Raw genomic sequence first — 115,343 nt, 5'->3', positions numbered from 1 at the left:
CGGATGTGAAAGCTGACCTTTGTCATGACGAACTGCCACAACTCGCAGCACGCACCAAAGCGGTAAATGCCGTGCCGCTGCCCGCTACGGATCCGGTGACCGGACACACTGAAGGCAGCATGCTGGTGTGGCATCAGAAATAAAGATTGATTACGCCGCCGTCAGGGCAAACCGCGCGACGGCCTTTTCCAGACGCTGCGACTGATCCAGTAACTGCTGGGAAGACGCCGCCGCGTGATCGGCCAGTTTGCCGTTTTGCAGCGTCACATGATTAAGTGCGGTGATGCGTTCGGAGACATCGTGAACACTTTGCCCCTGATACAACGTCGCCTCTGAAATCTCACTGACCAGCGCACTCAGACCGTTGAAGATATGGATAATCTCCTCCAGGCTCTGACTGAGCACCGTCACAGACGCCGAACCACGGCCAATCTGCTGCACGGAATCATCAATCAGCTGATGGATACCCCGCGTTGAATGGCTGCTCTTTTGCGCCAGCAGGCCGATTTCTTTCGCCACCACCGCAAAGCCGCGTCCGTGCTGACCGGCGTGCGCCGCTTCAATCGCCGCATTCAGCGCCAGAATATTGGTCTGGAATGCCACGCTGTCAATCATAGAAACAATACTGCTCATTTCCGAGGACTGGCTGACAATCTCCTTCATCGCCGTGTCCACCTGCCCCATCACTTCGCCGCCGCGGGTCGCTACGCCTTTCGCCTGTTCGGCCTGTCGGGTGGCCTGCCGGGCATGGGCGGCATTTTCTTTCACGCGCTCATTGAGGTGAGTGATGTGTTCGGTGGCAGCTCGCAGTTCCCCGCTTTGAATCGCCGCCTGCGCCGACAATTCCTCGTTGCCTTTTGCCATCTGATCAATGTTCAGCATGATATGCGCCGAGGCGTCACGGACTTCGCTGACCAGTTTTTGCAGGCCGCGCTGCATATTGCGCAGGCTGACACCCAGTTCACGGACTTCGATCACCCGCGCATTATCGTCTTCGACATCCCGCGATAAATCCCCGGCAGCCAGCACGCTGATGTGCCCGATCATGCGTTGCAGCGGTCGGATAATCCACGCAGACACACCGCGCCAGACCAGCACTGCGATCACCGCCAGAATCATCAGCGCGCCCATAAACAGGGTTTTCGCCTGTGACAACGCATTCAGCAATCTGTCGCTGAGCGACACCGCCGTGTGCTCGTTAACGTCCAGATAAGCATAATATTTCTGGCTGAAGTCATCCTGAAACGCCTGGATCGGCACTTCAAAGAAGGAATCGATATTGTTGTTCTTTTGCAGGCCACCCGCCTGTTCGCGCAGACCGTCATAAAACATCTGGTAGCTGGCTTTCAGCTCCGTCGCGGCCTGATTGCCGTCTTTGGTCATCTCCTGAAACTGCGTGAAGGCTTTCTGCGATGCGGTCAGTGAGCCGAGCGATTCTTCCATCAGGCTGTTCCAGCTGCCGACCGAGCCGGTTTCTTTATCCTGCATGTAATAAATGCCAGCACGGTTGAGTTTGTCACTGGCCATCAGCAATTCCATGCGGGCTTTATCCATCACGGCTTGTTGCTGACGCAAACTTTCGGTGGCGATCACGTTGTTTCGCGCATCCTGAAGGATTTTGGTGAGCACGACAGTGGAGAAAATCTGCAAAGCAGAAAACAGGGCGATAACACAAATTACCCCAAAAAGTATTCCCCGTGGACGTCTGAAGAAAGCAGATCGAAACAATCTGTTGAATGGCATCTTACCAGTAAGTGAGCGAGTGGTTAAAATCATGATTATTCTGCATTATTTAAACAGGAAGCAGAATTTTACGCGCGGGAAATGACAGAAATATTTCAATAAATTGTCCGACTTCCGGTAATACCCTAAATAATTGAAGCTGCAGCTTTAAGTATGACGGGTATTATTTGGGAAAGATCCAGACATGCTGTTCGGGTAGCTTCAGGTGGCAGTGCTGCGGATCTCGCACATCGGTGCCATACGCACGAATGACAAAATCATCGCCAGCCGTGCGGAACAGATATTCCCAGCGATCACCGAGATACATGCTGGTCAGCAACGGTAATTCCAGCTGATTCTCGCCCGGTCCGTCCGCCAGCACCACGCGTTCGACGCGGATCACTGCCGTGCCCTCCTGCCCGGCCTGCACGCCCTCTCCCGCCTGTCCCCACAGCACCCAGCCGCTGCCTTCGATGCGCGCTTTGCCGTCGCGCACTTCGGTGACTTTGCCGTGCAGACGGTTGTTGCTGCCCATAAACTCTGCGGTAAACAGTGTTTTCGGCGAGCCGTACATTTCCTGCGGCGTGCCCTGTTGTTCGATTTTGCCGTTATTGAGCAGCAGAATGCGGTCTGAAATCGCCATCGCTTCGTTCTGGTCGTGCGTCACCATCAGCGCCGACAGCCCCAGTTTGATGATCAGTTCGCGCAGGAACACGCGCGCTTCTTCACGCAATTTGGCGTCGAGGTTCGACAGCGGCTCATCAAGCAAAATTACCGGCGGGTTGTACACCAGCGCACGGCCAATCGCCACACGCTGTTGCTGACCACCGGAAAGCTGATGCGGATGGCGTTTGCCCAGATGTCCGAGGCCGAGCTGGTTCAGAACATCCTGCACACGCCGGGTGATTTCACCGGCAGAAACTTTGCGCAGTTTCAGCGGATACGCCACGTTCTCGAATACTGTTTTGTGCGGCCACAGGGCGTAAGACTGGAATACCAGCCCGAGATTGCGTTCTTCGGCCGGAATTTCGCTGCGCGGAGTGCCGTCGTAAACTTTATTTTTGCCGATAACGATGGTGCCTTTGACTGGTTTTTCCAGTCCGGCGACCGCACGCAATAAAGTGGTTTTTCCGCTGCCGGAAGGTCCGAGCAGTGATACCACTTCACCACGTTTCAGATCCATCGAAACGCCTTTTAACACCGGATTGTCGCCGTAGGTTAAGTGCAGATTGTCGACCGATAATTCAATCATGTAATTTGACTCCAAAACGAAGGGCAATACCCAGACCTAACACCACCAGCAGGATGTTAATAAAGGAGAGCGCGGCCACAATATCAATGGCGCCCGCCGCCCACAGGGAAACCAGCATCGAGCCGATGGTTTCCGTACCTGGCGAAAGCAGATACACACCGGTGGAATATTCGCGCTCGAAAATCAGGAACATCAGCAGCCACGAGCCAATCAGACCGTAACGCGACAGCGGAATGGTGACATGACGGGTGATCTGCCCGCGGGTTGCGCCGGTACTGCGCGCCGCTTCTTCCAGTTCCGGCCCGACCTGCAACAGCGTCGAGGAAATCAGCCGCAGACCATACGCCATCCACACCACGGTATACGCCAGCCAGACGCTAAAAATCGTGCTGCGCAGCGATCGCAGCCAGACCACCAGGTTATCGCGCAGCCACTGCGACCATGGCATACCCGAAAGCCAGCCGGATTTGAGCGCGTTATCCAGCCACATCGGCAGGAACAGGAACACCCACAGGAAGGCCAGACCGGCCAGCAGCCCCGGCACCGCACGCGGCACCAGCACGCTGTAATCGAGGAAACGGGTGACGCCGTCCGGTTTACGGTGCATCGCGATGCCGATAAACAGATAACAGGCCACCGCCAGCGCGCCGCCGATAACACCAATGGCCATGGAGTTGACGATCGCACGCAGCAGGTTCGGCTGTTCCCAGATGGTGCGGAAAGTATTAAGCGACAGTTCGTCCCAGATGGAGACACCGACGCCCCAGTTGGAGATAAACGCCCGCAGCATCACGCCAATCAGCGGAACGCCGATAGTGACCGTCAGCCAGAACGCCACTACGGCACCGGCCACCCAGCGCCATTTGCCGAGCGGCAAGGCACGCGCCTGCGACGCTTTTCCTTTGACCGTGACGAAACGGTTGGCGGTACGCATCAGGCGGCGCTGCAACATGACCAGCGGAATAGTGATACAAATTAGCACCACGGCGACGGCAGCCATCAGATGATAAGACGGCGTGCCGAGTTTGTTGGTCAGCTGATACAGATAGGTCGCCAGCACCATGTTGCCTTCCGGGTCGCCGAGCACCAGCATCAGACCGAACACTTCCAGCCCGAGGAAGAACAGCAACACGGTGGCGTACAGAATCGACGGGCGCACCATCGGCAGACTGACCGCAGTCATCACCTGCAACGGCGAAGCACCGGCGGTTCGCGCGGCCTCTTCAACATCCGACCCGACGCTGCGCAGCGCCGAGGAGATATACAGGTACGCGTGCGGAACGTGTGTCAGACCGGCGATCACCACGATGCTCGACATGTCGTAAATGTTCCACGGGACGAAACCAAGAATAGCCTGCGCCCACAGCGAGAAGAACCCGACCGGACCGGCAGCCACTACGTAGCCGAAACCTAATACCATCGGCGAGACGAAAATCGGCACCAGGATCAGCGGTTCAATCACGCGTCTGCCCGGTAAATCCGTACGCACCATCAGGAACGCCAGGATACCGCCGAGCGGAATCGCGATCACCACCAGCCCGAAAGCCAGAATAAAACCGCTTTTCAGTGCCTTGTAGAAATCCGGATCGGTAAAGATGAATCCAAAAGATTCGAGGCTCCATTCTTTTGATGGGGAAAAGAACGGCGCGGAGAGGAAACTTTGTATCACGATGAACGACAACGGGATGTAGATAACCAGCGCCGTTATCAACACCACAATGCCGCGCGGCAGGCTCTGCCACTTTCTGCGCAATGCATTCATGTTACTTCCCTTCGGTTAGAAACAAGGAGAGCGAAATCAGGCAGGAAAAAGGAAGCGCGACAGAAAGTGACGCGCTTCGATATGCCACTACTTGGCAGCAGCGGTACGCCATTGTTTGATGTAATCCAGGCGTTTTTTCTGTTGCAGGTATTCCAGCAGGGTTTCATCGACCGGGATTGGCTTGAGCGCATTGCCTAACATTTTGGTCATGCCGTCGATGTCGTTTTTGCCTTCGATATCGTTGCGGATGGACGGAATGTCAGCCTGATTGGCCAGAATGCTCTGCCCTTTCTCTGACAAGACGTAGTCCAGCCACAGTTTGGCAGCATTGCTGTTTTTCGATTCCTGGCTGATGAAAGACACGCGGGAAAGTACCAGGGTGTAATCCTTCGGATAGGAAATCCCCAGCGACGGATCCGTTTTGGCGCGGGCTTCTGCGTAAGATCCGAGAATGTTGAAGCCGATCAGGTTTTCGCCGGAAGAAACGCGTTCCATCATGGTGCCGGTGGAAGACTGCACCGCTAAGCCGCCTTTGGCGACGTCAGCCAGCGTTTTGAAATAATTCGGATCGGCTTTGAAATCTTGTACCGACAACATGAAGCCGAGACCGGATTTCTCGATATCGTACGTGGTGACTTTTTTGTTGAATTTTTCGGTCTGGCTGGCGATCAGTTTTGCCAGCGCTGCATGTGAATCAGGCACATCACCGGCCGGGATCAGACGCTTATTGTAGATAAACACCACCGGCTCATAGGTCGTGCCGTAGGCTTTGTCTTTCCACATCGCCCATTTTGGTAACTGACCCTGTTCAGGGGATTTATATTCCTGCGCGTAGTCTGTCGCCAGTTTCAGCGCGGTATCCATGGAAGAACTCCAGACGACATCACCGCTGGTGCCGCCCGCCGCCTGCTCACTGATATAACGGTTGTACAGTTCGGTGCTGTTCATGTCGTTATATTCGACTTTGATACCCGGATAAGTCGCCTCGAAGCCCTGGATCAGCGGGCCTGCGGCTTTGGTGTCGGTGGTGGAATACACCACAACTTTGCCTTCTTTGGTCGCCGCATCGACGATTTTTTGATAGTCGGCCGGATAGCCCTGAGGTAATGCAGACATTGCAGAGGAAGACATCATTACAGCCACAGCAATCAGAGAGATACGTAATTTATTCGACATTATTGTTAACCTCTAGTTACATTTGGGAAACTAAAAATCAACATAACGCATAACATCGGACTGGCAATAGGGTAACGTTTTTATCTTCCCAATTTGTGATTCGGGGCGTTTTTTAGGCAATTAACACCATTAAAACCACGGCAAAAAATGCAAAACAGGCCACCTGAATGACCTGTTTTGAGGGTCAGAAAACGGGAGTTATTTAAAATATCCGGCGGTATCAATATCGGTCAGTAGATCCGGATGTACCGGTTTCCAGCCCAAAATATCGCGGGTGAACTGGCTGGACGTCGGGTTATTTAGCGAAGCAAAATGCGTGAACCAGCCAAAGTGTGCCGCCAGATCTTGCCCGTTTTTACTGACCACTGGCAGATTCAGGTGCTTACCAATCAGCGTGGCAATGTCGCGAAATGGTAAGCCTTCCTCTGAGTTCGCATGATATATCGCATTCTGCGCGCCCTTCTCCAGCGCCAGCACAAACAAACGCGCAGCATCAAAACGGTTTACTGCAGGCCACAGATTGTCACCATTCCCCGGATACGCTGATTCGCCTTTTTCGCGGGCCGTCGCAATAATCAGCGGCACAAATCCGTGATCACCCGCACCATGCACCGAGGGCGGCAGACGCACCAGTGAAACCCGCACGCCCTCCTCTGCCAGCTTAGCAACGGCAAGATCAGACGCCACACGCGGATTTTGTCCCTGCGGATCGGGTAAATCATTTTCTGTCGCCAGACGTCCGGTACTCACCAGCGCCGTGCCGGAGGTCACGATCAGTGGTTTTTTTGTGCCTTTTAACGCTGCGCCTAAAGCACCAATCGCCAGCCGGTCTTTTTCACAGTTTTCCAGAAACTTCGAAAAGTCATGAATAAACGCGGTGTGGATCACTCCGTCGGCCTGCGCTGCGCCGGACGTCAGACTGTGCAGATCTTCAATACTGCCGCGATGCACATCGGCACCCACGTCTGTCAGCGCCTGCGCCGAAGCATCAGAACGCGCTAAACCGAGCACCTGATGGCCTGCGCGCAGTAATTCCTGTACCACCGCAGAACCGACAAAACCTGTTGCACCTGTCACGAATACACGCATTGCGAATTCCTCTGTAATTGGCTAAATCTGCTGCTTTCGTAAAAGAATATAGGCGCTGGAGAAAAGACGATCTATGCGCTAATGTCCGTATTATCTTTGCAATCGTCCGGAGTCACTGATGGATCCTCTTTCAGATGTGTTGTCACTGCTGAAGCCGCGCAGTTATATGTCCAAAGGTTTTGAAGCCGGTGGCGAATGGTCGGTGCAATTCCCTGACCATTATCAGTCAATTAAATGCAACGCCATCATTACGGGTGAATGCTGGCTGGCTGTTGATGGCGTGCCCGCCGCAGTCCATCTCAAAGCAGGTGATTGTTTTGTGTTACCGGGCGGACGCCCGTTCAGGCTGGCGAGCGATCTGAATCTTCCGCCTGTCGACGCCGGGCCGATTTTCCAGCAGGCGCAGGATGGTGGGACTGTTTCCTGCAACGGCGGCAAAGATTTCTTTCTCACCGGCAGCCGTTTTGCAGTCAGCGGCGCAAACGCCTCAACCCTGCTGGCAATGTTGCCGCCAGTGGTGCATATCTCGAAAGAATCCGACAGGCAAAGTTTGCGCTGGGCAGTGGAATGTATGATGCAGGAACTGCGCGATGAGCGGCCTGGCGGATTGCTGATCGCGCAGCATATGGCGCACATGATGCTGGTGCAGGCGCTGCGGATGCACGTCGATAATTCACCGGCAGGTGAAACCAGTGGCTGGTTTGCGGCGCTGGCGGATAAGCAACTTTCCAGGGCACTGAATGCAATGCATGAGGATCCCGCAAACCGCTGGACGGTGCAGATGCTGGCTGAACGAGCGGGTATGTCGCGTTCGGTGTTTTCGCAGAAATTTAAGCAGGCCGTCGGCAGTGCGCCGCTGGAATACCTGACGCGCTGGCGGATGTTGCTGGCCGGAGACCGGCTGGCGAACGGTAAAGAACCGGTATCAGCTGTGGCGTTGTCGCTCGGGTACGAATCAGAAAGCGCGTTCAGTACGGCGTTCAAACGCACATTAGGATGTTCGCCGGGGAAGTACGGGCAGAAAGAAGAATCGGACGTAGAAAATACAGTAATTGCGGAATGAGTCGAATTTCAGACACAAAAAAAGCCGCTAATTGCTTAGCAGCTTTGATGTGTTGTTTATGGCGGAGGAGGAGAGATTCGAACTCTCGAATGGTTTCCCATCGCCGGTTTTCAAGACCGGTGCCTTCAGCCGCTCGGCCACCCCTCCGTAAACAACAAGCACTTCGCGACGTCAGTCGTTCAGTACGGGGCGTAGTATACAAGACCGAGGAAAAGATGCAATCATTATTTTCAGTCTAGTTTGTTGATTTTATGAGCATTTAAATTGTCTGCACAAAGTCGCGCATAAATCGCAGATACAAAAAAAGCCGCTAATCACTTAGCAGCTTTCTTGTGTTGTTTATGGCGGAGGAGAAGAGATTCGAACTCTTGAATGGTTTCCCATCGCCGGTTTTCAAGACCGGTGCCTTCAGCCGCTCGGCCACCCCTCCGCAACGAAGCGAACTATAAACAGTGCCGATCCTCTTGTAAAGTCAGATTCTGTTCGTTTGCCTGAAAAACAGGCACTCGGCTTGCAAGCGGCGATTTAAGCATCATTTCGGCGATTTTGAAGCCAGAAAACCGCGCCCTGCCCGCCCTGAGCAGGTAAAGAAGGGTAAAACGTCTTTAATGACGCTCCGCAACTACTTACACTGCAACCTGTTTGTATTTTCACCGACTCCAATTAGATACCCAAAATAATTTGGGTCGCAGGAAGGCGGCAAGAGAGGGAATCCCGATGAGCTTACACAGGTAAGTGATTCAGGTGACCGGGCGAAGCTAACGCATCTGCGACACAAAGTATGAAGGGCTTAAGTGAGAATTTTATTATGAACCGCATGGATCGTATCGTTGCATCTTCGTCATCATCACGCGCTGGCTCGTTGCTAAGCACGCACCGGGTGCTGCGTAATACTTATTTTCTGCTGGCGCTGACTTTGGGCGTTTCCGCAATTACTGCGACGGCAAGTACGGTTCTGAGATTGCCGTCCCCCGGTTTTCTGCTGACCCTCGTTGGCTTCTATGGCCTGATGTTCCTGACTTACCGCACAGCGAATAGCCCTGCGGGTATTTTGTCCGCTTTCGCGCTGACCGGCTTTATGGGTTATACGCTCGGCCCTTTGCTGAGCTCGCTGCTTTCGGTCGGTGCCGGTGACATTATTATGCTGGCACTGGGCGGTACCGCACTGGTGTTCTTCTGTTGTTCAGCCTACGTGCTGACCACGCGCAAAGACATGTCGTTCCTTTCCGGCATGATGATGGCAGGTTTTGTTGTGCTGCTGGTGGCGGTGATCGCTAACCTGTTCCTGCAAATTCCGGCGCTGTCGCTGGCAATCAGTTGCCTGTTTATTCTGTTCTCTGCGGGCGCGATTTTGTGGGAAACCAGCAACATTATTCATGGCGGCGAAACCAACTATATTCGCGCGACCGTGAGCCTGTATGTCTCGCTGTACAACATCTTTGTCAGCCTGCTGAGCATCCTGGGTCTGTCATCGCGTAACTGATGATACCGGATGGTCCTCTAAGCCCCGCCCTTGTGCGGGGCTTTTTATTTTGTCTGACCGGCATTTTTGATAAACTGACCGCCGCATTTTTACGGGTTTGAGGTTGTATGCTGCAGTTTGAAGGTCAGGTTATTGAAACCGACGCTCAGGGTTACCTGAAAAACAGTCAGGACTGGCAGGAAGGCATGGCGCCCCTGCTGGCGGAAGAAGAAGGGATCGCGCTTACCGACGCCCACTGGGAAGTCGTGCGCTTCGTGCGCGAGTTTTATCTCGAATTCAATACCTCGCCTGCCGTACGCATGCTGGTGAAAGCGATGGCGCAGAAATATGGCGAAGAGAAAGGCAACAGCCGCTATTTATTCCGGCTGTTCCCGAAAGGCCCGGCCAAACAGGCGACCAAAATTGCCGGCCTTCCCAAGCCGGTGAAGTGCCTGTAAAAGGCTTCAGTATTTGATTTTGAAATCACTGTAATGGCCGGGTGCGGTCGGCTCGCTGAGCACACGATCTACCCGTGCATGCTTCGGCCCACCCTGCCTCAACCAGGCCAGCAGCTGTTCTACCTTTTCCTGTTCGCCGCACGCCACCACTTCGACGCTGCCATCCTCAAGATTTTTTGCGTAACCGGTCAGACCTAAACCGGTGGCCTGATGTTGGGTCGCAAAACGAAAACCCACGCCCTGCACCATGCCGTACACATAGGCGGCTATACTGACTGTTGCCATAATTTTCTCTCCGTTAGCGGTATGGTTCGTTGCAATTTCACCTGCATGACCGGACAATGTCGCTCTTTTTTGTCTCCGAACCGACAGAACCTAATTTTATGACTGCACGTTTAATTCTGGCCAAAGGCCGTGAAAAATCACTTCTCCGCCGCCATCCGTGGGTATTTTCCGGCGCGGTACACCGTGTCGAAGGCAAAGCCAATTCCGGCGAGACTATAGATATTGTAGACAGTCAGGGAAAATGGCTGGCACGCGGTGCCTATTCACCGTCTTCTCAGATCCGTGCGCGTGTCTGGACGTTCAAGCAAGACGAAGATATCGACATTGAATTCTTTATCCGCCGTCTGCAACAAGCGCAAAACTGGCGCGATTATATCGCTAAGCGCGACGGGCTGGACGGTTACCGCCTGATTGCAGGTGAATCCGACTGTCTGCCGGGCATCACCATCGATCGCTTCCAGAATTTCCTGGTGCTGCAACTGCTGTCAGCGGGTGCCGAATATCAGCGTGCGCCGCTGATTGCTGCCCTGCAACATTGCTATCCGGAATGCGCAATCTGGGACCGTTCAGACGTCGCCGTGCGTAAAAAAGAAGGCCTGGAACTGACTCAGGGACATGTGGTCGGCGATGAGCCGCCTGCCCTGCTACCAATTCAGGAACACGGCATGAGCCTGCTGGTGGATATCAAGGAAGGCCACAAAACCGGCTTCTACCTCGATCAGCGCGACAGCCGTCTTGCCGCACGTAACTATGCTGCAGGCCGTAACGTTCTGAACTGTTTCTCTTACACCGGCGCGTTTGCGGTATCTGCGCTGATGGGCGGCTGTACGAAAGTCACTAACGTGGATACCTCTCAGGCAGCGCTTGACGTGGCACGTCAGAACGTGGAACTGAACAAGCTGGATCTGTCGAAAGCCGAATTCGTGCGTGAAGACGTTTTCCAGCTGTTGCGTAAATACCGCACCGAAGGCCAGCACTTCGACATGATCGTAATGGATCCGCCGAAATTCGTTGAGAACAAAAACCAGCTGGCGAGCGCCTGTCGTGGCTACAAAGATATCAATATGCTGGCGCTGCAACTGCTTCGCCCGGGCGGTATCCTGCTGAGCTTCTCCTGTTCCGGCTTGCTGCCAACAGATTTGTTCCAGAAAATTCTGGCCGATGCCGCACTCGATGCAGGACGCGAAATTCAGTTCGTTGAGCAATTCCGTCAGGCCGCCGATCATCCGGTGACCGGCGCCTATCCGGAAGGCTTGTATCTGAAAGGTTTCGCCTGCCTGGTGATGAACTGAAAAGAGTCTGACAGACTAAGCGCGGCGTGCTGTACTGACGACACGCCGTCGAATTTTTAGCAGAATGAGCGGTCATAACTTGAAATAGCGCGTTTTATCTCCATATAGAGATCAATGAATTATTTTGGGAGGTGACTATGATTGCCAGTAAATTCGGTATCGGCCAGCAGGTTCGCCACAGACTGTTAGGTTACTTAGGTGTGGTGATTGATGTCGATGCAGAGTATTCGCTCGAAAAGCCCGGTGTCGACGATGTCGCCGCTGATGACTCCATGCGCACCGCTCCCTGGTATCATGTGGTGATGGAAGATGAAGAAGGCCAGCCGGTTCATACCTATCTGGCAGAGATTCAGATTGATCACGAAGCCGCGCGTTTTCATCCGGAGCAAACGTCTCTGGATGACCTGGCTGAATCAGTCCGCAGACAGCTGATGGCGCCACGCCTGCGTAACTAAGTCTGCTCCTGCGGCACACTCTTAAAATTAAAAACCGGCTTCGATGGCCGGTTTTTTTTATTGCTAAATTTCTTTGCTGATTAAAGATGGCGGTTACTTTTCCATCCCCAGACGCGGGATTTCGATTTTTGGACAACGATCCATCACGACTTTTAATCCGGCCTCTTTTGCCAGTACGGCAGCCTGTTCATTGATAATGTCTAACTGAAGCCACAGCACTTTGGCTTTAATGGCAATCGCCTCCTGCGCCACGCCATACGCGGCATCGACATTACGAAATACATCGACCATATCTACCGGATGCGGAATTTCTGCCAGTGAACCATAGGCTTTTTGCCCCAGTAACTCCTTGCCTGCCAGTTTCGGGCTGACCGGGATCACCTCATAGCCCTGAGAAAGCAGATACGCCATCACGCCATAGCTTGGACGCCCCGGATTGTCACTCGCACCGACCAGTGCGATAGTTTTCACTTCTTCAAGAATCTTGCGAATATCATTATCTTGCACGGGATTATCTCCTTTTACCTGTATTCGTTAAGTGTAACGCAGGCTGGCTATTCCGACAGCCCGTGGATCAAAAAGGCGACTTGCCTCACCTTGCTCGTGTTAATTAAAAACATTTTGTAAAACTTTGACACATTATCGCCATTGCTGAATAATAGACGATGAGCAATTTGGTATTTGGGGAGGGAAGAATGAAAGTCTGTCATGCGCTGGTCGCATTAGCGAGTCTCAGCCTGATGGCGTCAGCTTCGGCGACCTCACTCAAATTGTCTCCGGATGTTGACGTTCTGGTGATCGACGGCAAACAAATGTCTGGCGCTATTCTGAAAGGTGCGGACAGTCTGGAACTCGACGGCGGTCAGCATCAGATCCTGTTTCAGGTCAGCAAGAATCTTCGCGCCGGCTTGATGCCGATGTATCACTCCCCTGCGCTTATTGTGACGTTCAACGCTAAAAGCAGTCGTTCCGTTTCTTTCGTTTTGCCCAAACTGAGCAACGAAACCGAAGCAGCGCAATTTAATAAGCAAATGAACTATCAGCTGGTTGATGATCAGGGTCGCCAAATACCGACGCAGCGTGATGTGCTGAATATGTTTAATCCCGGACACACCTCGGACGCTGAAAAATTGATGGTCACGTACAATTTGTCCGGCGCGCGTGCAGCCGTACCTTTGTTCGCGAAAGGCTTCACGGATAAAAAAACGGCACTGGCTCAGGAAACACCGTCGAAAATTTCAATCACTTATCTCCATCCGCTATGGACACGACTGGCTGCTAACGCCAGCTTCGAACAATTTCTGCTCTGGTTTAAGCTGCCAGGTGAACAGGAACGGACGTCGTAACTTAACCTGCATCACGCAATCTCTCTGTAAACACTGAATTATCGCCCCCGCCCTTTGCAGTAAAACGGACTTTCAGTATTCTGTGATCCACTCTTACTTTCGCGTGGAAGGGAATTTGATGGAATACACGACCCGTACGATCGCAAAACAAAAACACATTGCTCTGGTCGCGCATGACCATTGTAAAAACACCCTGATGAAATGGGTCGACAAAAACGTCGCCGAACTTTCCAAACATGTTCTCTACGCTACCGGCACCACCGGTAATCTGGTACAGCGTAATACCGGCATCAATGTAAAAAGTATGCTGAGCGGCCCGATGGGTGGCGATCAGCAGGTTGGCGCGATGATTGCCGAAGGCAAAATCGATTTGCTGATTTTTCTGTGGGATCCGCTGAATGCGGTTCCGCATGACCCCGATGTGAAAGCCCTGCTGCGTCTGGCAACGGTGTGGAATATTCCGGTAGCGACCAATGTGGCGACAGCGGATTTCCTGATCAATTCCCCGTTATTCCAGTCTGAAGTCGATATTGTGATTCCCGACTATCAGCGCTATTTATGGTCGCGCCTGAAAGAGTGATTTAAATTCTCGCGCTGATAAATGCAGTAAGCATCAAAGCAAAAAAGAAAACCCGGCGATTGCCGGGTTTTCTCGTTTCAGGGTTTACGCTGCACCGGTACGCCAATATCTTCCAGTTGTTCCACAAATACTGACGGACGCTGTTTATCCTGCATCAGCCAGACCTGATGCTTCGCCCGCGTCATGGCCACATACAGTAAACGCCGCTCTTCAGCATCCATAAAGTCTTCGGGTTTCGGAAGCAGGACTTCTTCCAGAAGGGATTCGCGCGCCGCCGCCGGGAAACCGTCGCTCCCTTCATGCAGCCCGACGATAATCACATATTCCGCCTGTTGCCCTTTACTGGCGTGAATGGTCATAAATTCCAGATTGAGTTTTGGCCAGCGCGTTGCCGCCTTCTCGAGAATTTGCGGACGCAGATGGTGATAGCGCGCCAGTACCAGAATCCTCTCGTCGGCTGTGACATATCCGCTGAGTTTATCCAGCAGTTTTTCCATCTGGTCCTCAGGCAGGATCACGACATTCTTCTTATTACCTTTGGTCAGACTGTTCAGCGGTTTTTTCAGCTGATGAGGGTTTTGCTGGACGAACTTATTAGCAATCTCACCGATACGATCGTTGAACCGGTATGTGGTATCCAGCGCACATTGCGCCCCTTCGCCAAAGTTTGTCGCAAAGGCAGTGGTAAGCGAAAGCTCGGCGCCACTGAAACGGTAAATCGCCTGCCAGTCGTCCCCGACCGCAAATAAACTGGTGTGTTTGTTGAGCTTGCGTAATGCCGAGAGCAGCAATGCGCGCTGTGGAGAAATATCCTGAAATTCATCCACCAGAATATGCTTCCACGGGCTGACAAAGCGGCCTTTTTCCAGAATATTCACCGCCTGATGGATGAGCCCAGAGAAATCTACCGCGCCCTCATCTTTGAGCGCGGTTTTCCAGGCTTTCATCAGCGGCGCCATCAGGCGAATGCGTTTCGTGAACAGGTCTCTGACTTCTTCCGGCGCACTTTCAATCATTTCTGTCTGACTGCCGCCGTGCATCCGCATCAGGCTGAGCCAGCGTTCGAGGCGGCTACCGAGACGTTCTGCCAGCGATTTATTTTTCCAGTAATCGCCGTCAGGAACCGTCCATTCCAGCTCATCGGTCATCCACTGCCGCCAGCCGCTGGCCTGGACTTTTTTCTCCGCACACTGTTGCTGCCAGGTTTTGATCAGCAGCGAGCGACGCGCTTTAGCATCCGTTTCGAGTTTGCTTATCTTCGGCGCTTTTTTGCTCCCTTCCTGAATAATTTGTAACGCCAGCGCATGGAAGGTTTTGGCTTTAATCCCGTCAGTGTGCAGCCGTTCTTTAATACGAGTATTCATTTCATCCGCAGCCTGACGCCCGAAAGCCAGCAGAAGTATTTGCTCAGGAATTGCTTCCTGACGACGCAACAACCAGCCAGCACGCGCCACCAGCACGGATGTTTTACCGCTACCGGCACCGGCCAGCACCAGAACGGAGTCCTCACCATTGACCACGGCGCGACACTGACTTTCGTTAAGCGGCGAAACCTCAACGGTATCGAAAAAATCGCGATTATCCGCAATGACCCGATCGGTCCAGGCGAGATTACGTTGCGTGACGCTGCGCTTACCTTGCTCCAGCCAGCGCAGGCAGGTCTGGTAATCATCACGGCAATTGTCAAAATCATTAAGGCGTTCGACGGGCACCGGAACCGCAGAAAAGGCTTCCTGAATATCTTTTTGTACATCGGCTAAATCAGCTCGTTTGAACCATTTATCCTGCTGCTCAATCTGCGTGATTTTTTCGATTTGTCCGTGCAATACCCCCGCGCTAACCCCGCTCATTTCCTGACTCCAGGTCTGCCAGATATTAAGGAGGTACTGATAAAACCGCTGAGTTTCCTGCCATTCGGTACCATGAAGACGGACGACTTTCTGTTCCGGCAATTCAAATTCCAGCTCACCCCAGACAATGCCGCGCTTACATCGGATCTGGATAAGCTGATTAAAAGGGATCAGGTAGTGATGTTTATCGCCACTGACTTCAACGCCCGCATTAAGCAGACGCACCCGGTTGTACGGATGCTGCGCCAGATGTTTCCCGAATGAGGTCGATTTCAATTCCATATCATCACACCGTATTTTCTCTAAAATTCCTGACGGAAAGGTAATGTTTATAATTTTACATGCAAGTGTATTTAAGAGTTTACCTTTGATAAGCGCAGGCGATCCACGTTCCAAAACAGGGTAGAATAAGAGGTATGTTTCCTTTTGGGAAACATGAATTCTTTTAACTTTTCATATCTTCGGGAAGAGCAGACATGCGCACAGTTCTCAATATTCTCAACTTTGTTTTAGGTGGTTTCTTTACCACTCTCGCCTGGCTATTTGCCACGCTGGTGAGCATCGTACTGATCTTTACCCTGCCCCTCACCCGCTCTTGCTGGGAGATCACCCGTCTGTCTTTGATGCCATTTGGCAACGAAGCCGTACATGTTGATGAATTGTATCCTGAAAAACGCAATGCGCTGATGTCCGGCGGTGGTACTCTGTTGAATATATTCTGGTTTATTTTCTTCGGCTGGTGGTTATGCTTGTCCCACATCATGGCGGGTATCGCTCAATGTATCAGTATTATCGGCATTCCGGTGGGCATCGCGAATTTTAAAATCGCCGTTATCGCACTGTGGCCGGTCGGACGCCGGGTGGTTTCCGTCGAGCTCGCCAGACAAGTTCGTGAAGCGAATGCCAGCCGTCTGATGAAAGATGGACGCATTCGCTGATTTTCATCATTTTTGATTTTTAAGGTGGGGTTTTTTAGTGCTTTCGATTGCACCGGGCTTAAGGCGTTACGCCTATAACAGCAATGTTCTTTATCACATCAGGATTTTCATTGCTCTGGCAGGCGCGGCCGCCGTTCCATGGTGGCTGGGTGAGATTACGCTGACCATTCCCCTGACGCTCGGTGTCGTCGCCGCCGCGCTGGCTGATCTTGACGATCGTCTTGCCGGCAGGCTGCGCAATTTGCTGATTACGCTGGTATGCTTTTTTATCGCTTCAGCGTCGATCGAATTACTTTTCCCCTATCCCTGGCTATTTGCGCCGGGACTGATGCTTTCCACCTGCGGGTTTATTTTGCTCGGCGCACTCGGCCAGCGTTATGCCACTATTGCTTTTGGCGCGCTGCTGATCGCCATCTATACCATGCTTGGTACGAGCATGTATCACATCTGGTATCAGCAACCACTGCTCCTGCTGGCCGGTGCCATCTGGTATAACCTGCTGACGCTGGCGGGGCATATTATCTTTCCCATCCGGCCATTGCAGGATCAGATTTCACGCTGCTTCACACAACTCGCGGCGTATCTGGAAGCCAAAGCGACCTTGTTCGACCCCGATCAGGAAGACAATAATCAGCAACTGGTTGAGCTGGCGATGGCTAACGGACAGCTGGTTTCCACGCTTAATCAGACTAAAAATACGCTGCAAACCCGTCTGAAGGGTGACCGTGGTCAGAAAGGGACACGCAGAACTCTGCATTATTATTTCGTGGTGCAGGATATTCACGAACGCGCCAGTTCATCACATGTGAAGTATCTAAAGCTGAGTGAACAATTCCATCACAGTGACATTCTGTTCCGTTTCCAGCGGCTGATGAGTATGCAAGCCCGGGCCTGTTTGCAGCTGTCACAATGCATTTTATATCGTCAGAAATATCAGCATAACAGCCAATTTGAGCGGGCGTTTGCGCGGCTGGAAGAAGCATTGAAACGTCTGGAATCTCAGGGCGAGCATCGTGAAATGTTGCAGGCGTTGCGCCATCTTTTACGCAATCTGCACGCCATTGATGCACAACTGGCCAATATTGAATCCGAACAGTCACTGCCTGAGAATAATGAAACCGGGAAAAACACGTTTGCCGAAGATCGCCTGACGGGAGTTGATGATATCTGGCTGCGTATATCGCGGCACTTCACGCCGCAGTCAGTATTATTCCGCCATGCGGTGCGTATGTCAGTCGTTCTGTTTGTCGGTTACGTGTTTCTTCAGGTCAGTGGTTTACATCATGGCTACTGGATATTGCTCACCAGTTTGTTTGTCTGTCAACCGAACTACAGCGCCACACGCCGCAGGCTGGCGTTAAGGATTATCGGCACTCTTGCCGGTATCGCGCTGGGTATTCCGATACTGTACTTCGTGCCTTCGATTGACGGACAAATGATCCTGATCGTTATCAGCGGTTTATTATTCTTCGCCTTTCGCACTGTGCAATATGCGCAGGCAACGATGTTTATTACCCTGCTGGTGTTGTTGTGTTTCAACTTGCTGGGAGAGGGTTTTGAAATCGCCATACCCCGCGTCATCGATACGCTGATTGGGTGTGGTATTGCCTGGGCGGCAGTGACATTTATCTGGCCGGACTGGAAATTCAGGCAAATCGACCGCGTTGTCAGCAAAACTTTCGATGCCAACTGCCGCTACCTTGACGCAATTTTGGTGCAATACCATCAGGGAAAAGACAACAGTCTCGATTATCGTCTGGCACGCCGTGATGCGCATAACTGTGATGCGGAACTGGCGTCAGTTGTTTCGAATATGAGTTCGGAGAAGAATAACGACACAACGACCGTGGATGCCGCATTCCGCTTGCTGTGCCTCAACCATACGATGCTGAGCTATATTTCTGCGCTCGGCGCACATCGTGAAAAGCTTGAAGATGCTGAAACCCTGAGCTTGCTGGATGATGCAGTGTGCTGCGTGGACGGGGCTCTGCACCATCTGCCTGCTGAATCCGGGCGTATTCAGCAGGCTCTTGAAAATCTCAGTGCCCGCATTCAGATGAGAACCACGGATTCGGACAGTAAAGAACAGCTTGTATTGCAACAAATTGGATTACTGGTGGCTCATTTACCTGAACTCACCAGTCTTAACAGTAAAATCCTGCCTGCTCATAACCCGGTCTGACGACCCGCAGCCGTCATGTGCTGCGGGTTAGTGCGTCATCGGATACTTTTCTTGCTGATGGTTGAACCAGTGAGTTAAAAACTCTCTGGACGCCGTTGGCAAGGCTGCTTCATGAAACCCCAAAATTGCGCCTTCCAGTGCCATCAGCAAATTAATGCCCAAATTCTTTTTTTTTATTGCACACAATTTCAGGTATGCCCCGCACGCACCTTGCATCCGAAGGTCCCCCGAATTTTCGATACCGACTTGCCACAGCATCCGCTCAAGAGCCAGCGAGAGATTGGGTAAGTCTTTCAAACGTGATGCTTCACTGTTTTTCTTTGCTTCAATTTCACGACGCATCCCTTTGATAGAAACTCTCGCCAGTCTCAGCAAAATATGGGGATCACTCCATTGCTCATGACTGACTTTGAAATAGCGTAAATGCACATCCATCCCGCGCTTGCGGTAGATCAGACGTTCCATTTTTTTCCGGCAAAAGTGACCTTCTGTATCATCATTCGCCCTCAGGAATAATTCTCCGTCAGACACCAGACCAAACATGGCTCGATCGGCCGATAAACTGAATCCGCCAAACTGCGTTCGCGAGCGTATATTGCCCAGTGGGGCAAACAGTTCCAGACATTCAAGTACTCTTTTTTTTGATTTATTTATCATTGCGTTATCCTTTTCACATTCATTCCTGACTTCCAATTTGAATTACCAGAACCGCTAAATGCAAAATACGCAATGTCGTGAATGGCAACAAACATAAAATGCAGTTGCAGTGTGTTGCCTTCAAAATTTGCGAGATGTCTTGGAAAAATTGGGTTGATCTTTGCCCATCGCCAGAGTACTGTACATCCATACAGTAACTCACTGGGGTACATCTCTATGCGAACTCAACACCATACAAATCATCATTTTAGTCAGCTTGCTTTGCCCGTTTCCCGTGCACAGGTAAATACGTCTGCATCCTTGAATAATGGTCTGATCACTGAGTTCGTCTATAGTGCGAGCCAACCTGCTTTTGCCCAGTTACTGCTGCCTCTGCTGCAACATCTCGGTATGCAATCACGGTGGTTGTTGTGGCTGACACCACAACAAAAATTGAGCCGTCACTGGTTATCAGAGTCCGGGCTACCGGTGGATAAAATGGTTCAGGTGAATCAGATCACTGCGATGTCTACTGTCGATGCCATGGAAAAAGCATTGCAAACGGGTAACTACAGTGTCGTGCTTGGATGGTTGCCAGATTTGAATGATGCAGAGAGGGAAAGATTACAAATTGCTGCCCGTCAGGGGGGAGCTTACGGCTTCATCATGAAGCCAACAAATGAACAGAATTCAGCTAGTGGACATCACTCAACAGTAAAAATTCACTCTTCTGTATACCATTAGTTCAAAATAGGAATGTTCCTACGAAAATAATGGGGAACTTAGTGATTTGTGCTGAGAAAGCTCCGGAACCCAGTAAAAACGGGCTTCCTGAATGTAGATTGTCTTCAAAAATTGTCAGTAATTGGTCAAAGCCGTTAAGAAATGTGTACGTTTTTCCCTTTTTTTCCACGGTGTTAACACATCAAGCTTGTAAGTTTCGCGCCACGTTGTAGACTTTACAACGCCAAGGTTGCTCAATAATGCCAACGTAAAGTGGCAAGTTCTGAAATGAAGCAATAATCTTGGCGTAAGGATTTTAACCAAGGGCTTAAAAAGCTTAAAGCTCAATTGCCTATTTGGATGATAACGAGGCGCAAAATGAAAAAGACAGCTATCGCATTAGCAGTGGCACTGGCAGGTTTCGCTACCGTAGCGCAAGCCGCCCCTAAAGATAACACCTGGTATACCGGTGGTAAATTGGGCTGGTCCCAATACCATGACACTGGTTTCGCAAATGCTTACGAAGGTATCGGCAACGGCCCTACCCACGAGAGCCAACTGGGTGCAGGTGCGTTCTTGGGTTACCAAGCGAACCAATACCTGGGCTTTGAAATGGGATATGACTGGCTTGGCCGTATGCCTTACAAAGGCAGCGTAAACAATGGCGCGTTCAAAGCACAAGGCGTTCAGCTGGCTGCTAAACTGAGCTACCCACTGACTGACGATCTGGACATCTATACCCGTCTGGGTGGTATGGTTTGGCGTGCAGACGCTAAAGGTAACTTCGACAATGGCGCAGCTGGCCGCGTAAGCGATCACGACACTGGTGTTTCTCCACTGGCAGCCGTTGGTCTTGAATACGCCGTGACCAAAAACTGGGCTACCCGTCTGGATTACCAGTGGGTTAACAACATCGGTGACGCTGCTACTGTTGGCGCACGTCCTGATAACGGCATGCTGGCTGTGGGTGTTTCTTACCGTTTCGGTCAAGAAGAAGCTGCTCCAGTTGTTGCTCCGGCACCAGCACCAGCTCCAGTTGTTGAGACTAAGAAATTCACTCTGAAATCTGACGTTCTCTTCAACTTCAACAAAGCAACTCTGAAACCAGAAGGCCAACAGGCTCTGGATCAGCTGTACAGCCAGTTGAGCTCAATCGATCCTAAAGACGGTTCTGTTATCGTTCTGGGTTACACCGACCGTATCGGTTCAGAACAATACAACCAGAAACTGTCTGAGCAACGTGCTCAGAGCGTAGTAGATTACCTGGTATCTAAAGGTATCCCTGCTAACAAGATCTCTGCACAAGGCCAGGGTAAATCTAACCCAGTTACCGGTTCTACCTGTGACTCCGTTAAAGGCCGTGCTGCTCTGATCGACTGCCTGGCACCAGACCGTCGTGTAGAAATCGAAGTTAAAGGCTACAAAGATACTGTTACTCAGCCACAGGCTTAATAACACTCTTTAGCTTTTGCTACAGATATCAAAAACCCCGCCTCGGCGGGGTTTTTTTATGTCTTCAGTCAGTGAAGTGAAATGTTTCTTTTTATGAAAAGTCAGTGAAATGCCTTCTGATGAGAAAGTCTGTAAAGAATTCGGGGAAGGAAAAAGAGAGACTCAGCTCTCTTTTTTACCGAGGATTTGTTCCAGGTCTTCTTTAAGTGAAGACATCTGATTTGCGTACTTCTCTTTACGTTCCGCATCTTCAAGCAACTGAATGATCGTATCAGACAATGTTGCTCCGCGCCTTTGCGCCAGTCCAGCCAGTCGCTGCCAGACAAGAAATTCCAGGTCAATGGACTTCTTACGCGTATGCTGATGTTCAGCATTAAAATGACGCTTACGGCGGGCACGGATGGTTTGTTTTAGCCGATTTTCCAGCGACGGATTCATATTATTAACGATCCAATCCGTCACCTTAACAGGCTCGTTTTCCAGCCTGAGAAGTTGATTCACGGATTCTTCAGCAGCGCTGTTTTCCAAATGACGAGTAATCCGCTCACCTTCCCGGTGTTTTTTCACCAGATACTTCCATTTCCAACCGCTTTCGAGATTTTCCAGTTGCTGATATTTCATCGTGAACTCTTCGGTGACCACGTAACTTTACTAAGCATAACAGCTTTAATTCAATTTTCACCCCAAATAAACCCGCTTATTTTGCCTGTTTTTTAAGCACCCGTTCAGCAATGTGCGCTAAGAGCATTTGTGCTGCGACTCTCATTGTATGCAGCCGGATTTATTCTTGTATAATCGCTCTTTCCCTTTTTATAGAAAACAGCTAACACATTGACCAATAACCGACTTGACTGGCAGCTTTTACTGCCCGATACCGCGCCTTACGAGGCAATTTTTGCAACGGCTTCCCAGTTAGCCCCTGTCGATTTCGCAGGCACTCAGCCCCGGCTGGAAAATGGTTTAACGCTGTTTTGTCATCCCCGTTCCCGTGCGCGTTTTATGACGCTCAAAGCGCAGGAAAATCGCGAGTACTTGTCACGCATCGCTGATGTGGTCAGCAATCTGCTGCCGGAACAAACTGAAGTTATTGGCAACCGCTATCATATTGACGGTAATAAGGTGGCGCTGCTGGCGGCTAAATCTTCAGAAGATACCTTCGCTGCAAGTTTTACCTGCCAGTACCGCGAATGGATTGAGCCGGAACAATTGTTTGGCTGTGTTCGCCTGTTTAAGGATCAGATTCAACTCGAACCGGGTCTGGTTCATCAGGTCAATGGCGGTGTTTTAGTGCTGTCTATCCGCACACTCATCGCTCAGCCACTGATGTGGTTGCGACTTAAGCAAATGATCACTGAAGGCCAGTATCACTGGGTATCTCCGGATGAGACAAAACCGTTGCCAGTGACGGTTCCTCCGATGCCGCTGGATCTGCGTCTGATTCTGGTAGGAGATCGCTTGTCGCTGGGCGACCTCAGCGATATGGAACCGGAGCTGATGGATTCTGCCATCTATGGCGAATTTGAAGCGGACCTGCCACTGACCGAAGAAAGTGACATGGAAACCTGGTGTGGTTACGTTAACACGCTGGCCGATGAGCTTGAGATCCCGCGTCTTGCTGCCGATGCCTGGCCTGAGTTTCTGAAAATTGCCATTCGCCACAGCACCGATCAGGGAAGCCTGACGCTCGATCCGGTCTGGCTGAATACTCAGCTCAGTGAAGCCGCGCTTTACAATGAAGACGAGTTGCTCAGTGCCACATCTCTTGAAGCGGCCGCGAATGCACGTGCATGGCGCGAAAGCTACCTGCAGGAACGTATGCAGGACGAAATTGAGCTTGGGCAAATCCGTATTGAAACCGAAGGTGAAGTCGTCGGACAGATTAACGGCCTTTCCGTTCTGGAATATCCGGGTCATCCGCGCGCTTTAGGTGAACCTTCACGTATTAGTTGTGTCGTACACACCGGCGACGGCGAATTTACCGACGTTGAACGCAAAGCTGAATTAGGCGGTAATCTGCATGCCAAAGGCATGATGATTATGCAGGCCTTTTTGATTTCCGAGTTAGAACTCGACCAGCCTCTGCCCTTCTCCGCTTCGATTGTGTTTGAGCAGTCTTACGGAGAAGTGGACGGCGACAGCGCATCTCTCGCTGAACTCTGCGCACTCATCAGTGCGTTGTCGATGCAGCCGATTAACCAGCAAATTGCGGTCACCGGCTCTGTCGATCAGTTTGGGAATGTGCAACCCATTGGTGGCGTGAATGAGAAAATCGAAGGTTTCTTCGAGGTTTGTCAGCGTCGCGGTTTGACCGGTAAGCAAGGGGTCATTCTGCCAACCAGCAACGTGCGTAACCTTTGCCTGCATCCGCAGGTTGTAGACGCCGTTCGCGAAGGCCAGTTTCACTTATGGGCAGTTGATAACGCAGCCGAAGCGCTGCCTATCCTGACCGGACTGATTTACACAAACGAAGAAGAAGCTGAAGAAGAGCGTCCGAGCCTGCTGGGATTAATTCAGCAGCGTATTGCGCTGGTCACATCGCAAGGTGGCCCTCGCTACCCGTGGCCTCTTCGCTGGTTGAACTGGTTCAGCCGCAGCTGATCGGAGTTGTTCGGCTTACAGCTGTAAGCTAAGCTTCGCCCTTCATTAAAATAAGGCTTACATAGAACATGGTAGATAAACGCGATTCCTATACGAAAGAAGACCTCGTAGCTTCTGGCCGCAGTGAACTGTTTGGCGCTGGCGGTCCTCCATTACCATCAGGCAATATGCTGATGATGGATCGCATCGTTAAGATGCAAGAAGATGGCGGCACCCATGGCAAAGGTTATGTTGAAGCTGAGTTAGATATCAATCCTGACCTGTGGTTCTTCGGCTGTCACTTTATTGGTGATCCGGTTATGCCAGGCTGTCTGGGTCTGGACGCAATGTGGCAGTTAGTCGGTTTCTATCTGGGCTGGCTCGGTGGCGAAGGCAAAGGCCGCGCACTGGGTGTAGGTGAAGTTAAATTCACCGGTCAGGTGTTGCCAACTGCAAAACTGGTTACATACCGCCTGAATTTCAAACGTGTTATCAACCGTAAACTGATCATGGGCGTCGCTGATGGTGAAGTTCTGGTTGATGGTGTGGTGATTTACACTGCAACTGACCTGAAAGTGGGTCTGTTCAAAGACGCCGCTGCTTTCTAAGAAAGCCGCATTGCTGAGTCTGATAAAACGGTGAGCCTGATGGCTCGCCGTTTTTTATGCGCATTTTTCAGCGCAGATGATAATAATGATGTTTCTTACGAACAAAAACCTCCGCGCGCAGCGGAGGTTGTTCCTTATTCTGACAGGGGAGCCGCTTAAGCGGTAACTGCCCTGTCCTCCATGGCTTGTCGCCAACCCCCGAGCCAGTGTGATCGGGCATCTAATGATTGGTACGGACAAATCTCTTTAGAGCGTCCGCCAATACCTGCTTGATATCCACGTGATTGTGCCCGTTCCAGGCGATCGCGTTTTTGTCTCTTCATGCCTTATATCCCTCATTATTCAGGTCAGGTGGAAAGAAAACAGTGGCCCGCTTCTGCGTCCACACCTAACAAATAGCTGCTATCGGCAGAGAGGTCAATGCGCAAAATTCACGCCAATGTCATATTTGTGAGTTATATTATTAGATTGCGCGCGAGATAATCGTGCTGATAGAACCCTCATCTGGCTGATCACCATAAAAAAATCCCGGCTTCTGAAAAGTCAGAAACCGGGATTTTTTACGTTTTACTTAAAAAATATTAAGCTTAAAAAATAGTCATCTTATTTGTGAGGCAATCTGGCCTGCTTCTTGCTGCCATCCGGCTGCCAGCGTTTTCACCAGCGCATCATAGCCATCTTCGTTCTGTTTCAGGTTCAGCGTAAAGTCTCGCTGGATCATCTGCCCGCTGCGGCTAAGCGTCCAGCTTCCGCTGATAACTACCCTGCCATCATAACGACCATGGAATGCGGTCACATTCACGTTCAGCACATCCTGATCATCCGAACTGACAGCCTGGGTGGAAACCAGATACCCCGGCAAGTCTCGGCGCAGGTATGTCACCAGTGATTGCTGAAGTTGCTGATCCAACGGACTGGCCCAGAGATTATTCTGGGTCAGCGTGTACTGCACATCATTGGTCTGATAAACCAGTCCGTTACCTGACAAGTAATCCGCCACACTGACCCTTTCCACCCACAGGTGACGTTGGGTAGTCATGCCTGATGACATTGCGCTGCCCGTTGCCGGGGCGCTGTTAAGCACCGGCAACTGGTAGTAAGTTTTCTGATCACTGCTGCTACAGGCAGTCAGGAATAATGCTAAGACGACAGGTATCCATTTCATCATTATTTGGCCTTCTTCGGCTGAGGATCATCTTGCCCTGGGGCGGCGAAAATCAGTGCATTACTTTTCTGGTTCAGCGTTTTCAATACCGGTTGCAGTTCACGCAGGGTCTTATCCAGACTTTGCATGTCATTCACCATATGTCCGTACGCCGGAGAACCAGGCTGGAAGCCTTTCAGGCTGCGGTTAAGCTGAATCAACGTCTGCTGCATATCCTGTGGCAGATTTTTCATTTCCTTGCTGCTGACAATGGCATTCAGAGACTCTATGGTCCGCTGCGTCGCTTTCATCGTCCTCTGACTTTCCGCCAGTGTGCTGGTGGCTTCACGCATCATCGGTTCGACCGGCAGATTGTTGATCTTATCGAGCGTGGTCATCAGTTTCTGTTGGATCTGCGCAAACCCGCCGCTCACCGTCGGCAACAGTTTTTGCCCGTCTATTTCCAGCGGCCCTTTCCACGGTTTTTCATTCGGATAGAAATCCAGATCGATATACATCGCGCCCGTTAACAGGTTGGCAGATTTCATCGAAGCACGCAGGCCATGAGCGATACCGTCACGGATATGCTCTTCGATATTAAAGTTACTGCCCAGCAACTGAGCAAAGCGGTCTGGTTCAATGCGGATCAGAACCGGAATACGGTAATCATCCGACATCTGCTGTTTCACCACATTCATCGGATAAGGCACTACGGCCACAGTCCCCAGACGGATGCCACGGAATTCAACTGGCGCGCCAGGTTGCAGGCCGCGAATAGAATCCGAGAAGAACATCACGTAATCCATGTGACGGGTATACAACGATTCCTGAATGCTTTTCTGATCGTCGAAGAGCTTATAACTGTCACCATCTTTGGCTTCGTTGCCCTGCGTCCAGCCATTCGGAATATCAAAGCTGACACCACCGCTAAATAACGTGGTCAGTGAACCCATTTCGACACGCATACCGGCGGCAGACATATCGAAGTTCACACCGCTGTCTTTCCAGAAACGAACGTTGTCAGTTACCAGTGTGTCGTAAGGTGCCCGGATAAACAGCTGATATTTGATGTTGCGCGCTTTCGGATCAAAGTGACTGGTTTCCACTGTACCTACCTGGAAACCTCTGAACAGCACCGGATCACCCGGATTCAGCTGGCCCGAACGTTCACTTTCCAGACTCACGCGGATACCTTTGGCATCAGGGGAAGCCAGCGGGGGTGAATCATCCAGTTTATATTCTGATTTTTCTGCGCCTTTATTGCCCGGCTGCAACTGAATATACGCACCCGACAATAACGTGCCCAAACCGGAAATACCTTCACGTCCGATTTGCGGTTTTACCACCCAGAATACAGAGTCGTCACGGAGCATTTTTTCCATGCCGGTATTCAGGCGCGCTTTGATAATGACCTGTTGCAGATCTTCGCTCAGGGTCACGCTTTCCACCTTACCGACATCGACGTTACGGCTTTTGATGGTGGTCTTTCCACCCTCGATGCCTTCAGCCGAGGTGGTGATTAACGTCACTTCCGGGCCCTGATGGCTATAGTGGTAAAACAGTATCCAGGCGCCGATCAGTGCCGTAACAATCGGCACAATCCACACCGGCGACCAGCGTTTAATCTTTTCTACTTTGGCAGTTCCATCGTGCTCTGCCATATTATTTCCCGCCATCTTGTGGCTCCTTTGCAGACTTCATTACAGCGCGATCCCAAATGAGCCTTGGGTCAAACGTCATTGCAGCGAACATAGTGAGAATGACAACACTGGCAAAAAGCAGTGCGCCAATGTCCGGATAAATACTCATCAGTTGTCCCATCCTTACCAGAGCCGAAAGCACCGCAATAACGAACACGTCAATCATTGACCAGCGGCCAACAAATTCCACGACTTCATAAATCACGTGCAATCTTTCCCTGTCGATTTCCTTATTACTGTTTGCATCCCAGCATAACCAGCCAATCGCAATCATTTTCATCGTCGGCACCATGATACTGGCAATCAAAATCACCATAGCCACAGGATAAGAACCTTCACTCCACAGCAACACCACACCAGCCATAATGGTGGATGGCATCGGTGTGCCAAGTACCTGAGTAATCATGATCGGCAACAGATTGGCGGGGATATACAAAAAAATAGACGTAATGAGAAGTGCCATCGTCCATTGCAAACTGTTTTTGCGGCGCGCATGGCCGGATGTATCACAACGCCCGCACTGTTTTTGATCAACCGGCAAAATAGCCATACAACAATGGCATGAACGTAATCCCTGTGACAGTCCGCTCTCACCGACACGGAGCGGCATTTCCAGCTTCGGTGCAGGAGCAACCTGCTGCCAGATCCAGTAACGGTCAGTACACTGAAAAGCCCTGAGCTGTAAAATACAGAACAGCACGAAGGGATAGAAACTGGTGCCGACACCGACATCACCATAAGCCATCAGCTTCACGAAGCTGACCAGAACACCTGCGAGGAAAATCTCGACCATGCACCAGGCCTTCAGGCGAAAATAGTTACGGGCAATGCTGATTTGCCAGTGGCTGGGTATCGATGTCCCCTGGCAAAGTATGATGATGAAAATCATGCCTAACGCAGGCATTAGTTGAACCAGAATCATAAACAGCGACGCCATGCTGGCGTAGTCGTCAGAAACTAAAACCTGGGGAATTTGAATCAGCGTGACTTCGCTTCCCAGGCCGGCAACTTTCATGTTCACGAAAGGGAAAAGGTTAGACAACAGCAGCATGAATAATGCGCTGACAGCATAGGCAATAGGGCGGCGACGCGGCTCTTTCCAGCGCGACGTCAGCGTCGTATGGCAACGCGGGCATTTTGCTTTTTGCCCGACAGCAATCTCAGGGATTGCCACCAGCAAATCGCATTGGGGGCATAAAATGTGCGGATCGTGGACATGAGAACACACAAGCCAACTCCTCAATTGCGGAACGTGCAATAGCATGTGCCGCAGGAACAATCCTTCATTCCACGGCACATGACGGGGCAGTGTTAGCCGTTTTTCTGCGCTTCCAGCGCTTCCCAACGTTCAAACGCCTGCTCTAACTCCTGCTCTGCGGCGGCTAAAGCGGTGATAACCTGCTGAGTTTCTTCATGAGGAAGTGTGAAGAAATTCGCATCACTCATTTGCTGTTGCAGCGCTTCAATTTTTTCTTCCAGCGTGCTGATTTGCGCAGGCAATTGTTCAAGCTCGCGTTGTTGATTATAGCTGAGCTTATTCGCCGTGCGTTTTGCCGGTTCTGCTTTAGGTTGAGCTGCTGGTTTATTTTCGGTGACGACCGCCTGACGGATTGGCTTCTGGTTACGGCGCTGATGCTGTGCGTCATGGTAACCGCCAACATAACTGTTGATCACGCCGTTGCCTTCATAAATCCAGCATTCGGTTGCTGAGTTATCAACAAATTCACGGTCATGGCTCACCAGCATTACCGTGCCCTGATAGCTGTCGATCATCTCTTCCAGCAGCTCGAGTGTTTCCACATCCAGGTCGTTGGTCGGTTCATCGAGGATCAGCAGGTTGCTGGGACGCAGGAACAGTTTTGCCAGCAGCAGACGGTTACGTTCGCCGCCTGACAGCGCTTTTACCGGCGTCATTGCACGTTTTGGATGGAACAGGAAGTCCTGCAGGTAGCCCAGCACGTGACGAGCACGACCGTTAACCATCACTTCCTGCTTACCTTCAGCAAGGTTATCCATCACGGTACGTTCAGGATCCAGCTCAGCACGGTGCTGGTCGAAATACGCGACTTCCAGTTTGGTACCGCAGTGAACGCGACCGCTGTCTGCCTTAATCTGACTCAACATCAGTTTCAGTAACGTCGTTTTACCACAGCCGTTCGGGCCTATCAGTGCAATTTTGTCGCCACGCATAACCTGCGAAGAGAAATTGCTGACCAGTTGTTTACCGGCGATGCTGTAGTTAACGTCTTCCATTTCAAAGACAATCTTGCCGGAGCTTGCAGCTTCAACCACCTGCATTTTGGCGGTGCCCATCACTTCGCGGCGATCGGAACGTTCTTTACGCAGGGCTTTCAGGGCGCGTACGCGGCCTTCGTTACGGGTACGGCGGGCTTTGATACCCTGACGGATCCACACTTCTTCCTGCGCCAGTTTTTTATCGAACTCAGCATTTTGCAGCTCTTCAACGCGCAACGCTTCTTCTTTCGCCAGCAGATACGCTTCGTAATTACCCGGATAGGACACCAGTTTGCCGCGATCAAGATCGACAATGCGGGTCGCCATATTGCGGATGAAAGAACGGTCATGGGAAATGAAGATAATGCTGCCCTGGAATTCTTTCAGGAAATCTTCCAGCCACGCGATACTTTCGATATCCAGGTGGTTCGTCGGTTCGTCGAGCAGCAGAATGTGCGGCGCGCTGACCAGCGCACGTCCCAGCGCCGCTTTACGCAGCCAGCCACCGGACAGGGATTTAAGCTCTGTATCGGCATCCAAACCCAGTTTCAGCAATACTTCGTTGATACGGCTGTCGAGCTGCCACAGGCCCTGATGATCGAGGATTTCCATCACCTGAGCCAGTTTGTTCATATTCTTTTCGCTTGGGTCAGTTTCAACCAGATGCGAAATCGCGTGATACGCTTTCAGGTGTTCAGCCTGCTCGAATACGCCTTCGGAGACGAAATCAAACACCGTACCTTCGACGTTGCGTGGCGGATCCTGTTGCAGACGCGCGACAATCAAATCCTGCTCATACACGATACGGCCGTCATCAAGCGGCACTTCGCGGTTCAGGATTTTCATCAGCGTCGATTTACCGGCGCCGTTACGGCCAACAAGACAGACGCGCTCATTTGGCTCGATGTGTAATTCGGTGTTATCCAACAGCGGCGAGTCACTGAATGACAGCCAGGCACCTGACATACTAATTAACGACATAAACTTTATTTTTCCTCGCCGGCATGGGACAGCAGCCAGCAGTTATGAATCTGACGATTACGGGCGAAATCCTGTGACAGGGTTTGGCTGGTGATTTCTTTCGCGCTCAGCCCCAGCTTGCTCAATCCATCGAGATCCATCTGGAAGCCGCGCTTGTTGTTGGAGAACATAATGGTGCCGTTGCGACGTAAAATGCGTTTCAGATCTTTCATCAGAGCCAGATGATCACGCTGTACGTCAAAACTTTCGGCCATACGTTTAGAGTTGGAGAACGTCGGCGGATCGATAAAGATCACATCGAACTGTTCGTCGCACATCCCGAGATAAGACAGACAATCTGCCTGGATCAGGCGATGCTGACGGCCGGTCAGACCGTTAGCGCGCAGGTTCTTTTCCGCCCATTCCAGATAGGTGCGAGACATATCTACCGTGGTAGTGCTGCGCGCGCCGCCCAGACCTGCATGAACACTGGCGGTGCCGGTGTAAGCAAACAGGTTGAGGAAGTCTTTACCCTTACTCATTTCACCGAGCATTTTACGGGCGATACGGTGGTCAAGGAACAAACCGGTATCAAGATAATCCGTCAGATTGACCCACAGCTTCGCGTTGAATTCTTCAACCAGCAGGAACTCGCCTTTTTGCGCCAGCTTCTCGTACTGACTGGTGCCCTTCTGGCGCTCACGGGTTTTCAGGATCAACTGGCTGGATGAAATATCCAGCACCGACAGGGTGGCATTGATCACGTCAAACAAGCGCTGACGTGCTTTTTGTGCATCCACAGTTTTTGGCGGCGCATATTCCTGCACGACCACTTTGCTGCCGTAGCGGTCAACCGCCACGTTGTAATCCGGCAAATCGGCGTCATACAAGCGGTAGCATTCAATGCCCTGCTGTTTAGCCCATTTTTCCAGTTTTTTGACGTTCTTACGCAGGCGGTTTGCATAATCTTCCGCCATTTGCGTCCCGGCAGCACCGGTCGGGTTTTCAGCCAGCTGGTAGTTTTTCTGCACACATTCCAGCGGACCGTTTTTAGCTTTGAACTGGCGCTCAGCGCGCAATTGCAGGCAGCTCAGCAATTCCGGTGACGCACTGAACAGCGACAACTTCCAGCCACCAAACTTAGTCTTCATGATGCGACCAAGCATGTTGTGCAGCGCAATCAGCGCCGGTTCGCTTTCCAGACGTTCACCGTATGGCGGGTTGCTGATGACCGTACCCACCGGACCTTCCGGCAACGGATTCACCAGTTTACCGACTTCAGCGGCTTCAAAGCTAATCAGCTCCGCCACACCGGCGCGACGGGCGTTGGCACGCGCCATCTCAATGACGCGGCGGTCAATATCAGAACCGAAGAAACGGGACGTGGTTTCCTGCACCGCACGGCGGGTACGAACCTGTGCCTCGGCGGTCAGTTCGCGCCACAGTTCGGCGTCAAATTTGTTCCAGCCGGTAAAGCCCCAGTGCTGGCGATGTAAGCCCGGCGCGCGATCGGCGGCGATCATTGCCGCTTCAATCAGCAAGGTACCGGAACCACACATTGGATCGACCATCGGCGTGCCCGCTTCCCAGCCTGAACGCATCACGATAGCTGCAGCCAGGTTTTCTTTCAGCGGTGCCTGACCGGTCAGATCACGGTAGCCACGCTGATGCAGCCCTTCGCCGCTGAGATCCAGCGCGACGCTGGCGGTATCACGTTGCAGGAAGACGTTTACACGAATATCGGGCTGCTGTTTCGCCACATTCGGACGCTCATCCATTTTGCGGGTAAAGCTGTCGACAATGGCGTCTTTCACTTTCAGCGCGCCGTACTGGCTGTTACGGATTTCGTCATTCAGGCCGCTGAAATGCACGGCAAACGTTTTTTCCACGCCAAAAACGGACGGCCAGTCAATCGCCATCACGCCGAGATAAAGATCCAGATCGCTGTGAACTTTGAATTCGTTCAACGGCAACAGGATGCGCGAAGCCAGACGGCTCCACAATAAGCTACGGTACAGCAGGCGATCGTCACCTTCAAAATGCACCCCTCCCTGCACAACTTTGCAGGCTTGCGCACCCAGCGTTTCCAGTTCGCTTTTTAACAGTTCTTCCAGTCCACGCGCCGTGCTGGCAAACAAAGAGTTCATATCGACATATCACCAAAAATAAAATTGTTGCGCATTATAGCTAATCCCTGCCGCTTGTCATAAAGTCTCTGGTTATTCTTAAGACTTTATACTCTGAGAGGCAGTGTTCAGTGCCCATTCTTTCACGTTTATTTGTTCATCCGGTTAAATCGATGCGCGGCCTGCAAGTTTCGCACTCGCTGGTCACGCCAACAGGGCTGGCTTTCGACCGTCAGTTCATGATAACCGACCCGCAAGGCATGTTTATTACTGCCCGCCAATATCCGAACCTCGTCCTGTTCACCCCGGTTTTGTTACCTGATGGTCTGATGCTGAGTGCGCCGGAAGGCGAAAGTATCAGCGTCAGATTTCGTGATTTCGCAGGCGTTGATTCGCCGACGGAAGTCTGGGGCAATCAGTTTACCTCACTCATCGCGCCGGAACCGGTAAATCGCTGGTTAAGTGGTTATTTAAAACGTGATGTGCAGCTACGCTGGGTCGGTGACGAACCCACCCGCCGGGTGAAAAAGCATCCCGAAGTGCCGCTGTCGTTCGCCGACGGGTTCCCGTACCTGCTGATTAACGAAGCGTCAATGCAGGATTTGCAGCGCCGCTGTCCGGGCGGTGTCAGGGTTGAACAGTTCCGGCCCAATATTGTGGTCAGTGGTGCTGAGGCTTACGCAGAAGACAGCTGGCAGACCATCCGCATCGGAGAAGTCATTTTCGATCTGGTGAAGCCGTGCAGCCGCTGCATTTTTACTACGGTCAGCATCGAAAAAGGCCGTAAGCACCCGCGTGGCGAACCTCTGAAAACGTTGCAAGGTTACCGTACTGCCAGCGATGGCGACGTCGATTTCGGTCAGAACATGATTGCCCGTAACAACGGTGTGATCCGCGCGGGTGACAGCGTTCAGGTGCTGGCGACCAAACCACCCCGCCCTTACAGCGCAGGCGACGTCGTCGAAAATGTCGAAGCGCCAAAAAGTACCGCTCAGGAAGTCCGCATTAATTACCAGGGCACGGAGTTTACCGGCAACAATCAGCAGATTTTGCTCGAACAACTGGAGTTACAGGGATTACGTATCCCCTATTCCTGCCGTGCGGGAATTTGCGGTGCGTGCAGAATGACATTAAAAGAAGGAAATGTTGCGCCACTGAAAGAAAGTGCTGTGGGGAAAGACGGAACGATTCTGTCGTGCAGTTGCATACCGGCAACGGATATCGTGCTCGGCTAAAATATCCCGCAATTACCCAAAATAGTTCGGGTTGCAAAAAGTCGGCAAGAGAAGGGATCCCGATGAGCTTACACAGTTAAGTGATTCGGGCGACTGAGCGCATCCAGCGCATCTGCAACTTGAAATATGAAGGGTAATTTACACTGCCTGATCGTAGACATCGCTGTCGACTCTGAACGCCGCTGGCATTAACCGGTCATGCATCACTTTAATGGCATCACCGAGCACCATACCGCGCCCTGCTACTGTCAGCCGCTCCTGCGCCAGCAGGCACAGGCTGGCGTTATCACCGGATTCTACCACCAGCAATGTCGCCTGTTCGCCACTGTCCATCACCTGCACCTGAGCAAGCTGACCATTCTCTGGCTGGAAAGGACGCATCTGCTGACTAAAATGCCAGCTCTTTGGCATCAGCGGTTTTAAAAAACGGAAAGCGACTAAGGCATTTAAAACTAATTCCGCACGTTGTTCAGCAGCCAGACGAATATGTTTGCACTGTTCTTCATAATCGAAATACAAAGCCGCATCATCGACACAGAATGACATATTTCCAAATGCATCAGGAGTTAACATTTTAGCCGGGAAACGGGAACGAAAAATCATGCCATTGGCGAGATCCAACATAAGCCGATCATGCTCTGCATCGAAGTACCAACGCCAATTATCATCTGGTTTGATTTTCATTTCGTCATCCTGTTTGCCCTCATGCCCTCTGCCTGACTTCATTTCCGGCTAATCTGTGAGAATAGATTTTTTTGCGATGAAGTGATATCAGACAAATCCTGAGCCTGAATTACGGTCAGTGGACAAAATATAGACGAGCCGGGTTGATAAATAAACCCCTGACTCGCCTAAAGGATGAAAAATATTAGATGTGGTTAACAATATCTTTGATTAAACCCGGGCCTTTGAAGATAAAGCCGGAATAGATTTGAATTAATGACGCACCGGCCGCCATTTTTTCACGCGCGGCAGTTAATGAATCGATCCCGCCGACGCCAATAATTGGCAGACGTCCTTGCAATTCATTCGACAACATACGAATAATTTCTGTACTGCGCAGTTGCACCGGACGCCCGCTCAGGCCACCAACCTGCTCACAATAATTCAGCCCCTGAACCAGTTTACGATCGAGCGTGGTATTGGTGGCGATAACGCCGTCCATATTATGACGTACCAGACTGTCCGCTATTTGGATCAATTCTTCTTCAGAAAGATCCGGCGCGATCTTCACGGCAACCGGCACATATTTCTGGTGACGCTGCTGAAGTTCAAGCTGCTTATTCTTGATCGCCGCCAGTAAATCATCCAGCGCCTCACCGTATTGCAGTGAACGTAAGCCAGGGGTATTTGGCGATGAAATATTCACCGCGATATAACCGGCATACGGATATACCTTATCCATACAGGTCAGATAATCGTCAGCGCCGTGCTCAACAGGCGTGTCTTTATTCTTGCCAATATTAATCCCCAGAATGCCGCCAAAATGTGATTTTTTGACATTATTCACCAGATTATCCACGCCATGGTTATTAAAGCCCATGCGGTTAATCAGGCCTTCAGCTTCAACGATGCGGAATAAACGCGGCTTATCATTACCCGCCTGCGCACGCGGTGTCACCGTGCCGACTTCAATAAATCCAAAGCCCATTGCGCCGAGCGCATCAATACATTCGCCGTCTTTATCCAGGCCTGCGGCCAGTCCCAAAGGGTTCTTAAAGGATAATCCCATGCAGTTTACCGGTTTGGTTGGCACTGACTGGCGGATCAGGAATTCAAAAGGGGTGCCGGAAATGCGGCTCAACTGACGAAAGGTTAACTCGTGGGCGCGCTCTGGATCGAGCTGAAACAGTGCTTTCCTGACAAGAGGATAATACATGGAAACTCCTGGATTCCCGGTGGCTAGACGGGGCGGTATTATTGACTAAGCGCGGGACAATTGGAAATGATAACCGGCATATTGGGCAAATAATTGCTTCGCTGCGCAAACGATTACTTTTTAGTTACCTTTAATTCACTTTTCCTTCTTAACCTGTCTCTGCGTCAACACGCCATTTAAAGCGCTTTATGTGATTTGAAACTTTCCATAGCCAAAATTGAGATTTCCGCTCTGCCGCCTTCCCCTGCTAGGTTTACTTCACTTCGTTAATAAAAATGATAGTTCTATAACAGATTGTTATAAGGAATAAGTGAATGCGCGTAATCACACTGGCCGGCAGCCCCCGACAACCATCCCGCTCCTCTTCCCTGCTGGCGCTCAGCCATCAGTGGCTGGCGAGCCGGGGCGTCGAAGTCTTTACCTACAATATTCAGGATTTTTCGGCTGATGATTTGTTATTTGCCAATTTTGCCAGCCCTCAGTTGAAGCAACTGAACGCTGAACTGGCAAGCGCAGATGGCCTGATTGTCGCCACGCCGGTGTACAAGGCGTCTTTTTCAGGTGCGCTGAAAACTCTGCTGGATTTACTGCCCGAGCGCGCTCTCGACCACAAAGTCGTTTTGCCACTGGCGACAGCCGGATCGATCGGCCACATGCTGGCCGTCGATTATGCGCTGAAACCTGTGCTGGCCTCGCTGAAAGCGCAGGAAGTTTTACAGGGTGTTTTCGCCGATGACAGTCTGATCACTGATTATCAGACGTTCCCGGCCAGGCTGGATCCGGCGCTGGAAGAACGTCTGACCGAATCGCTGGAAAACTTCTATCTGGCACTGAGCCGCCGCCGTCCGCAAATTCCGTCTGTCACTTCCCTTTCCGCGCAAGCCCTGCGCGTCTGAAATTAAAAGGAATTAATCATGCCTTCGTCTTTCTCTTTATTACGTCGGTTGCCCGTCGTCGCCGGACTGGTCACCAGCCTGATATTCAGCGCCACAGCGTCATCACAGGAAAAAGATCCTGCGCAATTACGCATCGCTTATCAGAAAGGATCCGTCGGACTGGTGCTGGCCAAATCTCATCAGCTGCTGGAAAAACGTTTCCCGGACACCAAAATCAGCTGGGTGGAATTTCCCGCTGGTCCGCAGATCCTTGAAGCCCTGAACGTCGGCAGTATTGATTTGGGCGGTACCGGCGATTTACCGCCACTGTTTGCACAAGCGGCCGGGGCGGATCTTCTTTATATCGGTTCAGAACCACCGAAACCAAAAGCGGAAGTGATTCTGGTCGACAGTAACAGCCCGATCAAAACCGTGGCAGATCTCAAAGGCCATAAAGTCGCATTCCAGAAAGGCTCCAGTTCACACAACTTATTGCTTCGTGCCCTGCAACAGGCAGGTCTTAAATTCAGTGATATCCAGCCGGTCTATCTGACACCTGCCGACGCGCGCGCCGCGTTTCAGCAGCATGACGTCGATGCCTGGGCTATCTGGGATCCGTACTACTCCGCCGCAGAAGTTCAGGGTGATGTTCGCGTGCTGACCGACGGCTCGACGCTGCATCAGACCGGTTCCTTCTATCTTGCGCCGAAAAAATATACCGAGGCCAATCCTCAGTTCATCAGTCAGGTACTGGATGTGTTAACGCAGGCGAATGCGCTGACCAAAACTGACCGCGAACAAAGTATCAAACTGCTTTCTCAGTCGATGGGATTACCGGAAAAAGTGGTCGCCTCTTATCTGGATCATTTGCCGGATATGCCAATCACTCCGGTCAATGCCGAGACGGAAAAGCGCCAGCAGCAAACCGCCGACCTGTTTTATCAGAACCACATTTTGCCAAAGCCGGTTGAAATCAAAGACCGCATTTGGAAACCGGCTGTACAGGCCAACTGAACCCTAATTTAGCCGCCGCTGAGCGGTCATGAATCAAAAAACTTTGAGAGGAACATACTATGAGTCTGAACGTATTCTGGTTTTTACCCACCCATGGCGATGGTCGTTATTTAGGAACTGAAGAAGGTGCCCGTGTGGTAGACCACGGTTATCTCCAGCAGATTGCTCAGGCCGCGGACCGCTTAGGTTTCGGCGGTGTACTGCTGCCGACCGGCCGTTCATGCGAAGACTCATGGCTCGTCGCGGCTTCTCTGATTTCTGTCACGCAACGCCTGAAATTCCTGGTGGCGCTGCGCCCGGGGATTATCTCCCCGACACTGGCCGCCCGTCAGGCGGCTACACTCGACCGGCTTTCCGGCGGTCGTGCGCTGTTTAATCTGGTGACCGGCGGTGATCCGTCTGAACTGGCAGCGGAAGGTTTACATCTCAACCATAAAGAACGGTATGAAGCTTCAGCAGAATTTACCCGTATCTGGCGCCGCGTACTTGAAGGCGAAACGGTTGATTACGAAGGAAAACATATTCAGGTAAAAGGCGCGAGCCTGATGCATCCGCCGGTTCAGTACCCTCGCCCGCCGCTGTATTTCGGCGGATCTTCCGACGAAGCGCAGGATCTGGCTGCCGAGCAGGTGGAACTGTATCTGACCTGGGGTGAACCTCCGGCGTTAGTGAAAGAGAAAATTGAGCAAGTGCGTGCCAAAGCTGCCGCGAAAGGCCGCACAGTGCGTTTCGGTATTCGTCTGCACGTGATTGTGCGTGAAACCAACGAAGAAGCCTGGCGCGCCGCCGACAAACTGATCGCCAACGTGGATGACGAAACTATTCAGCGCGCACAGGCCGCTTTCGCCAAAACCGATTCCGTCGGTCAGCACCGCATGGCAGCGTTGCACGGCGGCGACCGCAACAAGCTGGAAATCTATCCGAATCTCTGGGCCGGTATCGGTCTGGTGCGTACCGGCGCAGGAACGGCGCTGGTCGGCGATGGCCCGACTGTCGCTGCGCGTATGCAGGAATATGCGGATCTTGGCATAGACACCTTTATTTTCTCCGGTTATCCGCATCTGGAAGAAGCGTACCGCGTCAGTGAATTACTGTTCCCGCATCTGGATCTGGCCAAACAGGAAGATGACAACACTGTGAAGAAAGCCATTTTGCCGCGCGGTGAACTGGTCGCTCATGACTTTGCGAACAAACGCACCGCCAGCCAGCATTAAGGAGAACGCAGATGACAACGACACAACGCTGGCTGAACCGCGTGGCTCCGTGGATTGTGCCGGTGGTACTTATCGGCGGCTGGCAGCTGGCGGTGGAAGCCGGCTGGCTATCCAACCGAATTCTGCCGGCACCGAGCGCCGTGGTGGAAGCCTTCTGGACACTGGCGAAAAGCGGTGACCTGTGGCAAAACCTGAAAATCAGTACCTTCCGCGCGTTGATTGGCTTCGCCATCGGCGGCAGTCTCGGGTTGCTGCTCGGTTTTATCACCGGGCTTTCCCGCTGGGGCGAGCGTCTGCTGGACAGTTCGCTGCAAATGCTGCGTAACATTCCGCATCTCGCGCTGATCCCGCTGGTGATTCTGTGGTTTGGCATTGACGAATCTGCCAAGATTTTCCTGGTGGCACTGGGAACGTTGTTCCCGATTTATCTCAATACTTATCACGGTATTCGCAACATTGACCGCGGCCTGCTTGAGATGTCGCGTAGCTACGGACTTTCAGGTTTCCCGCTGTTTATTCAGGTGGTGTTACCGGGTGCGTTGCCGTCGATAATGGTCGGCGTGCGCTTCGCGCTGGGGTTCATGTGGCTGACGCTGATTGTGGCGGAAACCATATCCGCAAACTCCGGGATTGGTTATCTGGCAATGAACGCCCGCGAGTTTTTACAAACTGACGTCGTGGTTGTCGCCATCGTGCTGTACGCCATTCTTGGCAAACTGGCCGATGTTCTTGCCCGCCTGCTGGAAAGTGTCTGGCTGCGCTGGCACCCTGCTTATCAGAAAAAACAAGGAGATGCCGCATGAGCGCACCCGCACGCATTCCGCAAGGCACGCCGGTGACTCTCTCCGGCATCACGAAAAAATACGGCAACCGCGCCGTGCTGAACGATATTAATCTGCGCATTCCGCCCGGCCAGTTTGTGGCAGTCGTCGGTCGCAGCGGTTGTGGCAAAAGCACCCTGCTGCGTTTACTGGCCGGGCTGGAGAAAACCACGCAGGGCGAGCTGCTCAGCGCCAGCGCCCCGCTGAGTCAGGTACGCGACGACACGCGACTTATGTTTCAGGATGACCGCCTGCTGCCGTGGAAAAAGGTGATTGATAACGTCGGTCTGGGTCTGAAAGGCAAATGGCGTGAAGCCGCACTGGCTGCGCTGGAAGAAGTCGGCCTGGCGGATCGTGCCGATGACTGGCCTTCTGCATTATCCGGCGGGCAGAAACAACGCGTGGCACTGGCACGTGCATTAATCCATCGCCCGCGTCTGTTATTGCTTGATGAACCGCTGGGCGCGCTGGATGCCCTGACGCGCATCGAGATGCAAAGTCTGATCGAACGTTTGTGGCAGCAGCACGATTTCACGGTTCTGCTGGTGACGCATGATGTCAGCGAAGCCGTGACCGTGGCTGACCGGGTGATCCTGATAGATCAGGGACAGATTGGTATGGATTTGACGGTTGACCTGCCGCGTCCGCGCCGTAAAGGTTCTGCGCGACTGGCGGAGCTGGAAGCTGAAGTGCTGGAACGTGTACTGACGCCGCAGCCGTTGCAAAATGTGGCTCAGGAAGCGAAGCGCGCACAAAACTGATTTCCACTTTTAGTGATTTAAAACGTAAAAAGGGCGATGTCTCCATCGCCCTTTTTTATTGCCGCTAGTTGCTGTTACAAGCGATTACGCCTCTAACGCTTTGGTAATTTTCTCGAACAAATCACCGGACAGATTTTCCAGCCCTTTCAGCTGTTCCAGCGCCTGACGCATCAGCGTCTGACGGTTCTGGTCATAGCGTTTCAGGCGGATCAGCGGCTCAATCATGCGCGCTGCAACCTGCGGGTTACGGGTGTTGAGATCTGTCAGCATTTCAGTCAGGAACTGATAACCGCTGCCGTCTGCCGCGTGGAATGCAGAAGGATTGGCAGAGGCAAATGCACCGACTAATGAACGGACGCGGTTCGGGTTGCCCATGCTGAATGAACGGTGGTTCAGCAGTGAACGGACTTTCTGCAACACATCGGCTGCCGGGCTGGTCGCCTGCTGGATAAACCATTTATCCATGACCAGACCGTCGTGATGCCATCGTTCGTCATAGGCCGCCATCAGCGATTCACGGCAAGGCAGCTGCGCGGAAACCGCCGCAGACATCGCTGCCAGAGAATCCGTCATGTTATCTGCCTGTTCAAATTGCGCCTTAACAAGCTGATCGGCCAGCGTCACATCGGCAAAAGCCAGATAATGCAGGCAGGTGTTACGCAGCGAGCGTTTGCCGATATCTTCATGCACTACACGGTACGCTGGCAGACGGTTAGCGTTGTAAACCGCCAGGAATTCATCGGCCATTTCGGTCGCCAGACAACGGGTAATCGCATCGTGAACGGCACTGATCGCTTCCGGATCGATAATTTCGAACAGTTCAGCGATTTCGTTCTCAGATGGCAGAGTCAGGATCTGCGCCGCCAGTGCCGGATCGATATTCTCATCCAGCAATACCGCCCGGAACGCATCCGCCACATGCAGCGGCAGAGACAACGGTTGTTTCTGCTGATGACGCGCCACGTTCAGCTTGATGTAAATTGCCAGCAAACTTTGCGCCGCATCCCAGCGGGCGAAATCGTTACGCGCGTATTTCATCAGGAAAGTCAGCTGATGATCGCCCCATGTGTAATCGAGTTTCACCGGTGCGGAGAATTCACGTAATAAAGAAGGCACCGGCTGATATTCCACTTCGTCAAACACGAACGTTTGCTCAGCTTCGGTCACGTTCAGCACGTTGCTGACTGTCTGACCGTTTTGTTTCAGCGCAATCACGTTGCCCTGCGGGTCATACAGTTCGATATCCAGCGGAATGTGAAGTGGCAGCTTTTCAGTCTGATCAGGCGTCGCCGGTGTTTTCTGGCTGACAGTCAGAGTGTATTGCTGTTTTTCCACATCATAGTCGTCGCGCACGGTCAGCACCGGCGTACCGGACTGGCTGTACCAGCGACGGAACAGTGACAGATCCACGTTTGACGCGTCTTCCATCGCCTGCACAAAGTCGTCACAGGTCGCGGCGCTGCCGTCATGACGCTCAAAGTACAATTGCATCCCGGCCTGGAATTTCTCTTCGCCGAGCAAAGTGTGCAGCATACGGATGACTTCTGAACCTTTCTCATACACCGTCAGGGTGTAGAAGTTGTTCATCTCAATGACTTTTTCCGGACGGATCGGGTGCGCCATCGGGCTGGCATCTTCAGAGAACTGTGCGCCACGCATCACGCGGACGTTATCGATACGGTTAACTGAACGCGATCCCAGATCAGAACTAAATTCCTGATCACGGAAAACGGTCAGGCCTTCTTTCAGGCTCAGCTGGAACCAGTCGCGGCAGGTCACGCGGTTACCGGTCCAGTTATGGAAGTATTCGTGGCCGATCACCGCTTCGATACCAAGATAATCTTTGTCCGTGGCAGTTTCGGCTTTCGCCAGCACGTATTTGGAGTTAAAGACGTTAAGGCCTTTGTTTTCCATCGCGCCCATGTTGAAGAAATCAACGGCAACGATCATAAAGATGTCGAGGTCGTATTCCAGATTGAAACGGGTTTCGTCCCATTTCATGGATTGCTTGAGGGATTCCATCGCCCAGCCGGCGCGATCCAGATTGCCGCGATCGACGAACAGTTCCAGCGCCACATCACGACCTGAGCGGGTTTTGAAGGAATCACGCAGGACATCGAAATCACCGGCGACCAGCGCAAACAGGTAGCAAGGTTTCGGGAACGGGTCTTCCCATTTGATCCAGTGCTTACCGCCTTCCAGTTCACCCTGATCAATACGGTTACCGTTGGACAGCAAATAAGGATAACGGGCTTTGTCCGCCACGATGCGGGTGGTGAAACGCGCCAGAACGTCCGGGCGATCCAGATAATAGGTAATGTGGCGGAAACCTTCAGCTTCGCACTGGGTACACAGCGCTTCACCGGAAAGGTACAGCCCTTCCAGTGCGGTATTTTTCGCCGGATGAATTTCGTTAACAATCGCCAGTTCAAACGCTTCCGGCAGGCCGGTAACTTCCAGCACACCTTCTTTTAACTGATATTTCGGCCAGTCCTGACCGTTAATTTTCAGGCTGATCAGCGTCAGATCTTCACCATTGAGCACCAGCGGCGCGCCTTCGGCACCCTGTCGTTTAATCTGACTGACAGCAGTCACGATGGTTTTCTGTGCATCAAGCTCAAAATTAAGGTCGATATCCGTGATGGTATAGTCCGGCGCACGATAGTCATGGCGGAACTTGGCTTGTGGCAGTTGAGTCATAAAAAACCTTTTGGCGTTTTCATTGTTTATGGTGATGACGATTCATGGCATCAAAGCGGGTGCTTTTCATCAGCAAATCGCTGCGCAGAGCCCTGCCGGCCTTCATACTTTTCTCTCTAAACTCTAACACAGGCATCAGAAAATCCCAGATTGTTGCCAGTTTGTGAGTGCGTATGCGCACCTTTCAACCAAAACACAGAAATTTGTCTTAAAGCGCCTTTTGGCGGTCAAAAGTGGAAGTCCGATCTGCATCACATTCTGAACCGATAAAACTGTACTTTTCACAATGTGTTTTTGCGCAGTTTTTTATGCTCTATTTTCTTATTCGTTACAAAAATTCAATATTTAAATCCGACCGGGAGTCATTAGCATGATCATTAATACGATGAATCACTAAGGCTAATAATAAAATGAGTGACACCTGCGCCCCCGGCATGGGGATACATAAACAAAAAACATTAAATAACAAGACATTATCAGCCCGCATTGACGCACTCCCTGCCTCCGCAGGACTCTGGCGCTTCATCATATTGCTGTCACTGGGTGGATTCTTCGAACTCTACGACCTTTTCGAAACCGGATACATTAGTTCAGGTTTACTGGCAGAGAACATATTTCATATCGGCACGGCGGGAGTATTTGGCATATCCGATCAGGCAGCCTTCGCTTCTTCCACATTTTTAGGTCTTTTTTTTGGCGCGAGTCTTCTGGCACCCAATGCTGACCGCTTCGGCCGACGCATGACATTCATGTTTGCGCTGGCGTGGTACGGCTGTTTTTCGCTGCTGATGTCGTTCCAGAACAGCGCTGAAGGCATCATTCTTTGTCGTTTTCTGGTCGGTGTTGGCCTGGGCCTTGAGCTGGTGACTATCGATACGTATCTCACCGAATGGGTGCCGAGTCATATGCGCAGCCGCGCTTTTGCTTTCGCCTTCTTTATTCAGTTTCTTTCTGTACCGGCTGTCGCACTAATGTCATGGTGGCTGGTACCGCAAACCTTTTTCGGGCTGACAGGCTGGCGTTACGTGGTGATCGCGGGTGCGTTGTGTTCGCTGGTTGTGTGGATTGTGCGTAAAAACCTGCCGGAGTCCGCCCGCTGGCTGGCGCAACAGGGACGTCACGAAGACGCACATAATGTCGTGAGCGCGATGGAAAAACGCTGCGGCGTAAGCAATAGTCCGGCGTACATCGCTGAAGAAAGCCACGCTGTATTGCCGCGAAAAGGCACGTTCAGGGAAATCTGGTCACCTGAATACCGCAAACGGACGCTCATGCTGACCGTCATGAACTTTTTCCAGGCCATTGGTTTCTTCGGCTTTGGCAACTGGCTGCCCGCCCTGCTTTCCGGCAAAGGCACGACCGTCACCCACAGTTTGCTGTACGCCTTCTTTATCACGCTGGCGTATCCTCTCGGCTCACTTATTTGCAGCCGATATGCGGATAAAATTGAAAACAAATGGCAAATTGTTCTCTCGTCATTAATGACAGTGGTTTTCGGCACCTTATTCGCTCTGCAGACCCATCCGGTGATGCTGCTGATTTGCGGCTTCCTAATCACTTATTCCAATGCCTGGCTGACCTTTAGCTATCACGCTTATCAGACAGAAGTATTCCCGACGCATATCCGGGCTCGCGCCGTTGGCTTTTGTTATTCATTCAGCCGCCTGTCGACCGTCTTCAGCAGCATCTTGATCGGCCTGATCCTGCAATATGCCGGAACGCAGGGCGTAATTGCGTTCATCGTCGTCAGCATGATCATTGTGATGCTGGTAATCGGCATTTTCGGACCTAAAACGCGGGGCATTAATTTAGAAAACATCTGATCGTTTACTATCGTGAACAAACGAAGCGGAATACACACACAAAAATCGGGGTTAAAACGCCCCGATTTTTCTTTTTTGAATGTCAGGTAGATTAAATTTATGTAATCAATTTGTGCTTTTTTTAAACCGTAAAATCGCCTGTTTGCCCATATTCTCTATGTTTAAGCACAATTAAGCCTCGACCACCCGCAGACAATTATGATGTGATGAGGGTTCTTTGACAGGATAATACGGTATACTTCACAGACTTTGCTGTTTTATCCAGAACGTTTTTTTTACGGAACGGTTGTTTGTGTTCAAACACTCAGTTTCTGACGAGGATGCTGTAAGCGCGCTATGACTCCATACGCCTCCCCGATTTTGACTTCGCTGTTAGATACCGATGCCTACAAGCTTCATATGCAGCAAGCGGTTTACCATCGCTATCGCAATATTAGCGTGGTAGCCGAGTTCCGTTGCCGCGGCGATGAACTGCTGGGTGAATATGCCAGCGAGATTCGTGAGCAAATCCAGATGATGAGCCAGCTGGCCCTCACAAATGATGAGTTCACTTATCTCTCCGGCCTGCCCTTCTTTAAACACGACTATCTGAACTGGCTGAAGGCGTTCCGCTACAATCCAGAACACGTCACCGTTTCCGATCGCAACGGGCATTTGCACGTGCGTATTGAAGGGCCGTGGCGTGAAGTGATCATGTGGGAAGTGCCGCTGCTGGCGGTGATCAGCGAAGTGGTGCATCGTCACCGTTCGCCGCAAGTCACCGCGCAAATGGCCGTAGATCAGTTGCGTAAAAATCTTGCCAGTTTTAAAGAACAGGCCGCAGATATCGACCTCTCTGCCTTCCGTCTGATGGATTTCGGCACACGCCGTCGTTTCTCGGGCGAAGTTCAGGAAGCCATTGTCAGTACGCTAAAAAATGAATTCCCTTATCTGGTCGGCACCAGCAATTACGATGTAGCACATAAATTGCAGCTGACACCGGTCGGGACTCAGGCTCATGAATGGTTCCAGGCGCATCAGCAAATCAGTCCGGTTCTGGCAAACAGCCAGCGTGCTGCGTTACAGGCCTGGCTGGATGAATATCCTGACCAGCTTGGCATTGCACTGACCGACTGCATTACGATGGATGCTTTCCTGCGTGATTTCGGCAGCAAATTCGCCAATGCCTATCAGGGGCTACGCCATGACTCCGGCGATCCGTTTGAATGGGGCGAAAAAGCCATTGCGCACTATCAGGCGCTGGGAATCGATCCGATGACCAAAACGCTGGTATTTTCCGATAACCTGGATCTGGATAAAGCGCTGCATCTTTATCGCCATTTCCATCAGCGTATCAATCTGGTGTTTGGGATTGGTACGCGTCTGACTTGTAATATTCCCGGCGTTAAGCCTCTGAATATTGTAATTAAATTGGTTCAGTGCGACGGTAAACCGGTCGCCAAGTTGTCTGACAGTCCGGGCAAAACCATTTGTCAGGACAAAGCCTTCGTGAAAGCGCTTCGGAAAGCCTTTGATTTACCGCTGGTTAAAAAAGCATCCTGAGTGTCAGTAAAGCGCCGGAAGTCACTCCGGCGCTTTATCGGAATTTTCTTTCCCAACTTTCTTTCCTTACTTTCTTTCCTTTATATAGATGCAATTTCATTCCGCTCGGCTTTTATTCGTTGTATCAATATTTCGTGTTATTCCTGTCAATTGTCCCTTAATTCTTCTTCACCAACGGTGATTTCTGCTTGTGTCCTGAGAAAGGCTAAGTAACATAGCAAAATCCCTTTTTACAGGGTGTCCAATATTTCTTAGCCAACATATATAAAGAAAGAGAGAAATCTATGAGCGTTGTGCCTGTAGTCGACGTACTGCAAGGCCGTGCTGCGGTTGACAGTGAAGTCACCGTACGCGGTTGGGTACGTACCCGGAGAGATTCTAAAGCTGGTATCTCATTCGTCGCCGTTTATGACGGCTCCTGCTTTAATCCTTTACAGGCCGTCATCAATAATTCTCTGCCCAATTATCAGGAAGACGTCCTGCGTCTGACGACGGGTTGTTCAGTAGAAGTGACCGGTACTGTTGTCGCATCTCCTGGCGAAGGCCAGAGTTTCGAACTGCAGGCAACCGCTGTTAAAGTTGTTGGCTGGGTGGATGACCCTGATACCTACCCGATGGCGGCAAAACGCCACAGTATCGAATACCTGCGTGAGGTGGCTCACCTTCGCCCGCGCACCAACCTGATTGGCGCCGTTGCCCGTGTGCGCAACACCCTGTCTCAGGCGATTCACCGTTTCTATCATGAAAACGGCTACTTCTGGGTGTCCACTCCGCTGATCACTGCTTCCGATACCGAAGGTGCAGGTGAAATGTTCCGCGTTTCTACGTTGGATCTGCAAAACCTGCCGCGTACCGACAAAGGCGAAATCGACTTCAGCGAAGACTTTTTCGGTAAAGAAGCGTTCCTTACCGTTTCCGGTCAGCTTAACGGTGAAACCTATGCATGTGCGCTGTCCAAGGTTTATACCTTCGGCCCGACCTTCCGCGCAGAAAACTCAAATACCAGCCGTCACCTTGCTGAGTTCTGGATGGTTGAACCGGAAGTGGCTTTTGCTACGCTGGATGACATCGCGTCACTGGCTGAAAACATGCTTAAATATGTTTTCAAAGCCGTTTTAGACGAACGTGCAGACGATATGGCCTTTTTTGCCGATCGCGTAGACAAAGATGCTGTTGCGCGCCTTGAGCGATTTGTAACATCCGATTTCGCGCAAGTGGATTACACCGATGCTGTAGAAATCCTAATTAATTGTGGCCAGAAATTTGAAAACCCGGTTTCCTGGGGTGTTGATCTTTCTTCTGAACACGAACGTTACCTGGCTGAGCAGCATTTCAAAGCGCCTGTTGTGGTCAAAAACTACCCTAAAGATATCAAAGCCTTCTACATGCGTATGAATGATGATGGCAAAACTGTTGCCGCAATGGACGTTCTTGCGCCAGGTATTGGTGAGATTATCGGGGGTTCTCAGCGTGAAGAACGTCTGGATGTATTGGACGCGCGAATGGCTGAAATGGGTCTGAATAAAGAAGATTATTGGTGGTATCGCGATCTTCGCCGTTACGGCACTGTCCCGCATTCCGGCTTCGGGTTAGGTTTTGAACGTTTAGTTGCTTATGTGACCGGTGTTCAAAACGTTCGTGACGTGATCCCGTTCCCACGTACACCACGTAGTGCAACCTTCTAATTAATTAAACTATTTCTAATTAACAAAATAGTTACAAAACTAAGGCCAGCAATGCTGGCCTTAGTCATTTTGAAAGATAGATCCCTGTCACAAAGTTCCGTAAAATACACATTTTGTAATACATTTTTTCTGACTGAAACATATTTAGTAATTTAGTAGCATTTTCGCTATGGATTAAGCTTACTTCGGATGGAATAGTGCGTTCAGACACAGGAGACACCAAACTTTCACGAATAGTTCCGTAAAGAATTGTTTAAGGCAGTGGCAGGTGTCCAAATAAAACCAATGAGGGTAATAATAATGATGAAGCGCAATATTCTTGCAGTGGTAATCCCTGCTCTGTTAGTTGCTGGTGCAGCTAACGCAGCTGAGATCTATAACAAAGACGGCAACAAACTGGATCTGTACGGTAAAGTTGACGCGCGTCACACCTTCTCTGACAACGCTGGCGACGATGGCGACCAGACCTATGTCCGTTTCGGCTTCAAAGGCGAAACTCAAATTACTGACCAACTGACCGGTTACGGCCAGTGGGAATACAACGTTCAGGCTAACCACGCAGAAAGCGCTGGCGACGAAGGCAACAAAACTCGTCTGGGCTTCGCTGGTCTGAAATTTGGCGATGCAGGTTCTTTCGACTACGGTCGTAACTACGGCGTAATCTACGACGTAATGTCCTACACCGACCAATTGCCAATCTTTGGCGATGACACCATGTACCAGAACAACGACAACTTCATGGTTGGTCGTGGTAATGGCATGGCAACTTACCGTAACAGCAACTTCTTCGGTCTGGTTGATGGCCTGAGCTTCGCTGTACAGTACCAGGGTAAAAACGACGAAGGTCGTGACGATCGTGGCGCAGTTGATTCCAATGGCGACGGCTGGGGTACTTCTGCCGCTTATGCTATCGGCGACTCCGGTGTTAGCCTGACAGGTGCTTACTTCTCTTCTAACCGTACCTCTCTGCAGAAGCGTGACGGTGCTGGTGATAAAGCTGACGCATACGCATTCGGCGCGAAATATGACGCTAACAACCTGTACCTGGCGACCTTCTACGGTGAATCACGTAACACCACTGATTACGGCAACCCGGGCTCTATTGCTAACAAAACTCAGAACTTCGAAGTTGTTGCTCAGTACCAGTTCGATTTCGGTCTGCGCCCATCTATCGCCTACCTGCAGTCTAAAGGTAAGGACCTGAACGGCTTCACCAAAAACGATTCAACCTACGGCGGCGGCGATGCTGACCTGGTTAAATACGTAGAAGTAGGTACTTACTACTACTTCAACAAAAACATGTCTACCTATGTTGACTACAAAATCAACCTGCTGGACGACAACAGCTACACCAAAGCATCCGGCCGTAGCACAGACGACGTCGTTGGTGTTGGTCTGCAATACCAGTTCTAATATCGCTTAACGATGCGCTTTCGGGCGCATCAAAGTGGATATCAAGGCAGAGCTTCGGCTCTGCCTTTTGCATTTAAACAATTCAAAAAACGAACTTTGCTACCCTCTTCCATAAAAAATTTTAATCTCACACGCCTTCTCACAACTCTGCTTTCTTTTTGCCGCAAACGGTTGGCAAACGACAGCGCTGGCGGTACCCTGATGCCCTCTTTCGTCATATCAGGCTATGGAATTTTCCGACATGTTTGAAAAAATCACTGCAGCACCTGCTGACCCTATTCTGGGTCTTACCGATCTTTTCCGCGCTGATGACCGCTCGAATAAAATCAATCTTGGGATTGGTGTTTATAAAGATGAAACGGGTAAAACGCCGGTTTTGGCCAGCGTGAAGAAAGCCGAACAGTTTCTGTTGGAAAATGAAACAACGAAAACCTATCTCAGCATCGACGGATTACCTGATTTTGCACATTGCACGCAGGAACTGCTGTTCGGTAAAGACAGCGCAGTGATTGCAGACAAGCGAGCGCGCACGGCACAAACGCCTGGCGGTACCGGTGCCCTGCGCATTGCGGCAGATTTTATTGCGACACAAACCAGCGCCAAGCGCGTGTGGGTCAGCAATCCAAGCTGGCCGAACCATAAAGGCGTATTTTCCGCTTCAGGCCTGGAAGTTGCAGAGTACAACTATTACGACGCAGCCAATCACAGTCTTGATTTCGACGGCATGCTGAAAAGCCTGAGCGAAGCGAAAGCCGGTGACGTAGTGTTGTTCCACGGTTGCTGCCACAACCCGACGGGTATCGACCCGACTGAAGAACAATGGGCGAAGCTGGCTGAATTGTCTGTGGCAAACGGCTGGTTACCGCTGTTCGATTTTGCTTATCAGGGTTTTGCTAAGGGTCTGCAAGAAGATGCCGCGGGTCTGCGCCTGTTTGTCGCCAGCCATAAAGAGTTACTGGTCGCCAGTTCTTACTCGAAAAACTTCGGCCTGTATAATGAACGTGTCGGCGCCTGTACGTTAGTCGCCACTGACGCTGAAACCGCCGATCGCGCGTTCAGTCAGATGAAATCGGTTATCCGTGCAAACTACTCTAACCCGCCAGCACACGGCGCAGCGGTTGTAGCTACCATTCTGGGTAACGAAGCCTTGCGCACGCTGTGGGAGCAGGAACTGAGCGATATGCGTCAGCGTATCCACCGTATGCGTCAGTTGTTTGTCAGCACCTTGCAGGAAAAAGGGGCGCAGCAGGATTTCAGCTTTATTATCAATCAGAACGGGATGTTCTCTTTCAGCGGCCTGACCAAAGATCAGGTATTGCGTTTACGTGATGAATTTGGTGTATACGCGGTGAATTCAGGACGTATCAACGTTGCGGGTATCACACTCGACAATATGGCACCACTGTGTGAAGCCATCGTCGCCGTACTGTAATCGTTAAGCACTGCTTCTCGATTAAAAAAGCCCGTCAGGACACTGACGGGCTTTTTGTATTCAGGCAATCAATAATCACCAGACCGGCATTTCATCCTGCAGGAAAGGATTGTTTTTACGCTCGTAACCAAAGTCAGACATCGGGCCATGACCTGGAATAAAGACCATGTCATCACCCAGAGGCAACAGCTTGGTTTTAATCGAGTGGATCAGCGCCTGATGATCACCGCGCGGGAAATCACTTCGCCCTACGCCGCCTTTGAAAATCACGTCACCGGAAACGGCAATACGCGCTTCATCATTGATGAAAACAATATGCCCCGGCGTATGACCCGGGCAATGTAATACGGATAAGATTTCTTCGCCCACGCTCACAGTGTCACCTTCTTCGAGCCAGGTATCAGGCGTCAGCGGGTCACAATGGTCAAGGCCAAACATCTGGCTCTGCGTCGGCAAAGCATCAAGCAGGAACTGATCTTCCTTCTGCGGTCCGATAACAGGCACCTGATAATGTGCAGCCAGTTCAGCGGCGGCACCTACGTGATCGAGATGACCGTGCGTGAGCAAAATTTGAGTAACCAGAACGCCTTTGGCAGACACTTCCTGAATAATACGTGCGGCTTCACCGCCGGGATCGACAATGGCGGCCTGATTAGTCTTTGTACACCAAATCAGAGAGCAGTTCTGGCTGAAGGCCGTGACGGTAATAAGATGGATTTTCATAGGGCTCCACAAAATGGCCTGCACATCGGCAGGCCATTAATTACACACATCACCAGGTCCGTGCGGGGCCGGTATCGATGTGCACAAAGTTACTTCGTGGATAATATCCTACACCACCCATCCGCATTTTTAACGCTGCTTTGCGGATATTGCTCAATTCGATTCCCTGAATATGGAAATCCATCGCCTGTCCGAGCGTGTGGTAACTGTGTTTTGCTACGCCGCTTCCTGGTTCACGCATGCTGTTATTAGTCGCCAGAGAGCGATAGCCGGAAATAAGCTGAACAGGTTTATTGGTGCCGCCGAGCATAACTTGCAGACGATAAAGATGATCGAATAAGGCGGGATCGATAGCTTTAACCTTTTCCGCCCGATAGTCTCTGAACAGATGATTCAATCGAGCCAACTCATCCTTGTTGTAACGCTTTCCATCAAAAAACTCTGTTTTGAGGGTTTCGCCGGTATTTAAGTTATTAACGACTAAAATACGCGGACGAGGAGTGGAAAGAGTAGCGAATGCACGACCCGGAAGGAATGCAATCCCCATAGCGGCACTGCCCAGTGCCAGCCATTTACGGCGATGTTTGTCGATTTCATTCATGAACAGTTTACTATCCGATAAGAGAGTCAAAAAGAAGTGCGATTTTTGCACCGTTTCGAACCTTAACCGCCAAATATCAGCGAGTCAAGCGACCCTGAAACGCAAAACGAGCGTGCCAGTGGCTCACGCTCGTTGTATGGCCAAATACTCTGACCCTTATCAGATTAGTTTTACTGCATTTATTGAAGCAAAATTTCTGCCTGAGGCAAAATTTGTGCTCCGGATCTCACTGTGGAATCATAATTGTAAATATCTGTGCGGAACTGCGGTTTACCATCATCTGCAACCCACGCCGTCAGATAAAACAGTTTTACCGGTATGTGATGTCGTATTGCCACGTAAGTGGTGTTACCGCCCTGCAATGCAGATGAGATACGGGTGTCATTCCAGCCGGCATCCTGTAACAACATATTCGCCAGTTCAGACGCTTTATTGACCCTCACGCACCCTGAACTCAGCGCACGAATGTCTTTGCTGAACAGGTTATGATTTGGCGTGTCATGCAGATAAATTGCATCAGAACTCGGCATATTAAATTTATACCGGCCAAGCGAGTTGCTGACTCCAGGAGCCTGACGGATACGGTAAGGGAAGTGATTAGGGGACACCATTGCCCAGTCGATCATGGAAGGATCGATGACTTCCGCGTCATTGCTCCAGCCTGACAATACCTGATAACCATGCTGCTGGAAGTAGCCCGGATTGTTCATGGCTTTCGGCACAATATCTTCACGCACTAATGTGGTCGGCACATTCCACGGTGGATTCACTACCACATTATTGAGCGCACTGCTCATCAGAGGCGTTTTCCGGCTTGGACGCCCGACAATCACCCGCGACGACAGCACCTCACTGCCGTTAAGGTAATAGGTAAGCTGATAGTTTGGAATGTTGACCATAATTCCGGTATTCACATTCCCTGGCAGAATTCGCAAACGCTGAATATTCAGCGCCAGTAAAGTGGCTCTCAGCTGTGGTGAAGCATTCAGCCACTGGCGCGTACGCCCGCCGATAATCCCATCCGCCTCAAGTCCCTGCCATTTCTGAAAACGTTTTACTGCTTCCACTAAATCTGGCGTGTACTGATTATTCGCAACAGCTACAGAAGCAGCCGGTGCCGGCGTTTCAGTGGACTGAACCGAAGGCAGAACATCCTGGACCGACGTCGCAGAAGGACTCACCGCTGGGGTGGCTGGCTGCGCTTTGTCTGCGGTTTCATCCACAGACAAATCATCATTCGCCGCGCTCCCCGGCGTATTCGGGGCTATGGTTTCATCCGTCGGTTTAGGCGCACTGGTTTCCTGCGGCGAGGCCACCATCATGCCCGTTCGGGTGAGGATCTCACGCAGCGCCGGAACATCATCACTGATTTGATCAGGTCGCAAGCTTGCTGAACCGCGCATCGCAGGCCACGGACGGTTGTCCGCCAGCATCGTTTTCAACGCGTCATGCATTTTGGCGTAATAAGGGTGCTGTGGCGTCAGAGTCGACATATAGTGCGCGGTATCACCCTGGCGCACCGCCAGTTGCCACTGATTAATCACTGTCAGCGAAGGTGTGGTCATCTTGTACGGCGTCGTACCGTAAAGCCACTTATCCCCGTTGGCTTCCACGCTGCTGGTAAACTGCAGATAGCCCAGCATCGCATCAGAAAGCACAACGTCGCGTGCCATACCGGTCACCTCCGGGTCAGTCAGCCATTTCACCCATTGGGTAAACTGCGGCTGAATACCGGAAATAGCCAGCTCAGCTAACTGCTGCTGGAATATTTGTATCGTTTCACGATCTTTCCACATCGGCTGCATATGGTTAGCGGCGTAAAGCGACGAGAGAGATGACAGATAGAGAGGCCGGATGCCTCTTGGCATCAATTCTGCCTGCAGCTGGCTCATGCTTTGCACGCTGGATAACGTGGTCTTTCCGACCGGCATAGTGGGAACTGCCGCCCAGGCAGCAAACCACGGAGACAGACCACTCGCCAGCAAACAGCTGGCGACTAAAAACTTGAGAGACCTTTGATTCATTAACATCTTCCCTTGCCTCCCGGTAAAGTGCCCAATTCATTCCCCAAAATTAAGCCAGCAATGTCTGGTTTAAGTATATAAACAGAATTCTTTTTTTGCGCGGTGGCTCAATGAAATGCAGTCCGCGTGTACCTGAAGACTCTAAGCCAGCCGTCAGACGAAATAAAGGTTTCATTGGGTACTTTCCATTCAATGACAATCCATCAGCTCAGATTTCATCCAGTGATTGAGATTATCTTTATCCTCTGATTAATCAGGGAAGAAATTTTCATAGAAATTTTATATAAATTAATCAATTAGCGCTAAGGCAAAAAAAAAGCCCCGACATAAGCCGGGGCATGATCATATTCTGAAAATAATCAGGAAACGTCAGCTTCCGTATTGGCCAGTGCAGGAAGTTCTGCGGCAAAACCGCGTAAACCCACCACATGCACATGTTCATTATTGCCAAATACTTTTCGCACCAGTTTATACGTCGTCCCTTTTTCCGGGCTGATGTTTTCTGGCGCAGCGATAATCAGCTGCATTTCGAGACGGTCGCAAAGCTCGAACAGCGTGGCGATGGATTTCGCATCCAGACGCGCGGCTTCATCAAGGAACAGCAGACGACATGGCGAAATATCTTTGCCACGCATACGGCTCGACTCATCTTCCCAGCTCTGAACCACCATCACCAGAATCGACATACCGGTACCGATCGCTTCACCGGTCGACAGCGCGCCACTTTCCGCACGCAGCCAGCCGTCTGAACCACGGTTAACTTCCACTTCCATTTCCAGGTAGTTGCGGTAATCCAGAAGTTCTTCGCCGATGGTTTGTGGCGTACGCTGACCCATATCAATCTGCGGATTCAGACGCTGATACAGTTTGGCCAGCGCTTCCGAGAAGGTCAGACGATTACTGCTGAACAGATCCTGATGCTGTTCCTGCTGTTCAGAAAGAACATCCAGCAGTCCCGCATGTGCTTCACGCACGTTCACGTTCAGACGCACACTTTTTACCTGACCAAACGCCACGGCCTGCAGCCCCTGGTTGAGCTGACGGATACGGTTCTGCTCGCGCTGAATGGTTTTGCGGATGATGTTCGCCACACTTTTAGAACTGATGGCCAGTTGCTGTTCGCGGGCGGTCAGTTCTTCAGTCAGACGTCCCAGCTCGATTTCCATCTGTTCGATGGCTTCGACCGGATCGTCGGTGCGGATAATATCCTGACGAATACGTTCACGCAGATGCTGATACACGGCAATGTAGAACTGGATTTTGCGTTCCGGACGTTTCGGATCTTCTGAAAGACGCAGCACATCGCGCAGATGTTCGTTATCAGACACCGCCAGACGTAGCGCACCCAATGCTTTATCCGACATCGAACGCAGTTCGTCGCCATCCATGTAAGCCAGCTCACGACGGTGCAGACGACGCTCAACGCCGTTATCTTTCACCAGACGCATGACCGCACACCAGCCCGCTTTCGAGGACACCACCTGCTCACGGCTCTGGTGGTAATCGCGCTCAAGCTTACGCAGCTTTTTCTGCAGATTGTCCATTTCTGCTTCGCAGAAGGTGATCTGTTTTTCCAGCTGGTTGCAACGGGCACGGTTAGTGCTCAATGCAGTATGCAGCTCATCACGACGGGTTTTGGCTCGTGCTTCGGCATTCGGATCGGCCTGAACGCCGATATCCTGCAATTCCTGGCTCAGCTCTTTGAGCATATCGCGTTTGGCATCGAAGGAACTTTTCAGCGAGGCCAGAACCTGACTGTACTGAGTCAGCTGAGTCTGATGCTGACGCATCTGCTCGCGGGCACGCGTACGTTCCGCTTCCGCATGTTCCAGACGCTGACGTAGTTTGTCGTTCAGGTCGCTGTTTTCATTCAGCATGCCGGCAGAATCGGTGTAGCTGAAGTGCGCACGACGCTGAACGACTTCGGTCAGCGCAAAGGCCTGCTGCTTCGCCAGACGCTGTGAATGCTGCGCCTGTGCGTAATCTTCTTTCAGTTGCTCATGCTGTTCCGGGTCACTTTGCAGCACTGACACCAGCGGTTCCAGCTTAGCCAGCGAAACACCATGTTGCTGAATGAAACGGGCAGCATCCTGCGCCTCTTCCATTTCTTCGCGGATTTCTTCCACACGGTCGATCAGCGTTTCATCGCACAGTAAGCCTACGCGCGGCTGCAATTTATTGAGCATACCGATAGCGTCTTTCGCCTGCTCGTATTGCTGACGCTGTTGCTGATTCTGGCCTTCATGTGCATTGATGGCACGTTCCAGTTCGCCACGACGTCCGCTCAGGGTGCGGATTTCTGCTTCCGGATCGGCATCAAACGCAACGGCCAGATGGCTGCCGATGAAACGGCTGAATGCCTGATGCGCACGCTGGATTTTCTGCACGTCAAACGACAAGGTCGCATAACGCTCAGAAAGATTTTCGCGTTCTTTATGCAGAGTTTCGAGACGGTTTTCACGCGCCGCACGACCAAACAACGGTACCTGCGGGAAATGAGAATAACGCCACTGGCGGTCACCGGTTTTCACCAGCACCGCGCCCTGCATTTCTTCCACTTCAAACACGTTGTCATCAAATGACTGCGGATCCCCTTCAATCAGGTAGAGATCTTCAGGACAATCGTCCAGACCGTCCAGCTGATCGCGGATCAGAGACAAATCAGGCACGACAATCGCGTGGCGTGACGGACCATACAACGCGGAGAAGTAAGGCGCATCATCGATGGTAACGTCATCATAAATTTCAGATAACAGTACGCCACCAAAGCGTTCTGCCAGCGCGATCATGCGGGAATCTTCTGCACCGCTAGGCTGACTGAGGCGCGTTATCTGGCCTTCAATGCGACGTTTGCGGGCAGCGACTTCGTCACGCTCAACCGTGGTTTCGCGTTCCGTTTCCAGCAACTGCTGCATGTATTCGGTCACCTGCTGGCTGCTTTCCAGCGGTTCTTTACTTTGTTCACTCAGCTGGCTGAGGGCTTCCTGTGCGGCCAGCCAGACCGGGGCACGGGCGGTCAGCTCGCGAATACGCGACTGAACCTGCTCGAGTTCCTGACGCATTTGCATACGACGTTCACCGGCCTGCGAGACAACGCCCTGCAATTCTTCGATCTGTACTTCCAGCTCACGCTGCATTTCGTCCAGATCTTCCGGATGCACATCCTGACCGGTGCGTTTACAGAATTCCTGCAACTGACGCTCAGCATCCTGCTGTTCACGCAGACGGCCTTCCAGCTCGGACAAACGCATCCGCAGCGGTTCTACGCGTTCCGCCTGATGTTGCTGTGAAGACCAGTCGCGCAGCAATTCACGCGCGGTCTGCCAGGCTTCGCTGCGGCTCACTTCACCGGCGATTTTCACCACCAGCTGATAGGCATTTTCGAACTGATTATGGGCGGCAGACGCCACACTCATTTTCTGTTCCAGCATCAGCAGGATTTCAGTAGCTTCCTGCTCTTTACTCTGGAATGTTTCCAGCCATTCTTCACTGTTCTGAATACTCAGATCAGGGATCTGACAAAGGTCGCGCGCACGCTCAATAGCCTGTAGGGCTTGCTGATATTGGATCGCACGGGTTTGCTGAACGTCCAGCGCCTGCTGGTAATCGGCCAGCTGACTTTTCAGTTCGTCCACTTCCAGCTCAGCCGCTTCCGCACGTGCTTCGTGCTCTGCGTGCAGTTCGCTGGCTTCTGCGACGACTTCGTTCTGCTCTTCGAGACGGTACGTCAGCTCTTCGAGGTCACTTTCGTAACGCTCGATTTTTTCCTGCTGACGCATTGCGGTCTGAACCAGACTCAGATGATCGCTCGCAGCCTGATAATCGGTTTCCAGATCGCTCTGCGAACCGCTCTGCTCAGCCAGCTCACGCGCCATTTCAACATGACGATATTGCTCACTGGAAAGCTGTTTGCGGCTGGTCAGCAAATCATTACGCAGCACCAGCGCACCATCGAGATGAATGCGGCGTTCATTGGCATGACGCATATAGTCGGCGGCCACGTACGACGTTGCTTCCGAAATCAGATGCTTAAACAGGTCGCGGTCAGATTGCGTAACGCGGATCGCTTCCAGCGTCATGCGGTTTTCACGCAGCGCGGCTTCCATATCCTGGAAGGCTTTACGCACACCGCTGTTTTCCGGCAACAGGTAGTCGCGCAGGGAGCGGGTGATGGCGCTGGAGATACCGCCGTAAAGTGATGCTTCGATCAGGCGATAGAATTTACTGCGATCAGACGCTGAACGCAGACGACGCGGGATCACACCCAGATCGAACATCAGCGCATGGTAATCGGTAATCGAGTTGAACTGCTTGAACTGCACGCCTTCCATTGCTTCAACGCGCTCTTTCAGTTCATGCAAAGGCAACACGCGCGCCTGACGTTCGCCAACGGTTTCCGTCAGCATTTCTGTCGGGTTCACCGCAACCGGCAAGCCCTGAATGGTGAAAGGTTTGATATCGACTTTACGGTCACGCCCCGCAACCTGCTGCAGACGAACACCCACGACAATGCGCTGATGACGGGAGTTCACCACATCCAGAACGGAGTAACAGACACCGGCGCGTAATTTACCGTGCAGACCTTTATCACGTGAGCCGGAAGTTGCCCCCGCTTCGGTGGTATTACGAAAATGCAGCAACGTCAGATCGGGGATCAGCGCCGTAACAAAAGCGGCCATGGTCGTGGATTTACCCGCACCGTTACCACCGGAAAGCGTGGTGACCAGTGAATCGAGGTCAAATGTCCGGGCGAAAAAGCCGTTCCAGTTAACCAGCGTCAGTGAGCGAAATTTACCGCGTTCAATCATTCCTGTTCATCCTCTGCGCTTTCATGCCCTTGCTGCCCTGCCAGCGGTTCGCCGTCTTCATTTTCGTCGTTCAAGGACAACGCGCTGTCGACTGGCATCGCTTCGCCGTCGCGGATCATCCGCAACTGAGCTTCGCGCGCGTCATCGCCGCTGCGGACATCCGCACCAAAGCGAAATACTGCTTCTGTAATACGGAATTTAGTGCTGTCGACGCCCATGAAATACACCATGCCCAGACGGCGCAGGCGGTTCAGTGAAGTGCGGACTTTATCCTGCAACTTCTGGCGATCCAGGTCAGAGCCGGTAGAGCGCTGGTTGACGTATTTCAGCAATTTGCTTTCGTCGGCCAGACTCAGTAATTCATCATAAAGTTCCTGCTGGGTAAAAATCCCCTCATGCGCCAGACGTTCCGGGCTGAGATACAAATAGCAGAGAATTTTTCCGACCATCATGTCCAGCTCAGAGAGCACGGAACGCGGGATAAGCGTGGTGGAGCGCGGACGAAGATAGAAGAAACCTTCCGGGGCCCGGATTAATTCCACGCTGTAGCGGCTGTAAAACAGTTCCATTTCTTCCTGATAGTCCATCAGGAAAGCGTGGTTATCCAGTTCGTCAATGCCAATATGACGGCCAGAACGCAGCTGGCTGTCGAGAGCAGGAAACACCGAATTTGCCAGTGCCTGCGCCAGCTTAGCTGGCATTATGTGTTCAATATTTGTCGATGACATGGGCCTGCACCTTGGCTCCGTAATCATTGATTGCCTGCCATTCGGCATGCAACCCTGAAAAATCTGCTTCAGCCACACCAAGGCGTACCGCCTGGTCGACCACAATTCGCGCGACATCAAAGTGTCGGGCACGCGGATACTGCTTGAGGTATTCGCGCATTACCATGCCCAGATTGAGCGGCGTTTTTTGTTGCTGATAAACCTGTAATGCCTGTTCAATCAATGCCGCTAGTTGTTCGCGGATTTCGTTAAATTCTTCAAACTCGAGATCTGGCGGAAGTTCACCGGTCACTTCTTCGCTGCGCAGTGCCAGCTCTTCGTCACGCATATCCAGCAGACGATCGGCATTGGCAAAGGTGAGCGTCCACGGCTGGTCAAAGTAGTTTTGCACCGACTGACGCAGACGTTGAGCAAATACCCGGTTCTTATCCATGTCGATCGCAGTACGGATAAATTTATGCACATGGCGGTCATAACCAATCCACAGGTCAATGGCCTGCTGACCCCAGCTGGTAATACGATCGAGTTTGTTCTGTAAGTCGAACACCAGTTTATCGACGAAACTCAAATCGAGTTCGACCATGGTGGCGTCCTGAATGCGCATCAGATGCGCCTGCAGCAGGTTACCGGCAGCTTCAAGCGTATCCTGTAATTCACGCAGCGTGCCTGAGGTTTCTGACAGAAGGATTTCACAGCTGGAAATGGCCGCGCGCCAGTCTTTATTCAGCAGTGCAGCAATATCGTCTTTTACGCCCTGCTGCTGTTCGTCCATGATGCGCTGGGTCATGTCGATGCTGTCAAAAATCTCAGCAACGGAATATTTCAGCGGCGCGTAGACATTGCGATGCCAGTGGAAATCATCGCCGCCCTCTTCGGCCGCATCAGCAGCGCGTTTGAGTTCCTGCGCAACAATCGATAACTGCATAGACAACCGCAACGTGGAAAATTCACGCTGGCGGATGTAATAATCTGAAATGCCGATCGCCAGCGGTGTCAGGCGATAAATGGCATTGCCATCCGCCATTTCACTGACAAAACGGTTGAGCAAGCGCTGACGCACCATGTCATTGATGGCGTTATTGGCACGTACGGTAATGGTTTCGTTTGTCTGCTCAAATCCTTTACTGACATGACGAAACGCATCGACCAGTTCACCCTCACTCATTTCCCCGTCAAGGCGCTCGCTGTTTAACGTGGCAATCGCCAGAAGAAAAGCCAGCCGCTCCGTTGGCAGCGAAATTGAGAAATCATTTTTCCGTGCCCAGGCGACCAGTTCGGGTACAGTCTGGGAAAATTCACTCATAATTCGTCCTTCAGAATGGGTTTGTGCGCCATCACATGGATGTAGCGTCCCAAACTAACAAAAGGTTCCTGACGGCAATAACGCTGCTCCAGCGCCAAAAGCTCGTCAAAATCCTGCTTATGTTGTTGTCTGTTTCGCAAATAATCGTGGAACACTCTAACACCGGTCTTACCGCTTATCTGCATTCCCAGTTCTTCCAGCCACTGATAAACCTGCGCAGGTTCCAGCGGATGATCGGGTAACAGGGAGCTTTTTTTGATTTTTGGCACACCGGCTTCGACATGACCAAAGTTGCCGAGGATCATATGCCGCATGACCAGACCGTGGATATTGTAAAACATCAGCGATAATGCGCCACCCGGTGCCAGACAATCGAGCAGCGCGGCCAGTGCCTGACGCGGTTCTGCCAGCCATTCAATGACCGCATGGAACAATATCAGATCAACCGGCTGTTCCAAATGTTCAGCGATGTGCTGAGCCGGACATTGTACAAATTGCATGTTCTCGCTCACACCTTTTTCCACCGCCGCGGCCTCGGCGCGTCGGATCATCTCACCGGAGAGATCGCACAACAATACCTGATGTCCTAAAGCAGCAAGTTCACAGGCCATTTGCCCTTCACCGCCACCCGCATCAAGAATACGCAATGGTCGCTGAGGCAGCGTTTGTAGCAATTCTTGCAGATCCTGACCCAGCACAGCCTGACGGATACGTCCCTTAGTTGTGCCGTAGATATTGCGCGAAAACTTTTCCGCCATATCGTCGAAGTTACGATCCTGCATGAAGAGATACCTGTTCCTGATGGTGCATTCTGTTAAAGGGTTTATCAGCGCGACCTGCTATTTTGGCACAGGCTGGCATAGAATAAATCATCCTGACGCGGATTCATGCCCGGATGTCGTTTTTTCACCCAAAAGGACCGGTTTCTGATGTTATTTATCCTAAAAAAAACCTTCGGTGGCCTGTTATTACCGCTGCCCTTTATTCTGGTCATCATGGCGGTTGCACTGGTTTTGTTGTGGGTGACCCGCTGGCAAAAAACCGGGAAAGTGTTTTTTTTACTGAGTTGGCTGCTTTTACTGCTGCTGAGTATACAGCCGGTCGCGGACATTCTTCTGCGCCCGATTGAAACCGGGTATCCGACTTATCAGGTCACGGGGCATACGCCGGTTAAATTTGTGGTGGTTCTGGGTGGCGGTTATACCTATAACCCGGACTGGGCACCGAGTTCTAATCTCATCAGCAACAGTCTGCCACGTGTGACGGAAGGTATCCGTATTTACCGCGCAAATCCGGGATCAAAAATGATTTTTACCGGTGCGCAGGCGATGACAAATCCGGTCAGCAGTGCCGCCGTGGCCGGAAAAGTAGCGCAAAGTTTAGGAGTGCCTGATAGCGATATTATCCTGCTCGATAAACCCAGAGATACGCATCAGGAAGCACAGGAAGTGAAAGCACTGATAGCTGACCAGCCTTTCGTGCTGGTGACGTCAGCAAATCATTTGCCTCGGGCGATGGTGTTTTTCCGGCAGCAGGGATTGCATCCGATCCCCGCACCGGCGAATCAGCTGGCGATCGATTCCCCGCTTAATCCGTGGGAGCGTGCGCTGCCACAGGCCTTGTTCTTATCGCACAGCGAGCGGGCGTGGTATGAAACGTTGGGGCGCTTATGGCAATGGATGACATCACCCGCGCCCGTAACGAAATAGTTAAGTCAGCTCAGTTAAGCCACGGCAGCAGTTGTTGCCGTGCAAAATCAAACTGGCGGCGATCAAGTTTGCCGGTGTGGATCATGTGCGCAACAGACTCCCACACCAGATACATCCAGCGGCGGGCAAGGAAGCTTTCAGAAACCGGCGCTTTTTGCAGATAGCCGAACAGCAACTGCTCGCTCATCCCTTTTTCCCACAGGCGGAACAAATCAAACTCACGTGGTGCCCACAGCACTGGTCCGGGATTGATCATCGCCAGCAACTGATCGCTGCGCGGGTCTTTTAGCATACTGCGTAACGACAGATTGCCGTGAACCAGCACCGGCGTGTCGTCAAAATCTTCAAACAGCGCGGGGATACAGGCACGGGAACGAAACAGCAGCGTGCGGTCTTCCGGCGTCAGATCAGGTGCCTGTAAATTCGTTAATGTTGCCCACAGCACTTCTATTCTTTGCGGATACCAGTTTTCCCACCGATTTTCCTGTGTACTGTCGACAGAACCCACGCAGCCGTGACTGTCGATACGGTGCCAGGCCAGCATCGCTTCGACAATTTGCTCCTGCAATATTGTCCAGCGTTCCGGCGTACGCGTCGGGGCTTCTGCGGAAACGCCGCGCAGGCGCTCAATGAGCAGGATTTCCTGATAAGGTTTCTGGTGCGTAGTGACCATGCCGTAGACCGTCGGAACCCGTACCACACCTTCTCTCGCCAGCATCGACAATTTATAGGCTTCCTGTCCGGCGATACCCTGACAAATAAAACTTTTCGCCAGCAAAGGCATGGCGTAACCCTGCTCATCATAAAGGGAGAAAAGATGGGCATAAGGCTGCTCACTCACACATTCCAGTCGGGACAAACGCTCCCCCAACACGATGCTCAATTCGGCTTTTAGCTGTTCCATAACATGTTCGCAGTGACGAAAAAGTTAATGTTTATGATGAAAGCTTCAGTGACGGATTACCCCGTTTCAGATCAAACAAAAACCGGATAATGAGGGCAGAAAAAGGAAGATGTCGCGCAAAACGCAGGGAAAGGTGGAAATGTAGAAACGGAATGCCGGGACATTCCGTCTTATTATTGTTGGCGCGTGGGTTTTTATTTATGACCCAGGATTGCGCGCACGCGTTCTAAATCTTCTGCCGTGTCCACACCCACCGACGGAATGGCTTTCGCCACATCAACGTGGATTTTTTCACCGTACCACAGTACACGCAGCTGTTCGAGCAGTTCGATATGCTCAAGCTGGCTCGGTTCCCATTTTACATACTGGCGGATAAACCCTGCGCGGTAAGCATAAATGCCAATGTGGCGAAGGAAAGTATCCCCGACAGTTTCCTTAGAAACGGCAAAACGCTCACGTTCCCACGGAATGGTTGCACGTGAGAAATACAGCGCATAACCGCGTGCATCGCGAACGACTTTCACAGCATTCGGGTTGAACGCCTCTTCCGCGGTTTCGATAGGCACGGCCAGCGTCGCCATACCGGCTTCACTTTTCGCCAGATTATCGGCCACCTGACGAATGATCACCGGCGGGATCAGGGGCTCGTCACCCTGCACGTTGACGATGATTTCATCATCAGCAAACTGGCATAACTCAATCACTTCAGCCAGACGTTCAGTACCGGACTCATGGTCAGGACGGGTCAGGCAGACTTCGCCACCTGCCGCTTCGACGGCTTTCGCTACATCGGGGTGATCGGTCGCAACAATCACTCTTTTCGCCCCGGACTCGAGGGCGCGCTCCATCACATGCACAACCATCGGTTTACCGTTGATATCCGCCAGCGGCTTACCCGGCAAACGGCTTGACCCAAAACGGGCAGGAATAATGGCAATAAAACTCATGGATGCGTCTCATCAACAGAAAGCGGACGGGCTTCATTTTCTAATAATACAGGGATACCGTCACGGACCGGATAAGCCAGACTGTCTGCCTTACATACCAGTTCCTGTGATTCTTTATTAAAGTAGAGCTTGCCGTTGCAGACAGGGCACGCAACGATTTCAAGTAAACGATGATCCATAAGTTCCTCCCGGAGGCGAATACACTGCATTTTCAGCCAGATGTAACGCAAAAAACATTGGAATACATAAGACAACGGTCCCAGAGGATAGCATAACCCCTGCTACCCGTTAATCCTCAGTTCGCCCGCAGGAATTTCTTAAAAGTTAATTCAATGTGAATGAAAGATTTCATCATGGAGCGATTGCGTTGCAGATGTAGTGGGAGTACAATTTTTTTGTGATGCAAGTCACACTATCAACCCCACAATAAGAGCTCGAAAATGAAAACCATTAACAAAATCATCGCAATGTTCGCTAACTTCAGTCAATAAGACTGTAGTCACACCTGCAATCATCGTGAAATAACGGCTGCCTGACGCAGCCGTTTCATTTTGCGGGATGACTTTTATGCGAATTAAACCTGCCAGTCAGTACCCCAAAGCGCCATCAGTGTCTCCGGCACATTTCCAGTCAACACGCTTTCCGCTCCCTGCCACTGCGCAAACCGCGTAATTGCACCGTGAACATCCTGCGCACGCCGGGCTGTCATTGTGATCTGCGGTTCAAGATGCAGACTTTTCACTTCCAGAATTTTTTCTTTACGATGCATCTTGGCATCCACACGCCCAATCAGGTCGCCACGCTGTAATATTGGCAGCGTGAAATAGCCATACTGACGTTTTGCCTCCGGCGTGTAGCACTCAATCCGGTATTCAAAATTAAACAGTACCGATGCACGTTTGCGATCCCACACCACCGGATCAAAAGGTGAAAGCAGTGTAGTGACGGTTGAGCAAATTCGTGATTCTTTCGCTTGCTGTAACAAAGAAAACTGTTGCTGATGAACGTAAAAAATACCCTCAAGTCCTGTCACTTCGACGGGTGTGATTTCCTTAACAGCCAGCAGTTGTGCAATAACAGCTTTGGTATTCACACGCTTAAGCCGGTAGTAGTCCGCCAGCCATTCCGGTTTGAAGATGCCGAGATATTGCGCCGAGCGACGCAGCATCTGGTACTCCGCTACGCCCTGATCAAGGGTCTGGCTGGCATCATCCCAGTCAGGCATTACGCGTTCGGCCAGGTCGTAAACCCGGTGGAAGTTACGCCGTTCAGATACCATCAGTTTTCCCGAGGTGAACAACGTTTCCAGATGCTTTTTGTGAGGCTTCCAGTCCCACCAGCCACTGGCTGATTTTTTATCTGCGGTGAAATCTGCCGAGCGTACGGGACCGTTTTTAGCAATATGTCCCAGCAATGCCTGTATATCTGACTGATGTTCATCAAACCAGGCCTGAGAAAACTTCCAGCCCATTCCCTGCGGATTCAGCATACGGTGGCGTAATAATCCGTAATCTTCGCTGGGAATAAAACAGGCTTCATGCGCCCAATATTCAAATATTTTTCCGCCGGAAAGCGTTTCTTCCAGCCATTGCGGAGAATAGTGACCTAAGCGACTGAAGAGAACCAAATAAGGGCTACGTGCCACCACGCTGATAGTGTCGATTTGCAGCAATCCCATGTCACGGATGGCCTGCACAACATCAGCAACAGACGGTTTTCGGGTAAAGGGTTTTAAGAGATTTTGCGCAGATAAATGCAGGGTGCGGGCTGAAGCGAGAGATATAACCGGGTGAGACATATCGGTATCCAGGGCAGCAAGTAAACTGTGGATACCGATAGCATATTTTTACCGGAGCGTAAAATTCAGCTCAACGGGGAACAACAAAAATCAGACTCAGAACGCAATAACATCAGCCGCGGAAGGGCCATGTGCTACGCTGCGATAAGTGGTGAACTCGACCTTCTGGCCAGCGCTGAGTGATTTATTTCCGGTGTTCGCGATGGAAGTGCGCTGAACATAAATTTCAGAAGAACCATCAAGCGGACAAATAAAACCGTAGCCTTTAGCCTGGTTGTACCATTTAACTAAACCCATTTGTAACATCATAATTTCTATCCTTTATTTTGGGCATCCATGAACACACTTTTTTATTATTGTTCGGATGCGTTTGCCCATTTCTAAGTTATTTTTTTATAAAAAACCTCTAATGAGCGAATTATTTAACGATTGTTTTTACTGTTATATTTTTTGTCAGGTATTGAAACCTAACTGACTTCTTCGCACTAAAAACCCGCCATGGGGCGGGCTTTATTCTGCTGATATAAATCACGATTCACGTTGTTTTATATCACCACGTTAGCCTCTTATCAGAGAGCAATAACGTTGGCAGCAGCCGGACCGCGCGGGCTGTCCTGAATGGTGTATTCTACACGCTGGCCTTCAGCCAGAGTTTTGAAACCATCAGTTGCGATTGCAGAAAAATGTACGAATACATCTTTGCCGCCATCAGCTTGCTCAATAAAACCAAAACCTTTGCTTTCATTGAACCACTTAACCTGACCATTTTTCTTAGACATATTTAAAACCTTTTTACTAAATATAAAATCCTGCCATTCGGCAATGTTGGCCAATAGTTCAGACAATTACTTATGGGGAGGACTTAGAAGGTTCGTCTTGGAAGCGGAATCATCGGGAAAGAGATAACGTCTGGGAGGAACTGCTTTACTCTACACTCATACATAAATAGCGCTGCAACACAGGCTGCATGCATTTACTCATAAGTGCTGCCTGATAGCAAGACACCTAACGTAATTATTTTCAGGAAAACAGTAATTTTAAATATAAACCTTTAAAAACAGTCACCTTGAGATTATATATTTACGTAAATTTTAAATCAGAATGTGAATTTTAATGAAAAATCCACGTTCAGCGGATGTTTTTCAGTATCAGATCGCTGATTTTTTGCAGTAATTTCTCGGCCAGAACTCCTTCAATCTTTGCGTCGACAGGCAGATACCACCAGTCGGGCTGAGCAAATGAGCGACATTTTACCGCGTCTTTTTCCGTCATCAGAAGAGCTTGCCCGGATTGTGCAACGCCTGAAAGCTTATCCAGCGTATAAGGCTGATGATCAGAGAATGCGACTTCTTTCTGCACATCCACGTCCAACTGTTTCAGCGTCGCAAAAAAGCGTGGCGGATGCCCGATGCCAGCCATTGCAACAACATTCTGTAATGAGGTTGGATTACGCTGCTCACCGGTCAGCAGATTGATAGCTTTTCCAGGCTGCAGGATCATCGCTAACTCACCTGAGTGTGCCGCGCCGCCGTTAGTTATCACAGCATCAACTGAGCGCAAACGTGAACGACGTTCCCGCATCGGTCCCGCCGGTAACCAGTGCCCGTTGCCGAAGCGCCTTATGCCATCAACCACTACAATTTCAACATCACGCGCAAGAGCATAATGTTGCAAACCATCGTCGGTAATAATCACGTCCAGTTCATGTGACGCAAGGAGTGCTTTTACTGCATCAGAGCGAACCGGAGACACCGCAACCGGTGCCCCCGTTCTCTGAAAAATCAGCACTGGCTCATCACCCGCTTGTGCCGTTGAAGTTTCTTCACAAAGCAGCAGCGGATAGCTTTCCGCTTTTCCGCCATACCCGCGTGAAACAACGCCGACACGAAAACCATGCTGTTGCAGCGTTTCAACCAGCCAGATGACCACCGGCGTTTTGCCGTTACCCCCGGCAGTCAGATTCCCGACCACCACGACGGGCACCGGAGCCCGCCAGCTTTTTTTCAGCCCCGCTTTATAGCTAAAACGGATCAGAGTTGAGATCAATCCGTAAAGCCAGGCCAGCGGAAGGAGTAACAAATATAACGGTGATTTCCCTGACCAGATGCGATCAATCATTGCCCGAATTGCATCCGGTAGAGTTGTGAGTAAACACCACGTTCTTCGAGAAGTTTCGCGTGTGAACCACGTTCCACGATACACCCATCCTCAATAACCAGGATTTCATCCGCTTTCTCGATAGTCGATAAACGGTGAGCGATAACCAGTGAGGTACGGTTTTTCTGCAATTCATCCAGCGCAGCCTGGATTGCGCGCTCAGACTCAGTATCCAGCGCAGAGGTTGCTTCATCGAGTATCAGAACTGGCGAATCACGTAACAAGGCACGTGCAATGGCAATACGCTGACGCTGACCGCCTGAAAGCAGAACGCCATTCTCGCCAATGACCGTGTCCAGCCCTTTGTCCATTTTACTGATAAAGTCCATCGCATACGCCATGGTGGCCGCTTTCTCGATTTCTTCGCGGGAATACATATCAGTTCGGGCGTAGGCGATATTGTTGGCAATGGTGTCGTTAAACAAATGGACGTTCTGGGAAACCAGTGCCACCTGGTCGCGCAATGACGACAGGGTATATTCACGCAAATCATGTCCATCCATCAGGATTTTACCTTCCTGAATGTCATAGAAGCGTGTCAGCAAATTCGCGATGGTCGATTTACCGGAACCGGAACGTCCTACCAGTGCAACGGTTTTTCCTTCTGGCAAGCCGAAGGAAATATTACGCAGTGCGGGAATATCACGACCGGGATAAGTGAAAGTCACATTTTTGAATTCCACATTACCTTTAACGCGTTTAACTTCCAGTTTACCTTCGTCTTTTTCCTGTTCCATATCCAGAATGGAGAACAGAGTCTGGCAGGCAGCCATACCGCGCTGGAACTGAGAGTTGACGTTAGTCAGAGATTTCAGCGGACGCATCAGGGCAATCATGGAAGAGAACACGACAGTGATGGTACCTGCGCTGAGCGTTTCCATAACAGACGGGAAGCTCGCCGCATACAACACGAAGGCCAGAGCCAGAGAAGCGATCAGCTGAATAATCGGGTCGGAAATTGAAGAAGCAGAAACCATACGCATACCTTGCTGACGCATGCGGTTACTGACTTTATCAAAACGCGCGGTTTCAACTTTCTGACCACCGAAGATCAACACTTCTTTATGGCCTTTCAGCATCTGCTCGGCGCTGGTTGTTACCTGCCCCATCGTGTTTTGCATCGTCTTACTGATATTACGGAAGCGCTTAGACACCACACGAATAACAACAGAAACAATCGGCGCAATCACTAACAGGATCACCGACAGCTGCCAGCTGTAATAGAACATCATGATAAACAGACCAATGATCGACGCGCCTTCACGTACGACTGTCACCAACGCACTGGAGGAGGAGGACGCGACCTGTTCTGAATCATAGGTAATGCGCGAAAGCAAGGTACCGGTAGATTGCTGGTCAAAGAAAGCGACCGGCATTCTCATCATATGGCCGAACAGACGGCGGCGCATATGCATCACCACTTTGCCCGACACCCATGAAATGCAGTAGCTGGAAATGTAGCCACTGATGCCACGAACGACCATCAGGCCGATAACGACCAGTGGCATCCAGAGAAGAATTGAGCGGTCAGCTTTACCAAAACCGTCATCCAGCAGCGGCTTCAGCAAGGACAGCATGAAAGTATCACTGGCGGCGTTAGCGACCAGAGCAATAGCCGCAGCGATAAGCCCGGCTTTAAAAGGTGTGATCATCGGCCACAAACGGCGGAATGTCTGCCATGTGGAGAGATCTTTATCGTTCATCATGCAATATCAACCAGCATCGAAAGAAATAGCGGTCTATTCTACTCATTATCTACTGATACTCCAAACTGACGGTGATACCAACGTGGGATTAATTGCTCGCGTAAGCCTTTAATTGTCCAATAATCATCATAAACGAACAGGCTCAACTGGCCTGATTCAGACGTCGAATGCCAGTCATAGCGCGCTTTGTTGTATCTGCTAACAACTTTATGCGCAGGCAGATGCCATTTATTGAAACGGGAAGCAGAAGCGAGTGAACTAACAGGTTTAACCGTTCTCAGGAAGGGCGGAGTCGACGATGTATTGCTTCCATGGTGGGGTACCTGTAACACTGTCGCCTGTAAACCCTGACGCCATTTCATGATGAGAGCCTTTTCTGTTTCCGCTTCAATATCTCCCGTCAGCAGCAAACTAAATGCCCCTTCACTGACGCGGATGACGCAACTTTCGTTGTTTCCCGCATCAGCAACCTGCCGCTCAGGCCACAGCACGTTGAACATCAGCCCTTGCCAGCGCCATTGCTCGCCAGCAATGCATCCCAAATGGCTCTGCGCCGATATTGAGTTTTCCCGAAGCCGGGCATCGGGATACCGGGTTTGTAGGGACTCCAGCCCGCCACGGTGATCCATGTCGTTGTGACTGATAATTATCTGCTCAAGCTGAATATTTCGTCGGTTCAGGAACGGAATAATATTCTGCTCAGCAGCTGACCCCCCTTCCCATCTGTTACCGGTGTCATACAGAATCCCTTTTCCGTTTCTGCTGATGAGGACTGAAAGACCATGACCGACATCCAGCATATCGATCCGCCACCTTTCCGGCGGAAACCTGAGAAACCAGGTCACGGAAAGAGCAAGCAAAGAAAGCACAAGTGAAAAAGAGTGTTTAACAGGAATGAGGCGCCAGCAAATAATTATTAGCCACCCCAAAAAGCTTAACACCAGAAACGACTCACCAAGCGGAGTCCAGCCCGCGGCAAAAGGTTTTACCCCCCACATGGCCAGACTCAGCGATGAATCAGCGAGTTGCCAGACAATAATTTTCGCATTAATCAGCCAGCCCGCTGGCAGCAAATTTGTGAGTAAGGACAACAAAACTAAAGGCACCGTGATCAGTGAAACAACCGGCACCGCCCACATATTAGCCAAAAAAGAATAAGCATTAACTCCCTGAAAAATAGTAATTTGTATCGGTAAAAGAAGAAGTGTCATGCCAGTCTGTAAGTGACCCCAGCGCAAGAATGACCAATACCAGGCATGGTGGAAACGTGCTGGAAGTGGCGCCCATTGGAACCAAAACACCAGCGAGGCCACGGCAAAACAGGATAACCAAAAGCTGTCTGACAGAAGATTCATGGGGTCTAAAAGCAGTAGCAGAGCCACTCCCCACAGCCAAATCTGCCATGGATGACAACGGATGCGAAAAAAACGAAGTGTCAGCCACATTGATACCGCCAGAGCAGCTCGCATAGCCGGTGCATTCCCACCCGACAGCCAGGCATAGGTCAGCATAAATGCCCCACTCACTATTAACGGGAAGCGATAGTCAATCATTCTTACCGGCAGATAAAATTGCAGACCACGCGCCAGCCACCAGCCAAACAAGGCGGCAATACCAATATGCAGCCCTGATATAGCCACCAGATGCGCGATCCCGGTTCTCTGCAACAAAAGTTTTTCCGGTCCCTGAATCAGCCCTTTCTCCCCAAAAGCCAATGCCACTAACACTGGCGTATTTTCCAGCTGCGGCATCCCCTGCTGTACCCGCTTGATAAATTGCTGACGAAAGGTGCTGTTATTATCAAGCAACACTGCACTGCGGATTGTCGCGGTCATAGGAGCATGCTGAGAAAGGGCCCAACGTTGTGCGTCAAAACCGCCTTCGTTGAGCAGGCTATGAACAGGACGCAAGCTGACCTTCAACTGCCAGCGCTGACCGGCCTGCAGACTTTCCCCTCCCTCACGCCACTTTGTCCTGAACATAAGAGGTGGGAAGATTCTCTGGCCTTCAAAATTTTCAATTTTGAAATACTGAGATTGTTCACTGGCATTCCCAAGATTGATAGTTTGCAGAGTTGCTGTCACGTTTCTGGACGCTCCCTGAAATGTATTTATCTGCTGTATCAGGATCCCTCCCTGAAAAGCCCCCCAGCTAAAACTGAGCAATGCGAGCGCAGATATCCTTAATACTTTTTGCTTTCCCCCGGCTAAATACCAGGCGAGACCACATAAAGCCGTAAGAACACCCGCAGAAGGTATTTGTGGGAGAAATATCAGTGGCAACATGCCGGTTATGACGGCTGCCGCTGCCTCATCCGTTGAGATTTTTATTTTTTACGCCCTTCCGTTTAACCACCAATACCTTCGGTAGCTTTCCGTACCGGAGTATGATTTTCAGGCGAATGATGAACAAGCAGAAGACAGAATCAATGCGGGACATTACGCAAAATATCGAAGGGAGACGGGTTATGAAGGGTTAATTATCAGTAATTAAAGCAAAAAAAACGGCACCCCGAAGGGTACCGTTTACGTTCGCTATAGGCAGACATTTATGTTCAGGCCAAAGCCTTAACCATAAATATTCGCGCGCTCACGCAACTCTTTACCTGGTTTAAAGTGAGGAACGTACTTGCCGTCCAGCTCAACTTTATCACCCGTTTTAGGGTTGCGCCCAACACGCGGAGCACGGTAGTGAAGAGAAAAACTGCCAAACCCACGGATTTCGATGCGTTCACCATCAGCCAAGGTTGCAGCCATATGCTCAAGCATCTCTTTCACTGCATCCTCAACAGCTTTCGCCGGGATATGAGAGTGCTGGCCAGCAAGTCTTTCAATAAGTTCAGACTTGGTCATAGTACCTCCAAGCTTTGCAGCTAAACTACCGTTTCGGGGCAACAGAGTTGCCCCCCGTCATTACTCGCCTTTTGCCGCTTTGAACGCTTCAGCCATAGCGTTAGAGAAGTTGCTTTCGTCTGGTTTGTTGTTAACAACAGCGATTGCATCTTTCTCGTCTGCTTCGTCCTTAGCACGGACGGACAGGCTTACTACGCGGTTCTTACGATCAACACCGGTGAATTTAGCTTCAACTTCATCACCAACGCTCAGAACCAGAGTTGCGTCTTCAATACGGTCGCGAGAAGCTTCTGAAGCGCGCAGGTAACCTTCTACGCCACCAGCTAATTCAACTGTAGCACCTTTGGCGTCAACTGCTGTGACTTTACCAGTAACAATAGTACCTTTCTTGTTAACAGACAGGTAGTTATTGAATGGATCTTCAGCCAGTTGTTTCACGCCCAGGGAGATACGTTCACGTTCTGCGTCAACTTGCAGGACCACAGCTGCGATTTCGTCGCCTTTTTTGTATTCACGTACTGCTTCTTCGCCTGCAACGTTCCAGGAGATGTCAGACAGGTGAACCAGGCCGTCGATGCCGCCGTCCAGACCAATGAAGATACCGAAGTCAGTGATTGACTTGATTTTACCTTCAACACGGTCGTTCTTGTTGTGGGTCTCTGCGAATTGCTGCCATGGGTTGTTTTTGCATTGTTTCAGGCCCAGGGAGATGCGACGACGTTCTTCGTCGATATCCAGAACCATAACTTCAACAACATCGCCCACGTTAACAACTTTAGATGGGTGGATATTTTTGTTAGTCCAATCCATTTCAGAAACGTGAACCAGACCTTCAACGCCTTCTTCGATTTCTACGAAGCAGCCGTAATCAGTCAGGTTGGTAACGCGACCAGTCAGTTTAGTACCTTCTGGGTAACGTTTAGCGATAGCGACCCATGGATCTTCGCCCAGTTGTTTCAGACCCAGTGACACACGGGTACGTTCGCGGTCGAATTTAAGGACTTTAACAGTGATTTCATCGCCGACATTAACGATTTCGCTTGGGTGCTTAACGCGTTTCCAGGCCATGTCAGTGATGTGCAGCAGGCCGTCAACGCCGCCCAGATCAACGAATGCACCGTAGTCAGTGAGGTTCTTAACGATACCTTTAACTTCCATGCCTTCCTGCAGGTTTTCCAGCAGCTGATCGCGCTCTGCGCTGTTCTCAGACTCAATTACTGCACGACGGGAAACAACAACGTTGTTGCGTTTCTGGTCCAGTTTGATGACTTTGAACTCAAGATCTTTGCCTTCGAGATGCAGCGTGTCGCGAACAGGACGAACGTCTACCAGTGAACCTGGCAGGAACGCACGGATACCGTTCAGCTCAACAGTGAAACCGCCTTTAACTTTACCGTTGATAACACCGGTAACAGTTGCAGATTCTTCGTAAGCTTTTTCCAGCGTGATCCAAGCTTCATGACGTTTAGCTTTTTCACGGGACAGCAGAGTTTCACCGAAGCCGTCTTCAACAGCGTCCAGCGCAACATCAACTTCGTCGCCAACCTGGATTTCCAGTTCGCCCTGTGCGTTTTTGAATTGTTCTGCCGGGATTGCAGACTCAGATTTCAGACCGGCGTCAACCAGTACGATATCTTTGTCGATTGACACAACAACACCACGAACGATGGAACCAGGACGGGTTTCGATTGTTTTTAAGGATTCTTCAAAGAGTTGAGCAAAAGATTCAGTCATGTTGATAATCTTTAGGTTCTTAAGTTTAACGTCCATCTGGCTTCCTGCTGGATGGGGTTGTTTCAAATGCCCCGCTACAGATCCTTGCGGCGAGGTTAAAAAAAACTATAGCCAAAACTGGCACTGAATATTCTTCAGCACCAGATTACGGCTCGATTACCGGGTTTGTTTTTGCGGCAATCCTAGAATTTCTGTGGCATAAGCCAGCGCTTTTTCGATGACTTCGTCGATGGACATGCTGGTTGAATCCAGCAATAACGCATCGGAAGCAGCCACTAAAGGCGCAATAGATCTATTACGATCACGATCATCGCGTTCTTTGATCTCGGCTAAAAGCCGTTCAAAGTTAACACTAAAGCCTTTTTCCTGCAACTGTAGCATTCTTCTGTTTGCACGCTCTTCGGAACTGGCATCCAGAAATATCTTTACAGGGGCATCAGGGAAAACCACGGTGCCCATATCGCGACCATCGGCAATCAGACCCGGTGTATCGCGGAATGCGCGCTGCCGGCGCAATAATGCTTCACGAACGCGGGGAAATGCCGCCGCCTGAGACGCCGTATTCCCAACGGTTTCGGTGCGGATTTCGTTGGTAACATCCTCACCTTCTAAAATAACGTGTAACTGCCCATCCTGGGCCACAAAACGAACATCGAGATGTGCGGCAAGCGGAACGAGCGCCTCTTCTGAGACAATATCAACCTGATGATGCAAAGCCGCCAGCGCTAATACGCGGTAAATCGCGCCGGAATCGAGCAGATGCCAGTTAAAGGCTTCGGCCAGTGCCTTGCACAACGTACCTTTACCTGCACCACTTGGCCCATCAACGGTGATTACCGGGGCTAAAGCCGTCATTTTTGTCTCCTTTCGGTGGGGTATACCCGCTTCATTAGTCTCACAGGACTAATTCAGGAGCGGCATTATACGCTGCCTTTACGACAACTGTTACCCCACATTTTTCAGTTGCCTAAAAAGCGGACGGTTCTGAGCCTGAAAACAAAAAAACGGACATCGTGTGATGTCCGTTCGCTCAGTGGCATTCACAGTGAAAGACTATGCCAGAGTGCTGATTCCTGCCAGACGTTCAAAATAGTCCGGGAATGTTTTCGCCGTGCATTTCGGGTCCAGAATAGTCACCGGCGTATCCGATAACGCCACCAGCGAGAAACACATCGCCATACGGTGATCATTATAGGTTCCGATCTCAGCAAACTTCAGCGATTTAGGCGGTTCAACGCGAATATAATCTTCGCCCTCTTCGACCGTCGCACCGACTTTACGCAATTCTGTCGCCATTGCCGCCAGACGATCGGTTTCTTTAACGCGCCAGTTATAGATATTACGCAGCGTCGTCGGGCCTTCGGCAAACAATGCGGCGGTAGCAATGGTCATCGCAGCATCTGGAATATGGTTCATGTCCATGTCGATGCCTTTCAGCTCCCCACGGGTACATTCAATGTAGTCATCAGCCCAGTGAATGGTTGCGCCCATTTTTTCCAGCACATCGGCAAAACGAATATCGCCCTGCATACTGTTTTTGCCGATACCGGTCACGCGAACCGTGCCGCCTTTGATCGCAGCTGCGGCCAGGAAATAGGACGCGGAAGACGCATCGCCTTCGACCAGATAAGAACCCGGGGACACATATTGCTGACGACCTTTGATGCTGAATTTCTGATACTGGTGGTTTTCCACTTCAATACCGAATGTTTTCATCAGGTTAAGGGTGATGTCGATATAAGGTTTGGAAACCAGATCACCTTTAATCTGAATCGTCGTGTCGTTGTCTGCCAGCGGAGCTGTCATTAACAGCGCAGTCAGGAACTGGCTGGAAACGCTGCCATCAACACTGACGTCGCCACCACTAAAACCACCGCGCAGACGCAGCGGCGGATAATTTTCCTGCTCCAGATAATCAATCTGCGCGCCACCCTGACAAAGTGCATCCACCAGATGACCGATCGGACGCTCTTTCATACGCGGCTCGCCGGTCAGCACGACATCTTGTTCGCCCAGACATAACGCCGCAGCCAGCGGACGCATTGCGGTGCCCGCATTGCCCAGAAAAAGTTCCAGACCTTTAGCGTTGGAAAAAGCGTGGCCCAGACCATCAATTTCGCATTCGGTACGATCCGCCGATAAACGATGCGTAACGCCCAATTGCGTCAGTGCGGTGAGCATATGGCGAACATCGTCGCTGTCGAGCAGGTTAGTCAGGCGGGTAGTGCCCTGTGCAAAAGCAGCCAGTAAAAGTGCGCGGTTGGAAACACTTTTTGAGCCAGGTAAATTGATGCTGCCGTTAACCAGCGCAACGGGTTGTAATGTCAGGGATTCCACTCTTTCTCCAATTCTTCTTTTCATAAAATGACCCCGGACATTGAGCCGGGGTCATTTTTAAGGCTACTTACTTAAGCATTCTGCGGGCCCGAAAGCCAGCACGCTTAGCCGTGGCGTTTTTCAAACTCTGCCATGAAGTCGGTCAGTGCTTTCACGCCTTCAATCGGCATCGCATTATAAATAGATGCACGCATACCACCAGCCACACGGTGGCCTTTCAATGCCTGCAGACCGGCTTCCTGCGCCTGCTCAAGGAACAGTTTGTCCAGAGAAGCATCAGCCATCTGGAAAGGAACGTTCATCCACGAACGGTTTTCCGCAGCGACCGGATTACGGTAGAAACCGGTACGGTCGATAGCACCATACAACAGTTCGGCTTTCGCGCGGTTGCGTTTTTCCATTTCACGCAGACCACCTTGCTCTTTCAGCCACTTGAATACCATGCCTGATAAATACCACGCGAAGGTCGGCGGGGTATTGAACATAGAGTCGTTCTCAGCCAGCACGGTATAATCAAGAATGGAAGGCAATTCAGTGCGCGCTTTACCCAGCAAGTCTTCGCGAACGATAACCAGTGTCAGGCCGGCAGGACCGATGTTTTTCTGTGCGCCGGCATAAATCACACCAAAACGGCTGACATCAATCGGGCGGGAGAGAATGCAGGATGAGTAATCCGCAACGACGATTTTGTCACCAAAATCAGGCATTTCGTCGATAGCGATACCATCGATAGTTTCATTTGGGCAGTAATGAACGTAGGCAGAATCTGCATTCAGCTTCCATTCATTCATTGGCAGAATGCCACGTTTACCGTCAACGGTCGTCGTGACATCAATAACATTCGGTGTGCAATATTTTTTCGCTTCGTTGACTGCGCTGTGAGCCCAGTAACCACCATCAATATAATCGGCTGAGGATTTATCACCCAGCAGGTTCATTGGGACAGCAGCAAATTGCGCGCGTGCGCCACCGTGGCAAAAGAGCACTTTGTAGTTCGAGGGAATATTCAGCAGATCACGGATATCCTTTTCGGACTCTTCAGCAACCTGGATAAACTCCTTACTGCGGTGACTGATTTCCATCACCGAGGTACCCAGTCCGTGCCAGTTACAAAGTTCCTGTTCCGCACGACGCAACACTTCAGCCGGGATCATTGCCGGACCTGCACTAAAATTATAAACCTGAGTCATTTCCCCTCACCACTTCTCTGAGACAGCCACATAGTTGCCTTTAATTTACCGGTTTTATCATTGGAAACAAGCCATCTGTAACGGTTATTCCTCATGACCTGATAAAGCGCGTTGAGATCTGCGTCACAAGGTTATTTACTCCCTGGAAAGCTGATTTAACAGGATTATATGTTCACACTCGCACAGTGCTTAGTGCCCTCACCCAGGTGATATTCTGACACCGCGGACAGCTGGCTTTTTCCCCTACTTTGAATGACTTAATCAGGCTGCACCGATGGCAGGCATAAAGCCCGCTGGTCACCATCAGGGTTTCGATATCGATATAATCTTCGGGTAAAACCGGCAACCCCGGCTCCACATCGTCATCCTGACGGAAGTAAACGCTCAGGCCGCCATTGGCTTCCAGAAAAGCCAGCCGGACCTGTCCGAGATGTTCGACACCTTTTTGGCGCAACTCCATATAAAACTCGCCTTTGGTAATATTTTCCCTCGCCATGGTTTCCCACTCGAACATACCGTCGCGAATAATGATTAGCGGTTTGCCTTCCATCCAGTTCTGAAAATGGCGGCTTTTATCCATCAGCCAGGTAGAAAGACGGTAAAGCAGAAGGATGGAAAAGAAGACCGCAAACACCGGCAGCAAAGGTACATCATCATAGAAAGTGACGTCACCGGCCGCAGAGCCCAGCGTCAGAATAATCACCACTTCAAATAAAGAAAGCTGGTTGACCCCGCGACGTCCGGTGAGTTTCAGAAATATAAACACCACTACAAAGATGAAAAAACAGCGGAATGTTACCTCTCCCAGATACTCCAGAGGGAACTTATCCAGTGTCATACGTTTGATATCAAAAGCCTGCATAGATGCCTCACGGGAAGTGAAAACAGCGGCTTACGGACCGCGGATTTACAGACAAGCTTAGCGCGTTACAACGCGATTACATTCTTAACACGAATACATGGAGCTAATACGTAAAACCCCGTATCATTGCGCGTTTTTAGCACGCTCAAAAGTGAACTCAATGACGCAAACTTTTATTCCTGGTAAAGACGCGGCGCTGGAAGACTCCATTTCCCGCTTCCAACAAAAACTCACCGATCTCGGCTTTAATATCGAAGAAGCTTCTTGGCTGAATCCGGTTCCCCACGTCTGGTCAGTGCACATTCGCGACCGCGACTGCCCGCTGTGCTTCACCAACGGTAAAGGCGCCAGCAAAAAAGCCGCTCTGGCTTCTGCTCTGGGTGAATATTTTGAACGTCTGTCGACCAACTATTTCTTCGCGGATTTCTATCTTGGCAAAGACATCGCCAATGGCGATTTCGTCCACTATCCGAATGAGAAGTGGTTCCCGCTGCCGGAAGATGACAGCCTGCCAGCTGGCATTCTGGATGAACGCCTGCACGATTTTTATGACGCTGAGAAAGAACTGGTTGCCAGTGATCTGATCGACCTGCAATCCGGCAATCCTGATCGTGGTATCTGCGCCCTGCCGTTTACCCGTCAGTCAGATCTGCAAACCGTTTATATTCCGATGAACATCATCGGCAACCTGTACGTTTCCAACGGGATGTCCGCGGGTAACACCGCTAATGAAGCGCGCGTTCAGGGTCTGTCCGAAGTCTTCGAGCGTTACGTCAAAAACCGCATCATTGCTGAATCCATCAGCCTGCCAGAAATTCCTGCTGAGGTTCTGGCGCGCTATCCGGGTGTGGTTGAAGCCATCGCCAAACTGGAAGAAGAAGGTTTCCCTATTCTTTCTTATGACGCCTCTCTGGGCGGCAATTATCCGGTTATTTGTGTGGTTCTTTTCAACCCGGCCAACGGCACCTGTTTCGCTTCCTTTGGTGCGCACCCGGATTTCGGCGTGGCACTGGAACGTACCGTCACTGAGCTGTTGCAGGGCCGCAGCCTGAAAGATCTGGATGTCTTCACTGCACCGACCTTCGATGACGAAGAAGTGGCCGAGCACGCCAACCTTGAAACCCACTTCATCGATTCAAGCGGTCTGATTTCGTGGGATATGTTCAAGCAGGACGCAGACTATCCGTTTGCAGACTGGAGCTTCAGCGGCACCACTGAAGAAGAATTCGCCACACTGATGGCTATCTTCGATAAAGAAGATGCTGAAGTGTATATCGCTGATTACGAACATCTGGACGTGTATGCCTGCCGCATTATCGTTCCGGGCATGTCCGACATCTATCCTGCAGAAGATCTGCTGCTGGCAAACAACAGCATGGGTGCGCATCTGCGTGACCAACTGCTGGCGTTGCCGGACAGTGACCTGCCAAAAGAAACCTATCTTGAGATGATCACCCAGCTCGATGATGAAGGTCTGGATGACTTCACCCGCGTGCGTGAACTGCTGGGCATTGCCAGCGGCAAAGACAACGGCTGGTACACGCTGCGTGTCGGTGAGCTGAAATCTATGCTGGCACTGGCCGGTGGTGATTTGGATCAGGCGCTGACCTGGGCTGAATGGGCGCATGAGTTCAACTCTTCTGTCTACAGCGATGAGCGCAACAACTACTACCGTTGTCTGCAAACTCTGCTGCAGCTGTCTCTGGAAGAAGATCGCGAACCCGCACAGTACTACAACGCCTTCGTGAAAATGTACGGTCAGAAAGCGGTTGAAGATGCTTCTGCAGCTATCAGCGGTGAAGTTCGTTTCCATAGCCTGTTTGCTGTTGATCCTGAACTTAAAGCATTACCAGCCCACCAGGCGCTGCTTGGCGCATACGAAAAACTGCAAGTCGCAAAACGTCGTCACTGGTCGAAAGCGTAATCGAACGGACATGATGAATTGATTAAAGCCAGCGGGATTTCCTGCTGGCTTTTTTGTTTATACATTCAATGCAGATCCTGCGCATGTGCTGCTCTCTTTGTCCGCAAAGGTTTGACTCAGCCATTAAAATGACGTGTAATTCCGCGCGAAATAATGTGCTTTTGGCGTTTTTACGACAAAAATATGACACTTATTTTTATGCATTTTTTTATGGGTTAAATCAAAGTGAAATTTACAGACTAAAAATAGTGATATTAATTAACATTAAAGCCTTATTATTAACCCGAAAGTAAAAATAATTTTGAGCACCCTCAACTTTATTTGCAAAAATTAAAATGTTTTTATATCAGTATTTTCAATGAGTTAACACCAAAACCACCCCTTCAGTAGTACGCCGAAAACCACCAAAAACCGCCTCGTATGATCCACGTCAATTTTTACGTTATACTGCTTTGCTAGTATCTCGTTGCGCAGTGCATAGCCCTGAATAAGAGAGTTAATGTGAAAGCTGACAACCCCTTCGATCTCATTTTACCCGCCGCTACAGCAAAAGTTGCTGAAGATGCCGGCGTTTATAAAGCCACCAAACAGCCGTTAAAAACATTCTTTTTAGCCATTACTGCTGGCGTCTTTATTTCTATTGCTTTTGCTTTTTATATCACCGCCACCACAGGCACCGGAACCGTACCTTATGGTCTTGCAAAACTCGTCGGGGGCATCTGCTTCTCACTGGGTCTGATGCTGGTCGTAGTGTGTGGCGCCGACCTGTTTACTTCCACTGTGCTTATCGTGATTGCAAAAGCCAGCGGGCGTATCACCTGGGGGCAATTGGCACGCAATTGGGTCAATGTCTATTTTGGTAACCTGATTGGCTGCCTGTTCTTTGTGGCTCTGATTTGGTTCTCCGGTGAATACATGGTCGATAATGGCTTGTGGGGCCTTAATGTCTTGCAAACCGCTGACCATAAAATGCATCACACATTTATCGAAGCCGTATGTCTTGGGATCCTCGCTAACCTGATGGTTTGTCTGGCGGTATGGATGAGTTACTCCGGCCGTAGCTTGATGGACAAAATGTTCGCCATGATTTTGCCAGTAGGTATGTTCGTCGCCAGCGGCTTTGAACACAGCATTGCCAACATGTTCATGATCCCTTTAGGCATCGTAGTGAAAAACTTTGCGACACCAGAATTCTGGCAGGCTGTCGGGGCAACACCGGCACAATTCGCAGAACTGAACATCTCTAACTTTATCATCGACAATCTCATCCCTGTGACCATAGGTAACATCATCGGGGGCGGTTTGCTGGTAGGGTTAACGTACTGGGTTATATATCTTCGCGATGAGAAGCACCACTGATACAACGTGGCAGTCTTGTTACGACAGTTTTACTCGTGATTTTTAAAGAAATCCAAATTAGAAGGTAGGTGCAAAATGTCCAAGCTCAATGAAAAATTGACCAACGCATGGCAAGGTTTTAGTGCTGGTGAATGGCAGAATGGCGTAAACGTCCGTGACTTCATTCAGAAGAACTACACACCGTATGAAGGTGATGAGTCCTTCCTGGCTGGCGCTACCGAAGCGACAACCACCCTGTGGGATAAAGTAATGGATGGTATCAAACTGGAGAACCGCACTAAGGCTCCTGTTGATTTCGATACTGACGTTGCCTCTACCATCACTTCTCACGATGCCGGTTACATCAATAAATCTCTGGAAACTATCGTTGGTCTGCAAACTGACGCGCCATTGAAACGTGCTCTGATCCCATTCGGCGGCATCAAAATGGTCGAAGGTTCATGTAAAGTTTATGGCCGTGAACTGGATCCAGCGCTGAAGAAAGTTTTCACTGATTATCGTAAAACGCACAACCAGGGCGTATTTGATGTTTACACCAAAGACATCCTGAACTGCCGTAAATCCGGTGTTCTGACTGGTCTTCCAGATGCGTATGGCCGTGGCCGTATCATCGGTGACTACCGTCGCGTTGCACTGTACGGTATCGACTTCCTGATGGCCGATAAATACGCACAATTCCAGTCTCTGCAAGACGACCTGGAAAATGGCGTAAACCTGGAAATGACCATCCAGCTGCGTGAAGAAATCTCTGAACAACACCGTGCACTGGGCCAGATTAAAGAAATGGCTGCTAAATACGGTTGCGACATTTCTGGTCCTGCGACTAACGCACAGGAAGCTGTACAGTGGACTTACTTCGGCTACCTGGCTGCAGTTAAATCTCAGAACGGCGCTGCAATGTCCTTCGGCCGCGTATCTACTTTCCTTGACGTGTTCATCGAACGTGATATTAAAGCTGGCAAACTGACTGAAGAACAAGCTCAGGAACTGATTGACCATCTGGTTATGAAACTGCGTATGGTTCGTTTCCTGCGTACACCTGAGTATGATGAACTGTTCTCCGGTGACCCAATCTGGGCAACTGAATCTCTGGCAGGTATGGGCGTTGACGGCCGTACTCTGGTTACCAAAAGCAGCTTCCGCTTCCTGAATACCCTGTACACCATGGGTCCTTCACCAGAGCCGAACATGACCATCCTGTGGTCTGAAAAACTGCCAATGAACTTCAAAAAGTACGCAGCGAAAGTGTCTATCGATACCTCATCAGTACAGTATGAGAACGATGACCTGATGCGTCCTGACTTCAACAACGATGACTATGCTATCGCTTGTTGTGTGAGCCCAATGGTTGTGGGTAAACAAATGCAGTTCTTCGGCGCTCGTGCAAACCTGGCAAAAACCATGTTGTACGCAATCAACGGCGGCGTTGATGAAAAAATGAAAATCCAGGTTGGTCCTAAAGAAGCACCAATGATGGATGAAGTCCTGACCTTTGATAAAGTCATGGACCGCATGGATCACTTCATGGACTGGTTGGCTAAACAGTACGTGACTGCGCTGAACATCATTCACTACATGCATGACAAATACAGCTACGAAGCATCGCTGATGGCTCTGCATGACCGTGACGTTTATCGCACCATGGCGTGTGGTATCGCAGGTCTGTCAGTTGCTGCTGACTCCCTGTCCGCTATCAAATACGCAAAAGTTAGCACCATCCGTGACGAAGACGGCCTGGCTGTAGACTTCAAAATTGAAGGCGAATATCCACAGTTCGGTAACAACGATTCTCGCGTAGATGACATCGCTTGTGACCTGGTAGAACGTTTCATGAAGAAAATTCAGAAACTGCGTACCTACCGTGGCGCTGTAGCAACTCAGTCTGTTCTGACCATCACCTCTAACGTGGTTTATGGTAAGAAAACGGGTAACACTCCAGACGGTCGTCGCGCTGGCGCTCCATTTGGTCCAGGTGCTAACCCAATGCACGGTCGTGACCAGAAAGGTGCGGTTGCCTCTCTGACTTCTGTTGCTAAACTGCCGTTTGCTTACGCGAAAGATGGTATTTCTTATACCTTCTCTATCGTTCCAAATGCGCTGGGTAAAGACGATGATGTGCGTAAAGCAAACCTCGCTGGCCTGATGGATGGTTATTTCCACCACGAAGCGTCCATTGAAGGTGGTCAACACCTGAACGTGAACGTGATGAACCGCGAAATGCTGTTAGATGCGATGGAACATCCTGAAAACTATCCTCAGCTGACCATCCGTGTTTCTGGTTACGCAGTGCGTTTCAACTCACTGACTAAAGAACAGCAACAAGACGTTATTACTCGTACTTTCACCAAGTCCCTGTAATAACTCAGCCTTGTAATCTGGTCTGATAAAAGGCTCCACAGTGTGGAGCCTTTGTTTCATCTCTCCCTGCCCTGCACTGTCTGCACGACAGTCTGTTTTGCCAGAGCGCTATACGTTGTGGATCTCTGGCAAAGCAGTAGCACCATTGCTGACAATCAACCTTATTGATTGTCTGGTATCATAAACCTGTGGTTTTCAGTTTATCTCTGCCAGGCCAGCACCCGCACATGTAGACTGCTATTCATTGGTCAATATGGAGAATAACCCGCAATGTCAGTTCAAGGTCGCATCCACTCATATGAATCCTGTGGCACCGTTGACGGCCCAGGTATCCGTTTCATTGTTTTCTTTCAGGGCTGCCTGATGCGTTGCATGTATTGCCATAACCGCGATACCTGGGACACGCACGGCGGGACAGAGATCAATGTTGATGATTTAATGAAAGAAGTCGTGACCTATCGCCACTTTATGAATGCTTCCGGCGGTGGTGTGACGGCGTCAGGTGGCGAAGCCATCCTTCAGGCAGAATTTGTGCGCGACTGGTTCCGCGCCTGCCAGAAAGAAGGGATTAATACCTGTCTGGACACCAACGGTTTTGTCCGCCGTTATGATCCGGTGATCGACGAATTACTGGATGTCTCAGATCTGGTTATGCTAGATCTTAAGCAAATGAATGACGATATTCACCAGAATCTGGTCGGCGTATCTAACCACCGTACGCTGGACTTTGCCCGCTATCTGGCAAAACGTAATCAGCGCACCTGGATCCGTTATGTTGTTGTACCGGGCTGGTCTGACGATGATGAGTCCGCGCATAAACTCGGCGAGTTCACCAAAGACATGACTAACATCGAGAAGATTGAACTGTTGCCATATCATGAACTCGGCAAACATAAATGGACGGCAATGGGCGAGAAATATGGACTGGACGGCGTCAATCCGCCGACCAAAGAAATCATGGAAAGAGTGAAAAACATTCTCGCCAGCTACGGGCATAAAGTTATCTATTAAACACAGATATCCAGCCCATTAAAAAGACGCCATTTGGCGTCTTTTTTGCTTTGTGAGACTAAGATTCTCAATGAAACCATACCCAAAATAATTGGAGTTGCAATAAGGCGCCAAGTGAGGAGATCCCGATGAGCTGACATAAGTCAGTGATACGGGTCCCGGAGCGTAACTAACGCAGTTGCAGCATCAAGAATGAAGGGTACTACGCTGCGGCCACAGGATTATGAGTATGATCCGCTTTACGCATCAGCATCATTAGATAGACCAGCGAAACCACTGCGATCATCACAAACAGCAAACGGTCAGAATAACTCTGCATCAGCATCGCGGTCATTGTCGGTCCCGCAAGGCTGCCGATGGTGTAACTCATTAGCAACGCCTGATTCATCGCCACCAGCTCATCAGCACTCACTTTCTCACAGGCCCATGACATCGCGACCGGATACAGCGTAAAGCCCGCACATCCGAGGATAAACAGCGTCGGCGCCATCGCATACCCACTGAGCATGGCAATACTGCCGAGGATCACACAAAATATCTGGATGCGTAAAACCATCAGGCGACCATAGCGATCTGCCAAACGTCCTACCGGCCACTGTCCGATAATCCCCGCGCTGACCAGCAATGCCATCCAGTAACCTACGTTCGCATCACTCATTCCCTGATGCGCCAGGAACAGCGGCATCAGTCCGTAAAGTGAACCGAGGACAATACCGGAAATAATACAGCCGTTTATCCCCAGACGTGCATTACGCCGTCTGAACATCGGCATCACCGCATGGCGCGGTTGTTCACTGTCCTGATCCTCAATATGCGTTAACAGCAAAGGCAGCATCGCAATCACAATCAGTGCAGTCACCCAAGGTAAAACGCTGAAGATTGCCGTTGGTACGGTTCCGACGAGTAACTGCCCTGCTACCGTTCCGATGTAATACATGATCATATACGCCGCCAGCAGCTGGCCACGGTTTTTGACTGTTCCGCTACGTAACAGCGCACTTTCCACCACAACCCAGATCAGCGCACACCCAATCCCCGCGACAAAACGCGCCGATACCCAGGTCCAGAAGCTCATGGAAAGCGCCAGCCCTGCGGTGGCGACCGCAAATATTACACAGGAAAGGTAATAGCTACGGTTGAAACCGATGCGTTTTATCAGCCCGCCTGCGAGCAAAGTGCCCAGCAGGTTACCGGTAAAATACGATGAACTGACCAGCCCGACCTGCCAGGTCGGTAGCTGTTCATGGCTGAGCCAAAGAGGTACCAGCGTGTTTAAAACGGCGATAGAAATCGTCAGCAAAAGGAGTCCGCACAGGAGCAGAGAAACGGGGCGAGAATAGGCGGACATAGGACATTGATGACCACAAACAGAAGGAAATTGCGCGCATCATGCCACTGGCGGATAAAAAGTCAATCTGGCAAAAATTGACCTGAGCACAAACTGCAGAGTGATGATTGAAATCGTTAATCAAGCGCGTGTATCAGGAATCATGATGCTTTAATGACAAGTCAATATCACCATGATAACAAACGAGTTTGCATTTACCGCAACCGTTACATTTTGCGCTATCAACGCTGGGTTGATTTTGTTGATTAAAAAATATTGCCGTGCGCGGACACGCAATTTCGCACATCCTGCACAAGTCATCCATGCGACCAAGACATTGCGGCAAAATCACCGGACGCAAACCGGTATCCATCACGACAGTGGCATCCAGTGCACCATTCTCGCAGGATGACGTACAGGCGCCACAAGCATCACATTCCGCATACTCAATGGCCAGTGTCGCCTTCCCTTCACGGATACTCAAAATACCCACCGGGCAAGCCTCTCCACAGCGACCACAACCATCGCATTTTTGAATAAACAGCGACTCTGCTATTGCCTGAGGTGGACGCGCGCGCTGGCGAACCAGGAATGTTTTCTCCGGGCTGACAGTCTGTTCAATAACCTGTTTTGCGGGTGACAACAAACCGCGGAATAATCCCCGGCGGCTGACGGTTCTGCTGCTCATCCAGGTCCGGTAAAAGCCAGCGTCGCGTGGATCGCTCATCAGAAATACAGATCCGCTGTTACCACATCCAGACCCTGCTGCTGGATCCAGCCACAGAGCGTGGATTCCGCCAGTAAAGCCACACCCACGTAAAACGGATGCTCAGCTTTCTGCCGCAACAATTCCAGATAACGCCCTGACCACGGCAGCAAATGCATTGTCAGAAATTCATTCAACAATGCCGGAGAGTTTTCCGCCAGCCACGCAGACATCATCAGTAGTAAACCAATGTGATCCTCTGGTTCTGCCTGTGTCAGGTGCGGTTCGATGCCGTTTTCGCGCATCCACTGCCGAAGCGCCAGCGTTGAATCGCCAAACACGACAGACTCTTTATCCAGATAGACCGAGCCCCACGGCGGTGCTGGCAGCGCGTAAGGGCCCACAAACAGGCGCTGATAGGCGTCCGCGAGGCTTTCTTGCGCCTGATCGATCTGGCTGAAATATCCAGTAACCTGCGCTTTGGCATCTTCAGTGGCACAGGGCCACAAGGGTGCCCATTCGCTGCTTTCCAGTAATGCAATTAAGGGCTGAACTTCGCGGGAATCTGGCGGATAAAATAATACGGCACCTAAAATTTTACCGGTTGAACTGATTGATTCTGCTGACATAATTCACTCTGCTTAGAGAGAACACGCCACCGCAAGCGACGTGTTCTCTGATAAATCGGACTACTGATCGTTAGCCGCTGACGGCCATTCCCACTGTCATATGCAAACCATAGAAAATGGCACGACCAATCAGCTCACCGGCAAATACCAGTACGAACGCCAGAATCATTGATGCCAGTGCCGGACGCTTGCGCATAATCAGCGGACAGAACCAGCAGCCGAGACCGAGAATTACCAGCACCAGCCGCCAGACTGACAGCGAACCGTATTGCGGGATCAGGGCAGAAGCCGCCTGAACAGAACTGTTGATGCCTGCCAGACTTGCGCTTTGCAGCATAACGACCGCTATACTCACGACCAGCGCAGCAAGACTGATAACCGGCAACAGGCGCAGCCCGCAACCATTGATATTTGCACCACGAAGCAGCAGATAACCCAAAACCGGACCACCGATCAGCACCGTCAGCCCGAAATGGAAGAAGGTATACGCATTATCCCAGGTCGGCACGGTATCAATTTCATAAACGCGGCACATCGCGTAGACAAAGCCGATACCCGCCAGCATGGTGACGATCAACCAGATTTTGCCCAGTGCGCGCGGCATCTTATTAACCATCGCCAGCAGCCAGTAAATTCCGCCTAAGGCAAAGAAGAATGATCCGCTACCGATTTCATTGCTCAGCGGCGACGCCCCCAGCCGGTTCAGCGAGTTAAATGCACGCAGGGGTGAACCCAGATGCAGAACCGAAGCAACAAAAGCAATCGCCATCAGCGCCCACAGGAAGAACATCGAAAGATGTATCCTTCGGGCCTCTTCTTTACTGCGTTGGGTGAGAAGCGCAATAGCCAGCACAATAAATGCACCCACCACACACTGCCCCAGAACCGTAAAGACCATTAAAGGCCATTCATGCCATCCGTTTCCCATCTCAAACCTCCTTCGGGTTAGCCAGATAACCCGTGGTATCGCCTACAGGACGGCAATTCGCATTGGGTTTGATGACGATATTTGGGTGAGTAAAATGTGAAGCCGGCAAAGGAGCCACTTCAGCCAGATCACCGTATTTTGCACGCAGCTCTTCAATCGGCGCCATATCCAGTGCACGTAACGGGCAGGATTCCACACAAATCGGTTTCTTACCTTCCGCAATACGCTCATAGCAGCCGTCGCATTTGGTCATATGACCTTTAGCTTCGTTGTACTGTGGCGCACCGTACGGACACGCCATGTGACAATAACGGCAACCGATGCAAACGTCTTCGTTGACCACCACGAACCCATCTTCACGCTTATGCATCGCGCCGCTCGGACACACTTTGGTACAGGCTGGATCTGCGCAGTGGTTGCAGGAAATCGACAGATAATACGCGAAGACATTCTGATGCCAGCCATCGCCGTCCTTTTGCCAGTCGCCACCGGCATATTCATAGATGCGGCGGAAACTGACGTCCGGCGTTAAGTTTTTGAAATCTTTACAGGCCAGTTCGCAGGTTTTGCATCCTGTGCAGCGGCTTGAGTCAATATAAAAACCATATTGAGTTGTCATGTTTTACTCCGTTAAACCTTAGCCACTTGCACAAGGTTGGTATGAGAGGGGTTACCTTTCGCCAGCGGTGAAGGTCTTTGAGAAGTCAGTACGTTAATGCTACCCGCACGGTCGATCTTTTTGCTGTCAGGGGAATACCAGGCACCTTCTCCAAGTGCGACAACGCCCGGCATCATGCGCGGCGTCACTTTGGCAGCAATCTGAACTTCGCCACGATCGTTGAAGATGCGGATCATGTCGCCGTTGGTGATACCGCGCTGCGCAGCATCCATCGGGTTGATCCACATTTCCTGCCGGCATGCTGCCTTCAGCACATCAACGTTGCCGTAAGTGGAGTGCGTACGCGCCTTGTAGTGGAAACCGGTCAGCTGTAACGGATATTTGCTGGCCAGCGGATCGTCATAGTTTTCGAAACCAGCGGCATAGACCGGCAACGGATCAATGACATCGTCTTTAGAGAGTTCCCACTCAGAGGCAATTTTCGCCAGTTCCGCGGAGTAGATTTCGATTTTGCCAGACGGCGTGCTCAGCGGATTGGCCGCCGGATCTTCACGGAATGCTTTGTAAGCGACGTGATGCTGTTCAGGATCGCGTTTTTTGAACATGCCCTGTTTGCGGAAGGTGTCGAAATCCGGCAGTTCAGGCAATGCTTCACGGGATTGCTGATACAAATGACGCAACCACTCTTCCTGCGTACGGCCTTCGGTGAACTGCTGCTCAACACCCATACGGCGGGACAACTCGCTGGTCATCTCATAAATGTTTTTGCACTGGAAGCGAGGCGTGATCGCCTGATCGGCAAAGATGATGTAATCCATGTTGCCGCACGACGCATCGAGGCAGAAATCCATCTGCTCAGAGGCGGTACAGTCAGGCAGGATAATGTCGGCGTATTTCGCCGAAGACGTCATGTGGTTATCAATCACCACAATCATCTCGCATTGCTGGTCATCCTGCAGAATGTTGTGGGTGCGGTTGATATCAGAATGCTGGTTAATCAGGCAGTTACCGGCGTAGTTCCAGATAAATTTGATCGGCACATCCAGTTTCGCTTTTCCGCGTACGCCATCTTTAGTGGCAGTCATTTGCGGACCACGCACAATCGCGTCCGTCCACATAAACATGGATATGCTGGTCTGAACCGGGTTTTCGAGCGTTGGCATACGAACAAACGGAATTTCGTAAGAGCCTTCGCGGGCACCGGAATTACCGCCATGAACGCCGACGTTACCGGTCAGAATTGCCAGCATAGCGATCGCACGGGTGGCAATCTCGCCATTTGCATGACGCTGCGGCCCCCAGCCCTGGGTGATAAATGCCGGTTTCGCCTGACCGATTTCTCGCCCCAGCTTGACGATTTTATCGACAGAAATACCGGTGATTTTTGATGCCCATTCCGGCGTTTTTGCCACGCCATCGGGGCCGGTTCCGAGAATATATGCTTTATAATGCGCATTCTGCGGGACACCTGCCGGTAATGTTTTTTCGTCATAACCGACGCAATATTTGTCGAGGAAAGGCTGATCGACCAGATTTTCAGTGATCATGACATGCGCAAGTGCCGCAGCCAGTGCGCCATCCGTACCCGGTCGGATCGGCACCCATTCGTCTTCACGGCCGGCACCGGTATCGGTATAACGCGGATCGACAATGATCATGCGGGCGTTGGAACGCTGACGAGCCTGCTCGAGGTAATACGTCACGCCCCCGCCGCTCATGCGCGTTTCGCCCGGATTATTACCAAACAGCACCACCAGTTTGCTGTTTTCGATATCAGACGGACTATTGCCATCCGCCCAGCCACCGTAGGTATAATTCAGACCGGCAGCGATTTGTGCCGAACTGTAGTCACCATAATGATTCAGATAACCGCCGCAGCAGTTCATCAGACGGGCAATCAGCGTTTTACCTGGCGGCCATGAACGGGTCATGGTGCCACCTAGCGTGCCGGTGCCATAATTCAGATAAATGGCCTCATTGCCATAACGGCTGATAATGCCTTTCAGGCTGCCAGCCAGGGTATCGAACGCTTCGTCCCAGCTGATTGGCTTGAATTTACCCTCGCCACGTTTCCCTACACGCTTCATCGGATACTTCAGGCGGTCAGGGTTATAAACACGGCGACGCATGGAACGCCCGCGCAGACAGGCGCGAACCTGATGCAATCCTTCATAATTATCATCACCGGTATTATCGGTTTCGACATAACGGATCTCGTTATCAACGACGTGCATTCTCAGCGGACAGCGGCTGCCGCAGTTTACGGTGCAGGCACTCCAGACAATTTTCTCGTCTGCGGTTTTAACCGAATCCTGACGTGTTTCAGCACGTATTGATTTAAACGGCAGTGATATGCCCCCGACGGCAGCTGCCATACCGGCGAGCGTAGTTCCCTTAACCAGGTCACGGCGACTGATCCCTCCGCCTGAACCCGTTTTCTTACTGTTTGAATCCGACATTACTTACTCCGTTGCGCCCTCATCTGAAGGGCGAAAATTTAACAACCATGCCATCGAGCCTGGCTCCTGGGCCGTAGCTTCTTAGACTTTTTCTATTTGAATCAAATTCGTATGCTGAGGATTTCCTTTCGCCAGCGGGGACGGGCGTTGGGTCGTCAGCGTGTTCATGCAGGCACCATGGTCAATACGGTCACCACTCATATTGGCCTGATGCCATGCGCCCTGCCCCATAGCAACAACGCCGGGCATGATGCGCGGCGTAACTTTGGCTGCCACACGCACTTCGCCACGGTCATTAAACACTTTCACTTTGTCACCGTTCTCAATACCACGGGTTTTGGCATCCAGCGGATTGATCCACACTTCCTGACGGCAGGCCGCCTGCAGCACGTCGATATTGCCGTAAGTGGAATGGGTGCGGGCTTTGTAGTGGAAGCCGAACATCTGTAGAGGGAACTGGCTGCGTTTCGGGTCATCCCAGCCTTCAAAGGTTGAGGCATAGACCGGCAGCGGGCTGATTGTTTCGTCTTTTTGCAGCTCCCATTCGCTGGCAATTTTCGCCAGTGCAGAGGAATAAATTTCGATCTTTCCTGAGGGTGTTTTCAACGGATTAGCGACAGGATCCTGACGGAATTTTTTATAGGCCACAAAATGCCCTGCCGGATCTTTACGTTTATAAATTCCCATTTCGCGCAATTCTTCATACGCAGGTAACGCCGGGTCTTTCGCCAGCATTTTGGTGTACAGATACTGCAACCATTCCCGCTGGCTGCGGCCTTCGGTGAATTTGTTGTAAACATCCGGACCAAGACGACGCGCCACTTCGCTCATCATCTCGTAAATTCCTTTGCGCTCGAATTTGGCAGAGGTCGCGGGCTGGATGAAAATCAGGTATCCCATATTGCCGGCGTAATCGTTGGGAATAATGTCTTCCTGTTCGACGGTCATAAGATCCGGCAGCAGGATATCGGCGTATTTCGCCGATGACGTCATGAAGTTTTCCAGCACCACGATCATTTCGCACTGCGAGTCATCCTGCAGAATATCGTGGGTTTTATTGATGTCGGAATGCTGGTTGGTGATGGTGTTACCGGCATAGTTCCAGATGAATTTGATCGGCACATCCAGCTTGTCTTTACCGCGCACTCCATCTGCTTTGGCAGTCATTTCAGGTCCGCGCGCAATGGCATCGGTCCAGCTAAAACAGGAAATCTGTGTCTTCACCGGATTTTCCAGCACCGGCATTCTTTCGATAGTAATGGTATAGGTTGATTCACGCGCACCGCTGTTACCACCATTGATACCGACATTGCCGGTCAGAATCGGCAGCATGGCGATGGCGCGGGACGTCAGCTCACCATTAGCCTGACGCTGCGGGCCCCAGCCCTGAGAAATATACGCCGGTTTGGCTTGTCCGATTTCCCGGGCCAGTTTAACAATACGCTCTGCCGGAATACCGGTAATACGGGATGCCCATGCAGGCGTCTTCGCCGTCCCATCTTCCCCCTGACCGAGAATGTACGCTTTGTAGTGGCTGTTGGCCGGTGCGTCCGCGGGCAATGTTTTTTCGTCGTAGCCCACGCAACAGGCATCGAGGAAAGGCTGATCGACCATATTTTCGGTGATCAACACATGCGCAAGACCGGAGACCAGCGCAGCATCCGTTCCCGGACGGATCGGGATCCACTCATCTTCACGGCCTGCCGCAGTGTCGGTGTAGCGCGGGTCGATCACGATCATACGGGCATTGGAACGCTGACGCGCCTGCTCGAGGTAATAGGTGATGCCGCCACCGCTCATGCGCGTTTCCGCAGGATTATTACCGAAAAGCACCACCAGCTTACTGTTTTCAATATCTGATGTGCTGTTGCCATCATTACTGCCATAAGTGTATGGCATGGCGCAGGCGATTTGCGCGGTACTGTAAGTCCCGTAATGACTGAGGAAGCCGCCGTAACAGTTCATCAGGCGGGCAACCAGCGAGGCGTAAGGGGAAGAACGGGTGATATTGCCGCCGACAACGCCGGAGGTGTAGTTGATGTACACGGCCTCATTGCCATATTTAGCAACAATACGCTTCAGGTTATTGGCGATTTCATCAAAGGCTTCTTCCCAGCTGATGCGCCTGAATTTACCTTCGCCACGTTTACCGACGCGCTTCATCGGGTAATTCAAACGCTCCGGATGGTTCATTCGCCGGCGGATTGAGCGACCACGCAGACAGGCGCGAACCTGATGGTCACCGTAGATGTCATGTCCGGTATTATCGGTTTCAACCCAGTACACTTCATCATCACGTACATGTAATCGCAGGGCGCAGCGGCTGCCGCAGTTAACCGAGCAGGCACCCCAGACCACTTTGTCTTCAGGTGCGGAATTTTTGGCCTCGCCCACAGCCTGTGCCAGTGCTTTGCGGCTGAATGGCAGAGATACGCCGCCCGCGGCAATGGCCAGTCCTGCCAGCGTTGATGTTTTCATCAGCGCCCGGCGGCTGATACCACTTTTTATCGTGATGACTTCAGGTTCGATTACCGACATTTTCCCGCTCCGGTCATAAAGTAGTTACCCACTCAGAATGCAGGGATACTACTAATAAGGGAGTAGGAAACTTTGTCTGCTATCAAAAAAGGCAGGGTTGTGTTGGCGGAAATGAGGAATTCTTAACGCAGCGCACGATTTTATGCATAAAAAAAGCGCCCTCAGGCGCTTTTTCGCTATATTACTGCATATATAACGGGATTAGCCGATATATTCTAAACCGCCCATGTAAGGACGTAATACTTCCGGCACTTCAATACGGCCGTCAGCTTGCTGGTAGTTTTCCAGCACAGCCACCAGCGTACGACCCACAGCCAGACCAGAACCATTCAGGGTATGAACCAGACGTGGTTTTTTGTCAGTTTTGCTGCGGCAGCGCGCCTGCATACGGCGAGCCTGGAAATCACCCATGTTTGAACATGAAGAAATTTCGCGGTAAGTATCCTGCGCTGGCAGCCAGACTTCCAGATCGTAGGTTTTGCATGAGCCAAAGCCCATGTCGCCGGTACACAGCAGAACCTTGCGGTACGGCAGATTCAGCAACTGAAGCACTTTTTCTGCATGACCGGTAAGTTCTTCCAGAGCATCCATCGATTCTTCCGGACGAACAATCTGTACCATCTCGACCTTGTCAAACTGGTGCATACGGATCAGACCACGGGTATCACGACCGTAAGACCCGGCCTCTGAACGGAAGCAAGGCGTGTGCGCCGTCATTTTCAGTGGCAGAGATTCTTCTTCAAGAATTTCATCACGTGTCAGGTTGGTCAGTGGAACTTCAGCTGTCGGGATCAGCGCATAGTTGCTGCTGCCGGCTTCTTCACCGAGCGGTTTAGTATGGAACAGGTCTTCGCCAAATTTCGGCAACTGACCAGTACCGTACAACGTTTCCTGGTTGACCAGATACGGTACGTACGTTTCCAGATAACCGTGCTGTTCGGTGTGCAAGTCCAGCATGAACTGGGACAGTGCGCGATGCATACGGGCGATTTGCCCTTTCATCACTACAAAACGCGCACCGGTCAGCTTAACAGCCGCGGCAAAATCAAGACCACCGGCCATTTCGCCAAGCGACACGTGATCACGGACAGTGAAATCGTACTGACGCGGCGTGCCCCAGCGGCTCACTTCCTGATTGTCGTTTTCGTCTTTACCAGCAGGTACGGAATCATCAGGCAGGTTCGGAATAGCAGAAGCGATATCACGGATATCATTTTGCAATGCTTCCAGTTCAGCCTTCGCGGCATCCAGCTTCTCACCCAGCGTATTCACTTCCAGACGCAAAGGTTCGATGTCTTCGCCACGGGCTTTTGCCTGACCGATAGTTTTCGATCGTGCGTTACGTTCAGCCTGGAGAGTTTCCGTTTCTACCTGCAAGACTTTGCGGCGTTCTTCCTGAGAACGCAGCGTTTCCACATCGAGTTTAAAACCTCTGCGAGCGAGTTTTTCTGCAACTGCGTCTAGCTCATTACGCAGCATATTGGGATCGAGCATGCTAATCCTGTACGTGTCATTATTGAATGTTATTTTGATGATGCACGCTGACTGAAACGGCAGCGTGTCAAAGAGTTATCACGGGTAACCTTACCGCAACGATAAAGTTAGCGGTAGCGTTTTGTCGGGCTATTTTGATCTTGCTCGGCAAGCCATGCCAGCTTTTCGCCGATCTTGCCTTCAAGCCCGCGTGACGTCGGGTAATAATACTGCGTACTGGCCATTTCAGGTGGGAAATAATCTTCGCCAGCCGCGTAGGCGTTGGGTTCATCATGTGCATAACGATACTCCGCACCTAACCCCATTTCTTTCATCAGCTTGGTCGGCGCATTACGCAGATGTTCCGGAACATCGTAATCCGCCATTTCGCGCGCATCGCGCATCGCCGATTTGAACGCGGTATAAACAGCATTACTTTTCGGCGCACACGCCAGATACACAATGGCCTGAGCAATCGCACGCTCACCTTCCGCCGGACCGACGCGGGTGAAACAATCCCAGGCAGAAATGGCGACCTGCATACCGCGCGGATCCGCATTGCCGACATCTTCTGAGGCAATCGCCAGCAAACGGCGCGCCACATACAGCGGATCGCCGCCAGCAGTGATGATTCTGGCATACCAGTAAAGTGCGGCATCAGGCGAGGAGCCACGGACTGATTTATGCAACGCAGAGATTAAATCGTAAAAACGATCGCCTTTATTATCGAAACGCGCACTGCGCTCACCGGCTATTTCCGTGAGCAATTCTGGCGTTAACGTCCGGTAACCTTTGGCGTCAATTTCGGCCATATCGGCCATCATCTCAATACTGTTCAAAGCACGGCGCGCGTCACCATTTACCAGTTCCGAAAGCATACGGCGGGTTTCCGGCGGGACACGGATTTTTTCATTGGCATAACCGCGCTCAGCGTTGGTCAGTGCCTGATCGATCACTTTCTCAATATCTTCCGCTGTCAGTGATTTGAGCAGATAAACACGTGCGCGGGAAAGCAATGCGGAATTGAGTTCGAACGAAGGGTTTTCAGTCGTCGCACCAATGAACGTTATGGTGCCGTCTTCTATGTGCGGCAGGAAAGCATCCTGCTGACTTTTGTTGAAACGATGGACCTCATCAACGAACAAAATCGTACGACGCCCGGCATCACGATTCTGTCGGGCACGTTCAATCGCTTCACGGATATCTTTCACGCCTGATGTGACCGCCGAAATACGCTCAACATCGGCATTAGCATAGCGGCCAATCAGTTCTGCCAGCGTTGTTTTCCCGGTACCCGGCGGCCCCCACAAAATCATCGAATGCAGCTGCCCTGCTTCAATCGCCCGCGGCAGAGGTTTGCCCGGCGCTAACAGATGCTGCTGCCCGATATATTCTGCAAGGGTTACGGGCCGCATACGGGCGGCCAGTGGCTGGAATTCGTTTTGGGAAAAATCGAGTGACAGATTACTCAAACTAACCTCACTGACGCTGGTCATCCACCGTCACACCCTTAGGTGGAGTAAATTTAAATTTAGCATCATCTACAGCCGCATTTTGCTCGCCCTTCAGGGTATAAGCACTTTTTTGGCCGTCCTGCTCAACCGCAGTAAAACTTTTGATGGTGCCGGTCGGCGTGACTGTGATTGCGAATTGCTTCAGATTGCCGGTAGAAGCTTTTGGCGTTAATTCAAAATCATCGCCTTTCTGCTTCACGTTGTATTTAGCCCAGTCGCTGCTGTCGTTACGGGTGATCAGCATGAACGGCGTATTGCCGGTCGCGTTTTTCAGCCAGGTCGCCGTGACCTGCTCAACGAACGGGTTGTAGAACCACAGGGTTTTGCCGTCAGAAACCAGAATGCTTTCATCTGGCGTCGTCATATGCCAGTTAAACAGGTTCGGGCGTTTGACCCAAAGCTGACCTTCGCCCTGCTGGACGGCGGCACCATCATCGCTGGTGACAGTCTGAGTGAAGCTGGCGTGGAAAGTATTGAGCTTGCCCAGACGGGATTTGAGATCACTGCTGGCGTCCGCTAATACGGAAGCGGAGGTAAATGCGGTCAGTAAACACCCTACCATTAACAATTTTTTCATTCTTATACTTACCTCAGAAATCCATAAACTTCAGACGATGCCTTTTACACAGGCAAAAGACGTATGGTGCGAACTCTATCCGAGGCATCGCTCCGGTGGTAGCTCAATCATCTGAAAAACATGTGTTTTACGCATCTTTGCAAATATGCTTCATCATTCGAACTGCCTCTGCGTTGGCTGCCTTCTATCACCCCAGTCACTTAGTAAGTTAAGCTCCCGGGGTTAGGTCAGTTGCCGCCTTGAACCAGCCCGAATGACTTTGGATATTAATTTTGGAAGGATTTACTCATGCGATGGCGGTGCCAGTACTTCACGGTTGCCGTTATGGCCCGGCGTACTGACAATGCCCTGCGCTTCCATTTGTTCAACGATACGTGCCGCGCGGTTGTAACCAATACGGAACTGACGCTGAACGCCTGAAATTGATGCACGACGTTTGTCTACGACAAATGCCACAGCCTGATCAAACAGAGCATCAAGCTCTTCATCACCGTCCAGACCTAAACCGCCACCTTCACCATCGTCACCACCGGAAACAATGCTTTCGATGTATTTCGGACGACCGCGGGCTTTCCAGTCCTGAACTACCGCATGAACTTCCTGGTCACGGACGAACGCTCCGTGAACACGCACCGGAATCGAGGAGTTTGGCGCCATGTACAACATGTCACCCATCCCTAACAGTGATTCAGCACCGCCCTGATCCAGAATGGTGCGGGAGTCGATTTTACTCGACACCGTAAAGGCGATACGGGTCGGGATGTTCGCTTTAATCAGACCGGTAATCACATCGACAGAAGGTCGCTGCGTCGCCAGAACCAGGTGAATACCTGCGGCACGTGCTTTCTGGGCCAGACGTGCGATCAGCTCTTCTACCTTTTTACCGACGGTCATCATCAGATCGGCAAACTCATCGACCATCACCACGATAAACGGTTCTTTTTGCAGGTATGGCGGCTCAGCAGCCATGCCATCACCCGGCTTCCAGAATGGATCAGGAATTGGACGTCCCATCGCTTCCGCTTCCAGAATTCGTTCGTTATAGCCCGCAAGGTTACGTACACCCAGCGCCGACATCAGTTTATAGCGACGTTCCATCTCGCCGACACACCAGCGCAACGCATTGGCTGCATCTTTCATATCGGTGACGACTTCAGTCAGCAAATGCGGAATGCCTTCATATACCGACAACTCGAGCATTTTCGGGTCGATCATAATGAAGCGCACATCTTCCGGTTTGGATTTGTAAAGCATACTCAGGATCATAGCGTTAACGCCGACAGACTTACCGGAACCGGTCGTACCAGCCACCAGCAAGTGAGGCATTTTCGCCAAATCGGCGATAACCGGCTCACCCGAAATATCTTTACCCAGCACAATCGTCAGCGGAGACGTACTTTCTTTAAATTTCGCACAGTCCAGCACTTCCCGCAGATACACGGTCTGACGTTTCTTGTTTGGCAATTCCAGGCCGACATAAGGCTTGCCGGGAATAACTTCCACGACACGCACCGCAACGGCAGACAATGAACGTGCAAGGTCACGCGAAAGGTTAGAAATACGCGCGGCTTTAACGCCCGGCGCCAGATCCAGTTCGAAACGTGTAATGACCGGACCCGGTAATTTGCCGACGACGTCTGCTTTGATGCGGTAATCATTCAGGCGGGCTTCTATAAGGTTACCCATCTGTTCCAGCGCGAACTCGTCCACAGGTTCCGCTTCCGCCGGAGGCGATGTCAGCAAATCCAGTGATGGCAGCGGCGTAGTCGGTTTCACCAGCGGCTGTTCATTACGCATCAGGAACGGGTGGATCAGGCTGTCCATGTCAGGCTGCGCCGATGGCGATGACTGACGTGGCGCTTCATACTCCTGCGCATGTTGCACCGGTTCCGAAGCCGCAGCGCGCTGATAAGGTTGCTGAGCAAACGCTGCAGGTTGCGGTTCTTCTTCCGCTTGGGCTGACAACGTGAACAATGGCTCAGAAGGCGTATCGTCCACCAGATCCGCCATTGGCGAGAAGCTGAAAGCATCGTGCTGACTGAGTTTCATCGCGGCAGCAGCAAAATCATCAGCAGGAGAATGGGAAATTTCTGCCTGATTATTTTGCGAATGATGATGCTGAACCAGACCGCTTTGTGGCTCGACTTCTTGCTGATAACGAGCCTGCTCGCGCGCAGCGAAGGCATTGCGTAGTTCAGCTTCCTGCAAGGCGGCTTCAGCATCCGGTTCATTTTCAGTCACCGCATCGCCGTAACGCTCTTGCTGCTGTTCGGCAAACGCCTGCTGCAATGCGGCTTCCTGCCTGGCTTCCTCGTCGGCCTGAGCCAGAGGATCGTTATGCCAGGTTTCCTGTCCGGCATTTTGCTGGGCCGCAGCTTGCGCGTTTTCCTGTTGTTCGGCCATACGCTGAGACGGCAATTTAATGCCGTACGACGCCAGCTCGCGACGCGTTGGAATACGCACCGGATTTGGACGCGGCAATTCTGGGCCAAACCCTTTTTTCACCTGCGGATTTTCATCACTTACAGCGCTGAAAGCAGGCATAAAGGTATTAGTTGCAGAAGATGCCGCAGACTGTCCTGCCTGAGCCAGCCCCGTAGCAAGTGCAGCCGTAGCAGCGACGCTGGCGGCCTGCGCGGCATCGGGTACCGGCGAACTGAAATCAAACGGTGAACGGCTGGGTTCAACGGCTGTTTGCCAGTTCCCGAGACTCGGGCCATCTTCCTGATTGCGCTCAACCGGCGCAGGAGAAGGTGATTGCTGTACCGGCTGCGGATGGCGCGGCACCGGCGTTTCTTCCGGGATTTCGAAATTATAGAGCGGCGGCGCCGTTGAAACCGGCGTAGACGGATAGGGTGAAATCTCAGCCACCGGCGGTTCTGCAGCATAAGGATCAGCTGCTGGCGCTGGTGTCACGACCGAAGCCGGTTCAGCGACTGCCGCGGCTGTTTCAGGAACAGCAGAAGAAACAGGAGCAGAAGCTGCTGGTGCTGGTGCTGGTGCCGGTGCCGGTGCTGGTGCCGGTGCTGCTGGATGCTCATTAACTGAAGGCGCAGAGAACAGCACGTCATCGTCATCGGTTTCAGCAGTCGCTGCGGCAGCCGCAGGGATCGCCGCTGCACCTGCAACAGCAACTTTAGCTACCGGTTTGGCTTCGTCGTCTTCGAGTAACGGATCGTCGTGCTCGTCGTAGTCATAATCATCGTCACGACGGGAACGGTTGGTCACGATATTGGTGACACCGAGCACGGCACCGCCAATTTTCTCGGCAATGGTCAGCCATGACCAGCCGGTAAACAGTGTCAGTCCGGCTGCCCACACACATAACAACACCAGCGTCGCGCCAACATTGTTGAAATACGGCGTCATCGCTGTACTCAACAAACTGCCGATGACACCACCGGAAGCGAAGTAGTAAAGGTCATCGATATTGACTGATGCCAGACCACAAGACGTGACAATAAGCGCCAGCGTCCCGATAAGGCGCAGCGAAAGGGCAAAATAATCGACGAAATCCTGTTTATCCCGCTGACGAAACGCCGCCCAGCAGAGGCACAGAATAATAGGTGGAATAGCGTAACCAAATACGCCAAAGATGAAGAACAGCGTGTCAGCCATCCAGGCTCCCACACCACCGCCCCAGTTGTGAATTGGCCCATGCCATGCGGTCTGAGACCAGCTTGGATCAGAGGGGTTAAAACTCACCAATGCTGCCATTAAATAAGCAGCAAAAATCGCTACCACCACCAGCAAAGCCTCCAGAAGACGGCGACCATTGCTCAGCTTTTTAAGGGTAACTTCTTTATCTTCTGTATATTCCTGGCTCAAGAAAGGCTCTCCAGGTTCCTGTGAACTGAGAAAAAGCAACAGCGCCGAGAGTCCCCGGCGCCATAGCTGTATAGATACACAGGAGTGTAGCTAAAATTACAAGGTTTTGCACCTGAACAATTACCGGGTTTTGATGACCAGGCGATTTGTCTGTTTTACTTCTTCCATGACCACATAGGTTCGGGTGTCGTTAACACCTGGAAGACGAAGTAATGTCTCACCTAACAGTTTACGGTAGGCGGACATGTCAGGTACGCGGGTTTTCAACAAATAGTCGAAGTCCCCTGAAACCAAGTGACACTCCTGAATATCTTCGAGTTTTTGTACTGCCGCATTAAATTGCTCAAACACATCCGGCGCGCCACGGTTGAGGGTAATCTCAACAAACACCAGCAACGAGGCATCCAGATAATGCGGGTTTAGCAATGCGGTATAACCATTGATGAAGCCCTGACGTTCCAGACGACGAACGCGCTCCAGACATGGAGTTGGAGATAATCCCACACGTTTGGAAAGCTCGACGTTTGAAATCCGGCCATCCTTTTGCAATTCGTTGAGGATGTTACGGTCAATACGGTCGAGATCTTTTCCCGGACGTTTTTTGTTGTCTACCATTATTATTGTCTCTCTGCTGTCCTTCCCTGCACCTGCCATACCCCAGCCAACTTCAATGTCTAAGGGTTGTCCCAAGCGAAGACCCGATTATTAAGGTTTACGCATCCAAAAGCCGCGTTGATCCCCTGTCAAAAGGAACACGACCGTAAAACGGATACTCAAAAGAAATAACCCTGCGAAATTAATAGATTGCATACAGCCAACCTGATTCACTAAACCCTGCTGCAACAAAAACGCAAAAAAGCAAGACCAGAACGGGTCCGGTAGCAGCCAATTGCATAAATTCAAGTCACAGACAGGCAGTTAATTTCTTCTTCCCCTGATGTTTTCGCAAATGCACAGCGGATTGTCAAAGTAAAAGAAGCAAAATCAGAAGAACGTGCCAACCTGAAAAGCTGATCCCCCCTTTTTAGCTGTCTTTTCTCTTTGAACAATAACAACTCAATGCGCGAAATAATTCAGCCAAATCCCCACAACCTGCCGTGAATTGTGACTAAAAGACCGCACTCTGTTAAACAACATTCACAGCCGCTGACATCACCGCCGTTGTTTTTCACGCTGTTCATCAAACAGTTAAGTGTCTGATAATCAGCAAAGGAAACCTTTTTACCCGTGTTTCACTGTAAAAACTATCAGACAAATCGTTAACAACATCTGAGTTTGCTTTTTTTACTGCGCCGTTTTCCCTACAATCGGTCTATCGCTTGTCGCTACCGCGGAGATGAATTACGCATGAGTACGGTTAAACACAGTAAATTATTGATTTTAGGTTCTGGTCCTGCGGGTTATACCGCAGCAGTTTATGCAGCACGCGCCAACCTTAATCCGGTTTTGATTACCGGTGTTGAAAAAGGCGGTCAGCTGACCACAACCACAGAAGTCGAAAACTGGCCGGGCGATCCTGAAGGTCTGACCGGTCCGGGTCTGATGGAACGTATGCATGAACATGCGACCAAATTTAATACCGAGATTATCTTCGACCACATTAACAAAGTCGATTTGCAGAACCGTCCGTTCCGCCTCACCGGCGACAGCGGCGAATACACCTGTGACGCGCTGATCATCGCCACCGGCGCATCCGCACGTTATATCGGTCTGCCATCTGAAGAAGCGTTCAAAGGTCGCGGCGTTTCTGCCTGCGCCACCTGTGATGGTTTCTTCTACCGTAATCAAAAAGTCGCAGTGGTTGGTGGCGGGAATACCGCAGTCGAAGAAGCGCTTTATCTGGCGAACATTGCCTCTGAAGTACACCTGATCCACCGTCGCGACAGTTTCCGTGCTGAAAAAATTCTGGTAGACCGTCTGAATGACAAAGTGGCCAGCGGTAATATTGTTCTGCACACCCACAAAACCCTGAATGAAGTGGTCGGCGATCAGATGGGTGTTACCGGCGCGAGCTTGCTCGACGTGCGCACTGACGAGAAATCTCAGGTGGATGTTGCCGGTGTATTCATCGCTATCGGTCACAGCCCGAACACCGGCATTTTCGAAGGTCAGCTGGAACTCAAAGACGGCTACATCAAAGTGCAGTCCGGTTCCCACGGCAATGCGACACAAACCAGCATTCCGGGTGTTTTCGCCGCAGGCGATGTTATGGACCATATTTACCGTCAGGCGATCACGTCCGCCGGTACCGGTTGTATGGCCGCGCTGGATGCCGAGCGCTATCTGGACGGTTTATCGCAAGCACCGGATTTGTAAGCATCTCCCCTTCTGTTTGCCCTTAAAAAGAGGCGGCGTAATTGCCGCCTTTTTCATATTTTCAGTTTGCGGTCCGAGCATGTAACATAAGCGCCCTCCCATCCGGATTGCTGCACAGACTGAAGCCTGATGAATAAAACACGACAACAAGAACTTACCCGCTGGTTAAAACAACAAAGCTCCCGCGCCAAAGGCTGGATCCGTCTGTCTATGATGCTGGGTCTGCTTTCTGGTTTACTGATCCTCGCACAGGCCTGGCTGATGGCCGGATTACTGCACAGCCTGATCATCGAGCACACTCCGCGTGATGCGCTGCTGCAAAGTTTCCTGTTAATGGCACTGACCTTTGTGTTGCGTGCCGTCGTGACCTGGCTACGTGAACAGGTGGGCTTTATCTGCGGACGCTTTATCCGCCAGGAAATGCGCAAACTGGTGCTGGATCGTCTGGAAAAACTGGGGCCTGCATGGATCCAGGGCAAACCGGCGGGCAGCTGGGCCAGCATCATTCTTGAACAAATCGAAGATATGCAGGATTACTATTCCCGCTATCTGCCACAAATTGCACTTGCCGGTATTATTCCACTGCTGATTTTAGTCAGCGTCTTCCCGATTAACTGGGCCGCAGGGCTGATCCTGCTGGTTACCGCACCGCTGATCCCGCTGTTTATGGCGCTGGTCGGAATGGGTGCGGCAGATGCTAACCGCCGCAACTTTGTCGCGCTGGCGCGTCTTAGCGGAAACTTCCTCGACAGTCTGCGCGGTCTGGATACACTTCGCCTGTTCCACCGCGGCACGGCAGAAATCGACCAGATCAAACGCTCAACGGAACAGTTTCGCGCACGCACAATGGACGTTCTGCGTCTGGCCTTTTTATCTTCCGCAGTCCTGGAATTCTTCGCTTCCATCTCCATTGCGGTTGTCGCGGTGTACTTCGGTTTCTCTTATCTGGGCGAACTGAACTTTGGCAGCTACGGCACGCCTGTGACCCTTTTCGCCGGTTTTCTGGTGCTGATACTTGCCCCGGAGTTTTTCCAGCCTCTGCGTGATCTGGGCGCGTTTTATCACGCCAAAGCGCAGGCCGTCGGCGCAGCAGAAAGTCTGGTGACATTCCTGAGTGCTGAAAGTGCCGATATGGGTGACGGTGACCAGAATTTCCCGGCCGGTAAAACGGTGGAACTGGAAGCCCGCGATCTGATTATTCAGTCGCCACAGGGTAAAACGCTGGCCGGTCCGCTGACCTTCAGTATTCCGGCAGGACAACGTATCGCCATCGTCGGCCTGAGCGGTGCGGGTAAAAGTTCATTGCTAAACGCCCTGCTCGGCTTCCTGCCTTATCAGGGTTCAATTACCGTCAGCGGTATGGAACTGAAATCATTACGCAACGATGAATGGCGTAAACAGCCGAGCTGGGTCGGCCAGAATCCACATCTGCCCGAACAAACCCTGCGCGCCAACATTCTGCTCAATCAGCCGGATGTCAGCGATGAACAGCTTCAGTCTGCCATCGACCGTGCGTATGTGAGTGAATTCCTGCCGCTGTTACCGCAGGGACTGGAAACCGAACTGGGCGACAGCGCGGCGCGGTTATCCATCGGTCAGGCGCAGCGCGTGGCCGTAGCCCGCGCCCTGCTCTCGCCGTGCAGTTTATTACTGCTTGATGAACCCACCGCCAGCCTCGACGCACACAGCGAAAAACGGGTAATGAGCGCGCTGAACGACGCGTCTAAAGCACAAACCTCCCTGCTGGTGACGCATCAGCTGGAAGACACCCGGGACTACGACGAAATCTGGGTGATGGATAAAGGCCTGATCGCTGAGCGTGGCACATTTGCGCAACTGGTGGCTCAGAACGGATTATTCACCAGCCTGCTTTCCCAGCGGAATAAGGAGCTGTAATCATGAAAACTCTTCTGCCTTATCTCGCGCTGTATCGCCGTCACTGGTTCCGCCTGTCTCTGGGCATCATTCTGGCTATCGTCACTTTACTGGCGAGCATCGGGCTGCTGACGCTTTCGGGATGGTTCCTCGCGGCCTCCGCCGTGGCGGGTATCGCCGGTTTATACAGTTTCAACTACATGCTTCCTGCCGCCGGTGTGCGCGGGGCGGCGATATTTCGTACTGCAGGCCGCTATGCCGAGCGTCTGGTCAGCCACGACGCGACATTCCGCGTGCTCGCACATCTGCGCGTGTTTACTTTCACCAAAATTATGCCGCTGTCTCCGGGCGGTATTGCCCGTTTTCGTCAGGCCGATTTACTGAACCGGCTGGTGGCCGATGTCGATACGCTGGATCATTTGTATCTGCGGGTGATTTCTCCGCTGGTAAGTGCGCTGGTGGTGATCCTGCTGGTGACGTTTGGCCTGAGTTTCCTCGATGTGAAACTGGCGCTGACCCTCGGTGCGATCATGCTGGTGCTGATACTGCTTCTGCCGGTGATTTTCTACCGGGCGGGTAAACCGGCTGGCCGTGAACTGACGGCGCTGCGCAGTGATTACCGCATGCAGCTGACGTCATGGTTACAGGGTCAGTCCGAGCTGGTGGTCTTTGGCGCTCAGCCACGATTCCGCCAGCAACTGAACGATATCGAGCGCCGCTGGATGTTGCGCCAGCAGCAGCAGGCAAAACTGACCGGTTTGTCGCAGGCGATGGTGATTGCAGCAGCCGGTCTGACCGTGACGCTAATGCTGTGGCTGGCCGCGGGTGGCATCAGCCAGTTCCCGCAGCCCGGCGCACTGATTGCTTTGTTCGTATTTACTCCGCTGGCCGCTTTCGAAGCGCTGGGGCCGGTCGCTGCGGCATTCCAGCATCTGGGGCAAGTCATCGCTTCGGCTCAGCGCGTCAGCCAGATTATTGACCAGCCTGCCGACGTAACCTTCCCGACACAAGGTCCTGTTGCCGCTGAACACGTCAGCCTGTCGCTGCAAAATCTGAACTTCACCTATCCCGGGCAACCGCTTCCGGTGCTGAAAAACGTCACGCTGGATGTCAGGGCCGGTGAACATATCGCCCTGCTCGGCCAGACTGGTTGTGGCAAATCTACCCTGCTGCAATTGCTGACCCGCGGCTGGGATATCACCAGCGGCACGCTTGAAATCAATGGCCATGCTATCGGTGCCTACGATGAAGCAACGCTGCGTAAGATGATCACCGTTGTCAGTCAGCGAGCACATGTCTTTAACACTACGCTGCGCGAAAACCTGCGCATGGCATCACCGGATTGCACCGATGAGCAGATCGCGGAAGTCCTGAGACAGGTTGATTTACATGTGTTGTTGGAAAATGAAGGCCTGAACGCCTGGCTCGGTGAAGGTGGACGTCAGCTTTCCGGTGGCGAACAGCGTCGTATCGGGCTGGCACGTGCTTTGCTGCATGATGCTCCGCTGTGGTTGCTTGATGAACCGACAGAAGGGCTTGATGCGGAAACGGAACAACATATTTTGGCTCTGCTGCACAAGCATTGTCAGAATAAAACGCTACTCTTAGTGACGCACCGGCTGCACGGTCTGGAAACTTTCGACAGGATTTGCGTCATGGAGGAAGGTCAGATTGTGGAACAAGGTGATCATGCGTCGTTAATTGCTGCACAGGGCCGGTACGCGCGGTTTTTGTCACGTACCTGACGTCGTAGTTGCCAGTTTAGCGGCGGCCCGTGAGTCGCCGGATAAGGAGATCTATGCGGTTAGTAAAGCTTGAGGCCAATTCGGTTAATTTTCCGGATCCTGAAACTGCCTTGCAGGACCCGAATGGCCTGCTGGCTATCGGAGGTGATCTCACCGCCCCTCGCCTGCTTTCCGCGTATCAGTACGGCGTTTTCCCCTGGTTTGAACCGGGAGAGATGATCCTGTGGTGGTCACCCGATCCCCGTGCAATTTTAGTTCCGGATGAACGTCACGTCAGCCGGAGTCTGAAACGTTTCATGCGCAAAATGCCTTTTCGTTTCACACTTAACCAGCAATTTGAAAAGGTCATACGTGCGTGTGCGATGCAGCGTGAGGACGGTACCTGGATCGGACCGCTGGTTCAGCGCGGTTATCAGGAGTTACACGAAGCCGGACGCGCGCATTCAGTTGAAGTCTGGGAAGGAAATGAACTGGTTGGCGGATTATACGGTGTTTCTGTTGGCGGGTTATTTTGCGGCGAGTCGATGTTCAGTCGCCGTGAAAACGCTTCAAAAGCCGCGCTGATGGTTTTTTGCCAACATTTTTCCCGCAATGGTGGAGAACTGATTGACTGTCAGGTGCTCAACCCTCACACTGCGTCGCTGGGTGCGAGAGAGATCCCCCGCCGCCAATTTTTGCAGCAGTTATCCGAACTTTCGCAACGAGCGTTAGCGCCGGATTGCTGGTTGCCACAAGACTTATCCCCACATGATGAAGACCTGCCGGTGTTCCCGAAGGATAGGGAATAGGTGCGGTCATGGACCATACTTCTTTACATAATGTGGGTTTTTCGGCATTATCTTGCCGGTTAAAAACTATGGTAGTTAGACCTAGAGGATTCGATGGCCAAAGAAGACAACATTGAAATGCAAGGCACCGTACTTGATACGCTGCCAAACACTATGTTCCGCGTAGAATTAGAAAACGGACACGTAGTTACCGCACACATCTCCGGTAAAATGCGTAAGAACTACATCCGCATCCTGACGGGCGACAAAGTCACTGTAGAGCTGACCCCGTACGACCTGAGCAAAGGCCGCATTGTCTTCCGTAGCCGTTAATAAGCGGCTCACTCATCGCTGATTTTCCGGCGATACCTGAGGATACCCTTTTCGCCCTTCCTGCTGTTGCAAGGGCGTTTTGTGGTATCCGCAATCCGGCATTTGTTCCACGATGTATTCCACTATCCTTTCTGAAATCCCTCACTAATTACTGCAATTAAATAAAGAATTTCGGAAAGAAAAAAGGCGATGTTTTCACATCGCCTTTTGTTTTTTCATCACAGATGAAAATTAATGCACCGCACCTTCCGGTTTTTTCTTCTGCGCACTCATGAAGTGATAAGTCAGCTTGTCAGCCGCTTTATCCAGAGCCACAGAGACGGAACCGCCATCCACCAGTGAACCAAACAGCAGTTCGTTGGCGAGTGGTTTTTTCAGGTTTTCCTGAACGGTACGGGTCATCGGACGCGCACCCATCGCACGGTCGTAGCCTTTCACGGTCAGCCAGTCGCGAGCTTCATCGCTGACTTCGAGAGAAACGCCTTTCGCATCCAGCTGCGCCTGCAGTTCAACGATAAACTTATCGACAACCTGCTGAATAACTTCCGTAGACAGATGGTTGAACCAAATAACGTTGTCGAGACGGTTACGGAATTCCGGCGTAAAGGTACGTTTGATCTCTTCCATCGCATCCGGACTGTTGTCCTGATGAATCAGACCAATCGATTTACGTTCCGTTTCACGCACACCGGCGTTAGTGGTCATTACCAAAATCACGTTACGGAAATCAGCCTTGCGCCCGTTGTTATCAGTCAGCGTGCCGTTGTCCATGACCTGCAACAGCAGGTTGAAGACATCCGGATGCGCCTTTTCGATTTCATCGAGCAGCACCACGGCGTGAGGATGTTTAATCACCGCATCCGTCAGCAAACCGCCCTGGTCAAAGCCGACATAACCCGGAGGCGCACCGATCAGACGACTGACCGTATGACGTTCCATGTATTCCGACATATCAAAGCGCAGCAGTTCGATATCCAGCGCTTTCGCCAGCTGTACCGTGACTTCTGTTTTACCCACACCGGTAGGACCGGCGAACAGGAACGAACCGACAGGCTTGTGATCCTGACCCAGACCGGCGCGGCTCATTTTGATCGCTTCAGTCAGCGCTTCAATCGCAGGATCCTGTCCGAAGACCAGCATTTTCAGACGGTCGCCCAGATTTTTCAGCACATCGCGGTCTGTCGCAGACACGGTTTTTTCCGGAATGCGGGCAATACGCGCCACAACGCTTTCGATATCGCTGACGTTAACGGTTTTCTTGCGTTTGCTGACCGGCATTAACCGGCTGCGCGCGCCCGCTTCGTCGATGACGTCGATGGCTTTGTCCGGCAGATGACGGTCATTGATATATTTGACCGACAACTCAACCGCCGCACGCACCGCTTTCGCGGTGTAACGCACATCGTGATGCGCTTCGTATTTGGTTTTCAGGCCGTTAATGATCTGAACCGTTTCTTCCACGCTTGGCTCAGTAATATCAATTTTCTGGAAGCGACGTGCCAGAGCACGGTCTTTCTCAAAGATATTGCTGAATTCCTGATACGTGGTGGAACCGATCACGCGGATTTTCCCGCTGGAAAGCAATGGCTTGATGAGGTTTGCCGCATCCACCTGACCGCCCGATGCCGCACCGGCACCAATGATCGTGTGAATTTCATCAATAAACAGGATGCTGTTCTTATCCTGCTCCAGCTGTTTCAGCAGAGATTTGAAACGTTTTTCGAAATCACCGCGGTATTTAGTGCCCGCCAGCAACGAACCGATATCCAGAGAATACAGGGTGCAGTCGGCCATCACTTCCGGCACATCGCCCTGCTCGATTCGCCATGCCAGACCTTCGGCAATCGCGGTTTTACCCACGCCGGATTCACCCACCAGCAGCGGGTTATTCTTACGGCGACGGCAGAGCACCTGAATGGCGCGCTCCAGTTCTTTGTCACGGCCAATCAGCGGATCAATACCACCTACACGCGCTAACTGGTTGAGATTAGTGGTGAAGTTCTCCATACGATCTTCCCCCGCCGACTGCTCTTCGTTAACTGGGTTTTCCGCATTGTTTTGCGCCTGGCTGCCCGATTCATCTTTACGGGTGCCATGCGAAATAAAGTTCACCACATCAAGGCGGCTGACGTCATGTTTGCGCAGGAGATAGGCTGCCTGAGATTCCTGTTCGCTGAAAATCGCGACCAGAACGTTAGCGCCCGAGACTTCGCTGCGGCCAGAAGATTGCACGTGGAATACCGCACGTTGCAGAACGCGCTGGAAACTCAGCGTAGGCTGGGTGTCACGTTCCTCTTCACTGGCGGGTAAGGTGGGTGTGGTTTGCTCGATGAAGGCTTCCAGCTCCTGGCGTAATGCCACCAGATCGACTGTACAGGCTTCAAGCGCTTCACGGGCAGCAGGGTTGCTGAGCAACGCCAGCAACAGGTGCTCCACGGTCATAAACTCATGCCGGTGCTCACGGGCTCTTGCGAAAGCCATGTTGAGACTGAGTTCAAGTTCTTGATTGAGCATAGGCACCTCCCAAATAGATTGCCTTAATCAGGCTTTTTCCAGCGTACACAGCAACGGATGCTCATTCTCCTTGGCGTACTCATTTACGTGTGCGACCTTGGTTTCGGCGACTTCGGCTGTATAAACACCGCATATCGCTTTGCCTCTGTAGTGCACCTGGAGCATCAGTTGCGTTGCACGTTCAATATCATAAGAAAAGAACTTTTGCAGAACGTCAATCACAAATTCCATTGGAGTGTAATCGTCGTTGTTTAATATAACTTTATACATAGATGGCGGTTTTACCTCATCCTTTTGCTTATCCGCCGCCAAATGTTCAAAATTTAGCCAGTCTTGATTATTGCCCATTGCCTGTTCATCACCTGTGAAGATCGTATCGGAAGCCAAATACACAAGCATGAAGGCTTTCTGCAGAGCCTCACGCCGTTATTACCGTATTTTACCATCTCTGGCCTCACCTTGCCGCTGCACAAAATGTTTTGCGTGCAACCGATAACGCGGATGAAAATTTAACAAAATATGTCAATAGCGTTACCTGCTTCAAACTTTGGTTATCTGCTCCCCCGGGACAAATGCCGTTTCCTTGACGTCTTTCTCTATTCCACTAGAGTGTAAATTCGTGAGCCGGACGGGGTTTAAACCGGCCTGAACAGGCGCTTATCGCCGACGTTCTGGCCTACGTGCTCACTCAACTGGCTTTATCTATTTACTACCAGACTAGTCATGAGAGGGATGTAGAAGCATGCAGACGGGTACGGTTAAATGGTTCAATAATGCTAAAGGCTTTGGCTTCATTTGCCCGCAAAATGGCGGTGAAGACATCTTCGCTCACTACTCCACAATACAGATGGAGGGTTACCGGACTTTAAAAGCCGGCCAGCAGGTCAATTTCGACGTTCATGAAGGCCCAAAGGGGAATCATGCCAGCCTCATTATTCCAGTGGAAAGTGAAGCGGTCGCCTGACCGGTTCAGCATCACGTATCAGATAACACGTCTACTGCAAATGCCGGTCACTCACTGACTGGCATTTTTATTTATGGGGGAGAATGGCTCAGGCTTCAAGCCCTCTTTACGAAAATAAAGTACATTTTTTAGACACCAATTGCTAAGACACGACATAAACAAAATCAAATCTAAACACAATCTCAACAAATCACGTTCAATTTCTCCATACTTTTCCCCGTTGCACAGTCGTTTATGCAGCTCCTGTTGAAATATCGGTAACAAAAACCCGGTTGCAAATAACAGGTAAAGACCATGACGACTCTCCATTATCCTGGCGTAGAAAAAGCCCCGCTTTCAGGCTTGCAGTTGATGAAGGCACTCCTCACCAACCGCATCACGCCGGGGCCGTCCTGGAAATTACCGCGCTATCGCCTTAAATTCCTTTTCCGCACGCTGAAGCAGCCGCGCAGAACGTTTGCACTGCTCGATTATCTGGCGCAGCATCCGCAACGTGATGAAATTCTGTTGGCAATGCCCGGCCTGCCAGCGAAATTACATCGCACCTATCAGGCAGCCAATATCAATCAGGCTCAGGCCCTGAAGCGGATCACCGATCATTACGATATGATCCAGGACTGCCTGCCGGACGCCATTAATCACGGCTATCTGAATAAAAAACCGATGGCGATTGCCACCCTGACCGGTAAAGAAGATCAGCGTTATGCCATTACCTTTAACGCCGTCAGCCGTCTGGATAAAGAAGGCGAAGCGACGCTGTCCTTCAATAATCCGCAGGGAGAACCGATTGCTATCGTGACGTTCTCTTTTATTGAGTATCAGGGTCAGCCGACGCTGTTTATTGGCGCATTGCAGGGGCCGCGCGCCCATGTGGATCACCAGGAAATTCAGACAGCTACTAAAGCCTGCCATGGGTTGTTCCCGAAACGTCTGGTGATTGAAGCGCTGACAACGCTGGCGGATGTAACAGGCATGACGCAACTGATTGCCGTCGGCAACCACACGCATATTTATGAGGATCCGCGTTACAAAAAACGTAAAGGGATGGTGTATGCCGATTACGACAGCTTCTGGGAAACGCTGGATGCAAAACAGGGCGAAGACGGTTATTTCCATCTGCCCCGCCAGATTGCGCACCGCCCGCTGGAAGAAATCGCCAGTAAACGCCGTTCCGAGTACCGCCGCCGTTATCTGCTGTTAGATGACCTGGAAAGCCAGATCCGCCAGACATTCACCAGCGGACACGGCAATCCGGTTACTGTCGCCCAAACTCAGGCTGCTTAATCGGCTCTCCCGCGCGCCAGCCAGGCCACGCGGGAAAACATCTGTCGCAGCAACGGGGGAATCGATGAGGTTCCCCGCAACGATGCCGCCATCGCCACGTCTATTGCCAGATCCGGCTTCGAACTGCGGTGAACAGCTTTATCAAGAATGCGCCTTGGCGACATTGGCGCGTTATCCGGTATTCCCGCATTCTTGCGGTAAACATCTTCAAAACCCTCGCGATACAGAAAATATTCAATGTCCTGTGCAGGTAAGGCCGTCAGCCGGTAACGCAACGTATCTTCATGGCTTTCCACATTAGCCATCACCGTCGCCGCGTATTTTCGCCCCGCTTCATCACCATCGACCAGCGCATGCCATTCAATACCCATTTGCCGGGCAAAACGCAGCAACGGCTTAAGCCCGCACTGCGCAAACTCAATGACCTTGATCCCTTCAGATTCAA

Annotated in this window: 93 protein-coding genes and 2 tRNA genes (2 of these 95 running past the window's edge); 37 read left to right on the top strand and 58 right to left on the bottom strand. The window is 51.3% G+C overall.

All coding sequences use genetic code 11. The features are described 5' to 3' along the window. Positions 1–143 carry the 3' end of a cupin gene (locus tag ACM615_RS16015; protein ID WP_129638017.1) on the top strand. Its footprint begins 457 nt before the window's first position, so the window shows 143 of its 600 coding nt (coding positions 458–600); its start codon lies beyond the left edge, outside the window; the stop codon is at positions 141–143. Between the two features lie 7 nt (positions 144–150). Here ACM615_RS16015 and ACM615_RS16010 read toward each other — a convergent pair whose 3' ends face one another. The 5 genes from ACM615_RS16010 to ACM615_RS15990 all read right to left on the bottom strand — a co-directional run bounded on the left by ACM615_RS16010 (position 151) and on the right by ACM615_RS15990 (position 7,001). After that, complete coding sequence (locus ACM615_RS16010; protein WP_431012179.1) at positions 151–1,743, bottom strand: methyl-accepting chemotaxis protein; 1,593 nt, start codon at positions 1,741–1,743, stop codon at positions 151–153. A 163-nt stretch (positions 1,744–1,906) separates the two neighbouring features. Next, positions 1,907–2,974 (bottom strand): ABC transporter ATP-binding protein, encoded by a 1,068-nt coding sequence (locus ACM615_RS16005; RefSeq protein ID WP_120161291.1) that lies wholly within the window; start codon positions 2,972–2,974, stop codon positions 1,907–1,909. Next, positions 2,967–4,736 (bottom strand): ABC transporter permease, encoded by a 1,770-nt coding sequence (locus ACM615_RS16000; RefSeq protein WP_013574892.1) that lies wholly within the window; start codon positions 4,734–4,736, stop codon positions 2,967–2,969. The genes ACM615_RS16005 and ACM615_RS16000 overlap by 8 nt, the downstream gene beginning before the upstream one ends. A gap of 87 nt (positions 4,737–4,823) precedes the next feature. Then, positions 4,824–5,912 (bottom strand): ABC transporter substrate-binding protein, encoded by a 1,089-nt coding sequence (locus tag ACM615_RS15995; RefSeq protein WP_132965279.1) that lies wholly within the window; start codon positions 5,910–5,912, stop codon positions 4,824–4,826. Positions 5,913–6,110: 198 nt separating this feature from the next. Beyond that, positions 6,111–7,001 carry an SDR family oxidoreductase gene (locus ACM615_RS15990; protein ID WP_431012164.1) on the bottom strand — a complete coding sequence of 297 codons (891 nt, stop codon included), beginning with the start codon at positions 6,999–7,001 and terminating at the stop codon, positions 6,111–6,113. Positions 7,002–7,119: 118 nt separating this feature from the next. Here ACM615_RS15990 and ACM615_RS15985 point away from each other — a divergent pair, with 118 nt between their 5' ends. After that, positions 7,120–8,064 carry an AraC family transcriptional regulator gene (locus tag ACM615_RS15985; RefSeq protein ID WP_431012163.1) on the top strand — a complete coding sequence of 315 codons (945 nt, stop codon included), beginning with the start codon at positions 7,120–7,122 and terminating at the stop codon, positions 8,062–8,064. A gap of 59 nt (positions 8,065–8,123) precedes the next feature. On the opposite strand, the gene ACM615_RS15980 is transcribed toward ACM615_RS15985, so the two are convergent. Both ACM615_RS15980 and ACM615_RS15975 read right to left on the bottom strand, forming a co-directional pair. Continuing rightward, positions 8,124–8,211, bottom strand: a tRNA-Ser gene (locus tag ACM615_RS15980). 195 nt (positions 8,212–8,406) lie between these two features. Continuing rightward, positions 8,407–8,494: transfer RNA gene (locus ACM615_RS15975), tRNA-Ser, on the bottom strand. 387 nt (positions 8,495–8,881) lie between these two features. Between ACM615_RS15975 and yccA the strand changes: the two genes are divergently transcribed. Together yccA and tusE are read left to right on the top strand one after the other, a co-directional pair. Further along, on the top strand, positions 8,882–9,547 hold the full coding sequence (gene yccA / locus ACM615_RS15970; RefSeq protein WP_112287404.1) for an FtsH protease modulator YccA: 666 nt from the start codon (positions 8,882–8,884) through the stop codon (positions 9,545–9,547). Positions 9,548–9,654: 107 nt separating this feature from the next. Continuing rightward, positions 9,655–9,984 (top strand): sulfurtransferase TusE, encoded by a 330-nt coding sequence (gene tusE, locus ACM615_RS15965; RefSeq protein ID WP_112287395.1) that lies wholly within the window; start codon positions 9,655–9,657, stop codon positions 9,982–9,984. A gap of 6 nt (positions 9,985–9,990) precedes the next feature. Here the strand turns inward: tusE and yccX are convergent, their stop codons facing one another. Continuing rightward, on the bottom strand, positions 9,991–10,269 hold the full coding sequence (gene yccX / locus ACM615_RS15960) for an acylphosphatase (RefSeq protein ID WP_431012162.1): 279 nt from the start codon (positions 10,267–10,269) through the stop codon (positions 9,991–9,993). Between the two features lie 98 nt (positions 10,270–10,367). On the opposite strand from yccX, the gene rlmI reads away from it, so the two are divergent. Together rlmI and hspQ are read left to right on the top strand one after the other, a co-directional pair. Next, entirely contained in the window at positions 10,368–11,561 is a 1,194-nt protein-coding gene (rlmI, locus tag ACM615_RS15955) for a 23S rRNA (cytosine(1962)-C(5))-methyltransferase RlmI (RefSeq protein ID WP_431012161.1), read from the top strand. A gap of 137 nt (positions 11,562–11,698) precedes the next feature. Then, a complete protein-coding gene (hspQ, locus tag ACM615_RS15950; RefSeq protein WP_159281027.1) occupies positions 11,699–12,016 on the top strand; it encodes a heat shock protein HspQ in 318 nt (105 codons plus the stop codon). A 93-nt stretch (positions 12,017–12,109) separates the two neighbouring features. Here the strand turns inward: hspQ and ACM615_RS15945 are convergent, their stop codons facing one another. After that, entirely contained in the window at positions 12,110–12,523 is a 414-nt protein-coding gene (locus ACM615_RS15945; protein WP_120506888.1) for a CoA-binding protein, read from the bottom strand. A 188-nt stretch (positions 12,524–12,711) separates the two neighbouring features. Here ACM615_RS15945 and ACM615_RS15940 point away from each other — a divergent pair, with 188 nt between their 5' ends. Then, positions 12,712–13,362, top strand: a complete 651-nt coding sequence (locus tag ACM615_RS15940; protein ID WP_112287390.1) for a YccT family protein — start codon at positions 12,712–12,714, stop codon at positions 13,360–13,362. A 118-nt stretch (positions 13,363–13,480) separates the two neighbouring features. Further along, the gene (gene mgsA / locus ACM615_RS15935) at positions 13,481–13,942 is read left to right on the top strand and encodes a methylglyoxal synthase (RefSeq protein WP_112287389.1); all 462 of its coding nucleotides are present in this window, start codon (positions 13,481–13,483) and stop codon (positions 13,940–13,942) included. A gap of 77 nt (positions 13,943–14,019) precedes the next feature. Here the strand turns inward: mgsA and helD are convergent, their stop codons facing one another. After that, positions 14,020–16,074 (bottom strand): DNA helicase IV, encoded by a 2,055-nt coding sequence (gene helD, locus ACM615_RS15930; RefSeq protein WP_431012160.1) that lies wholly within the window; start codon positions 16,072–16,074, stop codon positions 14,020–14,022. Between the two features lie 194 nt (positions 16,075–16,268). Between helD and ACM615_RS15925 the strand changes: the two genes are divergently transcribed. Together ACM615_RS15925 and yccS are read left to right on the top strand one after the other, a co-directional pair. Beyond that, complete coding sequence (locus ACM615_RS15925; RefSeq protein WP_112287387.1) at positions 16,269–16,730, top strand: YccF domain-containing protein; 462 nt, start codon at positions 16,269–16,271, stop codon at positions 16,728–16,730. Positions 16,731–16,767: 37 nt separating this feature from the next. Continuing rightward, positions 16,768–18,912 carry a YccS family putative transporter gene (gene yccS / locus ACM615_RS15920; RefSeq protein WP_431012159.1) on the top strand — a complete coding sequence of 715 codons (2,145 nt, stop codon included), beginning with the start codon at positions 16,768–16,770 and terminating at the stop codon, positions 18,910–18,912. A gap of 27 nt (positions 18,913–18,939) precedes the next feature. Here yccS and ACM615_RS15915 read toward each other — a convergent pair whose 3' ends face one another. Next, complete coding sequence (locus tag ACM615_RS15915; RefSeq protein WP_120161272.1) at positions 18,940–19,569, bottom strand: TfoX/Sxy family DNA transformation protein; 630 nt, start codon at positions 19,567–19,569, stop codon at positions 18,940–18,942. A 216-nt stretch (positions 19,570–19,785) separates the two neighbouring features. On the opposite strand from ACM615_RS15915, the gene sulA reads away from it, so the two are divergent. Next, positions 19,786–20,292, top strand: a complete 507-nt coding sequence (sulA, locus tag ACM615_RS15910; protein ID WP_120161270.1) for an SOS-induced cell division inhibitor SulA — start codon at positions 19,786–19,788, stop codon at positions 20,290–20,292. Between the two features lie 357 nt (positions 20,293–20,649). Beyond that, positions 20,650–21,723: a porin OmpA gene (gene ompA, locus ACM615_RS15905; RefSeq protein WP_112287383.1), complete on the top strand. Its 1,074-nt coding sequence runs from the start codon at positions 20,650–20,652 to the stop codon at positions 21,721–21,723. Positions 21,724–21,885: 162 nt separating this feature from the next. Here ompA and matP read toward each other — a convergent pair whose 3' ends face one another. After that, positions 21,886–22,344, bottom strand: coding sequence for a macrodomain Ter protein MatP (matP, locus tag ACM615_RS15900; protein ID WP_112287382.1), 459 nt, complete (start codon positions 22,342–22,344; stop codon positions 21,886–21,888). 210 nt (positions 22,345–22,554) lie between these two features. On the opposite strand from matP, the gene ACM615_RS15895 reads away from it, so the two are divergent. Continuing rightward, positions 22,555–24,321: an AAA family ATPase gene (locus ACM615_RS15895; protein ID WP_431012158.1), complete on the top strand. Its 1,767-nt coding sequence runs from the start codon at positions 22,555–22,557 to the stop codon at positions 24,319–24,321. 68 nt (positions 24,322–24,389) lie between these two features. Beyond that, entirely contained in the window at positions 24,390–24,908 is a 519-nt protein-coding gene (gene fabA, locus ACM615_RS15890) for a bifunctional 3-hydroxydecanoyl-ACP dehydratase/trans-2-decenoyl-ACP isomerase (RefSeq protein ID WP_013574872.1), read from the top strand. A 155-nt stretch (positions 24,909–25,063) separates the two neighbouring features. On the opposite strand, the gene rmf is transcribed toward fabA, so the two are convergent. The 6 genes from rmf to rlmKL all read right to left on the bottom strand — a co-directional run bounded on the left by rmf (position 25,064) and on the right by rlmKL (position 33,094). Beyond that, positions 25,064–25,231, bottom strand: a complete 168-nt coding sequence (gene rmf, locus ACM615_RS15885; protein WP_013574871.1) for a ribosome modulation factor — start codon at positions 25,229–25,231, stop codon at positions 25,064–25,066. 275 nt (positions 25,232–25,506) lie between these two features. Beyond that, positions 25,507–26,076 carry a membrane integrity-associated transporter subunit PqiC gene (gene pqiC, locus ACM615_RS15880; RefSeq protein WP_129638007.1) on the bottom strand — a complete coding sequence of 190 codons (570 nt, stop codon included), beginning with the start codon at positions 26,074–26,076 and terminating at the stop codon, positions 25,507–25,509. Next, positions 26,076–27,728: an intermembrane transport protein PqiB gene (pqiB, locus tag ACM615_RS15875; protein WP_129638006.1), complete on the bottom strand. Its 1,653-nt coding sequence runs from the start codon at positions 27,726–27,728 to the stop codon at positions 26,076–26,078. Before pqiB ends, pqiC begins: the two co-directional genes overlap by 1 nt. Beyond that, positions 27,715–29,016 carry a membrane integrity-associated transporter subunit PqiA gene (gene pqiA, locus ACM615_RS15870; protein ID WP_205951085.1) on the bottom strand — a complete coding sequence of 434 codons (1,302 nt, stop codon included), beginning with the start codon at positions 29,014–29,016 and terminating at the stop codon, positions 27,715–27,717. The genes pqiB and pqiA overlap by 14 nt, the downstream gene beginning before the upstream one ends. Before the next feature lie 47 nt (positions 29,017–29,063). Then, entirely contained in the window at positions 29,064–30,968 is a 1,905-nt protein-coding gene (locus tag ACM615_RS15865; protein ID WP_112287377.1) for an ABC transporter ATP-binding protein, read from the bottom strand. Between the two features lie 5 nt (positions 30,969–30,973). Next, the gene (gene rlmKL, locus ACM615_RS15860; RefSeq protein WP_132965299.1) at positions 30,974–33,094 is read right to left on the bottom strand and encodes a bifunctional 23S rRNA (guanine(2069)-N(7))-methyltransferase RlmK/23S rRNA (guanine(2445)-N(2))-methyltransferase RlmL; all 2,121 of its coding nucleotides are present in this window, start codon (positions 33,092–33,094) and stop codon (positions 30,974–30,976) included. A 110-nt stretch (positions 33,095–33,204) separates the two neighbouring features. Here rlmKL and ACM615_RS15855 point away from each other — a divergent pair, with 110 nt between their 5' ends. Continuing rightward, the gene (locus tag ACM615_RS15855; RefSeq protein ID WP_112287375.1) at positions 33,205–34,308 is read left to right on the top strand and encodes a YcbX family protein; all 1,104 of its coding nucleotides are present in this window, start codon (positions 33,205–33,207) and stop codon (positions 34,306–34,308) included. A gap of 138 nt (positions 34,309–34,446) precedes the next feature. Here ACM615_RS15855 and ACM615_RS15850 read toward each other — a convergent pair whose 3' ends face one another. Together ACM615_RS15850 and pyrD are read right to left on the bottom strand one after the other, a co-directional pair. Further along, complete coding sequence (locus ACM615_RS15850) at positions 34,447–34,992, bottom strand: cell division protein ZapC (RefSeq protein ID WP_112287374.1); 546 nt, start codon at positions 34,990–34,992, stop codon at positions 34,447–34,449. A 184-nt stretch (positions 34,993–35,176) separates the two neighbouring features. Continuing rightward, positions 35,177–36,187: a quinone-dependent dihydroorotate dehydrogenase gene (gene pyrD, locus ACM615_RS15845; protein WP_129638004.1), complete on the bottom strand. Its 1,011-nt coding sequence runs from the start codon at positions 36,185–36,187 to the stop codon at positions 35,177–35,179. Positions 36,188–36,501: 314 nt separating this feature from the next. Here pyrD and ssuE point away from each other — a divergent pair, with 314 nt between their 5' ends. From ssuE to ssuB, 5 genes are read left to right on the top strand one after another with little or no spacing between them, the layout of a single operon-like run. Next, positions 36,502–37,083 (top strand): NADPH-dependent FMN reductase, encoded by a 582-nt coding sequence (ssuE, locus tag ACM615_RS15840; RefSeq protein ID WP_112287372.1) that lies wholly within the window; start codon positions 36,502–36,504, stop codon positions 37,081–37,083. An 18-nt stretch (positions 37,084–37,101) separates the two neighbouring features. After that, positions 37,102–38,076 carry a sulfonate ABC transporter substrate-binding protein gene (locus ACM615_RS15835; RefSeq protein WP_431012157.1) on the top strand — a complete coding sequence of 325 codons (975 nt, stop codon included), beginning with the start codon at positions 37,102–37,104 and terminating at the stop codon, positions 38,074–38,076. 59 nt (positions 38,077–38,135) lie between these two features. After that, positions 38,136–39,290, top strand: a complete 1,155-nt coding sequence (gene ssuD / locus ACM615_RS15830; protein WP_112287370.1) for an FMNH2-dependent alkanesulfonate monooxygenase — start codon at positions 38,136–38,138, stop codon at positions 39,288–39,290. Positions 39,291–39,301: 11 nt separating this feature from the next. Further along, the gene (gene ssuC, locus ACM615_RS15825) at positions 39,302–40,093 is read left to right on the top strand and encodes an aliphatic sulfonate ABC transporter permease SsuC (protein WP_132965303.1); all 792 of its coding nucleotides are present in this window, start codon (positions 39,302–39,304) and stop codon (positions 40,091–40,093) included. Continuing rightward, positions 40,090–40,872 carry an aliphatic sulfonates ABC transporter ATP-binding protein gene (ssuB, locus tag ACM615_RS15820; protein ID WP_120161250.1) on the top strand — a complete coding sequence of 261 codons (783 nt, stop codon included), beginning with the start codon at positions 40,090–40,092 and terminating at the stop codon, positions 40,870–40,872. The genes ssuC and ssuB overlap by 4 nt, the downstream gene beginning before the upstream one ends. 84 nt (positions 40,873–40,956) lie before the next feature. On the opposite strand, the gene pepN is transcribed toward ssuB, so the two are convergent. Beyond that, a complete protein-coding gene (pepN, locus tag ACM615_RS15815) occupies positions 40,957–43,572 on the bottom strand; it encodes an aminopeptidase N (protein WP_431012156.1) in 2,616 nt (871 codons plus the stop codon). Positions 43,573–44,006: 434 nt separating this feature from the next. Between pepN and ACM615_RS15810 the strand changes: the two genes are divergently transcribed. From ACM615_RS15810 to ACM615_RS15790, 5 genes are all read left to right on the top strand, one after another. Further along, positions 44,007–45,395 carry an MFS transporter gene (locus ACM615_RS15810; RefSeq protein WP_431012178.1) on the top strand — a complete coding sequence of 463 codons (1,389 nt, stop codon included), beginning with the start codon at positions 44,007–44,009 and terminating at the stop codon, positions 45,393–45,395. A 336-nt stretch (positions 45,396–45,731) separates the two neighbouring features. Further along, positions 45,732–46,937: a nicotinate phosphoribosyltransferase gene (pncB, locus tag ACM615_RS15805; protein ID WP_431012155.1), complete on the top strand. Its 1,206-nt coding sequence runs from the start codon at positions 45,732–45,734 to the stop codon at positions 46,935–46,937. Between the two features lie 284 nt (positions 46,938–47,221). Continuing rightward, positions 47,222–48,622 carry an asparagine--tRNA ligase gene (gene asnS / locus ACM615_RS15800; protein ID WP_431012154.1) on the top strand — a complete coding sequence of 467 codons (1,401 nt, stop codon included), beginning with the start codon at positions 47,222–47,224 and terminating at the stop codon, positions 48,620–48,622. Between the two features lie 300 nt (positions 48,623–48,922). Further along, the gene (ompC, locus tag ACM615_RS15795) at positions 48,923–50,035 is read left to right on the top strand and encodes a porin OmpC (RefSeq protein ID WP_276320299.1); all 1,113 of its coding nucleotides are present in this window, start codon (positions 48,923–48,925) and stop codon (positions 50,033–50,035) included. A gap of 241 nt (positions 50,036–50,276) precedes the next feature. After that, positions 50,277–51,467 (top strand): amino acid aminotransferase, encoded by a 1,191-nt coding sequence (locus ACM615_RS15790; protein ID WP_129637999.1) that lies wholly within the window; start codon positions 50,277–50,279, stop codon positions 51,465–51,467. A gap of 75 nt (positions 51,468–51,542) precedes the next feature. Here the strand turns inward: ACM615_RS15790 and ACM615_RS15785 are convergent, their stop codons facing one another. From ACM615_RS15785 to cmoM, 7 genes are all read right to left on the bottom strand, one after another. Next, a complete protein-coding gene (locus ACM615_RS15785) occupies positions 51,543–52,190 on the bottom strand; it encodes an MBL fold metallo-hydrolase (protein WP_129637998.1) in 648 nt (215 codons plus the stop codon). A gap of 49 nt (positions 52,191–52,239) precedes the next feature. After that, positions 52,240–52,791 carry a YcbK family protein gene (locus ACM615_RS15780; protein ID WP_112287402.1) on the bottom strand — a complete coding sequence of 184 codons (552 nt, stop codon included), beginning with the start codon at positions 52,789–52,791 and terminating at the stop codon, positions 52,240–52,242. Between the two features lie 179 nt (positions 52,792–52,970). After that, positions 52,971–54,821 carry a L,D-transpeptidase gene (gene ldtD / locus ACM615_RS15775; protein WP_159281015.1) on the bottom strand — a complete coding sequence of 617 codons (1,851 nt, stop codon included), beginning with the start codon at positions 54,819–54,821 and terminating at the stop codon, positions 52,971–52,973. Positions 54,822–55,174: 353 nt separating this feature from the next. Further along, positions 55,175–59,623 carry a chromosome partition protein MukB gene (mukB, locus tag ACM615_RS15770; RefSeq protein WP_120161234.1) on the bottom strand — a complete coding sequence of 1,483 codons (4,449 nt, stop codon included), beginning with the start codon at positions 59,621–59,623 and terminating at the stop codon, positions 55,175–55,177. After that, positions 59,620–60,351 (bottom strand): chromosome partition protein MukE, encoded by a 732-nt coding sequence (gene mukE / locus ACM615_RS15765; protein WP_112287359.1) that lies wholly within the window; start codon positions 60,349–60,351, stop codon positions 59,620–59,622. The genes mukB and mukE overlap by 4 nt, the downstream gene beginning before the upstream one ends. Continuing rightward, complete coding sequence (gene mukF / locus ACM615_RS15760) at positions 60,332–61,654, bottom strand: chromosome partition protein MukF (RefSeq protein ID WP_112287358.1); 1,323 nt, start codon at positions 61,652–61,654, stop codon at positions 60,332–60,334. Before mukF ends, mukE begins: the two co-directional genes overlap by 20 nt. Next, entirely contained in the window at positions 61,651–62,436 is a 786-nt protein-coding gene (gene cmoM / locus ACM615_RS15755) for a tRNA uridine 5-oxyacetic acid(34) methyltransferase CmoM (protein WP_431012153.1), read from the bottom strand. Before cmoM ends, mukF begins: the two co-directional genes overlap by 4 nt. A gap of 147 nt (positions 62,437–62,583) precedes the next feature. Between cmoM and elyC the strand changes: the two genes are divergently transcribed. Further along, a complete protein-coding gene (gene elyC, locus ACM615_RS15750) occupies positions 62,584–63,363 on the top strand; it encodes an envelope biogenesis factor ElyC (protein WP_431012152.1) in 780 nt (259 codons plus the stop codon). 10 nt (positions 63,364–63,373) lie between these two features. Here elyC and ACM615_RS15745 read toward each other — a convergent pair whose 3' ends face one another. The 15 genes from ACM615_RS15745 to ACM615_RS15675 all read right to left on the bottom strand — a co-directional run bounded on the left by ACM615_RS15745 (position 63,374) and on the right by ACM615_RS15675 (position 79,850). After that, entirely contained in the window at positions 63,374–64,267 is an 894-nt protein-coding gene (locus ACM615_RS15745; RefSeq protein WP_112287355.1) for a YcbJ family phosphotransferase, read from the bottom strand. Between the two features lie 194 nt (positions 64,268–64,461). After that, the gene (kdsB, locus tag ACM615_RS15740) at positions 64,462–65,214 is read right to left on the bottom strand and encodes a 3-deoxy-manno-octulosonate cytidylyltransferase (protein WP_112287354.1); all 753 of its coding nucleotides are present in this window, start codon (positions 65,212–65,214) and stop codon (positions 64,462–64,464) included. Then, positions 65,211–65,393 (bottom strand): Trm112 family protein, encoded by a 183-nt coding sequence (locus ACM615_RS15735; protein ID WP_056771818.1) that lies wholly within the window; start codon positions 65,391–65,393, stop codon positions 65,211–65,213. Before ACM615_RS15735 ends, kdsB begins: the two co-directional genes overlap by 4 nt. A gap of 395 nt (positions 65,394–65,788) precedes the next feature. Next, a complete protein-coding gene (locus ACM615_RS15730; RefSeq protein WP_431012151.1) occupies positions 65,789–67,012 on the bottom strand; it encodes a winged helix-turn-helix domain-containing protein in 1,224 nt (407 codons plus the stop codon). A gap of 96 nt (positions 67,013–67,108) precedes the next feature. Then, entirely contained in the window at positions 67,109–67,321 is a 213-nt protein-coding gene (locus ACM615_RS15725; protein ID WP_112287352.1) for a cold-shock protein, read from the bottom strand. Between the two features lie 260 nt (positions 67,322–67,581). Then, the gene (cspE, locus tag ACM615_RS15720) at positions 67,582–67,791 is read right to left on the bottom strand and encodes a transcription antiterminator/RNA stability regulator CspE (protein WP_013574839.1); all 210 of its coding nucleotides are present in this window, start codon (positions 67,789–67,791) and stop codon (positions 67,582–67,584) included. Positions 67,792–68,140: 349 nt separating this feature from the next. Then, on the bottom strand, positions 68,141–69,130 hold the full coding sequence (lpxK, locus tag ACM615_RS15715; protein WP_129637991.1) for a tetraacyldisaccharide 4'-kinase: 990 nt from the start codon (positions 69,128–69,130) through the stop codon (positions 68,141–68,143). After that, positions 69,127–70,875, bottom strand: coding sequence for a lipid A ABC transporter ATP-binding protein/permease MsbA (msbA, locus tag ACM615_RS15710; protein WP_112287350.1), 1,749 nt, complete (start codon positions 70,873–70,875; stop codon positions 69,127–69,129). The genes lpxK and msbA overlap by 4 nt, the downstream gene beginning before the upstream one ends. Positions 70,876–70,913: 38 nt before the next feature. Then, positions 70,914–73,160, bottom strand: a complete 2,247-nt coding sequence (locus ACM615_RS15705; RefSeq protein ID WP_431012150.1) for a DNA internalization-related competence protein ComEC/Rec2 — start codon at positions 73,158–73,160, stop codon at positions 70,914–70,916. Positions 73,161–73,442: 282 nt separating this feature from the next. Beyond that, positions 73,443–73,727 (bottom strand): integration host factor subunit beta, encoded by a 285-nt coding sequence (gene ihfB, locus ACM615_RS15700; RefSeq protein ID WP_431012149.1) that lies wholly within the window; start codon positions 73,725–73,727, stop codon positions 73,443–73,445. A gap of 60 nt (positions 73,728–73,787) precedes the next feature. After that, positions 73,788–75,461, bottom strand: coding sequence for a 30S ribosomal protein S1 (gene rpsA / locus ACM615_RS15695; protein WP_095925166.1), 1,674 nt, complete (start codon positions 75,459–75,461; stop codon positions 73,788–73,790). 156 nt (positions 75,462–75,617) lie between these two features. Further along, a complete protein-coding gene (gene cmk / locus ACM615_RS15690; protein WP_112287348.1) occupies positions 75,618–76,316 on the bottom strand; it encodes a (d)CMP kinase in 699 nt (232 codons plus the stop codon). Between the two features lie 198 nt (positions 76,317–76,514). After that, positions 76,515–77,798: a 3-phosphoshikimate 1-carboxyvinyltransferase gene (gene aroA, locus ACM615_RS15685; RefSeq protein ID WP_159281177.1), complete on the bottom strand. Its 1,284-nt coding sequence runs from the start codon at positions 77,796–77,798 to the stop codon at positions 76,515–76,517. A gap of 104 nt (positions 77,799–77,902) precedes the next feature. Then, positions 77,903–78,988: a 3-phosphoserine/phosphohydroxythreonine transaminase gene (gene serC / locus ACM615_RS15680; RefSeq protein WP_132965326.1), complete on the bottom strand. Its 1,086-nt coding sequence runs from the start codon at positions 78,986–78,988 to the stop codon at positions 77,903–77,905. Between the two features lie 172 nt (positions 78,989–79,160). Further along, positions 79,161–79,850, bottom strand: coding sequence for a DUF421 domain-containing protein (locus ACM615_RS15675; protein ID WP_129637989.1), 690 nt, complete (start codon positions 79,848–79,850; stop codon positions 79,161–79,163). Between the two features lie 160 nt (positions 79,851–80,010). Between ACM615_RS15675 and ycaO the strand changes: the two genes are divergently transcribed. From ycaO to pflA, 4 genes are all read left to right on the top strand, one after another. Further along, on the top strand, positions 80,011–81,774 hold the full coding sequence (ycaO, locus tag ACM615_RS15670) for a 30S ribosomal protein S12 methylthiotransferase accessory factor YcaO (protein ID WP_120161212.1): 1,764 nt from the start codon (positions 80,011–80,013) through the stop codon (positions 81,772–81,774). Positions 81,775–82,275: 501 nt separating this feature from the next. Further along, the gene (gene focA, locus ACM615_RS15665; protein WP_112287343.1) at positions 82,276–83,133 is read left to right on the top strand and encodes a formate transporter FocA; all 858 of its coding nucleotides are present in this window, start codon (positions 82,276–82,278) and stop codon (positions 83,131–83,133) included. Positions 83,134–83,208: 75 nt separating this feature from the next. Further along, complete coding sequence (gene pflB / locus ACM615_RS15660) at positions 83,209–85,491, top strand: formate C-acetyltransferase (protein ID WP_112287342.1); 2,283 nt, start codon at positions 83,209–83,211, stop codon at positions 85,489–85,491. Between the two features lie 270 nt (positions 85,492–85,761). Continuing rightward, positions 85,762–86,502: a pyruvate formate lyase 1-activating protein gene (gene pflA, locus ACM615_RS15655; protein ID WP_120161208.1), complete on the top strand. Its 741-nt coding sequence runs from the start codon at positions 85,762–85,764 to the stop codon at positions 86,500–86,502. Positions 86,503–86,704: 202 nt separating this feature from the next. On the opposite strand, the gene ACM615_RS15650 is transcribed toward pflA, so the two are convergent. The 12 genes from ACM615_RS15650 to lrp form a co-directional block, all read right to left on the bottom strand. After that, positions 86,705–87,850, bottom strand: a complete 1,146-nt coding sequence (locus ACM615_RS15650; RefSeq protein ID WP_120161206.1) for an MFS transporter — start codon at positions 87,848–87,850, stop codon at positions 86,705–86,707. 133 nt (positions 87,851–87,983) lie between these two features. Continuing rightward, positions 87,984–88,556, bottom strand: coding sequence for a ferredoxin-type protein NapF (locus ACM615_RS15645; protein ID WP_129638963.1), 573 nt, complete (start codon positions 88,554–88,556; stop codon positions 87,984–87,986). After that, positions 88,556–89,164: a Tat proofreading chaperone DmsD gene (gene dmsD, locus ACM615_RS15640; protein WP_431012148.1), complete on the bottom strand. Its 609-nt coding sequence runs from the start codon at positions 89,162–89,164 to the stop codon at positions 88,556–88,558. The genes ACM615_RS15645 and dmsD overlap by 1 nt, the downstream gene beginning before the upstream one ends. 70 nt (positions 89,165–89,234) lie before the next feature. Further along, positions 89,235–90,092, bottom strand: a complete 858-nt coding sequence (locus tag ACM615_RS15635; RefSeq protein ID WP_112287302.1) for a dimethyl sulfoxide reductase anchor subunit family protein — start codon at positions 90,090–90,092, stop codon at positions 89,235–89,237. 1 nt (position 90,093) lies between these two features. Then, positions 90,094–90,711 carry a DMSO/selenate family reductase complex B subunit gene (locus ACM615_RS15630; RefSeq protein WP_095922658.1) on the bottom strand — a complete coding sequence of 206 codons (618 nt, stop codon included), beginning with the start codon at positions 90,709–90,711 and terminating at the stop codon, positions 90,094–90,096. Positions 90,712–90,722: 11 nt separating this feature from the next. Then, positions 90,723–93,170: a dimethylsulfoxide reductase subunit A gene (dmsA, locus tag ACM615_RS15625; protein ID WP_112287301.1), complete on the bottom strand. Its 2,448-nt coding sequence runs from the start codon at positions 93,168–93,170 to the stop codon at positions 90,723–90,725. Positions 93,171–93,251: 81 nt separating this feature from the next. Continuing rightward, positions 93,252–95,708: a selenate/tellurate reductase subunit YnfE gene (gene ynfE, locus ACM615_RS15620; RefSeq protein WP_431012147.1), complete on the bottom strand. Its 2,457-nt coding sequence runs from the start codon at positions 95,706–95,708 to the stop codon at positions 93,252–93,254. A gap of 201 nt (positions 95,709–95,909) precedes the next feature. Further along, entirely contained in the window at positions 95,910–97,202 is a 1,293-nt protein-coding gene (gene serS, locus ACM615_RS15615) for a serine--tRNA ligase (protein ID WP_112287299.1), read from the bottom strand. A gap of 107 nt (positions 97,203–97,309) precedes the next feature. Beyond that, positions 97,310–98,653 (bottom strand): replication-associated recombination protein A, encoded by a 1,344-nt coding sequence (locus tag ACM615_RS15610; RefSeq protein ID WP_431012146.1) that lies wholly within the window; start codon positions 98,651–98,653, stop codon positions 97,310–97,312. A 7-nt stretch (positions 98,654–98,660) separates the two neighbouring features. After that, positions 98,661–99,272 carry an outer membrane lipoprotein chaperone LolA gene (lolA, locus tag ACM615_RS15605; RefSeq protein WP_120161194.1) on the bottom strand — a complete coding sequence of 204 codons (612 nt, stop codon included), beginning with the start codon at positions 99,270–99,272 and terminating at the stop codon, positions 98,661–98,663. Positions 99,273–99,554: 282 nt separating this feature from the next. After that, positions 99,555–103,100: a DNA translocase FtsK 4TM domain-containing protein gene (locus ACM615_RS15600; RefSeq protein ID WP_431012145.1), complete on the bottom strand. Its 3,546-nt coding sequence runs from the start codon at positions 103,098–103,100 to the stop codon at positions 99,555–99,557. A gap of 120 nt (positions 103,101–103,220) precedes the next feature. Next, on the bottom strand, positions 103,221–103,715 hold the full coding sequence (gene lrp / locus ACM615_RS15595) for a leucine-responsive transcriptional regulator Lrp (RefSeq protein ID WP_013574775.1): 495 nt from the start codon (positions 103,713–103,715) through the stop codon (positions 103,221–103,223). Positions 103,716–104,447: 732 nt separating this feature from the next. Between lrp and trxB the strand changes: the two genes are divergently transcribed. The 5 genes from trxB to infA all read left to right on the top strand — a co-directional run bounded on the left by trxB (position 104,448) and on the right by infA (position 110,136). Further along, positions 104,448–105,416, top strand: coding sequence for a thioredoxin-disulfide reductase (gene trxB, locus ACM615_RS15590; RefSeq protein WP_120161190.1), 969 nt, complete (start codon positions 104,448–104,450; stop codon positions 105,414–105,416). Positions 105,417–105,545: 129 nt separating this feature from the next. Continuing rightward, entirely contained in the window at positions 105,546–107,312 is a 1,767-nt protein-coding gene (gene cydD, locus ACM615_RS15585) for a heme ABC transporter permease/ATP-binding protein CydD (RefSeq protein WP_431012144.1), read from the top strand. A 2-nt stretch (positions 107,313–107,314) separates the two neighbouring features. Further along, positions 107,315–109,036 carry a heme ABC transporter ATP-binding protein/permease CydC gene (cydC, locus tag ACM615_RS15580; protein ID WP_431012143.1) on the top strand — a complete coding sequence of 574 codons (1,722 nt, stop codon included), beginning with the start codon at positions 107,315–107,317 and terminating at the stop codon, positions 109,034–109,036. A 53-nt stretch (positions 109,037–109,089) separates the two neighbouring features. Continuing rightward, positions 109,090–109,824, top strand: a complete 735-nt coding sequence (gene aat / locus ACM615_RS15575; RefSeq protein ID WP_129638973.1) for a leucyl/phenylalanyl-tRNA--protein transferase — start codon at positions 109,090–109,092, stop codon at positions 109,822–109,824. 93 nt (positions 109,825–109,917) lie between these two features. Next, positions 109,918–110,136, top strand: coding sequence for a translation initiation factor IF-1 (gene infA, locus ACM615_RS15570; RefSeq protein WP_002211347.1), 219 nt, complete (start codon positions 109,918–109,920; stop codon positions 110,134–110,136). Positions 110,137–110,367: 231 nt separating this feature from the next. Here the strand turns inward: infA and clpA are convergent, their stop codons facing one another. Together clpA and clpS are read right to left on the bottom strand one after the other, a co-directional pair. Further along, positions 110,368–112,650, bottom strand: a complete 2,283-nt coding sequence (clpA, locus tag ACM615_RS15565) for an ATP-dependent Clp protease ATP-binding subunit ClpA (protein ID WP_112287293.1) — start codon at positions 112,648–112,650, stop codon at positions 110,368–110,370. 27 nt (positions 112,651–112,677) lie between these two features. Next, on the bottom strand, positions 112,678–112,998 hold the full coding sequence (clpS, locus tag ACM615_RS15560; RefSeq protein ID WP_013574769.1) for an ATP-dependent Clp protease adapter ClpS: 321 nt from the start codon (positions 112,996–112,998) through the stop codon (positions 112,678–112,680). Between the two features lie 394 nt (positions 112,999–113,392). Between clpS and cspD the strand changes: the two genes are divergently transcribed. Both cspD and ACM615_RS15550 read left to right on the top strand, forming a co-directional pair. Next, the gene (gene cspD / locus ACM615_RS15555; RefSeq protein WP_015696601.1) at positions 113,393–113,614 is read left to right on the top strand and encodes a cold shock-like protein CspD; all 222 of its coding nucleotides are present in this window, start codon (positions 113,393–113,395) and stop codon (positions 113,612–113,614) included. A 294-nt stretch (positions 113,615–113,908) separates the two neighbouring features. Continuing rightward, positions 113,909–114,898, top strand: coding sequence for a VirK/YbjX family protein (locus ACM615_RS15550; RefSeq protein ID WP_112287292.1), 990 nt, complete (start codon positions 113,909–113,911; stop codon positions 114,896–114,898). Here the strand turns inward: ACM615_RS15550 and ACM615_RS15545 are convergent. Then, positions 114,895–115,343, bottom strand: the final stretch of a protein-coding gene (locus tag ACM615_RS15545; RefSeq protein ID WP_112287291.1) for an ATP-dependent nuclease. The gene runs 1,285 nt beyond the window's last position; only the last 449 of its 1,734 coding nucleotides appear in the window; the start codon falls outside the window, past its right edge; it ends in the stop codon at positions 114,895–114,897. The genes ACM615_RS15550 and ACM615_RS15545 overlap by 4 nt on opposite strands.

The sequence above is a fragment of the Rahnella sp. PAMC25617 genome (assembly GCF_050606005.1).
Taxonomy (GTDB): domain Bacteria; phylum Pseudomonadota; class Gammaproteobacteria; order Enterobacterales; family Enterobacteriaceae; genus Rahnella; species Rahnella variigena.
This window is presented reverse-complemented; position numbering and strand designations above follow the sequence as displayed.

Excerpts from the sequence above, each read along its gene's own strand:
- ACM615_RS15925 (WP_112287387.1), top strand. The coding sequence starts at position 16,269 with ATGCGCACAGTTCTCAATATTCTCAACTTTGTTTTAGGTGGTTTCTTT.
- lrp (WP_013574775.1), bottom strand. The coding sequence starts at position 103,715 with ATGGTAGACAACAAAAAACGTCCGGGAAAAGATCTCGACCGTATTGAC.
- ACM615_RS15865 (WP_112287377.1), bottom strand. The coding sequence starts at position 30,968 with ATGTCGTTAATTAGTATGTCAGGTGCCTGGCTGTCATTCAGTGACTCG.
- ACM615_RS15790 (WP_129637999.1), top strand. The coding sequence starts at position 50,277 with ATGTTTGAAAAAATCACTGCAGCACCTGCTGACCCTATTCTGGGTCTT.
- helD (WP_431012160.1), bottom strand. The coding sequence starts at position 16,074 with ATGGAATTGAAATCGACCTCATTCGGGAAACATCTGGCGCAGCATCCG.
- yccA (WP_112287404.1), top strand. The coding sequence starts at position 8,882 with ATGGATCGTATCGTTGCATCTTCGTCATCATCACGCGCTGGCTCGTTG.
- cspE (WP_013574839.1), bottom strand. The coding sequence starts at position 67,791 with ATGTCTAAGAAAAATGGTCAGGTTAAGTGGTTCAATGAAAGCAAAGGT.
- pflA (WP_120161208.1), top strand. The coding sequence starts at position 85,762 with ATGTCAGTTCAAGGTCGCATCCACTCATATGAATCCTGTGGCACCGTT.
- msbA (WP_112287350.1), bottom strand. The coding sequence starts at position 70,875 with ATGATGAACGATAAAGATCTCTCCACATGGCAGACATTCCGCCGTTTG.
- ACM615_RS15730 (WP_431012151.1), bottom strand. The coding sequence starts at position 67,012 with ATGTCTCACCCGGTTATATCTCTCGCTTCAGCCCGCACCCTGCATTTA.
- elyC (WP_431012152.1), top strand. The coding sequence starts at position 62,584 with ATGTTATTTATCCTAAAAAAAACCTTCGGTGGCCTGTTATTACCGCTG.
- serS (WP_112287299.1), bottom strand. The coding sequence starts at position 97,202 with ATGCTCGATCCCAATATGCTGCGTAATGAGCTAGACGCAGTTGCAGAA.
- ssuC (WP_132965303.1), top strand. The coding sequence starts at position 39,302 with ATGACAACGACACAACGCTGGCTGAACCGCGTGGCTCCGTGGATTGTG.
- cspD (WP_015696601.1), top strand. The coding sequence starts at position 113,393 with ATGCAGACGGGTACGGTTAAATGGTTCAATAATGCTAAAGGCTTTGGC.
- matP (WP_112287382.1), bottom strand. The coding sequence starts at position 22,344 with ATGAAATATCAGCAACTGGAAAATCTCGAAAGCGGTTGGAAATGGAAG.
- ssuB (WP_120161250.1), top strand. The coding sequence starts at position 40,090 with ATGAGCGCACCCGCACGCATTCCGCAAGGCACGCCGGTGACTCTCTCC.
- cmk (WP_112287348.1), bottom strand. The coding sequence starts at position 76,316 with ATGACGGCTTTAGCCCCGGTAATCACCGTTGATGGGCCAAGTGGTGCA.
- ACM615_RS15990 (WP_431012164.1), bottom strand. The coding sequence starts at position 7,001 with ATGCGTGTATTCGTGACAGGTGCAACAGGTTTTGTCGGTTCTGCGGTG.
- pqiB (WP_129638006.1), bottom strand. The coding sequence starts at position 27,728 with ATGGCGGGAAATAATATGGCAGAGCACGATGGAACTGCCAAAGTAGAA.
- ACM615_RS15745 (WP_112287355.1), bottom strand. The coding sequence starts at position 64,267 with ATGGAACAGCTAAAAGCCGAATTGAGCATCGTGTTGGGGGAGCGTTTG.
- asnS (WP_431012154.1), top strand. The coding sequence starts at position 47,222 with ATGAGCGTTGTGCCTGTAGTCGACGTACTGCAAGGCCGTGCTGCGGTT.
- lpxK (WP_129637991.1), bottom strand. The coding sequence starts at position 69,130 with ATGATTGATCGCATCTGGTCAGGGAAATCACCGTTATATTTGTTACTC.
- aat (WP_129638973.1), top strand. The coding sequence starts at position 109,090 with ATGCGGTTAGTAAAGCTTGAGGCCAATTCGGTTAATTTTCCGGATCCT.
- cmoM (WP_431012153.1), bottom strand. The coding sequence starts at position 62,436 with ATGCAGGATCGTAACTTCGACGATATGGCGGAAAAGTTTTCGCGCAAT.
- rpsA (WP_095925166.1), bottom strand. The coding sequence starts at position 75,461 with ATGACTGAATCTTTTGCTCAACTCTTTGAAGAATCCTTAAAAACAATC.
- infA (WP_002211347.1), top strand. The coding sequence starts at position 109,918 with ATGGCCAAAGAAGACAACATTGAAATGCAAGGCACCGTACTTGATACG.
- ACM615_RS16005 (WP_120161291.1), bottom strand. The coding sequence starts at position 2,974 with ATGATTGAATTATCGGTCGACAATCTGCACTTAACCTACGGCGACAAT.
- ldtD (WP_159281015.1), bottom strand. The coding sequence starts at position 54,821 with ATGTTAATGAATCAAAGGTCTCTCAAGTTTTTAGTCGCCAGCTGTTTG.
- ACM615_RS15630 (WP_095922658.1), bottom strand. The coding sequence starts at position 90,711 with ATGACAACTCAATATGGTTTTTATATTGACTCAAGCCGCTGCACAGGA.
- ACM615_RS15635 (WP_112287302.1), bottom strand. The coding sequence starts at position 90,092 with ATGGGAAACGGATGGCATGAATGGCCTTTAATGGTCTTTACGGTTCTG.
- ACM615_RS16010 (WP_431012179.1), bottom strand. The coding sequence starts at position 1,743 with ATGCCATTCAACAGATTGTTTCGATCTGCTTTCTTCAGACGTCCACGG.
- ACM615_RS15650 (WP_120161206.1), bottom strand. The coding sequence starts at position 87,850 with ATGTCCGCCTATTCTCGCCCCGTTTCTCTGCTCCTGTGCGGACTCCTT.
- ACM615_RS15985 (WP_431012163.1), top strand. The coding sequence starts at position 7,120 with ATGGATCCTCTTTCAGATGTGTTGTCACTGCTGAAGCCGCGCAGTTAT.
- lolA (WP_120161194.1), bottom strand. The coding sequence starts at position 99,272 with ATGAAAAAATTGTTAATGGTAGGGTGTTTACTGACCGCATTTACCTCC.
- rmf (WP_013574871.1), bottom strand. The coding sequence starts at position 25,231 with ATGAAGAGACAAAAACGCGATCGCCTGGAACGGGCACAATCACGTGGA.
- ACM615_RS15735 (WP_056771818.1), bottom strand. The coding sequence starts at position 65,393 with ATGGATCATCGTTTACTTGAAATCGTTGCGTGCCCTGTCTGCAACGGC.
- rlmI (WP_431012161.1), top strand. The coding sequence starts at position 10,368 with ATGACTGCACGTTTAATTCTGGCCAAAGGCCGTGAAAAATCACTTCTC.
- mgsA (WP_112287389.1), top strand. The coding sequence starts at position 13,481 with ATGGAATACACGACCCGTACGATCGCAAAACAAAAACACATTGCTCTG.
- clpS (WP_013574769.1), bottom strand. The coding sequence starts at position 112,998 with ATGGGCAATAATCAAGACTGGCTAAATTTTGAACATTTGGCGGCGGAT.
- ACM615_RS15785 (WP_129637998.1), bottom strand. The coding sequence starts at position 52,190 with ATGAAAATCCATCTTATTACCGTCACGGCCTTCAGCCAGAACTGCTCT.
- kdsB (WP_112287354.1), bottom strand. The coding sequence starts at position 65,214 with ATGAGTTTTATTGCCATTATTCCTGCCCGTTTTGGGTCAAGCCGTTTG.
- pyrD (WP_129638004.1), bottom strand. The coding sequence starts at position 36,187 with ATGTATTATCCTCTTGTCAGGAAAGCACTGTTTCAGCTCGATCCAGAG.
- ssuD (WP_112287370.1), top strand. The coding sequence starts at position 38,136 with ATGAGTCTGAACGTATTCTGGTTTTTACCCACCCATGGCGATGGTCGT.
- ompA (WP_112287383.1), top strand. The coding sequence starts at position 20,650 with ATGAAAAAGACAGCTATCGCATTAGCAGTGGCACTGGCAGGTTTCGCT.
- ACM615_RS16000 (WP_013574892.1), bottom strand. The coding sequence starts at position 4,736 with ATGAATGCATTGCGCAGAAAGTGGCAGAGCCTGCCGCGCGGCATTGTG.
- trxB (WP_120161190.1), top strand. The coding sequence starts at position 104,448 with ATGAGTACGGTTAAACACAGTAAATTATTGATTTTAGGTTCTGGTCCT.
- pncB (WP_431012155.1), top strand. The coding sequence starts at position 45,732 with ATGACTCCATACGCCTCCCCGATTTTGACTTCGCTGTTAGATACCGAT.
- ssuE (WP_112287372.1), top strand. The coding sequence starts at position 36,502 with ATGCGCGTAATCACACTGGCCGGCAGCCCCCGACAACCATCCCGCTCC.
- sulA (WP_120161270.1), top strand. The coding sequence starts at position 19,786 with ATGCGAACTCAACACCATACAAATCATCATTTTAGTCAGCTTGCTTTG.
- mukB (WP_120161234.1), bottom strand. The coding sequence starts at position 59,623 with ATGATTGAACGCGGTAAATTTCGCTCACTGACGCTGGTTAACTGGAAC.
- mukE (WP_112287359.1), bottom strand. The coding sequence starts at position 60,351 with ATGTCATCGACAAATATTGAACACATAATGCCAGCTAAGCTGGCGCAG.
- cydD (WP_431012144.1), top strand. The coding sequence starts at position 105,546 with ATGAATAAAACACGACAACAAGAACTTACCCGCTGGTTAAAACAACAA.
- ACM615_RS15940 (WP_112287390.1), top strand. The coding sequence starts at position 12,712 with ATGAAAGTCTGTCATGCGCTGGTCGCATTAGCGAGTCTCAGCCTGATG.
- serC (WP_132965326.1), bottom strand. The coding sequence starts at position 78,988 with ATGACTCAGGTTTATAATTTTAGTGCAGGTCCGGCAATGATCCCGGCT.
- ACM615_RS15725 (WP_112287352.1), bottom strand. The coding sequence starts at position 67,321 with ATGATGTTACAAATGGGTTTAGTTAAATGGTACAACCAGGCTAAAGGC.
- hspQ (WP_159281027.1), top strand. The coding sequence starts at position 11,699 with ATGATTGCCAGTAAATTCGGTATCGGCCAGCAGGTTCGCCACAGACTG.
- cydC (WP_431012143.1), top strand. The coding sequence starts at position 107,315 with ATGAAAACTCTTCTGCCTTATCTCGCGCTGTATCGCCGTCACTGGTTC.
- ACM615_RS15645 (WP_129638963.1), bottom strand. The coding sequence starts at position 88,556 with ATGAGCGATCCACGCGACGCTGGCTTTTACCGGACCTGGATGAGCAGC.
- ycaO (WP_120161212.1), top strand. The coding sequence starts at position 80,011 with ATGACGCAAACTTTTATTCCTGGTAAAGACGCGGCGCTGGAAGACTCC.
- pepN (WP_431012156.1), bottom strand. The coding sequence starts at position 43,572 with ATGACTCAACTGCCACAAGCCAAGTTCCGCCATGACTATCGTGCGCCG.
- ACM615_RS15550 (WP_112287292.1), top strand. The coding sequence starts at position 113,909 with ATGACGACTCTCCATTATCCTGGCGTAGAAAAAGCCCCGCTTTCAGGC.
- ACM615_RS15995 (WP_132965279.1), bottom strand. The coding sequence starts at position 5,912 with ATGTCGAATAAATTACGTATCTCTCTGATTGCTGTGGCTGTAATGATG.
- tusE (WP_112287395.1), top strand. The coding sequence starts at position 9,655 with ATGCTGCAGTTTGAAGGTCAGGTTATTGAAACCGACGCTCAGGGTTAC.
- ompC (WP_276320299.1), top strand. The coding sequence starts at position 48,923 with ATGATGAAGCGCAATATTCTTGCAGTGGTAATCCCTGCTCTGTTAGTT.
- ACM615_RS15835 (WP_431012157.1), top strand. The coding sequence starts at position 37,102 with ATGCCTTCGTCTTTCTCTTTATTACGTCGGTTGCCCGTCGTCGCCGGA.
- pqiC (WP_129638007.1), bottom strand. The coding sequence starts at position 26,076 with ATGATGAAATGGATACCTGTCGTCTTAGCATTATTCCTGACTGCCTGT.
- clpA (WP_112287293.1), bottom strand. The coding sequence starts at position 112,650 with ATGCTCAATCAAGAACTTGAACTCAGTCTCAACATGGCTTTCGCAAGA.
- ACM615_RS15705 (WP_431012150.1), bottom strand. The coding sequence starts at position 73,160 with ATGTTGCCACTGATATTTCTCCCACAAATACCTTCTGCGGGTGTTCTT.
- rlmKL (WP_132965299.1), bottom strand. The coding sequence starts at position 33,094 with ATGAACTCTTTGTTTGCCAGCACGGCGCGTGGACTGGAAGAACTGTTA.
- pflB (WP_112287342.1), top strand. The coding sequence starts at position 83,209 with ATGTCCAAGCTCAATGAAAAATTGACCAACGCATGGCAAGGTTTTAGT.
- ynfE (WP_431012147.1), bottom strand. The coding sequence starts at position 95,708 with ATGTCGGTAATCGAACCTGAAGTCATCACGATAAAAAGTGGTATCAGC.
- ACM615_RS15850 (WP_112287374.1), bottom strand. The coding sequence starts at position 34,992 with ATGAAAATCAAACCAGATGATAATTGGCGTTGGTACTTCGATGCAGAG.
- mukF (WP_112287358.1), bottom strand. The coding sequence starts at position 61,654 with ATGAGTGAATTTTCCCAGACTGTACCCGAACTGGTCGCCTGGGCACGG.
- ACM615_RS15810 (WP_431012178.1), top strand. The coding sequence starts at position 44,007 with ATGGGGATACATAAACAAAAAACATTAAATAACAAGACATTATCAGCC.
- ACM615_RS15915 (WP_120161272.1), bottom strand. The coding sequence starts at position 19,569 with ATGATAAATAAATCAAAAAAAAGAGTACTTGAATGTCTGGAACTGTTT.
- dmsD (WP_431012148.1), bottom strand. The coding sequence starts at position 89,164 with ATGTCAGCAGAATCAATCAGTTCAACCGGTAAAATTTTAGGTGCCGTA.
- pqiA (WP_205951085.1), bottom strand. The coding sequence starts at position 29,016 with ATGCTATTGCACGTTCCGCAATTGAGGAGTTGGCTTGTGTGTTCTCAT.
- fabA (WP_013574872.1), top strand. The coding sequence starts at position 24,390 with ATGGTAGATAAACGCGATTCCTATACGAAAGAAGACCTCGTAGCTTCT.
- yccX (WP_431012162.1), bottom strand. The coding sequence starts at position 10,269 with ATGGCAACAGTCAGTATAGCCGCCTATGTGTACGGCATGGTGCAGGGC.
- ihfB (WP_431012149.1), bottom strand. The coding sequence starts at position 73,727 with ATGACCAAGTCTGAACTTATTGAAAGACTTGCTGGCCAGCACTCTCAT.
- ACM615_RS15780 (WP_112287402.1), bottom strand. The coding sequence starts at position 52,791 with ATGAATGAAATCGACAAACATCGCCGTAAATGGCTGGCACTGGGCAGT.
- dmsA (WP_112287301.1), bottom strand. The coding sequence starts at position 93,170 with ATGTCGGATTCAAACAGTAAGAAAACGGGTTCAGGCGGAGGGATCAGT.
- ACM615_RS15675 (WP_129637989.1), bottom strand. The coding sequence starts at position 79,850 with ATGCAGGCTTTTGATATCAAACGTATGACACTGGATAAGTTCCCTCTG.